We start from the raw sequence: 112,532 nt of genomic DNA, 5'->3' as shown, positions 1-112,532 counted from the left end.
ATCCGCCTTCTCGGCCGCTCGCGTCTCGACCACGATGCTGCGGTCGCGCACGAAGACGGGGCGCAACTGGCCGTTCAGGATGGTCATCACGGTGCGCATGCCCTTGTCGTCGGCCTCGCCGATCGCCTCGAGTCCGGCGTACAGTCGCACTCCCTTGTCGATCTCGACGACGTGCTCGGCGCCCTGCCGGAGCCCGTAGAGGTAGTCGGCCGTGTCGACCGACGAGAGATCCCCGAAGAGCTCGCGGATCTGCTCGAACTGGCGCGTGGGCGCCGGGAAGAGCAGCGCATTCAGCATCGAGCGGCGCGTGATGCTGTCTGCCTCCAGCGCCTCCTGCTGCTCATCGGTGAGCTCCGTGACGCCGATGCGCACGTCTCTGCCGGCGAGCACCTTCGTGCGGAAGGGTTCAGGCCAGCCGCCCGGCAGGTCGCCGAGCTCCCCGGCCATGAATCCGACCACCGAGTCGGGCACGTCGTACTTCTCGGGGTTCGCCGCGAAGTCGGCGGGGTCCGCCTTCACCGCCGCGAGATGCAGGGCCAGGTCGCCGACGACCTTCGACGACGGTGTCACCTTCGGCACTCGGCCGAGAATCGTATTCGCCGCGGCGTACATGTCTTCGATGAGCTCGAAATCGTCGGCAAGGCCGAGTGCGATCGCCTGCTGGCGCAGGTTGGAGAGCTGCCCACCGGGGATCTCGTGGTGGTATACGCGACCGGTGGGACCGGGCAGGCCCGACTCGAAGGGCCGGTAGACGCGGCGGACCGCCTCCCAGTAGGGCTCGAGGTCGGCCACGGCCTGCAGCGAGATGCCGGTGTCGCGTTCGGTGTGCGCGAGCGCGGCGACGAGCGCTGACGCAGAGGGCTGGCTCGTGGTGCCGGCCATCGGCGCGCTCGCAACGTCGACCGCGTCGACGCCGGCGCGACTGGCCGCGAGCAGGGTCGCCAGCTGCCCGCCTGCGGTGTCGTGCGTGTGGAGGTGCACTGGCAGGTCGAAGCGTTCGCGCAGGGCCGTGACGAGCCGCTCAGCCGCCGTGGGGCGGAGCAGGCCTGCCATGTCCTTGATCGCGATAATGTGCGCTCCTGCGTCGACCATCTCGTCGGCGAGGCCGAGGTAGTAGTCGAGCGTGTACAGGTCTTCGGCGGGATCGAGCAGGTCGCCCGTGTAGCAGAGTGAGACCTCGGCGATCGCGTGCCCGGTCGCGAGCACCGCATCGATCGCCGGACGCATCTGCGAGACGTCGTTGAGCGCGTCGAAGATCCGGAAGATGTCGACCCCGGTGGCAGCGGCCTCGCGCACGAACGCGTCGGTCACCTCGGTCGGGTACGGCGTGTAGCCGACGGTGTTGCGTCCGCGAAGCAGCATCTGGATGTTGATGTTCGGCAGTGCCTCGCGGAGCGCAGCGAGGCGCTCCCAGGGGTCTTCGCCGAGGAAGCGGAGGGCGACGTCGTAGGTGGCTCCGCCCCACGCCTCGACCGAGAGGAGCTCGGGCGTCATCCGTGCGACGTACGGCGCCACGGCGACGAGATCCCTCGTGCGCACGCGAGTGGCGAGGAGCGACTGGTGGGCGTCGCGGAAGGTCGTCTCGGTCACGGCGAGCGGGACCTGCTCGCGGAGTGCCCTGGCGAATCCCACGGGGCCGAGCTCGAGCAGCCGCTGCCGGGAGCCGTCGGGCGCGGGCGTCGACACGTCGATCGCCGGGAGCTTCTCGACGGGGTGCACGCTCGTGGGCGCCGGTCCGTTCGGCTGGTTCACCGTGACATCCGCGAGCCAGTTCAGGATCTTCGTGCCGCGGTCCTTCGAGACGCGACCGCGCAGGAGACCGGGGCGCTCATCGATGAACGAGGTGCTCAGGTCGCCGGCGACGAACGACGGATCTTCGAGCACGGCCTGGAGGAAGGAGATGTTCGTCGAGACGCCGCGGATGCGGAACTCGGCGAGAGCGCGTTTGGCACGGGCCACCGCGGCGGGGTAGTCGCGCCCGCGGCACGTGAGCTTCGCGAGCATCGAGTCGAAATGGGGGCTGATCTGCGCGCCGGGGTTCACCGTGCCGCCGTCGAGTCGGATGCCGGCACCGCCCGGCGAGCGGTACGTCGTGATCCTGCCCGTGTCGGGGCGGAACCCGGCCGTGGGGTCCTCGGTCGTGATGCGGCACTGCAGGGCGGCACCCCGGAGCCGGATCGAATCCTGCAGCAGGCCGAGCTCGGCGAGGGACTCCCCTGCCGCGATACGGATCTGCGAGACGACGAGGTCGACGTCGGTGACCTCCTCGGTCACGGTGTGCTCGACCTGGATTCGCGGGTTCATCTCGATGAAGACGTGCTGCCCCGCCCGCTCCCCCGCCGTGTCGAGGAGGAACTCGACGGTGCCGGCGTTGACGTAGCCGATCGACCGGGCGAACGCGATCGCATCTGTGTAGAGCGCCTGCCGAACGTCGTCGGAGAGATTCGGCGCCGGAGCGATCTCGATGACCTTCTGGTGGCGACGCTGCACCGAGCAGTCGCGCTCGAAGAGGTGCACGGTCTCGCCCGAGGCATCCGCGAGCACCTGGACCTCGATGTGGCGCGGCCGGATGACGGCCTGCTCGAGGAACATCGTCGGATCGCCGAAGGCGCTGTCGGCCTCGCGCATGGCCTCTTCGAGGGAGCCGCGCAGCTCATCCTTCGAGTTGACGCGGCGCATGCCGCGGCCGCCGCCGCCCGCGACCGCCTTGGCGAAGATCGGGAAGCCGATCTCCTCGGCCTGGGCCACGAGGGTCTCGATGTCGCGCGACGGCGGCGTGGACTTCAACACCGGCACCCCGGCCGCGATCGCGTGCTCCTTCGCCGTGACCTTGTTGCCCGCCATCTCGAGCACGCGCTTCGGCGGCCCGATGAACGTGATGCCCGCCTCGTCGGCCGCCTGCGCGAGCTCGGGGTTCTCGGAGAGGAACCCGTAACCGGGGTAGATCGCGTCGGCGCCCGATTCCTTCGCCACGCGAATGATCTCCGACACGTCGAGGTAGGCCCGCACCGGATGCCCCGGCTCGCCGATCTGGTAGGCCTCATCCGCTTTCAGGCGATGCAGCGAATTGCGATCCTCGAAGGGATACACCGCGACGGTCTTCGCACCGAGCTCGACGGCTGCACGAAACGCGCGAATGGCGATCTCACCGCGATTGGCTACCAGGATCTTCGTGAACATGCAGGCCTTTCAGACGGTTTTCCGCACAGCGAACGTTTAGGTATCGACTGAGTAGTAAAGGTAACGTATCTGTTCGTGCACGTACTCAGCGTCAGTTCCTTGAAGGGCGGTGTCGGCAAGACGACCGTCACCCTCGGACTGGCGTCGGCAGCGTTCGCGCGCGGCGTCCGGACCCTCATCGTCGACCTCGATCCGCAGTCCGACGTCTCGACCGGAATGGACATCCAAGTCGCCGGCCATCTCAACGTCGCCGACGTGCTGGCCTCGCCCAAGGAGAAGATCGTGCGCTCGGCGATCGCGCCGAGCGGCTGGGCGCGATCGAACCCCCAGTCCACGATCGACGTGATGATCGGCAGCCCGTCGGCCATCAACTTCGATGGGCCGCATCCGTCGATCCGCGACATCTGGAAGCTCGAGGAGGCCCTCGCCAATGTCGAGGCCGACTACGAGCTCGTGCTCATCGACTGCGCACCGTCGCTCAACGCGCTCACGCGCACCGCTTGGGCGGCGAGCGACCGCGTGGCCGTGGTCACCGAACCGGGACTGTTCTCGGTCGCGGCGGCAGACCGCGCACTTCGCGCGATCGAGGAGATCCGGCGCGGCCTCTCCCCCAGGCTCCAGCCGCTCGGCATCATCGTGAATCGCGCCCGCGTGCAATCGCTCGAGCACCAGTTCCGCATCAAGGAACTGCGCGACATGTTCGGCCCGCTCGTACTCTCTCCGCAGCTGCCCGAGCGCACCTCGCTGCAGCAGGCGCAGGGCGCCGCGAAGCCGCTGCACATGTGGCCCGGCGAGAGCGCCGAGGAGATGTCGGCCAACTTCGACCAGCTGCTCGACCGGGTGCTGCGCACGGCCCGCATCGGCGAGTACGCGGGCACCCCGCTCGAGATCGACTCCACCGTCATCTGACGTCACATCGGTCGGCAGCACGGCCGCATAGGGCGCGCCGGGGGCCACTTCGCGTCCGCGCTGCACGGGAACGGGCGACCGCGCCGCTCAGGAGCCGCGTAGGGTCGTCAGGAGATCTTGCGCGACTGCACGCCGCGACGCACGGCGAGCTCGTCCATAGGATCGGCATGTTGCGTGTCGAGCTCGACGAGCGTCGACTCGACCTCGCGGAGCACCTTGCCGACGGCGATGCCGAACACCCCCTGACCGCGGTTGACGAGATCGATGACCTCGTCGTCTGACGTGCACAGGTACACGCTCGCGCCGTCGCTCATGAGCGTGGTCTGTGCGAGGTCATCGATGCCGGACTCACGCAGCTGTGTGACCGCGGTGCGGATCTGCTGCAGCGAGATGCCGGTGTCGAGGAGCCGCTTCACGAGCTTCAGCACGAGGATGTCGCGGAAGCCGTAGAGGCGTTGCGATCCCGACCCGGCTGCGCCGCGAACGGTCGGTTCGACGAGCTGCGTGCGGGCCCAGTAGTCGAGCTGGCGGTAGCTGATGCCCGCGGCTCGAGCAGCGACCGCACCGCGATAGCCCGCGGCGTCGTCGTGCTCGGGCATGCCGTCGGTGAAGAGCAGGCCGAGGTCGTACCGCGAGCGTGCCGTCTGGTCGAGCTCACTCATCCGATCGCCCCTCGCTCTCACGCCTCGCACCCCATCGGCGCGAGTTCCACGCTACCCACGTGAGGGGGGTCTGCCAAACACATCGGGCCGAACGTCACGGCGTGTCGCGCGATCACCGAGCGAGGCGGCTGAATGCGCTGCGCAGCACGCTCGCGTGCACGGCGTCGAGGTGCCCGGCGAGCTCGAGCCCGCGCTCGGCGGCGCGTGCCTTGCCGGCCGCGTCCGATCGCCGCGAAGGGGCGATGGCGTGCTCGATGAGCGCCGCCTCACGCTCGGCGGCGGCGCGCATGCCGCGCAGGTGACGGGGCTCGATGCCGACGCTGCGCAGGGCGACGAGCGCCCGCAGGGTGGCGAGCGCCTCGTCGCCGTAGAGGTCGGAGGCCGGCAGCAGCGAAGCGGAGACGGCGTCGTCGAGCAGCGAAGCCGTCGCGCCGGCCTGTGCGATGAGCTCGTCACGGCGAAGCCGGCGGGCACCCGCGAGGAACGCCGCCGCGCTCGTGGCACCCGGCAGCGCCGGTGTCTCGCCCGCGTCGATCGCTTCGAGATGGGTACGGATCACCTTGAGCGGCAGGTAGTGGTCGCGCTGCATCGAGAGCACGACCGTGATGCGCTCCACATCGGCGTTGGAGAACTTGCGATACCCGGACGCCGTACGCGCCGGTGCCACGAGCCGCTGCTCCTCGAGGAACCGCAGCTTCGACGGGGTCAGCTCGGGGAACTCGGGCTGAAGCCTCGCGAGAACCTGACCGATGCCGAGCAGTGGGGCCTGGCCGCTCGCGTGGGTGGACGCAGCGGTGCCCGCCACTAGGAACTCGCCAGCGGCGCCAGATCGCGTCGGGATGCGTAGAAGGTGAGACGGAACTTGCCGATCTGCACCTCGGCGCCATCGCTCAGCAGCGCGGTCTCGATGCGCACGCCGTCGAAATAGGTGCCGTTGAGCGAACTCAGGTCTTTCACCTCGAATGCGGTGCCATGGCGGAGGAACTCCGCGTGCTTGCGCGAGACGGTGACGTCGTCGAGGAAGATGTCGGCATTGGGGTGACGCCCGACGGTCGTGACGTCGGTGTCGAGCAGGAACCGCGCCCCGCTGTTGGGACCGCGCCGCACGATCAGGAGCGCCGAGCCGGACGGCAACGCCGCGATCGCCTCCTGCTCTTCGGCTGTGGTGTCGGCATCGACAGCGCTGAGCTGTGCCGCCGCCTCACGACTGAAGCCGATCGTGCTGTCGTTCGTATTGCCGACGTGCGCATGAGCCGTGGTCGCCGTCGAAGGTTCGCCGTCGGCCTCGTTCGTACCGCCAGCCCGAGTGATATCAGAATCCGCCACGGCTAACCTCCCTGTTCAAGCGTATCTGATCGCGGGTCGTCTTCCACACGCGGCATGCGGATGACGCGCGCGGTCTCGATCGCGTAGATGATGCCGGCCCACCAGTAAAGGAAGGCCCCCCAGAGCGTGATCGCCCATCCGATGGGTTCGCTGACCGGCGCCACGGCGGGGAACGCGAACCCGAGCATGATGACGGGCAATCCGAAGAAGAGCGCGAACGTCGCAACCTTCCCGAGCTGGTGCACGGGCAGGGGCCCGTAGCCGTGGTTCGCGAGCACAACGCCGAGCACGAGCAGGAACACGTCGCGCGCCACGATCAGCACGACGATCCACCAGGGCACGAGGTCGCGAGCGGCGAGGCCGATGAGCGCCGCGAAGATGTAGAGGCGGTCGGCCGCGGGGTCGAGGAGCTGCCCGAGCCGGGTCACCTGCCCGAGCCTCCGGGCGAGATATCCGTCGAGCAGGTCGGTGAAGCTCGCCACCACGAGCACGACGAGCGCGACGATGTCGTCGCCACGCACGATGAAGACGAGGAATACCGGCACGAGTGCCAGTCGGAGCATGCTGAGGAGGTTCGGGATCGTCCATATACGAGACCCCACCGCCCCCGCGCTCTCCCCAGCCACGGCTCGATCCTATCGACCCGCGCAATGCGGCCCCGGGTCCACTCGTCGTGTGTCTCGTCATCTGCTCCACGATCACCCTCACGACTGGGCTCGTCTCGGTATTCGCCCTCTTCAACTGCTGTTCATCTTGGCGGCTGGGACCTCGTGCTTCCCAATCGCCTTCCTGGCGTTCCTCGCCAGCGAAGCGACCGCCGACCGGCAGCAGTGGCTGTTAACGCCTACCGGGCGCGCACCTCGGCCATCGTGCCGTGGTTCCCGCGCTCGCCCGTCAGAGCCGCGCCCTGAGCCCAGGCCAAGCCTCGGCGAACCGCGGATGCAGCGGCAGCTCGGTGATGCGATCGACCGCGATCCAGCGCAGCTCGATGCTCTCGGGGTCGCTCACGACCGGCTCGAACCGCTCGATCGCATCGGCGACGACCGTCGTGTACGACCAGTATCCGAGATCGAGCACGGCGCTGAATCGCACCGAGAGGAGCGCCGGCGGCACGCCGGCCTCCTCGCCGGCCTCACGTAGGGCAGCGTCGATGGCGCTCTCGTGTTCGTGGCGCGCGCCGCCGGGCATCCCCCAGGTGCCACCGAAGTGGCTCCATTCGGCTCGATGCTGCAGGAGGACTTCGAATCGGGGACTCACAGCGAGCAGGCCTGCTGCACCGTACCTGCCCCAGTAGCGAGCGCCGTCGGGCCCCTCGACCCACGCATCGCCGCTCGTTCCGCTCATGCATCCAGCATGACGCACCGACGCCAGGGGAAGGTTCGTGCGGACGAGCCCGGCCGTAGGCTTGGGTCATGGTCGGCGACTCCCCCGTTCGCGTCGACGCATGGCTCTGGGCGGTGCGTCAGTTCAAGACGCGCTCCGCTGCCACGTCGGCGTGCCGGGCCGGCCACGTGCGCGTCAACGGCGAGCGTGCGAAAGCGGCGCAACCGGTGCGTCCGGGTGACGAGGTGCGCGTGCGCATCGAGGGCTTCGATCGGACCCTGATCGTGCGCCAGACCCTCGTCAAGCGAGTCTCGGCGGCCGTCGCCGCCACCGCACTCGAAGACCGCACCCCACCACCACCACCGCGCGAGACCGTTGCGCTCACCCCCGTGCGGGAGCGCGGCGCCGGGCGGCCGACGAAACGGGAGCGACGCGACCTCGAGCGCCTGCGCGGCCACTGATCGGTGCGCCGAGGGCCGCGGGTCCGCGGCCGGGCGTAGCCTGTTGGGGTGCAGAAGGAACTCACCCACGAACCGGATGCCCGCCGCTACGTTCTGCGCGTCGACGGCGACCTCGCGAGCGTGCTCGACTACCGCGTGCTCGGCGATTCCATCGCGTTCACGCGCACCTTCACGAATCCGCCGTATCGCGGCAGCGGACTCGCGGGCGAGCTCGTGCGGTTCGCGGTCGACGACGTCGACGCGACATCCGACCGCCGCATCGTGCCGAGCTGCTGGTACGTCGGCGAGTGGTTCGACCGTCATCCCGATCGCGCGGGGCTGCTCGACCCGCGATCCGTCTGACCGGGAGCGTCGGACTCAGAGCGAGGCTTCGCCCTCGTCGGTGATGACGCCCGTCTCCTCGCTCTCGAGCACGACATGCTGCGATCCGAGCTGCAACGCAAGGGAGCGCCCGGCGTCGACGGCCTCTTCGCGACTGCGGAACGACTCGGAGAGCTCCTCGCCGCCGATCACGCGGTTCACCCACTGGCCGCGCTTGGACATGGTGACGACGTCGCCCTCATTCATGGTGCCTCCCGGGGTCGAGCGGCGACGCAGCCGCGCCAGAGCGCTGCTCGCGTCATCCGCCCGTCCAGTCAATCGCACCCGATCGGCGAGGGAAACCCCCGGCCGATGCGGCTGCGGAGCGACCCGGGAACTCCTACCGCTTGCGGTGCGTGGCCTCGCTCACGTCGTTGCCGGCGCGGTTCTCGACCTTGGCCTTCTTGTCGGCACGCTTCTCTTTGAGCGTCTTGCTGGCTGCCGTCTTGGAGGACGACTTCTTCGGCGACTTATCTGACACGGTGACGCCCTTTGATCGGGGGCTCGAACGGCCCCTTGGGTGCAAGACTACGCGTGCTGGAAGCGCTGCCGGCACTCCGGGGCCGATTCCCAGCCGCGCCTCCCCGAAGGTCAGCGGGCCGGGGCCGGGCGGATCAGTACCAGTTCACCGATTGCGAGTGCGACCACGCGCTGCACGGCGTGCCGTAGCCCCGCGCGATGTAGTCGAGTCCCCAGGTGACCTGCGTCGTCGCGTTGGTCTCCCAGTCGGAGCCCGCGGTGGCCATCTTGCTGCCGGGCAGCGACTGCGGGATGCCGGTCGCGCCGCTCGAAGCGTTGTAGGCGGTGTACGACCAGCCCGATTCCTTCTGCCAGAGCTGGTCGAGGCACTGGAACTGGGCGTCGCCCCAGCCGTACTTCGCCGCTGCGAGCGAGCGGGCGGTGGCGCGGGCGCCGTCGGGCGTGTTCCCGGCCGCAAGGGCCTGGGCGGCGGCGGCGGCCTCTTCGGCTCGTACGCGGTCGTACTCAGCTGCCGCGGCGGCCGCCTTCTCGATCTCGGCCCGAGTCTGGGCAGTGAGGTCGACGAGCGAGTCGATCGGCAGCGTCTGGAAGTCGCCGAGAGAGGCGACGGATGCCGCGAGCCCCGACGAGTCGACCTTCCCGTCGACGGCGGCGAGCGTGGCGTTCGCCACGGTGAGCGTGTCGGCGGCCGTGTCGATCGCGCGGGCTTCGGCGATCGTGCTGTACACGCCGAGCTGATCGTGGTCGAGTCCGGTGGACTCGGTCAGCGCGGTCGTGGCGTCGATGCGTGCTTGCGTCGCGACGGCCGACTGCACCGTGAATCCGGTGCCGGCGACAAGGCCGGCGGCGGCGATCGCACCGGCGATCATGAGGCGCTTGCGGCCGGTTCGGCGATGGCGGAGGCCGCGCCTCGTGGCAATCTCGGTGGTGCTGTTCTCGATGGACTCTGCAGTGGCGGGTGTCGTGGGGGTATCGATAGGCATGGGTTTCTGGGCTGCTCGGATCAGTGTCGGGGCGGGGGGTCGGCCCCGGGCCGGGGCACAAGTCAGACACTCTGCCGTGCGAATCTGTACAGATCCTCAGTTATTCCTGTGTAGACCATGATGGTCGGCTCGCGGTGACGGGATACTGGACGGATGCCGCCAGCCCCAGTTGCCTTCCCCGCGATCGATCCCGGAATCCGGTGCCCGTGCCTCAGCGGTTCCGTGTTCGCCGAGTGCTGCGGGCCGTTCCTCGCGGGTGCAGCGGATGCCCCGACCGCGCCGCAGCTCATGCGATCGCGTTACACGGCCTTCGTCGCCGGTGACGACCGATATCTCCTGGCGACGTGGCATCCGTCGACGCGACCCGAGCGGCTCGAGCTCGATTCGACGATGCGCTGGTACCGCCTCGACCTCGAGCGGGTGGAGCGCGGAGGACCGCTCGACCACACCGGCGTGGTGGAGTTCACCGCGCGCTACCGCGTCGGCGGCGAGCGATCCGAGCGCGGCGAGCAGCACGAGGTGAGCAGATTCGTGCGAGAGCACGGACGCTGGTTCTACGTCGACGCGATCGACTGAGCGGAGGCGGCCGACGATGGCGATCGGCGCCGAGCCGATCGGCTGAGCGTCAGGCGCCGGAGCGCTCCCCGTCGGTGGCGAACCCGGCGCGGGCGGCGCGCGCTCCTCGGAGCCGAGTAGTTCCTCGAAGAGTGTGATCTGCAGGTCTGCCGGCGCGTCGAGCCTGGCGTTCAACGACTGCCAGGGGGTGACGACCGGCTCGGCCACGACGCGAGCACCGGCGGCCTCGAGGCGACGAGTCGTGCCCTCGCTGTCGGTCACTTCGAACGCCAGCCGGATGTGGGGGCTCGGGGCGCCGCCGGCTTCGATCTCGTCGATCGCGCGCTTGTGCGCGGGGTTCGCGATCTCGAGCGTCGCCCGGCCTGCATCGAGGATGACGACGCGATCGTCGCCTCCCTCGGCGAAGGCGAGGAACTCGGGCATGCCGAGGGCGTCGCGATAGAAGGCGACGGCGGCGTCGAAGTCGGTCGCCTCGACGACGACGCGGAGTTGCAGGACCGGTGGGATTGCGGCATCCGTCATGCTCGGATCCTTCCAGACACGCACGACATCCGCACGACGCGAACGTGTCAAGGCGTCGCCGGTGCACCGAGGCGGGCGTTAGCATCCCGGCATGGGAGTCGACCGTGGCCAGTCGCGGGAAGTGCCCGAACTCACCGAGCTCGCTGAACTCGAGGCGCTCGTGCGGGAGCGGCCCGGGTTGCACGTGCGTTACTCGGAGGGATTCGAGCACGATGCATCCGCTCGCAGCATCGACACCGAGAGCGGCCTCGAGCTGCCGGGGCTCTCGGTGAATCCGCTCGACCCCGAACCGTGGTGGACGCGCCCCACGACGGACTGGATCGCGCGGCAGCTCTGCCAGTACAAGCACTTGCGCGAGCGCAACCCCGATCGGATGGCCTGGGTGCTCCGCGGGCACGCCGTAGGGCGCGGTCCCGATTCCGAGCCGCTCCTGCGTGACGTCGACCCCGTCGCGCGACTCTCCGACGCGCTGCTCGACGAGGCGGAGCGCCGGTATGAGGAGCGGTTCGACGCCGGGCGCGGTCCCGAGGGCTACGAGAGCTGACGCCGGCGCCTCACGCGCTCGGCGTCACCGGATACGGATGCTCGCGGAGCACCTGCGCGAGGTGCACGGCGTTCGCGACGAGCGTCGCGTTCGTCTCGGCAACCGGGGCGGGCGTCTCGTCGAGGTCCTTGTAGTCGACCTTCTCCATCGCGGCGCCGTTCCAATAGGTGCCGCCTTGGGCGGGGATGGTGAATCCGACGTCGTTCAGTGCCTGGTGGAGGTCGGCCGTGATCTTGTGGGCGCCGTCTTCGTTGCCGAGCACGGCCGTCGCCGCGACGTGGCCGAAGAGGAGCGGGCGGCCCTCGTCATCCGTCGAGCTGAGTTCGGCGTCGAGGCGCTCGAGCACGCGTTGCGCGACGCTCGACATGTGGCCGAGCCAGGTCGGCGTGCAGATGACGAGGATGTCGGAGGCCATGATGCGAGTGCGCAGCGACGGCCACTCGTTACCATCGCCCATATCGGCCTTGACGCCGGGCGCGAGGTCGAGATCGACCACGCGCACGATGTCACCGCTCGCGCCCAGGGCGCTGAATCCGTCGAGGAGTTGCACGGCGAGGAGCTGGCAGCTCGAGGCCTCCGGTGAGCGTTTCAGGGTGCAGTTCAGGAGGAGCACGTTCTGTTCGGTGATCTGCATCGCGGTCCCTTCCGGCGCCGATGCGCCCGTTCTTCTTCCTACTGGCGCGTGCGAGCAGCGTGAAGGGGTTGACAGGCGGCTCGCCCGCGGCGATCACGAGCGGCCACCGGCGGGCTCAGTCGACGCTGAGCACTTCGGCGAAGAAGGCGCTGAGGTGCCCGGCGAGCAGTTCGGGCTCCTCGTGGGCCATGAAGTGCCCGCCCCGGGTCGCCGGATGCCACGCGCGCACGTCGGCGCACGACCGCTCCGCCACGCTTCGGGGCATCTCGCGGATCACCTCCTCTGCGCTCAGCGTGAAGCCGGCGGGCACCGTGATGCGCGGCCGCGGGCGGTTCGCCGGGTAGTCGACGTACTGGCGGAACGACGTGCCGATCGAGCCGGTCGTCCAGTAGAGCGTCGCGAGCGTGAGGAGCGTCTCGTGATCGAACCGGCGCTCGAGCTCGCCGTGCGCGTCGCTCCAGTCGCGCAGCTTGTCGATGATCCAGGCAAGCAGGCCCGTCGGCGAGTCCGCGAGCGCTGCGGCGATCGTGTCGGGACGAGTGCTCATGATGGCGCTGTAGCCGCCGTCTCGTTCGTCGAACTCCTGCTCGAGGGCGAGCATGTGCTTCTCGGGCTCGCTCAGCGGCTCCTCGAAGACCGCCGGGAACGGCGGGTGGATCATGTAGAGCCCCATCACATGGCGGGGATGCTTCGCCGCGATCCAGGCCGCGACGGTGCCGCCGATGTCGCCGCCGAACACGCCGTACCGCTCATGGCCGAGGTGTATGGCCATGAGCTCGTGCAGGAGATCGGCCATCGCCTCGCGGGTGAGCGGCTCATCGGGCAGTTCTGAGTAGAGGAAACCCGGGAGCGAGGGGATGACGAGCTCGAAGCGGATGCCGCGCACCTCGCCCTCCCACCCGAGGGCGGTCACGAGCGGCAGCATCTCGAGGAAGCTCGAGGGCCATCCGTGCATGAGCAGCAAGGGGACGACGGTGCCGCCGGCGGGACCCGCAGTCGCGCGCACGAAGTGCACCCGCGTGCCGTCGACGTCGGCGATCCGGTGATCGAGCCGGTTCAACCGCAACTCGACGCCGCGCCAGTCGAATCCGTCGGCCCACTCGGCGACGAGGCCGGCCAGGTACGCCGGGTCCACGCCGGACCCCCAGTGCGTGCCGCTGCTCGCCGTCGTGAACCTCGTGCGGCGCAGTCGGTCGCGCAGCTCGCGGAGCTCGACTTCCGGCACTCGGATCGTGAACGGAGCGGGCTCGGCCGCCGGGCCCCTCGAGGCCCCTGCCGTGGACGCCGCCGCGCCCTTGCCGCCGACGTGATCGAGTTGCGCGTAGGCGCGATCGATGGCACCGACGAGGTAGTCGATCGGAACCGGCCAGTCATCGTGGCCCGCGAACGCCTCGGCGGTGCTGAGGCCGCGCTCATGCGCTGCAATGAAGCGCCCGGCCACCTCGTGGAGGTCGGCTGCCTGACGGGCGACGAACTCGGGCCCCACGACCCGGCCGTGCCCGGGCACGACGAGGTCGCCCGGTTGCATCTCCCCGACGAGCTCGTCGAGCACGTCGGGCCACCCGAACGGGAAGCTCCCGGAGCCGTACATCGGCGGTCCGGACTCCTCGACGAGGTCGCCGACGATCCACACCCGAACGTCGGGCAGCAGCAGCACGAGGTCGGTGTCGGTGTGCGCGGGCGGCTGCGGGCGCAGCAGCACCACCCGACCGCCGAGGTCGAGCGTCACCGGGCGGTCGACCGGATGCGTCGGCGGCGTGAGTCTCACGTCGCTCCAGTGCCGGTCGGGTTCACGAGCGGGGTCGGCGCGCCACGCGGCGAGCCGCGGAGCCTCGTGCTCGGCGAAATGGCGGTCGATGTTCGCATGGCCGTAGATGGCGGCATCCGTCTCGGACCCGGGCCCGAACGCCTGGTTGCCGAACGTGTGATCGTAATGGGCATGCGTGTTCACGAGCCAGCGCACGGGCTTGTCGAATCGTTCGCGGATGTCGCCGAGCAACGCCTCGGCTTCGGCCGGCTCTGCACGCGAGTCCACGACGAGCAGTCGCGCGGCGCCCTCGACGACGACGACCGAGACGTCGAGCGGATCGTAGCGACGCTGGTGCACGCCCGGCGCGACCGTGATCCAAGGGTCCATTCCTCGACCCTAGCGACCACGACAGCGGATGCGCGTGCACCCGCGGTTCATGGCAGAGTCAGGGCGAATCCAGAGCTTCGCACCGTAGCGTGACCTCCGTGACTCCGCTCGACGGCACCCCGCCCATCCGCCGGTCTGACGTTCCGCCCATGCTGACCGCTCGCGCGCAACGCACGCTCGAGACGATCGACGGCCAGACCCTCGACGAGATGCGGGCCCTCCGCGACGAGACCGAGCGGTTCATGCTGCGCTACAAGTTCGGCATGGACGAGGTGATCACGAAGCTCTCCATCCTGCGCGAGGAGTTCAGCCACACGCACGACTACAACCCGATCGAGCACATCTCGAGCCGCCTGAAGAGCCTCGACAGCGTGATCGAGAAGATGCGCCGCAAGGGCGTCGAACCGACGTTCGAGACGATCCGCGAGACGATCACCGACATCGCCGGCGTGCGCGTGACGTGCAGCTTCGTGTCCGACGCGTATCGCATCTTCGAGCTGCTGACGGTGCAGCGCGACGTCCGCGTGCTCAAGGTGAAGGACTACATCGCGGAGCCGAAGGCCAACGGCTACCAGAGCCTGCACGTGATCGTGGAGGTGCCGGTGTTCCTGTCGACGGGGGCGCATCCCGTCGCCGTGGAGGTGCAGATCCGCACGATCGCGATGGACTTCTGGGCGAGCCTCGAGCACAAGATCTACTACAAGTACGACCGCCAGGTGCCGCAAGAGCTGCTCGATGGACTGACGGATGCCGCGCACACCCGCTGCAGAGCTCGATGCGCGCATGGAGCGGCTGCACCGCGAGCTGCACGGCTCACCCCGCCGGCCACGAGGCGACATCGCCGTGTGATCGCGCGTCACCGCGGCATCGTTCAGCCGAGCGCTGCGAACGCCTCCCGACCCGCTGCGGTCACCTGGAGCGAGCGGTCGCCCGGCACGCGGGCGACCCAGCCGTCGGCGAGCAGCACGGCGAGCAGGTGTGAGCCGAGACGCCCGGCGATGTGCGGGCGCCGCTCGGTCCAGTCGAGGCATCCGCGTACCTCTGGGCGCCGGGAACGGGGGCCGGTGGAGCCGACGTCGCCGACGTCGGCGAGCCGCAGCCGCATTCCGAGCGGGCCGTCGGTGGCGTGCAGCCGGCCTGGCTCCCCCGCGTCGAGGGGCGAGATCGCACCCTCGGCGACGAGCGCGTCGGCGAGGTCGAGCGCGATCCGCCCGGCGAGGTGGTCGTAGCACGATCGCGCCTCGGCAAGTCTGCGCGCCGTCGCGGACTGCGAGTATGACGTGACGGCACGCCGCGGCGCGATGAGCTGCAGCGCCTCGACGGCGCTGGCCACTTCGGGCCCGGCGAGTGCGAAATAGCGGTGCCGGCCGATCCGGCGATCGGTGACGAGCCCGCCGGCGACGAGCTGGGCGAGGTGGGCGCTCGCCGTCGGCGGCTTCACGCGAGCGATCGCGGCGAGCTCGCTCGCGGGCAACGCGTGGCCGTCGAGGAGCGCGACGAGCATGGCAGCCCGGGCGGGCTCCCCCATCAGGCGAGCGGGTTCTGCGAGATCGGCGTCACCGTGCATACCGTCACGATACGGCGACGACACTTCGCCCGGCAGCGAATCGTGCACGGCGTAGCGTCGAAACCATGACCGAGATCATCGACCGGGCCGACGTCGCCCTCATCCTCGCCGATCCGCGATTCCTGGTTCCCGAGGCGGATGCCGCGGCGTCGACGCCGTTCGAACGGTTCCGGGCCGACGCCTCGCGGTTCTCGAACGGCGCCGTGCATGACGCTCGCCGGCGACGCCTCGAGTCGATGCTCGCCGGCATCGAACTCGCTGCGCTCGCCCGCACGGCCGCATCGCTGACCCGCTCGGCACTCGAGGCGGAACCGGCGTCGCCCGTCGCCACGATCGCCCGGCATGTCCCCGTGACCGCCCTCAGCCTGCAGCTCGGGTTCCGTCATGCGGAGTCGCTCCCGCCGCTCGTCGCCGCGATCGTCGACGCCTACGCGAGCGGACGGGCGACGGATGCCGCAGCCGCCGACGCCGCCACGGTGCGCCTGCTCGACGCAGCGCCCGGCGCCGACGCGTCAGACGACGCCCTGCTCGTGCAGTTGCTCGTGCAGGCCTACGCGGCCACGGGCACACTCGTCGAGCGCGCGATGCAGCGGCTCGCGGCATCCGGCTCGCTGTCGCCGTCGACGCACGAGGTGCTCACCGCGACGCTGCGCGACGACTCCCCCGTGCCGATGACGCGCCGCGTCGCGCCCGACGATCCGCCACGTGCTTCGACGCACGACGTCCAGCCGGGCGCGCTGCTCGTGCTGCGTCTCGACGGACCTGACCGCGATACAACGGGCGACCGGCCCGCGCGAACGCTCGCCTTCGGCGCCGGCCATCGCGGCTGTCCCGCACCGCATCACGCACTCGCGATCGCAGTGGCGGTCATCGAGGAGTTGCGCCGCGCCGAGGCCCGCACCCGAATCGACCCGACGACAAAGGAGACCATCGATGCTGACGCCCGCTGAGTTCGAACGCCTGCACCGCCCCGGCGATCCGCTCCTGCTGCCCAACGCGTGGGACCTCGCGTCGGCACGATGGCTCCGCGCCGCCGGCCACCCCGTCGTGGGCACCACGAGTCTCGGCGTCGCCGTCGCCGCGGGCAAGCCCGACGGCGCGGGAGAGACCGCAGCCGAGACGCTCGACCTCGCGCGCCGCATCACCGCCGCCGGCATCCCGGTGACGGTGGACCTCGAGGCCGGGTTCTCCGACGATCCGGTCGAGGTCGGCGCCTTCGCGGCGCAGCTCGAGCAGCTCGGCGTCGTCGGCGTGAACATCGAGGACTCCGACGCGGCCGGCCGGCTCGTCGACGTCGCACTCGCATCGGCGAAGGTCGCGGCGATCGCCGCGGCGGCGCCCGGGCTCTACCTGAACGCCCGCACCGACCCGTTCTGGATCGCCGGTGCCACGGATGCCGCGGCGCGGCGGCGCGAGGCGATCGCACGTGCCGAGCGGTACCTCGCGGCCGGGGCATCCGGCATCTTCGTCCCCGGCGCCCTGCCGGCGGAGACCATCGCCGCACTCGTGCGCGATATCCCGGCCCCGCTCAACCTGCTCGCGCCGGCCGGCCTCACCGTGCCGGAGCTCGCGAGCCTCGGGGTCGCGCGGGTGAGCACCGGATCGCTGCTCTTCCGCATCGCACTCGGTGCGATCGGCTCGGCCGCGCGCGAGCTGCGGGCCGGCACGTTCACCGCGCCGTCGGGCACGCCGAGCTACGAGGAGGTCGCCTCGCTCGGCTGAGTGCGCGCTCAGACGTCGTGCCGCGCACGGCTCGGCTGCACGCGCGGCGGCTCCCCTGGCATCTTCGGGAAGTCGGGCGGGAAGGGGAGCTCACCGAGTCCGTCGTCGAGGTCGCGTTGCCACCACTCGAGGAGCACGCCGATGGAAGCGGTGTGCTCCTGCATCCCGGCCCATGGGTCGCCGGTGGTCTGCAGGCGCTCGGGCACGGTCCTGATCGTGAGCAGCTTCGGGTCGGTCGACTCGAGTTCGCTCCACTCGACCGGACACGAGACGGCGGCGTGCGGCAGGGCGCGGGGGCTGTAGGCGCCGGCCATGGTGCGGTCGCGGTTGGCCTGGTTGTAGTCGATGAAGATGCGGTCGCCTCGCAGTTCCTTCCACCACGCGGTGGTGAGCTGCTCGGGCATCCGCCGTTCGAGTTCCCGCGCGAGCGCGATCACGGCGTGGCGCACGTCGAGGAACTCGTATTCGGGCTCGATCGGCGCGAAGACGTGGATGCCCCGATTGCCCGACGTCTTCACGAAGCCCGTGAGGCCGACCTCCGCAAGCAGGTCGCGGAGCGCGAGCGCCGCGGGAACCGCCTCCGCGAAGCTCGTGCCGGGTTGCGGGTCGAGGTCGATGCGCAACTGATCGGGGAAGTCCGACGTCTCGGCGCGCGACGCCCACGGGTGGAAGACGATCGTGTTCATCTGGGCGCCCCACACGGCGACCGCCGGTTCGTCGATGACGAGCTGCGGATGCCGCCGGCCGCTCGGATAGGTCACGGGCACCGATCGCACCCATTCGGGCGCACCCTTGGGCGGGTTCTTCGAGAAGAACTGGTCGCCGTCGATGTCACCCGAGAATCGTTGCAGCGAGACCGGACGATCGCCGTTCGCCTCGACGAACGCATCGCCGACCGCCACGAAGTACTCCGCGAGCTCGAGCTTCGTGATGCCGAGCTCGGGCCAGAGCACGCGCGACGGACTCGAGATCCGCACTTCGCGATCGCCCTGCGGACCTGGAACACTGATCGTCACCGCATCGCCGGCCATGCCAAGACGGTACTCCGTTCCTTCCCACCGTGCCCGACGGCACGACGGACTCCTCGCGAAGGATCAGACGCTGACGTAGCGATGGGCCGCGCGCGCCCTGGCCTTCTCGGCCTCGATCTCGCGATTCTTCGGCGGCGCGTTGGTGACGAGGTGGTCGAGCAGATGCCGCGTGATGTGCGCGATCTCCTCGACGGCCTCATCGAACGCCGCTGCGTTCGCGCGCGACGGCTTCGTCGTTCCGGCCACCTTGCGCACGAACTGCAGCGCTGCGGCGTGCACCTCGTCGTTGGTCGCTGCGGGCTCGAAGTTGTGGAGGGGGTGGATGTTCCTGCACATGACCCGAGCCTAACCCCGCACCAGTGACATCGCCTCGGGTTCGGCGGCATTCAGGAGCTCGGATGCCTCACTCGGAACGATCGCGATCGCGATCGCGCTCGCGCGCTGCATCCGCTTGTGCGGCCTCGTCGGGCGTGGGCGCGGTGCCGCCCAGGTGCCGAGGCTGCCACCACTGCCCAGCGCCGTCGACGGGATATTCGGCCTGCAGCCGGTCGACGAGCCCCTGCAGCGTCGAGCGCAACCGCGCGGTGACGTCGTGCGGGTCTTCATCGACGCCGACCGTGATCGGCTGGCCGAACGCGAAGCTGACGGGAACTCCGAAGCGCTCGAAGAACCGGATGCGGTGTCGCTTCGTGAGCAGGCGCTGGCCGCCCCACACCGCAACCGGGATGATCGGCACGCCGGCTTCGGCGGCGAGGCGCGCCGCGCCGGTTTTCAGCTCGCGCACCGTGAACGACGAGCTCACGCCCGCCTCGGGGAAGACACCGAGCAGTTCACCGCGCCTCAAGGCGTCGACGGCGTTCGAGTACGCCGCGGCGCCGGCCTTCATGTCGACGGCGATGTGGCGCATGCCACGCAGCAGCCGACCGACGACGGGTTTGTCGAACGCGCCCTGCTTGGCCATGAACCGGATGCGGCGACGGTTCGAGAGCCACGTGGCCCACTCGACGAGGGCGAACTCGAGATAGCCGAAGTGCGTCATCGCGAGCACGGCGCCACCCGTGGCCGGCACGTGCTCTGCGCCCGTCACGGTGCGCTTCAGGCCCCAGAATCCGAAGAGTCCCCGCCCGGCGGCGATGGCCGTGCTGTAGATGGGTTCGCTCGGGCGTCGTGTCATGTCTCGAGCGTACGGGCGGGCACTGGGGGGCGGCTGTATCCGGAGGCCCCGGCATCCGCACCGGCCGCAAGCCCCGCAGCGGAACCGGCGGGCCGAACGGATGCCTCCCGCCTCCGGCGGACCAACCCGATCGCCACTCCGCCGACGAGCACTGCGCTGCCCGCGAGCTCGAGGACGTTGGGTACCTCGCCGAGCACGAGCGCCGCGGCGGCGAGGCCGATCGGCGGGACGAGCAGTGCGAACGGAGCGACGACCGCCGCCGGATGACGTCCGAGCAGCGACGTCCAGATCGAGTAGCCGACAAGCGAGGCGAGCCCCGCGGTGTACGCGACGCTCACGACGGTCTCCCACCCGATCGTGGCGAACGCCTCGCCGACCGCCACGGGCCCGTCGAGCAGGAGGCTGAGCGCGAGCACCGGGAGCGGCACGACGAGGGCCGACCAGACCACGATTCCGAAGCCGTTCGTCCCCTGTGCCGACCGTGACACGACATTGCCGATCCCCCAGCTGAGCCCGGCGGCCACGCAGATGAGGAGCGGCACGATCGCCCCGAAGTCGGCCGCACCCTCGATGCGGCCGACGGCGACGATGCCGAGCCCGACCACGCCGATGAGCGCGCCCACGAGCTGCATCCGCGTAGGCCGCTCCTTCAGCACCATCAGCCCGATGACGAGCGTGAAGATCATCTGGCACTGCAACACGACGGCGGCGAGCCCTGCGGGCAGGCCGAGGTGCATCGCGGTGAACAGGAGCCCGAACTGACCGGCGCTCATGAACAGGCCGATGCCCACGAGGCTGCGCCACGAGACCTCCGGCTTGGGCACGAAGAGCACGAGCGGCACGGCGACGAGCATGAACCGCAGCGACACGAGCACGAGCGGCAGGGTGTCGCGGAGTCCGAGCTCGATGGCGAGGAAGTTCACGCCCCAGATGAGCGCGACGAGCAGACCGAGGGCGGCGTGTTTCAGAGGCATACGTCGAGCCTCGCAGTCGTCTTCATGCAGCACCAGTTCCGATTACTGCGTTCGACAACGTACGATTTCTACATGATCGACCTGCAAGGGCTTCGCGCGCTCGTGGCCGTCGCGGGGTCGGGCTCCGTCGTCGCCGCTGCCGGCCAGCTCGGGTACACCCCATCGGCAGTGTCGCAGCAGGTCAAAAAGCTCGAACGCGAACTCGCAGCACCGCTCCTCGAGCGGCGCGGGCGGGGCGTGCTGCTCACCGAACGGGGCCGCGCGCTCGTGAGCGAGGGGCGCGAGCTCCTCGAGACGCTCGAGCGACTCGAGTCCGTCGCGGCGGGCGGCACGCCGCGCGCTCCCCTTCGCATCGCCTCGTTCTCGACCGCGACGCGCGGACTCGTCGGGCCGGTGCTCCGCGAGTTGCGGGATACGGATGGCGCCGCCCTCGCCACGGTCACGAGCGTCGACCCCGTCGACGCCATGGGAATGGTGGCGACGGGGGCCGCCGATCTCGCGGTCGTGCACAACTGGAACTCCGTGCCGTTGAGCGCACCGGCGCATGTCGTGACCGAGCACCTCTGCTTCGACGAGGCCGACATCGTGCTCGCGACGGGGCATCCGCTCGCCGCCCGGCTCGAGCTCGACCGCCCCGCGCTCGTCGACGAGCCGTGGGCGAGCACCCCGAAGGGCGCCATCTGCCACGAGGCGCTCATGCGCATCTTCGCCGACCTCGGCACCGTGCCCCGCGTCGTCGCCGAAGATCCCGACTTCTCCTCGCTCGTCGAGCTGGCCCGGCAGGGCGTCGCGATCGCGCTCGTGCCGCGACTCGGCCGGCTGCCACTGCCGAGCGGCGTGGTCGCGCGTCCGCTCGCCGACCACAGCCAGGTGCGAGAGGTGCGGGTGGCGTATCGGCGCACGATGGCGGAGAGTCCGGGCATCCATCGTGCGGTCGGATTGCTCACCGAGGCGGGCGCGCTCGTCGAACCGTGACGACTGTGCTCGAGGTCACATCGAGGGGTCGTGCGTGCTCGCAACCGGCTGGAGCCGGAACAACCGCACGGTTCGCCCCGAGGTCCGCTCGTACGCGCGGTATCCCGGCCACTGCCCCTCGATGCGCGCCCACGCCGCTTCGCGCTCGTCGCCCTCGATGAGGCTCGCGCGCACCGGCATCCGTCGTCCGCGCACCGTGATCGACGCATCGGGGTGCGCGAGCAGGTTGTAGGTCCAGGCAGGATGCCGCTGTCGCGCGAAGCTCGTGCCCGCGACGATCGCCCGCCCGTCGCCGTCTGGCGTGTACATGAGCGGAGTGTCGCGCAGGGCGCTCGTCTTCGCGCCGGTCGAGTGGAGCACGAGCGACGGAACGAGCAGGCCGCTCAGTTGCACCCGTCCGCCGGTGAGCCGGTGGAGGCACCGTTCGATCGGCGGCAGGAGGACCGGTGCGATCGCGCGGAAGGCGCGAGTACGGGTGAGCGGCGAGATGAACGAGCGAACGATGAGCTGCACGGTCGGCATCTGCCCATTCTGCTGGGCACCGGGATCGGCTGCTACGCCTGACCGTGGCCCGAGTCAATCCCCTACAGCTGCCCGGCGGGCGACCGTATCGTGAGCCTTGGCCGCCGCACCCGCGGAGCTCGGCCATGTTCCGATCGGAGGAGCCATGACTGATCCCCTGCGCCCGCGAGAGCACGTCGAGGGCGAGTACACCGACGCCGAGCTTCCGCTGAGCGCGGAACTTCCCAAGGAGGACTTCGAGGAGGTCGAGGACGTCGCCGGCGAGCCCGCTGCCGAAGATCTCGACGACGACGTCGAGGTCGACGAGGTCTACGAAGTCGACGACGCCGACGTCGACGTGGTCGGGATCGACGACCCCGACCGGGTCATCCCGCCGGACAGGGACATTCCGCTCTGAGCATCGTGTGAGGGCTCGCCGGGTCGGATCGAGCCCGGCGAGTCACTCGCGCGGCCGCACCGGTGCGGCCGCGCCGGACTGCTCGCGCTCGACGGCCTCGCGCGCCGCGATGACGGCGGTCGCGGCATCCGCTGCCCGGCGTTCGGCACGCTGCAGCTGTCGCGCCGCGAACGTGGGCGCCCCGTAACGTGCGTGCACCCGGTCGTGCTCCTCGTCGACGCCCGTGACGATGTAGGCGCCGGCGATGAGGATGACCTGGCTCGAGAAGTTGATCCACAGCAGCAGGGCGATGAGCGAGCCGAACGATGCGAGCAGCGGGTTGGCCGTGGCACCGCCGACGAACAGGCTCGAGAGCAGTTGCAGCGCGGTGAGGCCGACTCCACCGATGATCGCGCCGGTCCAGAGCGAGCGCGCGCTCGGTCGCAGGCCCGACAGGAGGCGGAACATGACCGCGATGACGATCGTGTCGATCGCGAAGATCACGACGATGGAGATCGTTCGGGTACTCGCCTCGAAGAGCGCATCGCCGGCCGAGATGCCGAGCCAGTCGAAGACGGCGCCGAGGGCCGCCGTGCTGAAGTACGTGACCGCAGCGGCGGCGGCGAGCGCAACGCCGAATCCGATCGCGAGCAGCAGGTCGCGCACCAGGAGCCAGAGGAAGAACGTCGTGTCGTCGGGCTGGTGACCGAGGTCGCGGAACGCCTTGCGCAGCGAGCCGACGGCGCCGATCGCGGCGCCGACGGCACCGATGAGCGCGATCGTGCCCGCGATGCTGAGGGTGATGGGCTGCACGAGATCGTCGGGGTCGATGAGACCGTCGGCTCCGACCAGGCCAGGGATCGCGGCGCCGATCGTGTCGACGAGCGCCTGCATCGCCGTCTCGTTGCCCGAGAGCCAGATCCCCCCGATCGCGAAGCCGAGGAACAGGCCGGCGAACACCGAGAAGAGGGTGCGATACGTGACGCTGTCGGCGAGCATCGGCCCCTGGCGCTCGATATAGAGCAGGAGCGCGCGGGCGGGCTTCTTCGCGAGCACCCAGGCGGTGGCGCGTTTTGCCCAGGCACTCACACGGGCGACCGGCGAGGCGGGTCGCCGGTCGATCTCGTCGCCGTGCGCGTTCATTCGGTCAGGCTATCGAGCAGCGGATGCCGCCCGCATGAGCTTGACACGTGCGGCGTCCCGCGCCACGAACGTCAGAACGGCGGTGCCGATGGGGATTCACCCCCATCGGCACCGCCGTTTCACATGCGACTCAGTACCAGCCCACGGACTCCGAGTGGTCCCAGGCACCGCACGGCGTGCCGTAGCGACCCGCGATGTAGCCGAGACCCCACGTGATCTGCGTGGTGGCGCTCGTGGCCCAGTCTGCGCCGGCCGTGCTCATCTTGCTCCCGGGCAGGGCCTGCGGGATGCCGTAGGCACCGCTCGAGCTGTTCTCTGCGTACACGTTCCAGCCGGACTCGCGGCTCCAGAGGCTCACGAGGCAGCCGAACTGGTCGTCGCCCCAGCCGTAGGACGACGCCATGAGGCTGCGGGCGATCGCCTGCGCTTCCGTCGGGTTCGAGGGCGCCGACGGGCGTGAGGGAGCGGCGGTTGCCGCTTGCTCGGCCTGTGCGGCGGCTTCGGCGGCGGCCTTCGCTGCGGCGGCGGCCGCGGCAGCGGCAGCCTGCTCGGCTGCGACGCGATCGGCCTCGGCCAGTGCGGCCTGCACCGTCGCGGTGTGCGACTTCGTCGTCTCGACGAGGTCGAACACCCGCTCGGGTGCGAGCAGCTTGTAGTCGTCGAGGGCGGCGACGGATGACGCGAGCTGCGTGGCATCCGTCTTGCCCTGCGCTGCGGCGATCGTGTCGCCGGCACCGGTGAGCGTGTCTTCGGCCAGTTTCACTGCGCGAGCCTCGAGGATGCCGGCGTGCGAGCCGAGCTGCTCGACGTCGAGGTCGCCGGCGGCGGTGAGGGCCGCAGTCGCCTCGATGCTCTCATTCTGCGCAGCGACCGTGGATTGCACCGCGAAACCGGTGCCGACCATGGCGCCGATCGCGACGACCGCGCCGGCTGCGATGAGGGGCCCGCCGCGCCAGCCGCGCCGCGAGTTGCGACGACGGGGACGAACGGCCAAGGGGCCCGTTTCGGGCGTGGGATCTGAGTTCTGAGAGGAGGGAATCTGGTTCTGCATGACTTTCACATGGGCGAGTCGCGCGGCATTCGGACTGCCGGCGACTCTTGATCGGCGTTCCTCGGGCGGGGGCGCCCGGGCGAAGTGGCCAGTCTGGCGAGGCCTTCTGGACAGAACCTCAGTTTTCCCTGTGAAAGTCATGCACGTCGTGAACGCGCTCCCACTGTTCAATTGCGCCTGACGAGCTCGGAACCGAGCCGCTTGAGCTCCACTCGAACCGACTCGGGCTCGACCACTTCGAGGTGGTCAGCCCACCCGGCGAGCGACCGGGCAAGCAGCGATTCGGTCGGGGCGGTGACGCGAATCCGGGTGCGGTGCTCGTCGACGGATTCCGCGCTCATCGACCGTTCACCGAAGCGCTCACGAAGGAACGGCAGGATCGCGGTGTCGGTGATCACCACCGCCGACGCGCGCTCGCGATGCTCGTTCACCTCATGCATAACGCGCTCCCACGCTTCGGCGAGATCGAAGTCGGCGGGGCGTTGCGCCGCCTCATCGACGACGATCGCCTCGACGATGCGATCCACGCGATACGTACGCTCGGCACCGGCGACTCCGCCGAGCAGGTACCAGACCTCGTGCTTCTCGACGAGGCCCCACGGATCGACGAGGCGTTCGACGGGCTCGCGATCCCAGCCGCGATAGAGGAGCCGCACGCGTCTGCGCTGCACGACCGCCGCCTGCAACAGTTTCACGATCTCGGGCTGTTCTCGTGGCGGTCTTCCCCATTGCGCCGGGTCGATGACGACGGCTTCGGCGGCGGCCTCGGCTTCGGCGCGAAAGGTGTCGGGCAGCGCGCGAACGAGCTTCCGCAGCGCAGACTTGGCCTCGGGAGCGACGGATGCTGCGGGCCCCACGATCAGGAACAGCGCACGCGCCTCGGCCGAGGTGAGTCCGCTGAGGTCGGTTCGGGCACCGCCGAGCAATTGCCAGCCTCCGCCGCGCCCGGCTTGCGGGTAGACGGGGATGCCGGCCGCGGACAGCGCTTCGAGGTCGCGGCGAGCAGTCGCGACGGAGATCTCGAGCTCTTCGGCGAGCTCGGCAGCCGTGACCTTCCCGCGAGCCTGCATGAGCAGGAGGGTGGCTACGAGTCGATCGGCGCGCATAGTTCAATACTCGCAAACAAAGTAGTCAGGAGGTGAGCACTTATGCGTTCGATACTTGATTCAGTACCCACGAAGACCGAACTCATCAGGAAAGGGAACCACCATGTTGCGAGGATTCGCCACCGTCAACTACTTCGCCGCCGACCTCGACGCCGCCACGACCTGGTACACCGAGCTGCTCGGCGTGCCGCCCTACTACGACCAGGTGCCGGGATACCGGGAGTTCCGAATCGGCGACTACCAGGACGAGCTCGGACTCGTCGACGCCGCCTACGGACCGGCTCCCACGGAGAAGCCCGCCGGTCAGGTCATCTTCTGGCACGTCGACGACCTCGATGGCTCGCTCGAGCGACTCCTGTCGCTCGGCGCGACCCTCAACCAACCGCGAATCGACTACGGCGACTTCAGCACGGCATCCGTCATCGACCCGTTCGGCAACGTGCTCGGCATCATGTACAACCCGCACTACGCCGAGATCCTCGAGCTCGTGCGTCCTGACCAGGCCGGCCTCGACGCGCTGAAGAATTGAGAAGGCTCCTGGGGCCTGCCGTCACACCGGCTCGGCCGGCCCCAGCCTCCGCGGTCCGACGCCGTCGTCGCCGAGGGCGTCGTCGGGGTTGAGCAGCCCGCATGCCTTCATCGAGAGGCATCCGCAGCCGATGCATCCGGTGAGTTCGCGCTCGAGCCGTTCGATGCCGCGACGGCGTTCCTCGAGTTGTCGCTTCCAGCGGCGCGAGGCCCTCTGCCAGTCGGCATGGCTCGGCGTCGTGTCGAGGGGAACCGATTCGAACACGGCCTGCACATCGGTGAGCGGGATGCCGAGCCGTTTCGCGACCGCGATGAGCGAGACGCGCCGGAGCATGTGGCGCGGGTAGCGGCGCTGGTTGCCGGCCGTGCGCATCGACGCGATGAGGCCGAGCTCCTCGTAGAACCGCAGCGCCGAGGCGGCCACTCCGGTGCGCCGGCTCATCTCGCCGACCGTCAGGAGTTCGTCGGGTGCATGCCGTGCCGATGCGTCATGCTCGGGGGCGAGCTGGCGCTCAGGCGACATCCGATTTCCCTCCGTTTTGACTTCAACCATACTTGAGGTTTTACGTTGGAGGGCATGCGACCAGCGAGTGTGGTGATCCCCCGGTGACCTACGTGATCGCCCTGCCGTGCGTGGATCTGAAAGACAAGGCGTGCATCGACGAGTGCCCCGTGGATTGCATCTACGAGGGCGAGCGATCGCTCTACATCCATCCCGACGAGTGCGTGGACTGCGGTGCGTGCGAGCCGGTCTGCCCCGTCGAGGCCATCTACTACGAAGACGACCTCCCCGACATCTGGGCCGACTACTACAGGGCCAACGTCGAGTTCTTCGATGACCTCGGCTCCCCCGGCGGTGCCGCGCGAACCGGGCTCATCCCGCGCGATCACGAGCTCATCGCGGCGCTTCCCCCGCAGGGTGGACAGTGATGACGGATGCCACGCGGGCGCTCGAATCGACGGCGCTCGCCGAGTCGTTCAAGGCCGCGTTCCGCGCCCAGCCTGCCGGCGTCGCCCTCGTCACCGCGGCGACGGAATCGGGCCCGGTCGGGCTCACCGCTTCGAGCGTGGCCTCGGTGGCGGTCGATCCGCCGGCCCTGTCGTTCTCGGTGACGCGCGCCACCGGGTCGGCGGGCCGGCTGCTCGCCGCCGACACCATGATCGTGCACTTTCTCGCCGACCGTCATGTCGACCTCGCACGCGCGTTCGCCCGGTCGGGCGAACCGCGCTTCACGACGGAACAGGGATTCGCGCGGCTCGGGACCGGCGAACCGCTGCTCTCCGACGCCCGCGCGGCACTCCGCTGCCGACCGCTGCACATCGTTCCGGTCGGAAGCTCGTCGCTCGTCATCGCCGAGGTGCTCGATGTGAGCCTCGGACCGCCGTCATCGCCGCTGCTCTACCACGATCGTCGATTCCACCGCCTCGACAGCGACAGCCCAGACCTCTGACCACGCCGGCACACTTCACGGCGACGGCCCTCGGCGTGCAGGGCTCGGGCTGGGCGGTGCTCGCGTGGGACGACCTGGGCGCTCGACCGGTGATCTTCCAGCTCTTCGACCAGCAGGGCAACGCGCCGCTCGGCGTCACGCCGCTGCTCCAGCTCGACGTGTGGGAGCACGCCTATTACCTCGACTACCGCAACGTGCGTGCCGACTATGTGAAGGCGTTCTGGGAGATCGTCAACTGGGCCGATGTGCAGGCCCGCTTCACCGCAGCCCGTGCCGCCACGAGCGGTCTGCTCGCGCCCTGACACAGATCCGTCCAGTAGGTTCGGACTCCATGGGAAGGGCTGGCTACAGAAGCATTGCGATCCTCGCGGTCGGCTTGGTCGTCGCCATGCTGAGCGCATGCATCGCCGCCGGTGATCGGACGTCACCGACGTCATCACCCGCGACGGGAGGCGGGCGTCCGACATCCTCGGCGCCGGCGAGTGCCCTTGGCGCGACGACGCCGAGCGCCTCCCCTTCTGCGCCGGCTCCATTTCACCCCGCGGTGGGCACGTGCTTCGACGTGCGGAAGGACCAGCCGAAGCTCTCGGAGTCGATCGTGCCGTGCGACCAGCGCCACGACGATGAGGTCTATGCCGTCTTCGACCTCGATGACACCGACTACCCCGGGCAGACGGCACTCCAACAGACGGCCGATGAAGGGTGCCGAGCTCGATTCGCCGACTTCATCGGGATCCCATATGAGGAGTCGATCCTGGAGCTCTACTCGCTCTGGCCGACCGAGAAGGCATGGCTCGACGGGGATCGCCGAATCTCATGCGTGGTCTGGTACCCGGATGATGCGGTCGTCGGCTCTCTCGCGGGTGCGGCCTATTGACGAGTCGTCGAGCCGCGATGACTCAGGCGTCCGTTATCGCAGGGGGCGGTGTTGCTCGGCAGTGCGCTTGACCGCCGACAGGATGCGCCGGGTGGCGAGCACGTGCGCACGACTGCGGATCACCAGCATCCGATAGATGGCGCCGTGCACCCCCGGGAATTCGGCACGGGTCTCTGCACGAAGGACGGTGCGGCCCGGGGCGACCTCGTCGAGGTGGAAGATCAGCGCGTAGTCGGAGAAGGAATGGCGGCCGGCGAGCGCGAGGTGCTGCGGTTCGTCGGCGGTCACGACGTGGAAGCCGGGGAACGCAGAGCCCGCTGACAGCGGTCGAGGTCCGGATGCCGCGGTGTCGACGGCGCGGATCAGGCGCGCATATCGGGCGAACCCCGACGAGCCCGTCGCCTCGAGCACCCGCTGCAGTGAGACCCAGCTGGCCTCGCGGTCGGCCTCGATCGCCACCGAGTGCTCGTCGACGAAGGGCAGGGACGCGGGGGCGAGGCTCACGACTCGATGCTATGCCCGCTCAGGCTCTCGCCACGTGGGCCGACCGCGACGAGCTGCAATTCGCGAAGGCGGCCGTCATCGGCGACCGCAGTCATGAACGTACCCGTGGGCTGGCGCCGGCGATCCGTGGGCGATCCCGGATTCAGCAGCCGCATGCCGGCTGGCGAGACAGCGTCCCATGGGATGTGGCTGTGCCCGAAGACGAGCACGTCGGTGTCGGGGAACGCGGCGTCCATGCGGCGTTCGCGGCCGTCCGCCTGGCCGGTCTCGTGCACGACGGCGAAACGCAGGCCGTCGACGAGTTCGGCGGCGAGCTCAGGCAAGCGGGCGCGGAGTGCGGCGCCGTCGTTGTTGCCCACGACGCCGACGAGTCGCGTTGCACGTGCCTCGATCTCGTCGAGGAGGCTCACGTCGACCCAGTCACCCGCATGGATGACGAGGTCGGCTGCCTCGATCGCGGCCCAGAGGGCAGGCGGAAGGCCGCGGGCGCGTTTGGGCACGTGCGTGTCGGCGAGGATCACGAGGGACGTCGGCATCCCTCGATCATCCTCGCCGACCGCCGCGGCCGCACCTATCGGCTCAGTACACCCGCGCGCTCCTGAGCTGCGGCGATCCCCTCGCGATAGGGCGTCGCGGCGATCCCGAACGTCGACTCGAACGCGCTCGAATCGAACACGTACGGGGCCGTGTACTGGTATGCCATCTCGAGCGACTCGCGCGCCTCCGAGATGAACAGCGCACCCACTCGCATCATGGTCGCCGACATCGTCTTGTGGGCGAGCTTGCCGCCCGTCGCGAGCTCGAGGTAGTCGGCGCCGGACAGGGCAGGCGCCGCGGTCGGCAGGTGCCAGGCGCGCCCGCGGGCGCGCTCGTCGGTGCCGAGCACCGCGAGGGCTTCGCCGATGTCGGGCGTGTAGGTCATCGAGTGCGGCTGATGCGAGTCGAAGAGCCAGATCGGCGGCTTTCCCTTCGCGACGTTGTCGAGGGCGAAGGTGTTGAACGCGCTCGTCGCCGCATCCGGCCCGTAGAAGTCGGCGCTGCGCCCGACCGTGTAATCGAGCCCGCGTTCCCGGGCGGCGGTGCCGAGCGCGGCGAGCAGTGACGCGCGCAGGACGCCCTTCTTGCTGGAGGGCCGGATCGGCGTCGATTCGGTCATCGGCGCATCCGTTCTGCCGTAGGCATAGACGTTGTCGAAATACACGAGCCGCGTGCCGTGCGCGAGACACGCATCGATGGTGTTCTGCATGATCGTCGGCCAGTCGCGACGCCAGACCTTGGTCGAATACGAGACACCGACCGTGAGGTAGGCGACCTCAGCACCTTCCACGGCATTCATGACGGATGCCGCGTCGAGGAGATCAGCGACGACGGACGTCGCCCCGGCCGACACCGACGCCGAGCGGCCGACCGACGAGACGGAGTGGCCTCGAGCCAGGAGCGCCGAAATCGTCTCGCGACCGATGACGCCATTTCCTCCGAGCACTACATGGTTGGTCATTTCGCATCCTTCTCGTCGTGGATCGTGGTGTGCACGGGAAAGAGCTCCGCCGTCTCGTTCTCCTGCGCCAGCCGTCGGAGCCCGGCGATGAGCGCATCGCCGAGCACTGTTCCGACCACCATGAGTTCGGCGACGAGCTCGGGGCGATCGCGGGTCGTCAGTGCCATCAGGTCGGCTCGGGCGATGGTCGTCGCCGCCGAAGCGTAGGCATCGAGGAACTCATCGGATGGCGCGAAGCCGATCGTCGAGAAGGCGTCGAGGGCTCGCGCGGCGACGTCGAAGCCGGGGTTCTCGGCGGTCGTCCTCCAGCCGTGCCCGGTGGCCAGAGCTGCGACCCGATGGCGTGCTTCCGGCTGTGCCGTGCTGCTCGAAGCGCCACCGACGCCGAGCGCGTGCTGGGCTGCCTCGAAGGTGTGGGCCAGGGAGGTGTCGTCCGAATCGAGCGTGGCGAGCACGTGCTTCGTGTCGGCTATCGACAATCCGCCCGTCTCGATCAGCGCCCTCACCAGCTTGACCCGACGCACGTGCGTCTCGTCGTAGGCGGTCTGGTTGCTCCCCACTCGCTCACCGCTGTGAACGAGTCCTTCGCGAAGGTAGTACTTCATCGTCGTGGCGGTGACGCCGGTTCGCCGGCTGACCTCGGAGATCTTCACCTACTGATAGTACCACTATCGATAGTTTCAATACCGGTGTGGCGGATGAGCTCGTGCTCACGATCCGCCCACGAGAGTAAGCGGTTAGAATCGCCGCATGCGAGGGCGGTCGGAGCCTTCCCCCTCCCGTCACGCTGTTCCTGTGCGGCGATGTCATGCTCGGACGCGGCCTCGACCAGATCCTGCCGAACCCCTCCGAACCGACGCTGCACGAGTCGTATATGCGGAACGCCGTGGAGTACGTGGCGTTGGCCGAGCGCGCATCGGGCGGGATCGCGCGGCCGGTGGCGTTCCCCTATGTCTGGGGCGATGCCCTGGCCGAGCTGGAGCAGCGGCGTCCGGCCGTGCGCATCATCAATCTGGAAACCAGCATCACTCGCAGCGACCGCCCCTGGCCGAAGGGCATCCACTATCGCATGCACCCCGACAACGTGCCGTGCATCGCCGCCGCCGGCGTCGACTGCTGCGTGCTGGCCAACAACCACGTGATCGACTGGGGACGCGAAGGGCTCGTGGAGACCCTCGGAACCTTACGGCGTGCTCGGATCGAGGTCGCCGGTGCCGGTGCGGACCTGGCTTCTGCGCGGGCGCCCGCGATCCTGCCGTTGGCCGGCGAGGCGCGTGTGCTCGTGTTCGCCGCCGCGACCGACGACAGCGGAGTGCCCGAGAGCTGGGCGGCGGGTGCGGATCGGTCCGGCGTGCACCGCCTGCCCGACCTTTCGGCGACGACCGTCGCGCAGATCGCCGCAGAGGTGCAACGCCACCGGCGATCCCATGACGTGGTGGTCTTCTCACTGCACTGGGGCGGCAATTGGGGCTACGAGATCTCGCCCGAGCAACGCGCCTTCGCCCGCGGCCTGATCGACTCCGCCGGCGTCGACGTCGTCTACGGCCACTCCTCGCATCACGCAAAGGCGATCGAGGTCTATCGGGAGCGGTTGATCCTCTACGGGTGCGGCGATTTCCTCAACGACTACGAAGGCATCTCGGGCCACGACGAGTTCCGCGATGATCTCGGGCTCATGTATTTTCCGATGATCGATGCCGCCACCGGGCAACTGCGTGAACTGAACCTGGTGCCGACCCGGGTTCGTCAACTGCGCATCAATCGCGCCGAGGGCGCCGACCGCCGCTGGCTGCTCGCCACGCTGCGGCGCGAGTGCGGCAGTTTCGGTTGCGAGGTCACGGATGGCAGCGACGGCGCATTCTCGGTGAGGTGGCGGCCGAGCGCGGCGTGAATCAGGCACTCCCCCGCCCGGTCGACGATGGCGCGGGCGTCGCATCCGTCGACCGAGGGTGAAGCGGGATCCCGGCGGCCCGCGCCGGCTCCGCATATGCCCGCGCGAGATCAGCGACGGTGGCGTGGGCGTTCAGTCCGCTCGGGTTCGGCACCACCCACAGCAACGCACCGCCGATCCGCTCGTCCTGAAGGCCGGCGCGCGCCTTGGGTCGATCGAAACCCATTCGGTAGGCGGTGAGGCCCACGACGGCGACCACGCGCGGATGCCACCGGGCAACGTCATCCGCGAGGCGAGCCGCACCCTCGCGCAACTCGACCCGGTCGAGCTCGTCGGCGCGCGCCGTGGCCCGGTGCACGAGATTGGAGATGCCGATCCCCGCGTCGAGGAACATCCGGCGCTCCTCCTCGCTGAGCCCGGTTGAGAAACCGGGCACGCGCGGGATGATGCCGGCGGCCGCGAGCGCCGGGTAGAACCGGTTGCCGGGGTGCGCGAAATGCGTTCCCGTCGCAGCCGTCCACAGCCCGGGGTTGATGCCCACGAACACGAGCTTCGGATGCTCGGGCATGAGGTCGCCGACGTTCGCCCCGCGGTAGGACTCGAGCTCAGCACGCGAAAACCCCATACCGCGATTCTGCCGTGCGGCGCCCGCGGCGGCGACGCTGGCTGGCTGAGTCGGAGCGTGCTCGGGTCAGGAACCGGGCTCGTACTCGGACTCGACGAGCCGCTTGATGGTGTCATAACTCTGCTGGACGAGCGGCGTGATCTTCTCGGCCATCGACTGGTCCGCGCCATGAATGTCCACGTGAGTCGACAGTCGAGTACGGTTCGGCCCTTCGGGGATGAGGGTCGCGCGCCCGGTCATCTCGGTCTGTCCGTCGTGGATCTTCGCGCCCATCGCACGCAGAGGGTCGAATTCGACGATCTCCATGGTTCCCTCGACCAGCACTCCGAAGCGGACGTAGCGCCGCTTGAGAACGGTGCCGACGCCGATCGGACCGCTCGTCACCTGCTCGAGCGACATGTCGGGATCCCAGCGCGGATGGTTCTCCACGTGGTGCACGGCGTAGAAGTCCCAGACGGCCGCGGCCGAACGTTCGATGATCGTCGAAACCTCGAGCTCCATGATGGGGCCTCCCCCGACGAGGCGATTCTACGCTCGCGGCGACCGCGCGGCACTGGCCTGGGAAGACGCTTGGATCATCCTCCGAGCTCGAGCCGCTCAGCGGCCCAAGCTGCGGCCCCCGCCTCATCGTCGAACACGCCGTCGTCCTGCGCCTCGAGCGATTCACGGATGAGCTCGCCGAACCGCGGACCGGGCTCGAGACCGAGCGCGACCAGGTGCTCGCCGCGGAGCAGCGGCTTCGCCGGCAGCTGCCCGGTGTCGGCGGCGAGCGCCTCCCATCGATGAGCATCGAACGGCTGCGACGCCGCTCCGCGTCCGCCGACGTCGGCCGAGACGACGGGGATCCAGTCCTGGAGGGTGGCCGGATGCAGCCGCCGCACGAGTCGGCGTACGGCAGCACGTGTGGGCTGGTCGATCGTGTGGGCCATGTGCTCGCGGACGATCGGCAGCACGCGGTCGCGAACCGAAGCCGGTGCGCCGATGCGTTTCAGGAACGATTCGGCCGGGGCCACTCCGGCATCCGCGTGACCTCGTGAGGTGATGCGACCATCAGGTTCCACCACAGTGCACTCGGCTTTCCCGAGATCATGCACGAGTGCGCCGAGCACGACCACGTCCCGGTCGACGCCCGTGATTCCGCTGGTGCTGCAGATCTCGGCCGCGGCAGCTGCGGCGAGCGCGGTGTGCGCCCATACCGTTCCCTCCGGATGCCACGACGGATCCTGCGGGGTGTCGTGAATCGTCTCCAGCTCGGGGAACAGCGTCGTCCACGCGGTGTCGTCGAGCGCTCGGAGCGCCGCGGGCCAGTCCGTTGCCGTCCGGCCAAGCCGGCGCCACTCGGCCCAGATTCGATCGGTTGGCAGCGAGTCCCACTCGTCTCGAAGGGACTGGGCGATGACGGCCGTGTCGGCGTGGAACCGAAATCCGTGTGTTCCCGCGAAGCGCACGCCTCTGAGCACTCGCAGGGGGTCGGTGCCGAGGCTCTGCGGCGTGGTGTGACGCAGCACACCTTCTTCCAGATCGACCGCTCCCGCCCATGGGTCGATGAGCTCCTCGGTAGCCGGTGACCAGCCGATCGCGTTCAGCGTGAAGTCACGGCGTCCGAATCGACCCGCGGCATCCAGCTCCGGATCGACGATGGAGAGCTCGAACTCCCTTCCGTGCACGGCCACCACCATGAGCTCATAGCTGGCGCCACGCGTGCCGACATACCCGACCTCCGTCAACGCGGCTCGAAGCCGATCCCGGCTCGCCGGCGCGATCTCGAAGTCGACATCTGTGGGCTCTCGTCCGAGGAGTCGGTCGCGAACCGCACCACCGACGACGACCAGCTCGTCGCCGACCGAGCGGACCGCCTCGACGACGAGGAGAGCTTCCGGCGAGAGCTCGATGAGCCCAGGTGCCGCGCACCGGTGGTCGACGCCTCGCGCGCGATCCTGTCCGCAGTTCGGGCAGCGGAGCAGCTCGGATGCCTCCGGCAACTCTGGACGGCGATCTCGGGTGTCGCTCACCTTGCCGATGATAGGCGCGGCATCTACTGCTTGCCTCGCGCCTCACCCGCGAAGTCGGGGTATCCGGCGAACCTCTCCCGGCCCGTCGGAGTGGGGTCGTAGTGGACGAGTTCGTTGGCTCGCTCGAGCGTTGTGGCGGAAGCCATCAAGACCTGCTTCGCGGGGTCGACGTCCCACTTGATGACGAGGTAGACGTCGCCACGCTTCACATCCCTGAATCGGCGGATGATCGCCTTGGGGTGGGCTGGATCGTTCCGGATGCAGAGCCAAGTGTCGGCGTCGTAACGGATGGGTTTGCGGTCCAATGGCGCTCCTTGCTGATTCGAACATACATTCGAATTCAGGTGTCCGCCACTGGAATCGCGCCCCGCAGACAGGACCCCTAGTCGAGATGAGGGAAGTCGGTTCGAAGGCCGCGGCGGATGCGGGCTGCTTTCGCCGCCTGACGATGGCTGCTCACGTCAATGGAGACTCCGAGCACCACCCACAGCGGACCCCCGACGGCCAAGACAGCGATAACCCATGGCTCCCGGAGATCGAGCACGTTGTACAAGATGGAAGCCACGATCACGAGGGCAACACCCGCCAGCAAGACGATTGCCAGAACTTGCCGTTGTCGCACCTCACTCATGCCGCCAGCGTATCGCCGTGACCAGCACCTGCAGACGGGATCCCGACACCCTGTTCCCCGCGAACTTTCCGCCCGGTTTTGACTCTCGGCATGAAGAAAGCCCCGGCGGATCTTTCGATCTACCGGGGCTTCTCTGGTCGGGCTGACAGGATTTGAACCTGCGACCCCTTGACCCCCAGTCAAGTGCGCTACCAAGCTGCGCCACAGCCCGATGCCATCCGATTTCTCGGAAGACAACTTGACCATCATAGCGGCATCCGCAGTGGTGCTCATGCACCCGCAGCCCCTCGACCGCGGGCGATCGAAGGGGAAGACTGGAGGAGAGGCACCGCACGGAGGGGACACACCGTGGCACACACGATCGCCGACCAACTCGTCGAGCAGCTCATCGATGCCGGGGTCCGTCGCATCTACGGCATCGTCGGCGACTCGCTCAATCCCATCGTCGACGCGGTTCGGCGCAGCGGCGGGTCGAAGGAGGGCGGCATCGACTGGATCCACGTGCGGCACGAGGAGTCCGCCGCGTTCATGGCCGCCGCCGACGCGCAACTCACGGGCACGCTCGCGGTGTGCGCCGGCACCGCCGGTCCCGGCAACCTGCATCTCATCAACGGCCTGTACGACGCGCATCGCTCGGGAGCGCCAGTGCTCGCGATCGCGGCCCACATCCAGAGCACTGAGATCGGGGCCGGCTACTTCCAGGCGACGCACCCCGATCGTCTGTTCGTCGAATGTTCCAATTACTGCGAGCAGATCGCGACGGCGGCACAGTCGCCGCGGGTCGTGAACTCCGCGCTCCGGCACGCGATCGCCGGGCCCGGCGTGGCGGTGGTCGTGATCCCGGGCGATGTCGGCGAGCTCGAGGCATCCGCTTCGTTCCCGGCCCTGGTCGCGACCGGGCCGCCGACGCTCGTGCCCGACGAAGCCGACGTTCGCGCCCTCGCCACGGCGATCGACGATGCCGACACCGTCGCGATCTTCGCGGGCGCCGGCGTCGAGGGCGCCCACAACGAGGTCATCGCCTTTGCCGAACTCGTCAAAGCCCCGATCGGGCATTCGCTGCGCGGCAAGCAGTGGATCCAATACGACAACCCGTTCGACGTCGGCATGACCGGCCTCCTCGGCTACGGCGCCGCGCACGCGGGCATCCATGACGCCGACCTGCTGCTCCTCATCGGCACCGACTTCCCCTACGAGCAATTCCTGCCCGACGCCGACAAGGTCGTCATCGCCCAGATCGACACGGATGCCTCGCACCTCGGCCGCCGCGCGAGCGTCGCGCACCCCGTGCATGGCGATGTTCGTGCCACGCTCGCCCTCCTCACCGAGCTCGTGACGCCGAAGACGAGCCGCACCTTCCTCGATCGCACGCTGAAGAAGCAGGAGAAGCTCCTCGACACCGTCACCGACACCTACACGGATGTCGCGACCGTCACGCCGATCCATCCCGAGTACGCCATCACCGTCATCGACGACGCAGCCGCAGACAACGCGATCTTCACCGCCGACACCGGAATGGGAACGGTGTGGCAGGCGCGCTACATCACGCCCACGGCCGATCGCCGCATCATCGGCTCGTTCCTGCACGGCACGATGGCGAATGCACTCCCCCACGCGCTCGGCGCGCAGGTCGCCTACCCCGGCCGCCAAGTGGTCGCGATCGCCGGCGACGGCGGACTCTCGATGCTGCTCGGCGAGCTCATCACCGCGGTGATGTACGAGTTGCCCATCAAGGTATTCGTGTTCAACAACTCGACGCTGGGGATGGTGAGACTCGAGATGCTCGTCGACGGCTTCCCGTCGTTCGGCGTCGACGTGCCCGCCGTCGACTACGGCGCGGTCGCGAGGGCGATGGGCTTCCACGCCGAACGCGTCGAGGATCCCAGACGACTCGAGGATGCCGTCGCCGCCGCGTTCGCACACGACGGCCCCGCTCTCGTCGACATCGTCACCGACCCTCGCGCCCTCTCGTTGCCTCCGGCGATCACGGGCGAGCAGGTGAAGGGCTTCACACTTGGGATGTCGAAGACCGTGTTGCACGGCGGCGCCGCCGAGGCCGTGAAGATTGCACGGTCGAACATCCGGCATCTGCCGGGGATCGGATGAAGCGGCTCATGTAGCGGACACATCGGAAATACCAACCCCATCCATAGCTTTCGGCCATAGGCTCGCTGAGGCCGATCCGGCCGTACGCCAACCGATCCAGCGCGCACGCTGCGCAGGACCGATCCTCTGGAGGAACCTTGTCGAACGCCACCACGCGACGCCCCGCCCTGAACATCCCGCTCATCGTGCTGTGGGTCGCCGCCATCGCGGTCGCCGGGCTCGGGTTCTGGCTGCTCGTCGGCGGAAATGCCGCCCAGGCCGACTTCTACAACGAGCAGGGCGACGACTACCTCGAATACCTCAACCTGCAGACGCAGAGCACGGTCGGCGGCATGCTGCTCACCGCCGGCGTCATCGGGGTGTTCATCGCACTCGCGACACACGCACGCAACCGCGCCGCTGCGGTCGTGAGCGCCGCGGCTGTCGCAGCCGCCACCCAGCCCCCGGCATTCGCCGACTCGAGCCTCGATGACATCGAGGAGCCCGAGGTCGTCGAGGTCGCATCGCCCGCGTACGTCGAGACCGCAGAAGCTGCCGCACCCGAGGCACCTGAGCCCGTCGACGTCGCCACCGACGAGAAGCCCGTCGCGCCGAACGCCGCCGACGACGAGCCCACCCGGCCGTAACGCCTACTACGCCAGCTGCGCCGGTCGCCGACCCTGAGGGGTCGCGCGACCGGCGCGCTGTCGTCAGAGGTGCTTTCGCACCTCGTCCACGAACCCGCGCGGGTCGTCGACCCAGATGCGCACGCCCGTGATCGTCTGCTCGCCGCCCTTCGCTCCCCCGCCGGGCAGCCGTACGACGATGGGGCGTTCGAGTTCGATCTCGATGTCGGTCTCGTCTTGCATGCGGAAGACGAGGATGCGCGAGGCATCCGTCTCCTCGAATCTCGGTGACTTCGGCTCGTCGACTCGCTTGTTGCGCGCGACCGAGGCGATGTCGTCCCAGCTGAGTGCGACGTCGATCTCGAGGCCCTGCCGCACGCGGATTCCATCGGGGCCGACCGTGTGCGGTCGCAGCAGGTAGGCGCAGAGCAGGCCGAACATCCAGGTGACGCCCCAGATGCCGAGGATGAGGAACGCGATGCGCACGGCGGGCCACCGATGCACGATGAGGTCGACGATCGGGAGCTCGAACGCCGAGAGCGCGATGAAGATGATGAGCACGGTGAGCACCGGCTTGTGGTAGCTGAAGCCCACGGCACCGCGCGGGATCGCCGGTCGGCGCGCGATGAACCGGCCGATGTTCGCGTAGATGCTGAGCTCGAGCAGCAGCGCCCGCTTGAGGAATCTCCACGTGCGAAGGCCGAAGGATGCGTCGTGCCGAGTCTGCGTCTCGACGCTCATGCCCCGACCTCGATCCGGTCTGCCCGGCGCGCCTCGTCGGCGGCGATGAGTTCGCGCAGCCGCCCCGCGATGGCGTCGACGCCCCGCTCGAGGGCCGCACGATCGGCGGCGTCGACCGCGTCGAGCAGGGTGGCGGAGAGCTCGGCATGCTCGCGCTGCATCTCGCGCATCATCTCTTGAGCGGATGCCGCGAGCGAGACGATCGTCGCCCGCCGGTCGCTCGGGTGCGGCGACCGGGTGACGTACCCTCCGGCCTCGAGCGCATCGACGAGTCCGGTGATGTTGCGCGGGCTCACGCCGAGGCTCGTGGCGAGCGCGTGCTGCGTCGACGGTCCGCTGTGCTGGAGCTCCCAGAGCAAGCGGATGCGTGCGGCGGTGAGCGGCGTGCCGTCGAAGGCGCGAGCCATGTCCTTCTGGAAGAGCTCGCTGATCTCGAGGAGCCGGTCGAGCACGGTGATCGGGGTCGCAATATCATGATGGTACTACATCGTTACCTCACTTCACGATTCGTGGCGACGCGGGCTGCGCTCTGCGACTGCCGTCTTCCAACCGGCATTCAGCCTCATGTGGTCTACTCCGGCCATGAGCTCGGTTCGGGATCGATGGCGATCGCATCTCCTGCAGACCCTGTCGGGCACCGACGACGGGCGCCCGCCCTGGGTGGACGAGCTGGAGCAGGGCGACGACGCAGGCTACTTCGGCCCGGGCTCGGCGGCTTGGGCGGTGCACGGCGGCATGGCCACGATGGTTGCGGGGATCCGCGCCCTCCTCGTACAGGCGATGCACCCGGGTGCCCTCGCCGGCATCCACGACTGGTCACGTTACGAGGAGGATCCACTCGGGCGGCTCACGGGCACCATCCGTTGGCTCGTCACGGTGACCTTCGGCGATCGCGCCACCGCCGAGCGGGCTTCGGCGCGAGTGCGAGGCCTGCACCGGCGCGTGCAGGGCGAGTACACGGACGCGCGCGGCATCCGCCGCCCCTATCGCGCGAGCGACCCCGAGCTCATCGAGTGGGTGCACCTGGCCTTCACCGACTCGTTCCTGGCCTGCCACGAGTTGTGGGAGGGCCAGATTCCGGGCGGCGCCGACGCGTACGTGCGCGAGTGGTCGATCGCCGGTGAGCTCATCGGCGTCACGGATGCCCCGCGCACCGCCGCCGACCTCCGTGCACGCCTGGGCGCCTTCGCCGACGCCGGCGTGCTGAAGCGCGACGAACGCGTCGATCGGACCGTGCGCTTCATCCGCAATCCGCCGTTGGCTCGGGGCATGCTGCCGGCCTATCGCATCATGTTCGCGGGCGCGGTGCAGTCCCTCTCGATCGACCAGCGACGACTGCTCGGACTGTCGGCGGCGCCGTTCCCCGCCGTCGCTGCCACGGGCGCAGTGCTCCGCTCGGTGCGCACGATGCTCGGCGACCGCTCGACCTCGGAGGAGGCGGCGCTCAAGCGGATCGCGAGGATCGCAGCCGATGCCGACACTCGCGACGAGTCTGCCGCATGATCAGGAGATCCCGGATGACTCGTCGTGGACGCATCGCCGACTTCTGGTTCCGCTCCCTGTCGCGCGCGCACCGCGTGCTCCTGCGGCTGAGCCGCTGGCATCTCGGTGCCGGGATCGTCGGCATGCCGATCGTGGAGCTCAGGACGACCGGCAGGCGCAGCGGCCGGCCTCGGGCCGTCGTGCTCTCGTCTCCGGTGGTCGACGGCGAGCGGATCGTGCTCGTGGCGTCGAAGGGCGGCGACGATCGCCACCCCGAGTGGTATCGCAACCTCGTGGCCGATCCGCTCGTCGAGCTCACGGTGCACGGGTCGCGGCGGCCGATGATCGCGAGGACCGCCGACGCCGAGGAACGCGCCGAGCTGTGGCCGAGGGTCGTTGCCGCCTATCGGGGATATGCGATCTACCAGCACCGCACGAGCCGGGAGATCCCGATCGTCATCTGCGAGCCGCAGGGCTGATCGGGCAGCACGTTCAGGCCTCGTGGAACCGGGCGACTCAAGCGCGCTCGACGGCGCGGAGCACGCCGGTGTACGCCTCGCGATCGGCGGCGCTACCGGCGTCGGCGATCTGCGCGACCGTCGTCAGCATGGCCCAGGCCCGCACGCGTTCGAGGTCCGCGCCGAGCCCGTCGGCCACGGCGTGCAGCAGCTCGGTGCCGCCAATCGGGCCGTGGAACTGTTGCTTGAACAGGAAGTACCCGCCGTCGAAGGCGCGTTCGGCCAGCACCGGTTTGGGGTCGATCAGCAGCCAGGGCTCGCGTACGGCCGTGACGACATTGCTCAAGTGGTTGTCGCGGTTGGCGATCCCGATCTCGTCGGCGTCGGCGTCGGCGTCGGCGTCGGCCAGCGCGTCGCACAGGTCCACGCCGAGCGCGAGTTCGTTCGCCACGTCGGGCGATCGTCCTGCGGCCGTGTCGAAGTGCTCGGCCCAGCCCTTGAGGAGATCGACAGCCTTTGGGGGTTCCGGGTAGTCGGCGGCGGGGACCGGAGTGCGCCAGAGTCGGCGGAAGAGATCGCAGGCGATCGCGAAGCGCTCCCGTGCGGCGTGTTGTTCGCTCAGGCCGGGGAATTCGTGGTCGAGCAGTGCGGTGCCTGGTCGGGCGCGTTCGAGGAGCATCGCGCCGGAGTCGGGGTCGTATTCGAAGAGGCGCACCGCGCCGTCGCCGTCGTAGGCGCGCAGGGCGGTCGGCTCGGATCGGTTCTCCTCGTCGCTCAGATCGACCTTGAGTACGGCCGGGGTGCCGTCGGCCCGGTCGAGCGGCAGCACATAGGCGGTCGTGCCGCCGGTGAAGGGGTCTCCGGCGGGGTGCACGTCCCAAGCCGCGGCGAGGCCGGTGACGGTGGCGGGGAGTGCGTCGACCCAGTCCCGGCCCCGGTCGCCGTACCAGTCGAGGGCCCGTTGACGGACGGTGGCGGGGATCGGCGCGAAGGACATCGCACCAGTATCGGGGAGAACGCGGTTTCGACCCAATGTCAGCGAGACGCCCACTCTTCTTCGGCCCGGCGCAGGTCGTGCACCACCTCGTCGAGCCTGCCGAGCCGATCGACGGCCCGCCGTTCGGCTGCCTCCGCGAGTCGCGCGAGCGCATCGACGGATTCCCTGTCATGCACGGCGTGCGCCGCCGATCGGCGCACCTGCTCAGCGAACAACACCTCGTCGCGGTGGTCGCCGAGCAGGTCATGCAGCTGTTCGCCCGCGGTGGCGAGTGCGAGCACCCGCTCGTCGAACAACGCGACCGGCTCCTCCGTGAGGGCCTCGGCGGCGTACCGCAGGCGCCGGCCCGCCTTCCGCACGCCGTGCAATTGCTCCCGGTCGGCTGATGGGGTGACCCGGGTTGCACGGCGCAGAGCACGGCGAGCCTCCCGTTCGACGAGGTCGCCGAGCACTCCGGTGGCGGGTTCCGCGGCGAGCGGGGTGAGCGGCGGCGCCGCGAGGAACACGGCGAGCTCCACGCGACGGGCGGCTGCACGCGGCATCCGCTGCCGTGCCGCGAATCGCGCGTGCGCGAGCCGATGCGCCTCGAGCTCGGCGTCGATGAGCCGTGCCCGCACGGCCTCGATCCCGTCGGGCGCGACATCGGTCGCATTGAGTGCGACCTCCGATGCCTCGGATGCCTCCGATGCCTCCGATGCCTCCGATGCCTCCGATGCCTCGCGCAGCTCCCGCTCGGCGACCTGCACTCGCACCTCGATATCGCGCACCGTGCCGAGCTCCTTCCCGAACTCCTCATACGTCTGGCGCACCGCCCGGGCGACCGACGCATCGAACAGCGGCGCGTAGGCGGCGAGCACGTTGCGAAGGCGGCGCACGTGCGTCCGCAGCTGGTGCACGGCGTCGGGCTCGTCGGCGAGCGCAGCCGGCTCGAGGGCGTCGAGCCGTTCGCCGATCGCCCGGAGCGCCGTGACGACGGCGCTTCCGGCGTCCGGTTGCGTCACCTGCGCGGCCGAGTGCGTCGTCGGTGCGGCCATGACCACACGCTACGCCCGAGGCATCCGCTCAGCGCCACCATTCCGCCCGATATGGCGGAATCGACGGTCACGCAACCGGGTCGACGGATGTCGGATGCCGCAGCTACCGTGGACATCATGCAACACGTGGCGAGCGACACCGCGACCACCGCCGGCTTCCGCATCGTTCCCGCGAACGAGGCGCCGTTCGGCGATGTCGAAGCCGTCTTCGGCACCAAAGGCGACCCGGCGCACTGCTGGTGCCAGTGGTACAAGATCCCCGGCAGCGATTGGAGCTCGGTCGGCGACGAGCGGCTTCGCGGGCGGCTCGAGGCGCAACTGCATGAGGCCGGTGCCGGTCCTGGTCTCCTCGCCTACGACGGTGAGACCCCGGTGGGCTGGTGCGCAGTCGAGCCCCGCTCGCACCTCATACGCCTCCCGCGCACCCGCATCGTCGCGGGTGGCACGCCGAACCCCGACTTCGGCGACGACTCGATCTGGTCGGTGTCGTGCTTCGTCGTGCCGCGCGCCCACCGCAAGCGCGGCGTCGGGCAGGCGCTCGCCGTCGCCGCGGTCGAGTTCGCGGCTGCGAACGGCGCACGCATCGTCGAGGGCTACGCCGTCGATCCGAACGCGCGCAGCAAGACGCCGGCCAACGAGCTCTTCCCGGGCACCGTGTCGATGTTCGAGAGCGCCGGCTTCACCGAGGTCGCCCGCCCGAAGGCTGATCGGGCGATCATGCAACTGGTCGTCGGTGAGTAACGGGGGTCTTGAACCCGCAACCGGCGATGCCGCAGCCGAATACCGTTGGTCAGCTCGCGCGCCTGAAGCCGTGACGCTCCATGAGGTCGCCGTCGTGCTCGAGGCGGCGCAGCACCTCGTCGGGCCCGAGCTGCGTGACATCTGACACGAGCTCGTCCCACTCACGCGGCGCGGCGACGTGCGGCGCCGCCCTCCCGCGGAGCGTGTACGGTGTGGCCGTCGACCGCGCCGGATGATTCTGGCTCCAGTCGAGGAACACCTTGCCGACCCGCTTCTCCTTGCCGACGTCCGCGACGAGCTCCGGATGCTCAGCCGCGAGCTCCCGCGCGATCTTCCCGACGCTCGCGTGCACGGCCCGCGCTGTCTTCCGTCCGTCGAGTGCCGCATAGAGGTGGATCCCCTTGCTGCCGCTCGTCACGGGCCACGTCTCGAGCGCCTCCTCAGCGAGCCGCGCACGAATGACATGCGCGGCCGCCGCGCAGTCGCCGATATCGGCGCCCTCCCCCGGGTCCAGGTCGATCACGAGCCGGTCGGGATTGCGGATGCCGCCACGCGGACCCACCCGCCACTGCGGCGTATGCAATTCGATCGCCGCTTGGTTCGACATCCACTCGAGCCCGGCGACGTCGTCGATGAACGGATAGGTGACGGTCTTCGCGGGCCTCGACGATCCCGGGTTGGCCGTGAGCGGCATCCGTCGCAGCCATGCCGGCGCGTACTTCGGCGTGTTCTTCTCGAAGAAGCGCATGCCGCCGACGCCATCGGGAAAACGGATGCGCGTCACGGGCCGATCGGCGAGTTGCGGGAGGATGACGTCGGCGACCGTCCGGTAGTAGCCTGCCAGGTCGCCCTTCGTGAAGCCGGTCTCGAACAGCTGCTTCTCGGGATGCGTGATGCGCACGCGCTGGTCGCGGTCTCGTCGGTCACGTGTGCCGGTCATGGCTTCACGCTACGCCGCGGCATCCGAGCCGCAACGCCTTGACCGCCCGTTCAGCGGCTCAATACCTCGGTTCGTGCCGTTTCGGCAGCAGGCGCTGCGGCACCTCTGTTGCGTCGGGGAACTCGCACTCGAACCACCCTTCGTAGCCGAAGAGGAATCCGAACACCCGATTCCGCACTTCGAGCCGCACCCGGTAGACGCCGGCCTCGTCATCGAAACGCTCGCGCAACTCGGCGTACCCCGAGCCCAGCATCGGGAAGCGGAAGTCGAGAGCGCCCTCGCGGAACCGCTGCTGTCCTGATCGAAGCAAGAGCGACCCATCGGCCTCCACCTCGAAGGCCAGATCGACGGCGAGGTGCTGGTGGGTGCCGAGGTAGTCGACGACCGTGCCACGCGCCGGGTCGACGACCATCGTCGCGTCGAACCGGCTCGCACGGCGCCGGCCGGGGATCCGGTACTCCCGCACGAACGTGATCGTCTCGCGCCCGAACGGGTCGAGGTACGCGTGGTTCTCGATCGTGAACGGCACGTCGTGGCCGACATCCGGAATCAGGATGTTCCGCAGGCGCCCGAACTGCAGGAACGGCACTGTCCACCACGGCCCGCGGCGAACGCTCGTCATCACGCCGCGCCCGACGCAGGCATACCCGCCGTCGATCGAGACGCCGAATCGGCGCTGCATCATCGGATGCAGCCGCGCGAATTCATCGCCGAGAGCACGTGGGAAGACCGCGCCGACGGTCGTGACCGCTCGATCGGCTGCCTCGGTCACGGTGCCTCCAAGGTCGCAAGTGATTCGGGTTCGTGCGCGAAGGCGCCCTGCGCGGGCGGTTCTGTCGTGCACCGCGAAGCTCGTGGCCGTTCGCGGTTCCAGATGGCGAGCACGGATGCCGCGGGCCAGCGGTCGGGCTCGACGCCCGTCTCCGCCCAGATCCGCAGGCGATCGAAGCTCCACGCCGTCATCCATCGAACGAGCGGACGGATGAGGCGGTCGGCGAGGCGCCCGAACCCGGGTGTGTAGTCGTAGCCGGTGATGAAGCGCACACCCTCGGCTGTCGGCACGTATCGCCAGTAGCCGCGGCCGTCGCGGAGCGGCGACATCCGATCGTCGGTGTCGAACCGCAGCGCCGACGTACTCGACCCGTCGAGGTGGTGACGTTCGCCGATGGAGGTGCCTGTGCCGCGGATCGTGTGCACCCCGAGCGAACGCTCGTACCGGAAGCGATACCCGCCGCGCTCGAGCGGAGCCTCTGGCACGATCTTCGAGAAGCGCAGGTCCCAGCGGGCGTGCTGCTCAGGATCCTGCGTGAGCTGCCACAGTGTCTCGACATCGGCGCGCACGAGCACCTCGACGTAGATGCCGCGAGAACGCGTTCGTGCGGCGCGAGCTCGCGGCATCCGTGCCTCCTGCTACCGCTGGCGACGTTCGCGCACGCGCATGTTGATGACGATCGGCGATCCCTGGAAGCCGTAGATCTCGCGCAAGCGGCGCATGATGGAAGCGACGGTAACCCGGGTCGAGGAAGCCGGTCGTGAACAGCACGAATGTCGGCGGACGGCTCGCGGCCTGCGTGCCGAACAGGATGCGGGGCTGCTTGCCGCCGCGTACGGGGTGCGGGTGCTCTTGCGTGAGCTCGGTGAGGAACGCGTTGAACTTGCCGGTCGCGATGCGGGTGTCCCACGATTCGAGGGCGAGCTCGAGCGCGGGCACGAGCTTCTCGAGGTGGCGGCCGGTGCGCGCCGAGATGTTCACGCGCGGCGCCCACGCCACGTGGTGCAGGTCTTGCTCGATCTCGCGTTCGAGGTAGCGGCGACGGTCGTCGTCGAGGAGATCCCACTTGTTGAACGCGAGCACGAGTGCGCGGCCCGACTCGAGCACCAGGTCGATGATGCGCACGTCCTGCTCGGAGAGCGGCTGCGAGACGTCGAGCAGCACGACGGCCACCTCGGCCTTCTCGAGGGCCGCCTGGGTGCGAAGCGATGCGTAGAAGTCGGCGCCCTGCTGCAGGTGCACGCGACGACGGATGCCGGCGGTGTCGACGAAGCGCCAGATCTTGCCGCCGAGCTCGATCTGCTCGTCGACGGGGTCGCGAGTGGTGCCCGCGAGCTCGTTCACGACGACGCGCTCTTCGCCGGCGGCCTTGTTGAGCAGGCTCGACTTGCCCACGTTCGGGCGGCCGAGGATCGCGACGCGGCGCGGGCCGCCGAATTCGTCTTTCGCAATCGCCGAGACCTGGGGCAGCACCTTGAAGACGGCCTCGAGCATGTCGGCCACGCCGCGGCCGTGCAGTGCGGAGACCGGGTACGGCTCACCGAGACCGAGGTTCCAGAGCGCTGCGGCCTCGGACTCCTGGCGGGCGTCGTCGACCTTGTTCGCGAGCAGGAACACGGGGCGCTTGGTCTTGCGCAGCAGCCGCACGACGTGCTCGTCGGTGGACGTCGCGCCGACGGTGGCATCGACGACGAAGAGCACGACGTCGGCGAGGTCGATCGCGACCTCGGCCTGGGCCGCGACGGATGCGTCGATGCCCTTCGCGTCAGGCTCCCAGCCGCCGGTGTCGACGAGCGTGAAGCGCCGGTCGAGCCACTCGCCCTTGTAGGCCACGCGGTCGCGCGTGACGCCGGGGGTGTCTTCGACCACGGCCTCGCGGCGACCGAGGATGCGGTTCACGAGCGCCGACTTGCCCACGTTCGGGCGACCGACGATCGCGATGACCGGCAGCGCGGGGAGGTAGCGGATGCCCTCCTCACCCTCCTCGGAGATCTCGAGCACGTCGAGGTCGTCTTCGTCGAGCTCGTAGTCGGCAAGGCCGGAGCGGAGCGCTGCGGCGCGCTGTTCGGCGAGTCCCTCATCGACGTCTGCGAGCCGCTCGGCGAGGTCGTCGTCGGGAGCGTCGAATTCTTCGCTCTGGTCGGTCATGGTGTCTCCTCTGAAGTCTGGATGCGCTCGGCCGCCACCTGCGGTGGGCTACTCGACCATCTGCGGCTGCGCGGTGCGGATGACGCCGATCACGGCCTCGACGGTCTGGTCGAAGTCGAGATCCGTCGAATCGACGGTGGTCACTCCCTCGGCGGCGGTCATGAAGTCGACGACCTTCGAGTCGGCCTGATCGCGCCTGCGCAGCTGCTCCCCCGCGGCATCGGCCGATGGACCGACGAGCTCAGCGGAGCGCCTCGCTATTCTAACCGCCTCCGACGCGGTAAGGAGAATCCGCACGGGCGCATCGGGGGCGACGACCGTCGTGATGTCCCGTCCCTCCACCACGATGCCGGGCTTCGACGTTGTCGCCATGCTGGCCCGGAAGAGCTCGATAAGGTGCGCCCGCACCTCGGGCACGCGCGCCACACGGCTCACGACCGCCGAGATGGCGGGGTCGCGGATCGCCTCCGTCACGTCGACGTCGCCGACGTGCACGGCGTAGCCGGCCGGGTCGGTTCCGATGCGGTAGTGGAAGCTCGAGAGCGATGAGATGACGGATGCCGCGTCATCCGTATCGGCCCCGATGGCCAACGCATGCCACGCGAGCGCGCGATATGCGGCCCCCGTGTCGAGGAAGCCGAACCCGAGCCGGCGCGCGACCTCCTTCGAGATGCTCGACTTGCCGCTTCCGGCGGGGCCGTCGACGGCGACCACGAACGGGATGACGGGTGACACGTTCAACCTGCAATCCGCCAGCCGCGTGCGGCCAGCTCATCGGTGAGGCGCTCGAGCACCTCGGGAAGCACGGAGATCTCGGCGAGGCCGACCTGAGCGCCCGGCGAGTGCTCGAGGCGCAAGTCCTCGATATTCGCGCCGGCGTCGCCGACATCGTTGAAGAGGCGAGCGAGCTGCCCGGGGCGGTCTTCCACCATGACGATGAGGCTCGCGTAGCGGTGATCGACACCGTGCTTGCCCGGCAGCCGCTCGACGCCCGTGTTGCCGCCGAAGAGCTCCTCGGCGATGCGGCGGCGCGCGCCAGGGGCGTCCATGTTGTCGAGCGCGTCGATGAAGCGGTCGAGGTCGTCGCGGTAGCCGCGGAGGATGTCGGCGACGGGGGCCGCGTTCTGCCCGAGGATCTGCACCCACAGCTCGGGATCGCTCGCCGCGACGCGCGTGATGTCGCGGAGGCCCTGCCCTGCGAGGTTCACCGAGGAGTGCGGCGCGTCGATGAGGCGGCGTGCCATAAGGCTCGACACCACTTGCGGCACGTGCGAGACGAGCGCGACCGCCCGGTCGTGCTGCTCGGGCGTGAGCTCGACGAGCGTGGCGCCGAGATCGAGGATGAGATCGTCGATCGCCGAGCCGTCTTGGTACGACATGCCGCCGTGCGCCGCGACGACCCACGGCCGCCCGACGAAGAGGTCGGCGCGGCCCGACATGGGCCCGCCGCGTTCCCGGCCGGCCATCGGGTGCGTGCCGATGTAGCGGGAGAGGTCGGCGCCGCGCGCGGCGAGGTCGTCGTAGACGGCGAGCTTCACGCTCGCGACATCCGTGACGATCGCCTCAGGGTATGCCTCGAGCTCGGCTGCGACGACGTCAGCGGTGACGTCGGGCGGCACGCACACGACCACGAGCTGCGGCCGGTCGCCGGGCAGGGCGGCGCGGCCGGCCCCATAATCGACAGCGATCGCGAGATGCGTGGGCGACGCGTCGGCGAGGATGACGTCGATGCCCTTGGCGCGGAGCCCCAAGCCGATGCTCGCACCGAGCAGACCGACGCCGACGACGCGCACCGGCCCGGTCAGGCGTGATTCGGCCACGACTCTCCTTCTCCCGAGCCGTCGCTGCCCTTCTGGCCAGCGTCCGCGGCGCGAGAGATGGTGAGCAGCTGGCCGAGTTCCACTTTAGTCAACTCGCGCATGGCGCCCGATTTCAACGTTCCGAGATTGAGCGGCCCGAAGCTGCGTCGCACCAGATCGACGACCGGGTGCCCCACGGCGTCGAGCATGCGCCGCACGATGCGATTGCGGCCCGAGTGCAGCGTGAGTTCGACCATCGAGTGCCGGTCGTCGCCCTGCTGCTGCAGGATGCGCGCGCGGTCGGCCTTGATGAATCCGTCGTCGAGCTCGATGCCGTTCTTCAGCTGCTGTACGACCTGGGGCGTCACCCGGCCCCGCACCTTGGCGATGTAGGTCTTCGAGACGCCGAACGAGGGATGGGCGAGCACGTGCGCGAGCTCGCCGTCGTTCGTGAGGATGAGCAGGCCGCTCGTCTCGGCGTCGAGGCGGCCAACGTTGAACACGCGGTCCTCGAGGTCGGCGGTGAATTGCGTGAGGTCGGGACGGCCCTGTTCGTCGCGCATCGTCGAGACGACGCCGCGCGGCTTGTTGAGCATGTAGTAGCGCTTCGCCGCGTCGAGCTGCACGGCCACTCCGTCGACGGCGACGAGGTCGGTGGTCGGGTCGATGCGGTTGCCGAGCTCGGTGACGATGCGGCCGTTCACCTGCACGCGCCCGGCGACGATGAGCTCTTCGGAGACGCGGCGTGAGGCGACTCCCGCGGCGGCGAGCACCTTCTGCAGGCGTACGCCCTCGGGTGCGTCGGCGCCCGGGCTGGTGCCCTTGTCGGGTGCGTCAGTCAAGATCGAATCCTTCCTGGCCGTCGTCGAGCAACGGCGAGATGTGCGGCAGCTCGTCGAGCGAGTTGATGCCGAGGTTGGTGAGCAGCAGTTCGGTGGTGCCGTAGAGGATCGCGCCCGTCTCGGGGTCGCTCGACACCTCGGTGACGAGGCCGCGACCGAGCAGGGTGCGCACGACGGAGTCGACGTTCACGGCGCGGATCGAGGCGATCGACGACCGCGAGATGGGCTGCTTGTAGGCGATCACCGAGAGGGTCTCGAGCGCTGCTTGCGAGAGTCGCGTCGACGATTGGGTGAGCACGAACTCGGCGACGAGCGCGTCGTACTCGCCGCGCACGTAGAAGCGCCATCCGCCGCCCACCTCGCGAAGTTCGAAGCCGCGACGGATGCCGCGAGCCATCGCCTCTTCGGCGGCGACGTCGGTGCGCGGCTCCCCTGACGTCCCCATGCCGTCGTAGTCGGCACGAAGCCGCGCGATCGCGGCGCGCACCTCCGCCACGGGACGCGCGACGGCCGCCGCGAGGTGCACGACGCTCTGCGGCTCGTCGGCGATGAACAGGATCGCCTCGAGCGCCCGATCGAGGTCGAGCTGCGGCTGGCCCGGCACGTCGAGCGGCGTCGAGATGGAGAGCTCGGGTCCGTCGCTCTCGGCGACACCGCGCACGCCATCGACATCGGTCGCGGCATCCGTCTCACTCGTCATAATCCGCTCCAAGGCTTTCGAGGTTGTCATCAGTCCAGGTCTCTGCAGCCCACCGCAGGGTCAGCTCGCCGAGCGGCTCGATCTGCTCGAAACCGATGGCCGCGTGACGGTAGAGCTCGAGCACCGCGAGGAACCGCGCCACGACCACGCCAGGCTGGCCGACCCCCGCGATGAGCTCCCGGAAGGTCACGGGGTCGCCGCGCCGCAGGATCGACACGACATGGGCCGCTTGCTCGCGGATCGACACGAGCGGCGCGTGCAAGTGGTCGAGCCCGACGACGGGGATCTCCCTCGGCGTGAGCGCGAGGGTGGCCAAGGCTGCGAAGTCCTCGGCGCTGAGCGTCCAGACGAGCTCGGGCGAACGCTGGCGGAACTGTTCCTCGAGCCGCACGTTGCGGGGATGCCGCGACGACTCGGCTTCGAGGTGCGTGGAGAACCAGCGCGCCACCTCCTTGAAGGCGCGGTACTGGAGCAGGCGGGCGAAGAGCAGGTCGCGGGCCTCGAGGAGTGCGACGTCTTCGGCGTCGACGAGTTCGCCTTGCGGCAGCAGCCCGGCGACCTTCAGGTCGAGCAGGGTCGCCGCGACCACGAGGAACTCCGACGCACGGTCGAGCTCCTCCTCGGAGTCGACACCGCGCAGGTAGGAGATGAACTCGTCGGTCACCGCCGAGAGCGAGACCTCGGTGATGTCGAGCTCATGCTTCGCGATGAGCGAGAGCAACAGGTCGAACGGGCCCTCGAAGTTCGAGAGGGCGACCCGGAATCCCGCGTCGGATGCCTCGGCCGCGCCATCTTCTCCGGTCCCCGTCGCGCCGGGCACGCGTTCCTCGGAAGCCGAAGCCGCCTCAGGCGACCGCGCCACGGAAGACCAGCTCCCTGGCGAGCTGCCGGTACGCCTTCGACGCTTGGTGCTCGGGGGCGAACTCGGTGATGGGGGTCGCGGCGACCGTGGCATCGGGGAACTTCACGGTGCGCGTGATAACGGTCTCGAGCACTTGCTCGCCGAAGGCGTCGACGACCCGCTCGAGCACCTCGCGCGAGTGCAGCGTGCGTGCGTCGTACATCGTCGCGAGGATGCCGTCGAGCTCGATCGCGGGGTTCAGCCGGTCGCGCACCTTGTCGATGGTCTCGATGAGCAGCGCCACGCCGCGCAGGGCGAAGTACTCGCACTCGAGCGGAATGACGACGCCGTGGCTCGCGGTGAGCGCGTTGACGGTGAGCAGGCCGAGCGAGGGCTGGCAGTCGATGAGGATGACGTCGTAGTCGGCGGCGACACGGCGCAGCACCCCCGCGAGGATCTGCTCTCGGGCGACCTCGTTGACGAGATGCACCTCGGCGGCCGAGAGATCGATGTTCGCCGGGATCACGTCGAGGTTCGCGGTGCCGGTCTGCTGGATCGCGTCAGCCGGTTCGAACTTTCGCGACAGCAGCAGGTCGTAGATCGTGGGTACGTCGTGCGTCGGCACGCCGAGCCCCGCCGAGAGCGCGCCCTGCGGGTCGAAGTCGACCGCGAGCACCCGGCGGCCGGCCTCGGCGAGCGTGGCGCCGAGGTTGATGGTCGTCGTCGTCTTGCCGACGCCGCCCTTCTGGTTGCAGAGGGCGATGATGCGAGCGGGCCCGTGCGACGTGAGCGGCGCGGGCTCGGGGAAATCGCGGTGGGTGCGACCCGTGGGACCGAGCTCCGGCTCCAGCGAAGCGATTCCGTCCGCTGGATCGTGCGTCTGGTACGTCACGTGTCGTCTTCTCTCCTGTCGGGCGTGTGCTTGGTCGATTCTAGCGAGCGCGGGGGTGGGCCGCGGTGTACATCTCCCGGAGTGTGTCAGCTGTGACGAGCGTGTAGATCTGCGTGGTCGCCACCGATGAGTGGCCGAGCAGCTCCTGCACGACGCGCACATCGGCTCCGCCTTCGAGCAGATGCGTCGCGAACGAGTGCCGCAGGGTGTGCGGGGAGACGGATGCCGCGAGCCCGGCCCGCTCGGCGGCGCGGTGGATCGACGACCAGGCGGACTGTCGCGACATCCGCCTCCCGCGAAGCCCGAGGAAGAGCGCGGGCGTGGAGGTGCCGCGCATCGAGAGCAGCGGGCGCGCCCGCACGAGGTACGCGTCGACGGCGCGCCGGGCGTAGCTGCCGAGGGGCACGATGCGTTGCTTGCCGCCCTTGCCGAAGAGGCGGATCACCTCGTCGTCCACGAGGTCGTCGACGTTCAGGGACACGGCTTCGGAGACGCGTGCGCCGGTGGCGTAGAGCAGCTCGAGCAGGGCGGTGTCGCGCAGCTCCGCGACCTCCTCGCCGCCGGCCGCGGCGATGAGCGCCTCGACGTCTTCGATCGGGATCGCCTTGGGCAGCCGCATGGGCAGCTTCGGTGGGCGCAGGTCGCGCGAGACATCGGTGGGGATCGTTCCCTCTTCGGTGAGGAAGCGGTGCAGGCCCCGCACGGCCGAGAGCACTCGCGCGATCGACGACGTCGCGAGCGGCGGCACTCGCTCGGACCCGAGGAAGCGCACGAAGTCGGCGAGGTCCTGCTCGGTCGCGGCGCCCGGGCCGTCGAGGCCGCGGGCGAGCAGCCACTCGGCGTAGATCGCGAGGTCGCGCCGGTACGAGGTGATGGTGTTGCGCGCGAGGCCGCGTTCCACGGCGAGGTGCCGCAGGTACTCGTCGACCGGCGTCGCCGGGGTCATGGCGCTGCGGGCTCCCGCCGCGGGGTCGATCGGCCCGGCCACGCGGCATCCGCGGGCCCGAGGCTCTGCCATGCACGGGTTCGCGCGGTGTGCGCGGCGAGCACCCCGATCGCGAGCGAGGGGTTCTGCAGGCGGCGCGAGAGCACGGCATCGACGCACTCGTCGAGCGGCACCCAGCGGATCTCCATGTCGGCCTCCTCGTCTTCGCGGGCGAAGACGTCGGCGGTCGCGGTGAGTCCGCGTGCGAGGTAGATGCGGATCGCCTCGTCGCTGCCGCCTGGCGAGGTGAAGAAGTCGACGAGCACGGCCCACTCGGATGCCTCGAGGTCGGCCTCCTCGGCGAGCTCGCGCTTCGCCGCGGCGAGCGGATCCTCCCCGTGCACGTCGAGCAGCCCCGCGGGGATCTCCCATTCGCGAGTGCGCACCGGATGCCGGTACTGCTTGATCAGGAACGCGCGGTCGTCGTCGTCGAGCGCGAGCACCGCGACGGCGCCGGGGTGATCGACGTACTCGCGCTCGATGCGTGCGCCGCCGAGCTCGAACGCGTCACGGCGGACGTCCCAGACGCGCCCGTCGAACACCCGCTCGCTGCCGAGCAGGGGCACGTCGACCGGCTCGTCGGCGAGCGGTTCAGCCACGGTTGACATCGAACAGGAGGCTCGCACGCTGACGCTCGAGCGCCGCGCCGACGAGTCCGCGGAAGAGCGGGTGCGCGTCGTTCGGCCGGCTGCGGAGCTCGGGATGGGCCTGCGTGCCGACGTAGAACGGGTGCACGTCGCGGGGCAGCTCGACGAACTCGACGAGGTGCCGGTCGGGTGACATGCCCGAGAACTCGAGGCCCGCTTCGGCGATGCGGTCGCGGAAGGAGTTGTTGACCTCGTAGCGGTGGCGGTGGCGCTCGGAGACCTCCGATGAGCCGTAGAGCTCGGCGGCGAGGGAGCCCTCGGTGAGCTTCGCCGGGTACAGCCCGAGGCGCATGGTGCCGCCGAGGTCTCCACCCGCGATGATCTCGACCTGCTCCTCCATCGTCGCGATCACCGGGAACTGGGTGTCGGGGTCGAACTCGCTCGACGAGGCGCCGGGGAGTCCGACGACGTTGCGGGAGTACTCGATGACCATGCACTGCAGGCCGAGGCAGAGGCCGAGCGCCGGAAGGCCGTTCTCACGGGCGAAGCGCAATGCGCCGAGCTTGCCCTCGATGCCGCGCACGCCGAACCCGCCGGGCACGCAGATGCCGTCGAGGTGGGCGAGGTGCTTCTGGGCGCCCTCGGGCGTCTGGCACTCGTCGGAGGGGATCCACTCGAGGTTGACCTTGGTGTCGTTCGCGAAACCGCCGGCACGCAACGCCTCGGTGACCGAGAGGTAGGCGTCGGGCAGGTCGATGTACTTGCCCACGAGGCCGATCGTGACCTCGTGCTTCGGCTCGTGCACGACGCGGAGCAGATCGCGCCACCCCGACCAGTCGACGTCGTCGGCCTCGAGTCCGAGCGACTCGATGATGTAGGCGTCGAGTCCCTGCTCGTGGAGCATCGTGGGGATGTCGTAGATGCTCGCCACGTCGACGGCGTTCACGACGGCGGCCTCGTCGACGTCGCACATGAGCGCGATCTTCCGCTTGTTCGCCTCGGTCACCGGACGGTCGCTGCGGAGCACGAGTGCGTCGGGCTGGATGCCGATCGAGCGGAGCGCTGCGACGGAGTGCTGGGTGGGCTTCGTCTTCTGCTCGCCCGACGCACCCATGTAGGGTACGAGCGAGACGTGCACGAAGAACACGTTCTTGCGGCCGAGCTCATGGCGCACCTGGCGGGCCGACTCGATGAACGGCTGCGATTCGATGTCACCGACGGTGCCGCCGATCTCGGTGATGATGACGTCGGGCTTCGGCGTCTCGGCGGCCTGCAGGCGCATGCGGCGCTTGATCTCGTCGGTGATGTGCGGAATGACCTGCACGGTGTCGCCGAGGTATTCGCCGCGGCGCTCCTTGGCGATCACGGTCGAGTAGATCTGGCCGGTGGTGACGTTCGCCGCCTGGCTGAGGTTGATGTCGAGGAAGCGCTCGTAGTGCCCGATGTCGAGGTCGGTCTCGGCGCCGTCGTCGGTCACGAAGACCTCGCCGTGCTGGAACGGGTTCATCGTGCCCGGATCGACGTTGAGATACGGGTCGAGTTTCTGCATGACGACCCGCAATCCGCGGGCCGTCAGGAGATTGCCCAGGCTTGCGGCCGTGAGACCCTTGCCCAACGAAGAAACGACACCACCCGTCACAAAGATGTGCTTGGTCGTGTCGTTCGAATTGTCTCTGCCGCGTTGATCCACCACGGGCTTATAGTCTAACCGACGTTCTCGATCGTTCCGCACGACATGCCCCACTCGCTCCCCCTGTCTGCTCGGGATCGACTCCCGACCCCGTGTTCGAGCGGCGCTCGGCCGCACATCTCATGCCACGCGAACGGCGGCGATCTCCAAGAGTTCCCGGGCGTGCGCGAGTCCGCTCGCCGAGTCGGCGAGCCCCGAAAGCAGCCTTGCCATCTCCGCCTCGCGCTCGGCGCCGCCGAGCTGCCGCACGCTCGACGACGTGACCCGCCCGTCGGTGCCCTTCACGACGCTCAAGTGGTTCGTGGCGAATGCCGCGACCTGGGCGAGATGCGTCACGACGATCACCTGTGATCGCTCGGCGAGTCGGGCGAGGCGCCGCCCGATCTCGATCGCGGCAGCGCCGCCGACGCCGGCGTCGACCTCGTCGAAGACGAACGTGGGCACGGGATCAGTGCCGCCGATGACGACCTCGATCGCGAGCATGACGCGGGAGAGCTCGCCTCCGGATGCTCCGCGCGAGACGGGCCTCGGCTCTGCGCCGGGATGGGGGCTGAGCAGGATCGCCACGTGGTCGCGGCCGTGTGCTGCCGGCTCGAGCGTCGGCTCGACCGTGACGGAGAGCGACGCGTCGGGCATCGCAAGGGCGCCCAGTTCGGCGGTGACCGCCGCAGCGAGCGTGCTGGCAGCTGCAGTGCGCAGCTCGGTGAGCCGGCTCGCGCGCCGATCGACCTCGGCCTCGAGTTCGACGACGGATGCCTCGAGCTCGGCGATGCGCTCGTCGTCGCCCTCGAGCTCGAGCAGGCGCAGCCCGCCCGCGCTCCGGAACTCGAGCACCTCGTCGAGCGTGCCGCCATGCCGCCGGATGAGGCCGCCGAGCACCGCGCGCCGCTCCTGCACGATCTCGAGCTCTCGCGCGCCGTCGGCGTCGAGTCCGGTGAGGTAGCCCGAGAGCTCGACGGCGGCGTCGGCCAGGAGGAAGCCGGCGCTCGTCAGGGCCTCGGCGATCGGTGCGAGCGCGGCGTCGTGGGCGACGACGCGCTCGAGGTGACGGCGTGCGCCGTCGATGAGCGCCACCGCGTCGGGAGCGTCGTCGATCAGCTCGTCGGCCGAGATCAGGGTGCGCGCTTGCACCGCCGCCAAGCGGAGGTCTTCGAGATTCGAGAGCCGATCGGCGCGCTCCTGCAGTTCGGCGTCTTCGCCGGGTTGCGGGTCGGCCGCTTCGACCTCGTCGAGCGCCGCGCGGAGTTCGTCGGCCTCGCGGGCTCGGGCGTCGTGGGCCTCGCGGAGCCTGACGAGCTCGGCGGCATCGGTTCTCCACTTGGTGAAGACGGCTCGGTACTCGTCGAGGGCGACCTGGAGTTGGGGTCCGGCGAAACGATCGAGCGCCTCGCGCTGCGCCACCGCCGATCGGAGACGCTGCTGGTCGGCTTGGCCGTGGACGACGACGAGCTGATCACCCAGTTCGCCGAGCACCCCGATGGGTGCACTGCGGCCGCCGACGACTGCGCGGCTGCGTCCCTCGGCTGAGACCGACCGGCCGAGCAGGAGCTCGCCGGCTTCGATCTCGCCGCCGGTTTCGGCGACGCGCTCGGCGATCGCCCCGTCGTCGGAGACGAGCCAGCGTCCCTCGACCCAGGCCTGCTTCGCGCCGGAGCGCACCGCACCCGCGTCGGCCCTGGAGCCGAGCAACAGGCCGAGCGCGGTGACGACCATCGTCTTGCCGGCGCCGGTCTCACCCGTGACGGCGGTGAATCCGGGCCCGAGTGGCAGGGTCGCCTCCGCGATCACCCCAAGATCGCGGATGCCGAGTTCCTCAATCATCACAGCCTTCAATCACGGCCCACCGGTCCTCGCCATCCGGTCACCGGGAGCTGGAACTTGTTCACGAGCCGATCGGTGAACGGCGCTTCGTGGAGCCGAGCAAGTCGCACGGGCACGGGCGACTTGCGCACGATGACCCGTGCTCCGGGCGGCAGGTTGAACGAGCGCCGGCCGTCGCACCAGATCACGGCGGAGGCCTCGGTGCGCTGCAGGATCTCGACGGCGAGCGAGGATTCGGGGCCGACGACGAGGGGTCGAGCGAACAGTGCGTGCGCGCTCAGCGGCACGAGGAGGAGCGCTTCGAGGCTCGGCCACACGACGGGGCCGCCCGCGGAGAACGAATACGCCGTGGAGCCCGTGGGTGTCGACATGACCACGCCGTCGCACCCGAAGGTGGAGAGCGGCCGGCGGTCGACCTCGATCACCACCTCGAGCATGCGCTCGCGTTCGGCCTTCTCGACGGTCACCTCGTTGAGCGCCCAGCTCTCGTAGACCACCTCGTTTCCGACCTTGGCCCGCACCGAGAGCGTCATCCGCTCTTCGACCGTGTAGTCACGTGCGAGCGCCCTGGCGACTGTATAGCCGAGGTCGTCGCGCTCGCTCTCGGCGAGGAAGCCGACGTGGCCGAGGTTCACTCCGAGCAGCGCCACCGGGTAATCGCGCATCAATTCCGCGCCGCGAAGGATCGTGCCGTCGCCGCCGAGTACGATGACGAGTTCGATGACGGCGGGATCGATCTCTTCGAACCGCTTCACGGCGCCGTTCAGCTCGGGCACGAACGAGTGCACGTCTTCCCAGTGCTCGGCTGCGATGACCGGCACGGCGCCGGCCGCGAGGAGCTGCGTGCACACCTCACCCGTGGCTTCGAGCGCTGCCTGACGGCCGGTGTGGGAGACCACGAGGAAGTGCCGTGCGTCATTCACGCGTTCATTCCTCCTGCCAGCTGCTCCACCCGACGCATCCATTCTGTCGGATTCACACCCTCGTCGGCGCTGAGATGCACGAGGTACTCACGATTGCCGTGGGCGCCCGCGATTGGGGAGGACAAGATTCCGACCGTGCCGAGGCCCAGGTCGAACGCCGCCCACAGCACGTTCGCGATCGCCTCGGAACGCAGCGCCGCGTCGCGCACCACGCCTTCCCGGACTCCCCCGCGACCCACTTCGAACTGGGGTTTCACGAGCAGCACGAAATCGGATGCCGGAGCCGCGGTCGCCCGCAACGCGGGCAACACCGTCGTCAGTGAGATGAACGACAGGTCGGCCGTCACGAGCGTGGGCTGCTCTGCGACCCCGGTGAGCTCGGCGAGCGAAGCGGCATCGAGATTGCGCACGTTGCAGCCTTCGACGAGCACGAGGCCCGGCGCATCGTGCAGCTCAGGAGCAAGCTGGCCATGACCGACGTCGACCGCGAGCACGGTGCGCGCACCGCGCTCGAGCAGCACCTGGCTGAATCCGCCGGTCGAGGCGCCCGCGTCGAGCACCACGCGGCCGGCGGGCGACACGTCGAATCCGTCGAGCGCAGCGATGAGCTTGTGCGCGGCCCGGCTGACATAGTGATCGGATGTCGCGACCTCGAGTCTCGCATCGTCGCTCACCCTCAGCGCCGCCTTCACGGCGGGCCGGCCGTCGACCGTCACGAGCCCGGCGTCGATGAGCGAAGCAGCGTGGGTGCGGGAGCGTGCGAGTCCGCGAGCGGCGAGGGCGGCGTCGAGTCGCTGATCGACCATGTCTCAGCCGGTGTGACGCGACGGGTCGGACGGTCGCGACGGGTCGGACTGCTCGAGCTCGATGCGAAGCCGGTCGGCGAGCGCCTGGTATCCGGGCGCGCGCTCGGCGAGCGGGAGTTCCTCGATGTCGCGGAGAGCTGCAGTCGTCTCGTCGAATGCCGCTGCCTGCGCCTGCGTCGACGATGAAGCGGAAATCGACCGTTTCGAGCTCGCCATGCTCGTCGTCGCGGGTCGGCTCGTCAGTGCTCACCTGTTCAACGCTACCGTGCGTCGGCGACACGTCGCCCTTGTCGCGACGATGCGCTGCGGAAACCTCGCGCGCCGGTCGCTGCTCAGGCGTACAACCGCGGCGGCACGTCGAGGGCGTGGATGGCGATGCCCGATTGCCAGATGGCAGCGCAGGCGGCGCGGAGGAGATCGAGGCCACCGTCCCCCTCGTCCGCGATGACGACGCGCCTGCCGTCGAGGCGCACGCGCGCACCGCCGACGCGGATCGCGCCGTCGCGCACCTGCTCGGACGCCGGGTAGGGCTCGTGCAGCCCGCGCAGGTCGGCGAGGATGAAGTCTGGGCGGCTCGAGGCATCCGCGGCGAGCAGTTGTTTCGCGCGGTCGATGCCGGTGAGCACGACCGCGCTCGTCATGCCCGCGCGGTTGGCGCCCAGGATGTCGGTGTCGAGGCGATCGCCGACCACGAGCGGTCGTTCGCTCGCGAAGCGGCGGCGTGCCTCGTCGAAGATCGGCGTCTCGGGCTTGCCTGCGACGAGCGGGAACCGCCCGACGGCGGTGTGCACCGCCGAGACCAGGGTGCCGTTCCCCGGGGCGATGCCACGCGCCACGGGAATGGTCCAGTCCATGTTCGTCGCGATCCACGGGATGCCACCCGCGGCATCAGGTCCGCCGTGCGCGTTCAGGGCGAACGCCGCCTCGGCGAGCTCGCGCCAGCCGACCTCGGGAGCGAAGCCCTGCACGACGGCGTCGGGCCCGTCATCAGCGGATCGCGTCACGCGATAGCCGCGCTTGCCGAGCTCGGTGACGATGCCCTCGCCGCCCACCACGAGCACGAGCGCTCCCGGCGAGACGTGCTCGTCGAGCAGGGTCATGGCCGCTTGCGGCGACGTGACGACGTCGGTCGGCACGACGTCGAGTCCCAGCTCCGCGAGATGAAGGGCGACGGATGCATCGCTTCGCGAGGCGTTGTTGGTGATGTACCCGACGGCCCGCTCGCTCTTGGTGAGATTGAGGCTGTCGACCGCGTAGGGAATCGCGTGTGCCCCTGCATAGACGACGCCGTCGAGGTCGGCGAACACGGCATCGACCCCGTCGAGCGGGGTCGCCGAGTCAGTCCTCGTTCCGAACAGGCCCATCGGGCGCGCCCTCCGTGTCGTCGGCGCCTCCGGCGGCGTCGAGTTCGGCACCCTCCGCCAGCACCGCGGCGACATCGTCCTCGAGCACGGCACCGGGATCGAAGTCGTCGCCGTCGTCGTCGAGCGCCTCGTCGGGTGTCGCCGACTCGCCGGCCTCCGTCTCGCCGTCGGCGTCGGCGTCGGCGGGCACGCCCGCCTCGATGCTGGCCTCGGGCTCGTCGGCTCCAACAGGCTCGTCGGTCGGGTCGGCTCCAACGGGCTCGTCGGATTCGACCGACTCGTCGCGTGAATCCGCCAGAGCTGTCGCCGTCGGAACCTCCTCCTCGTCCTCGAGTTCGACCTCGAAGATCTCGAAGACCTCGGATTCTGCGGGCCCGCCGAGCGCCGCCTCTGCGCGTTCGGCGCGGGCGCGCCAGGTCGCGGCATCCGCTTTCCGGCCGAGTTCTTCGAGCACCTCTGCGTACGCGGAGAACAGCGCGGGGCTGTATGAGAAGGCTCGATCGGGATCGAGTTGCGGGATCTCGAGTTCGGCCAGCGCGAGCTCAGGCTGGCCGAGGTCAAGACGCGCGCCCGACATCGCGATGGCGAGGCCCACCTGCACCGCAGGCGCGAGCTCGGCACGATCGACGGCACGTCCGACCTCGAGCGCGCGGTCGGGGCGACCGACGCCGCGCTCACTGTCGACCATGAGCGGCAACTGGTCGTTGTTGCCGGAGATCCGGCGGTACGTGCGCAGTTCACGCAGCGCGAGTGCGAAGTCGCCCGTCGCGTACGCCGTGATCGCGAGCGTCTCGCGCACGACAGCGATACGACCGGCACGACGGCCGGCTGAGAGCGCGTGCTCGTGGGCGAGCTCGGGGTCGTCTTCGAGGAGTTCGGATGCGGCGACGAGATGGCGTGCCACCCAATCCGCGTTCTCCTTGCTCAGCGTGCGCAGCTCGCCGCGCGCGCTCTTGTCGAGATCGCGCGCTTCGATGCGCTCGGGGATGTCGGGTGCGTCGTGACGCGGACGGATCGCGAGGTCGCTGGCTCCGAACGTCTCGCGCGGCTCGTCGCGAGGTCCGCCCCGAGCATCGGGGCGTCCGCCTGCACCGCCACGACGGTCATCGGTCCGACCCGCACCACCGTAGGGACGCTTCGCATCACGGTCACCGTAGGGACGCTTGGCATCACGGTCACCATACGACGGACGCTTCGCATCACGGTCACCATACGCAGGACGCTTCTCGCCGCGGTCCGTCGCGGGACGCTTCGCATCACGGTCGTAGGGACGCTTGGTATCGCGATCACCGTACGGGCGCTTCTCGCCGCGATCGGTCGACGGGCGCTTGGCGTCACGGTCGAAAGGACGCTTCGCATCACGGTCACCATATGCCGGACGCTTCGCGTCCCGGTCACCATACGTCGACGGACGCTTCGCGTCTCGGTCACCGTAGGGGCGCTTCTCGCCACGGTCCGTGGACGGACGCTTCGCATCGCGGTCACCGAATGGGCGCTTCGCGTCACGGTCATACGGACGCTTGGCGTCACGGTCACCGTACGGCGGACGCTTCTCACCGCGGTCCGTCGCGGGACGCTTCGCATCACGGTCGCCGAATGGACGCTTCGCGTCACGGTCATATGGACGCTTGGCGTCACGGTCATATGGACGCTTGGCGTCACGGTCACCATGCGGCGGGCGCTTCGCGTCACGATCCGTGGACGGACGCTTGGCGTCACGGTCACCATACGGCGGACGCTTCTCGCCGCGATCCATGGACGGACGCTTCGCTTCGCGGTCACCGTACGGGCGCTTGTCGCCGCGATCAGTGGAGGGGCGCTTCGCTGGGCCGCCGGTTCGCCCTGCTGCACCACCGCCGGCGCCGTGCGGTCGCTCGGATCGCTTCGGACGCTCCTGGTCCCCCGAGTCATGCCTGGAATCGCTCACGATTGTCCTGTCGTATGTGGAGTTCTCGTCGAACTCAACCGTACTCGGCCGACATCGGATACCGGCCTTAACGCAGAATGGCCACCCGTCTTCGGGTGGCCATTCCACTTAATGATTGTCCGGCGGTGTCCTACTCTCCCACAGGGTCGCCCCTGCAGTACCATCGGCGCTGCGAGTCTTAGCTTCCGGGTTCGGAATGTGTCCGGGCGTTTCCCTCGCGCTATGGCCGCCGAAACTCTAGCCACACCCGCTGCCACGTGGTGGTGGGGTGTGTGGTCTCGGTGACCCGCCCGACACCGGGAACGACCGGGGTCGTTGCCTGGTGTGGGCAGGGTGGTGCTGTGTTGAATTATGTTGTGGTCTGTTTCCGTCTGAAGGGAACCACAGAGTGGACGCGAGCAATCTAGAGGGCCACTCACACGGCCTTTACATGAAATGTGTTCAAACGTTGTGAGTGTAGTGATTGTCAAGTTATCGGCTTATTAGTACCGGTCAGCTCCGACAGTCTTTAGTCCTGTCTTCCACATCCGGCCTATCAACCCAGTCGTCTGGCTGGGAGCCTCTCCCCCGAAGGGATGGAAATCTCATCTCGAGGCCGGCTTCCCGCTTAGATGCTTTCAGCGGTTATCCATCCCGAACGTAGCTAACCAGCGGTGCTCCTGGCGGAACAACTGGCACACCAGAGGTTCGTCCAACCCGGTCCTCTCGTACTAGGGTCAGATCCTCTCAAATTTCCTACGCGCGCAGCGGATAGGGACCGAACTGTCTCACGACGTTCTAAACCCAGCTCGCGTACCGCTTTAATGGGCGAACAGCCCAACCCTTGGGACCTACTCCAGCCCCAGGATGCGACGAGCCGACATCGAGGTGCCAAACCATGCCGTCGATATGGACTCTTGGGCAAGATCAGCCTGTTATCCCCGAGGTACCTTTTATCCGTTGAGCGACAGCGCTTCCACAAGCCACTGCCGGATCACTAGTCCCGACTTTCGTCCCTGCTCGACCTGTCAGTCTCACAGTCAAGCTCCCTTGTGCACTTACACTCGCCACCTGATTGCCAACCAGGTTGAGGGAACCTTTGGGCGCCTCCGTTACTCTTTGGGAGGCAACCGCCCCAGTTAAACTACCCACCAGGCACTGTCCCTGAACCGGATCACGGTTCGAAGTTAGATATCCAGAGTGACCAGAGTGGTATTTCAACAATGACTCCACCGACACTAGCGTGCCAGCTTCACAGTCTCCCACCTATCCTACACAAGCCACACCGAACACCAATACCAAGCTGTAGTAAAGGTCACGGGGTCTTTCCGTCCTGCTGCGCGTAACGAGCATCTTTACTCGTAATGCAATTTCGCCGAGTTCGCGGTTGAGACAGCTGGGAAGTCGTTACGCCATTCGTGCAGGTCGGAACTTACCCGACAAGGAATTTCGCTACCTTAGGATGGTTATAGTTACCACCGCCGTTTACTGGGGCTTAAATTCTCAGCTTCGCCTTGCGGCTAACCGGTCCTCTTAACCTTCCAGCACCGGGCAGGCGTCAGTCCGTATACATCGTCTTGCGACTTAGCACGGACCTGTGTTTTTAGTAAACAGTCGCTTCCCACTGGTCTCTGCGGCCCTACAGCGCTCCCGGAGCAAGTCCGATCACGCCTTAGGCCCCCCTTCTCCCGAAGTTACGGGGGCATTTTGCCGAGTTCCTTAACCACGATTCTCTCGATCTCCTTGGTATTCTCTACCTGACCACCTGAGTCGGTTTGGGGTACGGGCGGCTAGAACCTCGCGTCGATGCTTTTCTCGGCAGCATAGGATCACCAACTTTTTATCCGCATCGTGTCTCAGCCTTGATGAACCGCGGATTTGCCTACGGTTCGGCCTACGCACTTGCCCCGGGACTACCATCGCCCGGGATCGGCTACCTTCCTGCGTCACACCTGTTAATACGCTCACTCCACCAGATGGGGTCGCATGCCGCCCCGCGATCGTCCCCGAAGGGATCCACGCGGCTTGGGATGCTTAGCACTCCTGATTTCATGTGGGCGGTTCTTCGCCGGTACGGGAATATCAACCCGTTGTCCATCGACTACGCCTGTCGGCCTCGCCTTAGGTCCCGACTTACCCAGGGCAGATTAGCTTGACCCTGGAACCCTTGGTCTTCCGGAGGACGGGTTTCTCACCCGTCTTTCGCTACTCATGCCTGCATTCTCACTCGTGTGGCCTCCACGGCTGGTTCACACCGCCGCTTCGCTGGCCACACGACGCTCTCCTACCCATCAACACGGCTGGACCACGAAGGCCTACCACAAATGTCAATGCCACAACTTCGGTGGCGTGCTTGAGCCCCGTTACATTGTCGGCGCGGAATCACTTGACCAGTGAGCTATTACGCACTCTTTCAAGGGTGGCTGCTTCTAAGCCAACCTCCTGGTTGTCTGTGCAACTCCACATCCTTTCCCACTTAGCACGCGCTTAGGGACCTTAGTTGGTGGTCTGGGTTGTTTCCCTCTCGACGATGAAGCTTATCCCCCACCGTCTCACTGCTGCGCTCTCACTTACCGGCATTCGGAGTTTGGCTGACGTCAGTAACCTTTTAGGGCCCATCGGCCATCCAGTAGCTCTACCTCCAGCAAGAAACACGCAACGCTGCACCTAAATGCATTTCGGAGAGAACCAGCTATCACGAAGTTTGATTGGCCTTTCACCCCTATCCACAGCTCATCCCCTCCATTTTCAACTGAAGTGGGTTCGGTCCTCCACGACGTCTTACCGTCGCTTCAACCTGGCCATGGATAGATCACTTCGCTTCGGGTCTAGGACATGCGACTGAATCGCCCTATTCAGACTCGCTTTCGCTACGGCTGCCCCACACGGGTTAACCTCGCCACATATCACTAACTCGCAGGCTCATTCTTCAAAAGGCACGCTGTCACCCCAACAAGGAGGCTCCAACGGTTTGTAAGCAAACGGTTTCAGGTACTATTTCACTCCCCTCCCGGGGTACTTTTCACCTTTCCCTCACGGTACTTGTCCGCTATCGGTCATCTGGGAGTATTTAGGCTTATCAGGTGGTCCTGACAGATTCACACGGGATTTCTCGGGCCCCGTGCTACTTGGGATACCTCTCCGGCCGGCCAGGCATTTCGACTACGGGACTCACACCCACTCCGGTTGGCCTTTCAATGCCATTCGTCTATACCTGACGCGTCACCGTGAATGCGCGGCAGCACATTCCGAAAGGTCCCACAACCCCGACCATGCAACCCCTGCCGGGTATCACACATGGCTCGGTTTAGCCTCATCCGCGTTCGCTCGCCACTACTTACGGAATCACGGTTGTTTTCTCTTCCTGTGGGTACTGAGATGTTTCACTTCCCCACGTTCCCTCTACCCGCCCTATATATTCAGGCGGGAGTCACCAGGTCACCCAAAGGGCCTGGCGGGGTTTCCCCATTCGGAAATCCTCGGATCACAGCTCGTTTATCAGCTCCCCGAGGCTTATCGCAGATTACGACGTCCTTCTTCGGCTCCAGATGCCAAGGCATCCACCGTTTGCTCTTAAAAACTTGAAATCACATGAGATCGAATCGTGCAACACCACCCCGAAAGGCGATGCTGCGAAATTGACCAGTGAAACACCAAACAGAGCACCCCGAAAGGCACCCGATTGGCGATTCACCTTTTGTGAAACAGGACCAAAGTCCCGTTTCTAAGATGCTCGCGTCCACTATGTAGTTCTCAACAGACGGCCAGAACCCCCACACCCACACGGCCAAAAAGCCGGTCTCGATGAAGGCCTGTAAGAAACCATCACCCCCCACCCCGAAAGGCAAGAAGTCGTCCGGTCCCTCAGGACCCAACAGCGTGCACGTGCCGGCCTCCACCGACCAGAACCTTCCAACCCCCGAAGAGGCGTACTAGCTCCAGCCGGAATCAACCGGCACCTATGTCAATGTTCCACCCATGAGCCACCAGCAGGGAACGAACGCCCCTGATCTGGCATGCCTGGACAACCAAAGTTGCCAGATGCTCCTTAGAAAGGAGGTGATCCAGCCGCACCTTCCGGTACGGCTACCTTGTTACGACTTAGTCCTAATCACCGATCCCACCTTCGACAGCTCCCTCCCACAAGGGGTTAGGCCACCGGCTTCGGGTGTTACCGACTTTCATGACTTGACGGGCGGTGTGTACAAGGCCCGGGAACGTATTCACCGCAGCGTTGCTGATCTGCGATTACTAGCGACTCCGACTTCATGAGGTCGAGTTGCAGACCTCAATCCGAACTGAGACCGGCTTTTTGGGATTCGCTCCGCCTTACGACATCGCAACCCTTTGTACCGGCCATTGTAGCATGCGTGAAGCCCAAGACATAAGGGGCATGATGATTTGACGTCATCCCCACCTTCCTCCGAGTTGACCCCGGCAGTCTCATATGAGTTCCCACCATTACGTGCTGGCAACATACGACGAGGGTTGCGCTCGTTGCGGGACTTAACCCAACATCTCACGACACGAGCTGACGACAACCATGCACCACCTGTAACCGAGTGTCCAAAGAGTTCCACATTTCTGCGGCGTTCTCGGTTATGTCAAGCCTTGGTAAGGTTCTTCGCGTTGCATCGAATTAATCCGCATGCTCCGCCGCTTGTGCGGGCCCCCGTCAATTCCTTTGAGTTTTAGCCTTGCGGCCGTACTCCCCAGGCGGGGCGCTTAATGCGTTAGCTACGACACGGAAACCGTGGAAAGGTCCCCACATCTAGCGCCCAACGTTTACGGCGTGGACTACCAGGGTATCTAATCCTGTTCGCTCCCCACGCTTTCGCTCCTCAGCGTCAGTTACGGCCCAGAGATCTGCCTTCGCCATCGGTGTTCCTCCTGATATCTGCGCATTCCACCGCTACACCAGGAATTCCAATCTCCCCTACCGCACTCCAGTCTGCCCGTACCCACTGCAGGCCCGAGGTTGAGCCTCGGGATTTCACAGCAGACGTGACAAACCGCCTACGAGCTCTTTACGCCCAATAATTCCGGACAACGCTCGCACCCTACGTATTACCGCGGCTGCTGGCACGTAGTTAGCCGGTGCTTTTTCTGCAGGTACCGTCAAGCCGAAGCCCTTCTTCCCTACTAAAAGAGGTTTACAACCCGAAGGCCGTCATCCCTCACGCGGCGTTGCTGCATCAGGCTTGCGCCCATTGTGCAATATTCCCCACTGCTGCCTCCCGTAGGAGTCTGGGCCGTGTCTCAGTCCCAGTGTGGCCGGTCACCCTCTCAGGCCGGCTACCCGTCGACGCCTTGGTGAGCCATTACCTCACCAACAAGCTGATAGGCCGCGAGTCCATCCCAGACCGAAAAACTTTCCACCCAAAACCATGCGGTTCCAGGTCCTATCCGGTATTAGCTCCGATTTCTCGGGGTTATCCCAGAGTCCAGGGCAGGTTACTCACGTGTTACTCACCCGTTCGCCACTAATCCAAGGAGCAAGCTCCCCTTCATCGTTCGACTTGCATGTGTTAAGCACGCCGCCAGCGTTCGTCCTGAGCCAGGATCAAACTCTCCAAAGAAAACTGTTTGACCTGACCAAAGAACTGTCAATCACTGACAATCCATCAATCTCAAAGAAATCCCAAACACTCCCAAAAAGAGAATGCCCGAGGTTATTTGGCATTGAACATAGTGCACGCTGTTGAGTTCTCAAGAAACGGACGCACCCGGTTCAGCGCCGATCTCGGCGCCTCTTCCGAGGCAGTTTCGTTCTTCTCATCCGGCCATCCCGAAGGACGCATCCGAATGCATCAAGCTCCCGGAGATTACTCTCTTCGAGGCCTGGAATCGTTCCCGCTTGAGGCCGATAAGCCAAGGTCTTCATGGACCCTGTCGCTCTTCGTTCCTTTGGGGCAACGAGTGATTACATTACGTGGAATCGGGGGCGCCTGCAACTCAGCCCCACATCCCGGGCGTGTCGCGCTTCGACCGCCGATTCGGGCTGGTCGTGCCTACTCCACGAAGACGCCCGCGAGCGTCTTCTTGCCCCTGCGAAGCACCGCCATACCACCCCGCGAAACGCGCCCCTCGAGCGTGGCCGTCTCGTCTTCGACGCGCACATTGTCGAGCGAGACGCCCCCTTGGGCGATCGCCCGCCGGCCCTCGCTCTGGCTCGAGACGAGGCCGGTGTCGACGAGGAGCTGGACGATCGGCGCATCGGGTGCTGTCGTGGTGTTCGGCAACTCGCGAAGTGCGGCTTCGAGGGTGCTTGGATCGAGTGCCGCCAGATCACCCTGCCCGAACAGCGCTTGAGATGCGGCGATGACGGCGGCCGTGGCATCCGCCCCATGCACGAGGGTCGTGACCTCGGAGGCGAGCACCCGCTGCGCCTCGCGCTTGAACGCCTCACGCTCGACGATTCCGGCGAGCCGTTCGATCTCGGCTCGGCTGAGGAAGGTGAAGACCTTCAGCCGGTCGATGACGTCGGCATCATCGGTGTTGAGCCAGAACTGGTAGAAGGCGTAGGGACTGCACATCGCGGCGTCGAGCCAGATTGCATTCCCCTCGCTCTTGCCGAACTTCGTTCCGTCGGCGTTCACGACGAGCGGGGTGCCGATGGCGTGCACGCTCGCCCCCTCGACCTTGTGGATGAGGTCGGTGCCGCTCGTGAGGTTGCCCCATTGGTCGCTGCCCCCCGTCTGCAGCACGCACCCGTAGTGGCGGTAGAGCTCGAGGTAGTCGAAGCCCTGGAGGATCTGGTAGCTGAACTCGGTGTAGCTGATGCCCGCCTCGGAGTTCAGCCGGGAAGCGACCGCGTCCTTCTTCAGCATCGTGCCGACGCGGAAGTGCTTGCCGATCTCGCGCAGGAAGTCGATCGCGGAAAGGCCCGCGGTCCAGTCGAGGTTGTTGACGAGCCGCACCGCGTTCTCGCCTTCGCCCGAGAGGAACCGGCTCACCTGGCCCTGCAGGTAGCCGACCCATTCGGCGACGGTCTCACGCGTGTTGAGCGTGCGCTCGGCTGTCGGCCGTGGATCGCCGATCAGTCCGGTCGATCCCCCGACGAGGCCGAGCGGCCGATGGCCGGCGAGCTGGAGCCGGCGCATGACGATGAGCTGCACGAGATTGCCGAGATGCAGGCTCGGCGCGGTCGGGTCGAAGCCGCAGTAGTACGTGACGGGCTCCCCCGCGAGCAGCTCCTTCAGGGCGGCCCGGTCGGTCGACACGTGCACATGGCCGCGCCACACGAGCTCCTCCCAGACATCGTCGAACGAGGCGTCGTTCTCTTGGGAAGCGAGGATCACGGGGTCTGGCACCCCGACAGATTATCAGCGCGATCCAGTCAAATCGGATATAGTCCTCAGCATTGAGTCATGTCAAGTAATGATGTAGCCTTTATCACCTGAAGCACTAGGCTCCAAGTTTCACTGCCTCACCTCAATGCCTTGGCCTTCAGTAGAGGAGACACATGTTCGTCATCACCGCCGACCAAGTCGGAAGCCGCCGTGAACCGGATCGAACCGGCGCACTCGTCGCCGACCTCACCGAGAAGTTCGGCGACGGGCTCATGCTCCCGGTCGACCAGACCGCCGGCGATGAGGTGCAACTCGTGACCACGTCAGCGGAGACCGCGCTCGCGATCGTGCTCGACACCACGCGCACCGGCCGCTGGAGCGTCGGGCTCGGCGTCGGAGACATCCGCTATCCCGTGCCCGACGCGGCACGCAAGGCGAGCGGCAGCGCATTCATCGCCGCCCGCGACGCCGTGGGCGCGGCGAAGCGAGCGGATGGACGATTCGCGTTGCGAGCAGCGCCGCTCACGACCCGCGTCACCGTGGCCGACGTCGAACCGCTCGTGCGGCTCCTCGTATTGCTGCGCGAACGCCGGACGGAGCCGGGCTGGGAGGTCGTCGAGCTCGTCAGGTCGGGCCGACAGCAGAAGGAGGCCGCCGCCATGCTCGACATCAGCCCAGCCGCGGTCAGCGCACGCCTGAAGGCGGCGATGTGGCGAGCCGAGGAGGAGGCTGTTCCTCCGCTCATCCGACTGCTGCAGGAGCTCGACGGCGAGGCCACGCACACTCCCCCCGAATGACGAAGCGGGAGTCGACGGCCTCGCTATGCTGCTCGAAGGCCTCGGACCGCACGGTCCCGGTTCGGAAGGAGCTGCGTGAACCTCGTCGACCTCGCCGCCGTCATGACCTGGTCGGCACTGCTGCTCGCGCTGATCGCGTCGACGGCGTTCTCGGTGCTCGCCTACCTGCGGCCGCGCCGCTCCTACGTGTGGTTCGCGGCCGGCACCCTCGGCATCGCGCTCCTCGCAGCAGCGACCGCGAGCGCACCGGCGCAGTTCGGGCTGGCACCGCTCGTCACCATCCTGGGCCTGACGATCGCGCTGTTCGGTGGCAGCCCTGCCGCAGCGACCGCACTCGACCTCGCGATGGGCGGCACGGTCGCTCCCGGACTGCACGGTGGCATCATCGTCGCCGAGAAGCCCTCCGCTAGTGAGGAACGCCAGGGAATCGCGTCGACGAAGCGCCGTGAAGTGCTGCGCGGCGGGCTGACCATCGGCGTGCTCGAACGCATCGCCACGGCGGGCGCCATCGTCGCCGGCTTCCCGGAAGCCCTCGCCATCGTCGTCGCCGTGAAGGGCGTCGGCCGATTCACCGAGCTCGAGGCACCCGAGGCACGCGAGCGCTTCATCATCGGCACGTTCGCCAGCCTCATCTGGGCGAGCGCCGCAGCACTCGTCGTGCATCTCGCGATCCGCTGAGTAGGCGCTCGCGACGGAGCGCGACGCCCGCCAGCCGCTACAACCCGGCGAAGTACCGTCGGCGCAGGAACCTGTCGGTGCCCGCGCGGAAGTACCCGGCATCCGCCCACTTCGTGGTTTCGACGAGATGCTTGCGACGGAGGGCCTCGACAGGGCTGGTGGCGCCGCTGAACTTGAGCGACTCGCGGAACGCATAGTGGGAGAACAACCGCATGTACTCGCCCAGGTACACGTCGGCGACGGCGGAGTTGCCGCGGATGACCAGCATGTTCTCATCGTTCGTGTCGGTCGAGGCCTTCGAGAAGTTCGCCGAGCCAACGACCACGATGGGGTCGGCGCCCAGCGGGTCGATGAGCTGGTACTTCGTGTGGATGTACAGCACGTGCGCTTCCGCTGTGGCGCGATCGGTCTCGGCGAGCCAACGGTCGAAGGTGTTGATCTGCACTCGTGCGCCCACCGAGACGGTGGTGTTCGGTCGGCGACGGATGCGGTCGATCGTCGCCGCCTGCTGCGCGAAGGTCGACCCGTTGCCCTTCTTCTCCATGAGTGCGAAGCGCAGCACGTCATCGGTCCTGTCGTAGACGTTGACGAAGCGATCGTCCATCCCGAAGGCGAAGGTCATGAAGAGCGCACGCGACGCATCGCCGGCGAGTTCGGCATACCAGTCGAGGGCCGCGAGATCCGTGCGAGGTGAGAAGACCACGGTGGTATCCATCGCGCCGACCGGTGCGGGTGCGGGGGTCATCGCGGTCGCCTCCGTCGCGGTCGGCTTCCGGGTGACGTCACGTTCGAGCAAAGCCCAGTAGTCGGCGAACGTCGCCGCGACCCCCGCGTCGCGCACGAGGTGGGCGTTGTTGGAGTGGCCGAAGATGCCGTTCTGCGACAGGTTGGTCGAGCCCGTCCACACCTCGGTGGGAGCGCCCGAACGGCTCAGGACGAAGAACTTGTTGTGGGCGAAACGCCCCGACCGCTCTCGCGCTGCCACGGCGCCGTCGAGACCGCTGCCGACGAGCGCCGCTTCATTGCCCGCCTTCTGCGAGTCGCCGTCGTAGAGCACCTTCACCGTCGCACCGCGGGCACGGGCCGCAGCGAGGGCGCTGAACACGCGCGTGTTCTTGAACTCGAAGATCGCACCGTGCAGCGCATCACCCGGGCCCGCTTGGCCGATGAACGCCTCGAGTCCCTCGACGAGGCCGCGCGAGAGCCAGTCGAACGCAGCCTGGCCGACCTCATCGGGCGGCCGGTTCTGGAACCGTCGCGCGTACTCCTGCGATGCGATGGACCCCCGGTTGAAGAAGACAGCATGGCGGCCGAGGTCGACCGGTTCAGTGATGACCGAGACATCGACCGTGGCGCCGGGGACGAGCGCTCCGGGGGCGCCCGTCATCGCCGAGACTCGATACGTATAGTGCTCGTTCGGGCTGACGGAGTAGTCAGCCCACTGGAACGATTGAAACGGATGATGCCGCGACGAGCGGCCCACACCCGGCGGCGGATTCGGTTCGACGCTCGCGAACGTCTTCATGCCCGTCATCCATCGAACGTCGCCGTCAGAATGGCGCGTGCGGCGCACGGCGAAGCCGAGGACCCTCTCGGTACGGATGTCGGAACGCTCCATGTTGAAGCCGAGGAGCACCACGTGGTTGCCGGCGATCGCCTGCACGGTCAGACCGTCGCGGCTGTCGGAGTTGCGCATGAGTGGAGCGTGCCGCAACTGCTTCGTCCCCACAACAGTGCGGACCCGGAGTGCGTCGGGCGGTTACTCCGCGGCGAGCCGGTGCCGCCGGTACGGCGAGACACCCGGTTCGCCCACGACCCAGAACCGCCAGGGGAACGCGGTTCCCCCGCCGGCACCGCTGACGCCCGTGCGCGGTCCGCTCTCGAACGGCAGCGGTGCGACCGGCACTCGCATCGAGAACGGTGGCGAGAGGAGGTCTGCGCCGGTGGCCGAGAGCGGCACGCCGAGCGTGAGCGACAATCGTGCCGGACCGCGAGCGAGATCCCGATCGGATGCGCCCGCTCGCCGCAGGCGCGCCAGCTCGAGCCCTTCGACCACGGTGCCGCCCCGCAGGAGCACGGCGGCCGAGGCGCCCGGATGCCCCGCCACGACGTTCAGGCACACGTGCATGCCGTAGCTGAAATACGCGTAGAGATGCCCGGCCTCCCCGAACATCACCGCGTTCCGAGGAGTCCTGCCACGAAAGGCGTGCGAACCGGGATCATCACCGCCGCGGTATGCCTCGACCTCGGAGAGCCGCACGGCGACGCGGCCCTCGTCGGTATCGTGTGCCAGCACCGCCCCGAGGAGCAGGGGCGCCAGTTCGAGCGCGTCGCGGGCGAAGAACTCCCGGCTCGCGTCGACGAGCTCGAGGCCCGACGCGCCGGTCAGGGGCGTTCCTCGGGAAGCCCCGCCACGAGGTGCCGCACTCGGTCGGCGAGGCGCGCGAACTGCTCGGCGACACGAACCGGGGCCGTGCCGCCGATGCCGTCGCGGCTCGCGACCGAACCCTCGACCGTGAGCACCTCGCGCACGTCGGGCGTGAGGTGGGGCGAGATCGCGGCCAGCGCGTCGTCGTCGACGGCGTCGAGCTCGAGCGAGTGCTCCTCGGCATAGCGCACGAGCGCGCCAGTGATCTCGTGGGCGTCGCGGAACGGCACGCGGCGCTTCACGAGCCACTCCGCGACATCCGTCGCCAGTGAGAACCCCGCGGGTGCGAGCTCGGCCATGCGCTCGGTGTGGAAGGTGAGCGTCGCGACCATGCCCGTGAACGCGGGCAGCAGCACTTCGAGCGTCTCGACGGAGTCGAAGACGGGCTCCTTGTCTTCCTGCAGGTCTCGGTTGTAGGCGAGCGGCAGCGCCTTCAGCGTCGCCATCAGGCCCGTGAGGTTGCCGATGAGTCGGCCCGACTTGCCGCGCGCGAGCTCGGCGATGTCGGGGTTCTTCTTCTGCGGCATGATCGACGATCCGGTGGAGTAGCCATCGTCGAGGGTGACGAAGCCGAACTCCCGCGTGTTCCACAGGATGATCTCCTCGGCGATGCGCGAGAGGTCGATGCCGATCATGGCGGTGACGAACGCGAACTCGGCGACGACGTCGCGGCTCGCGGTACCGTCGAGCGAGTTCTCGGCGGGCCCGGCGAAGCCGAGGTCGTGGGCGACGGATGCCGCATCGAGCCCGAGCGTCGAGCCCGCGAGCGCTCCCCCGCCGTAGGGCGAGACATCCGCGCGCCGGCCCCAGTCGACGATGCGCTCGAGGTCGCGGGAGAGCGCCCACCCGTGCGCGAGCAGATGGTGGGCGAGCAGCACGGGCTGGGCGTGCTGGAGGTGGGTGCGACCCGGCATGACGGCCGCGCGGTGCGTATCGGCCTGGGCCGCGAGCGCATCGATGAGGTGCACGAGCTGTTGGCCGATGACGGTGGCGTGGTCGCGCAGGTAGAGACGCACGAGCGTGGCGATCTGGTCGTTGCGACTGCGGCCGGCCCGGAGCTTGCCGCCCAGCTCGGGCCCCACAATGCCGATGAGCGCCGCCTCAAGGGCACCGTGCACGTCTTCGTCGCTGTCGGCGGCGGTGAGCTCACCCGAGTCGACCTGCTCGGCCAGGCGATCGAGACCGGCGAGCATCTCCTCGAGTTCCGTCTCGGTGAGATACCCGGCCGTCGAGAGGGCGCGGGCGTGGGCGCGCGAGCCGGCGATGTCGTACCCGGCGAGCTGCCAGTCGAAGTGCGTCGACTTCGACAGCGCCGCGAGCTCGGGCGACGGGCCCGAGGCGAAGCGGGCGCCCCAGAGTGAGCCCTCGTTCGTTCCCTGCTGATCCGACATCAGGCGTCCTTCCGCTCGAGCAGCCACACGAGCAGCGCCTTCTGCGCGTGCAGGCGGTTCTCCGCTTCGTCCCAGATGATCGACTGCGGCCCGTCGATGACGTCGGCGGACACCTCGTAGCCGCGGTCGGCGGGCAGGCAGTGCAGGAACACGGCGTCGGATGCCGCGAGCGACATGAGCTCCCGGTCGACCCCGTAGGCGCCGAACGTGGCGACCCGATGCGCCTTCTCGTCTTCCTTGCCCATCGAGACCCACGTGTCGGTGACGACGACGTCGGCTCCGGCGACGGCCTCGGCGGCGTCGGTGAAGAGCGAGACGGAACCGCCGGTCGACGCGGCGATGCGGTCGCCATCGGCAACGACGGATGCCGCCGGCACGAACTCCTCGGGCGACGCGACACGCACGTGCATCCCGGCGGTGGCACCGGCGAGCACGTAGGACTGCGCCATGTTGCTCGCCCCGTCGCCCAGGAAGGTCACCGTGAGGCCCGCGAGACGGCCCTTGTGCTCACGGATGGTGAGCAGGTCGGCGAGCAGCTGGCACGGGTGGAAGTCGTCGGAGAGGGCGTTGACGACGGGCACCGAGGTGCCGGCGGCCATCTCCTCGAGCCCCGCCTGGCCGTACGTGCGCCAGACGATCGCGGACACGAGCCGCTCGAGCACGCGCGCCGTGTCGGACGGCGTCTCCTTGCCGCCGAGCTGGCTGTTGGCCGTCGAGATGATGAGGGGCGAGCCGCCGAGGTCGGCGATGCCGACAGCGAATGACACCCGCGTGCGGGTGGACGACTTGTCGAAGATCACGGCGACCGTCTGCGGGCCCGCGAGCGGCTGCTCCGCCCAACGGTCCTGCTTCAGTCGTGCCGCGAGATCGAGGATCTCAGCCTGCTCGGCCGGGGAGATGTCGTCGTCGCGGAGGAGGTGGCGGGTCATGCGGTTCCGTTCGGTGTGGGTCGAGGAAGGTCAGAGGGTGGCGGCGACGGCGGCGAGCGAGTTGCCGAGGCGTGCGGCGAACTCGTCGATGTCGTGGTCGTCGATGATGAGCGGCGGCGCCATCCGGATGGTGGAGTCGTTCGCCGCGTTCACGATGAGGCCGCCGCGCATCGCCTCGGCGACGACAGCCGCGGCGACGGGCTCGGTGAGGGCGATGCCGATGAGCAGGCCGCGGCCGCGGACCCCGGCGACGAGCGGCGATTCGAGTGCCGCGACCCGTTCGCCGATCTGTCGCCCACGTCGCGTCGCGTTCTCGAGGAGGCCGGCGCGCTCGATCTCGCCGAGCACCGCGTTCGCGACGGCCGTCGCCAGCGGGTTGCCGCCGAACGTCGAACCGTGCTGGCCCTTCGAGTAGAGCGAGGACGCGCGCCCGAACGTGACGAGTGCGCCGATCGGGAACCCACCGCCGATGCCCTTCGCGACGGTGATCGCATCTGGCGTGATGCCGGCGTGCTGGAAGGCGAACCACTCGCCGGTTCGCCCCGCGCCCGTCTGGATCTCGTCGACGATGAGCAGCGCGCCGTGACGGTGGGTGAGCTCGCGCGCGGTCTCGAGGAAACCGTCGGGAAGCTCGACGACGCCGGCTTCGCCTTGGATCGGTTCGACGAAGAGGGCCGCGACCGCATCGTCGATGTTCGCCTCGAGCGCCTCGATGGTCGCGGGGATGTGCTCGACGCCGCCGGGCAACGGCTCGAAGGCGTCGCGCATGTGCGCCTTGCCGGTGAGCGCGAGCGAGCCCATGGTGCGTCCGTGGAAGCCGTCGACGAGCGAGAGCACGCGAGTGCGTGCGCCCCCCGAGTTGTTGAGGCGGGCGAGCTTGAACGCCGCCTCGTTGGCCTCGGCGCCCGAATTGCCGAACCACACGCGTCCGGCGTCGCCGGCCCCCGCGAGGCGGGTGATGCGCTCGGCGAGCTCGAGCGCGGGCTCGGTGGTGAAGTAGTTCGACACGTGGGCGAGCTTCGCCGCTTGCGCCGACACCGCCTCGATGAACACGGGATGCGCGTGGCCGAGCGCGTTGACGGCGATGCCGGCGAGGAAGTCGAGGTACTCCTTGCCCGTGTCGTCCCACACGCGGGCGCCCTGTCCGCGCTCGAGCTTCGCGAGCGGCATGGCCATCGAGCGCATGAGGCGTCGGTCGAATCGGTCCTGCCAGACGTTCATGCGGGCACGACCTCCGTTCCGATGCCGGATTGCGTGAACACCTCGAGCAGGATCGAGTGCGGGATCCGGCCGTCGATGATCGCCGCCTTCGCGACCCCGCCCTCGACGGCGTCGAGGCACGCGCGCATCTTCGGGATCATGCCCGATTCGAGGCCTGGCAGCATCGCCTCGAGCTCGGGCACCTCGATGACCGAGACGAGCGACTCGCGGTTCGGCCAATCACGGTAGAGGCCTGCGACATCCGTGAGGATCACGAGCTTTGCCGCGCCGAGCGCTGCCGCGAGCGCGGCAGCGGCCGAGTCGGCGTTCACGTTGAGCGATTGGCCGGGCACGTCGCCGTCGGGCGCGATCGACGACACGACGGGGATCCGCCCTGCTGCGAGGTCAGCGTGCACGGCCGCAGGATCGACGGAGATCACATCGCCGACGAGTCCGAGGTCGACCTCTTCGCCGTCGACGACCGCGCCGCGACGGCGACCGGTGAAGAGGCCCGCGTCTTCGCCCGAGAGGCCCGAGGCGAACGGTCCGTGCTCGTTGATGAGCGACACGAGCTCGCGGTTCACCTGACCCGAGAGCACCATCCGGACCACGTCCATGGTCTCGGGCGTGGTCACCCGGTAGCCGCCGCGGAACTCGCTCTCGATGCCGAGCCGCGCGAGCATGGCGGAGATCTGCGGCCCACCGCCGTGCACGACGACGGGCTTGATGCCCGCGTACCGAAGGTAGACCATGTCTTCCGCGAAGGCGCGCTGCAGCTCTGGGCTCACCATCGCGTTGCCGCCGAACTTCACCACGATCGTCTCACCGTGGAAGCGTTTGAGCCATGGCAGCGAGTCGATGAGCACTTGCGCCTTGTCGGCCGCGGTGGACGGAGCCGTGCCGATCTGCTCGGCGTCATCAATCTGGGTCACATCGTTCCCGTTCATGCTCAACTCGCGTACGCGCTGTTCTCGTGCACGTAATCGTGGGTGAGGTCGTTCGTGCGAATGGTGGCGGATGCCTCACCGGCATGGAGTTCGATGAGCACGTGCGTGGCTCGTGGCGTGAGGTCGACCTGCTCGCGCGGCGCGTCGGGGCGTCCGGCATGGCAGACGCGGACCCCGTTCATCGAGACGTCGACGAGATACGGGTCGAACGGCGCCGTCGTCGTGCCGATCGCGGCGAGCACACGGCCCCAGTTCGGGTCGTTGCCGAAGATCGCGGCCTTGAAGAGGTTGTTGCGCGCGACGGAACGGCCCACCTCTACGGCGTCGTCTTCCGTCACGGCACCGCGGACCTCGATCGCGATGTCGTGGCTCGCGCCCTCGGCATCCGACTGCAGTTGCAGCGCGAGTGACGCACACGCCTCGGTGAGCGCGGTCGTGAACGCCTCGAGCGAGGGCGCGACGCCCGATGCGCCCGAGGCCATGAGGGTGACCTGGTCGTTCGTCGACATGCAGCCGTCTGAGTCGAGGCGATCGAACGTGACCCTCGTCGCGGCGCGCAGCGCTGCATCGAGATCGGTGGCCGCGAGATCGGCATCGGTCGTGAGCACGACGAGCATCGTCGCGAGGCCCGGCGCGAGCATGCCGGCGCCCTTCGCGATGCCGCCGATGCGCCATCCGTCGCCCTCGATCACGATCGTCTTCGGCACGGAGTCGGTGGTCATGATCGCCCGCGCCGCGTCGTCGCCGCCGGTCGCCGAGAGCCGCGCGGCCGCCGACAGCACGCCCTCTTCGAGCACCTCACCGTCGAGCTGGTCGCCGATGAGCCCGGTCGAGCAGACGAGCACGTCGCCGGCGGCGATGGCGAGGGCGGATGCCGCGGCCTCGGCCGTGCGATGGGTGACCTGGAATCCCTCGGGGCCGGTGAAGCAGTTCGCGCCGCCGGAGTTCAGCACGATCGCCGAGACGTGCCCGTCGTCGATCACCCGCTCCGACCAGAGGATCGGGTTCGCCTTCGCGCGATTCGACGTGAACACCGCGGCCGCCGACTGCGAGGGGCCGCGGTTCACGATCAACGCGAGGTCGAGCGCTCCCGAGCGTTTGATGCCGGCGGCGATGCCGGCCGCCTCGAATCCGGCGGGAGTGGTGACGGTCACGGGGCGACTCCGTTCACGGGCAATCCGGTGGACTCGACGATGCCGAGCGCGATGTTCGCCGACTGCAGGGCGGCGCCGGCCGTGCCCTTCACGAGGTTGTCGACCGCGGCAACGACCACGACCCGGCCGGCGACCTCATCGATCGCGAGGCCGAGGAGCGCGGTGTTCGCACCGAGCACGTCGGCGGTGCGCGGGAACTGCCCCGCCGGCAGGAGCTGCACGAAGCGTTCGCCCGCGTACGCGTCTTCCCATGCAGCGCGAACGGTGGCGGCATCCGTTCCGGGCACGATTCGGGCCGTCGACGTGGCCAGTATGCCCCGCGACATCGGCACGATGACCGGGGTGAACGAGATCGTCGGCGAAGCCGCGCCCGCCCACCGCAGCGCCTGCGTGATCTCGGGGATGTGCCGGTGCACGCCGCCCACGGAGTAGGGGTTCGCGGAGCCGAGGATCTCGCTCCCGAGGAGGTGCGCCTTGAGGCTCTTGCCTGCGCCCGAGGGGCCGACGGCGAGCACCGAGACGAGGTCGCGGTCTTCGATGACGCCCGCACGGATGCCGGGTGCGAGCGAGAGCGAGACCGTCGACGCGTTGCAGCCCGGTGCGGCGATGCGGCGCGTCTTCGTGAGCCGGTCGCGCTGGGTGCCGTGCATCCGCGGCAGTTCGGGCACGCCGTACGCCCACGCGGGATGGAAGTCGCCGCCGTAGAACTCGGCCCACGCCGCCTCGCTCTCGAGGCGATGGTCGGCGCCGCAGTCGATGACGAGCGTCTCGGGCGAGAGCTGCTCGGCGATCGCTCCCGAAGTGCCGTGCGGCAGCGCGAGGAAGACGACGTCGTGGCCGGCGAGCGTCTCGGCGGTCGTCTCCTGCAGCGTGAGGTGCGTGTACGTGCGCAAGTGCGGCTGCACCGAGACGAGGGGCTGACCGGCGTTCGAATGCGCGGTGACCGTGCGCACCTCGAACTCGGGATGATCGGCGATGAGGCGCAGGATTTCTCCTCCGGCATAGCCGGACGCGCCGGAAACGGCGACGGAGTACGTCATGAATCCACCTTAGGGTCTGAGCGGTCGAGGGATGATCCGGCGACGCCCGCGGCAGACGGTCTAGACCGCAGCAGGGGTCGCCGAGATTCGGCGCTCGCCCCGGCGTCGGCTGCGCACGATTGCGGCACGCGAAGCGCGTGCGGCAATGGCGAACCGAGCGGTGGACATGCAGCGACCCTATCGGCTGGGAGGGACGCTTCGCAAAACGAGGGGGCCTCCACCCCAGGGGTCGGCTGCGGATCCCGCAGGCATAGGCTCGGATCTGCGCCCACCATCGTCGTTCGAGGAGGATCCATGGCCCTGCGAGTGCTGTTCATCGGCGGCAACGGCATCATCAGTTCCGCATCGAGTGCGCTCGCCGTCGAGCGCGGGCACGAGCTCACCCTGCTGAACCGGGGCCAGAGCACGCTTCGGCCCCGGATCGACGGCGTACGGCACCTCGTCGGGGACGCCGGCGATGCGGCATCCATCACCGCGGCGATCGGCGATGAGACCTTCGACGTCGTCGCGAACTTCCGGTCGTTCTCGCCCGCCCAGGTCGCCCGCGACCTCGAGTTGTTCGAAGGGCGCTGCCGCCAGTACGTGTACATCTCCTCGGCATCCGCCTACCAGAAGCCCATCGCTCGGCTCCCCATCACCGAGTCGACGCCGCTTCGCAACCCCTACTGGCAGTACTCGCGCGACAAGATCGCGAGCGAGGACCTGCTCGTCGCGGCCTACCGCGAGCGCGGGTTCCCGGCGACGATCATCCGCCCGTCGCACACCTACGACGGCACGAGCGTTCCACTGCTCGGCGGGTGGACGGCGATCGAGCGGATGCGTCGTGGTGCACCGGTCGTCGTGCAGGGCGACGGCACGAGCCTCTGGACCATGACGCACACGCGGGACTTCGCCGTCGCCTTCGTCGGACTGCTCGGCAACGATCGCGCGATCGGCGAGGCGTTCCACATCACGTCCGACGAGGTGCTGACCTGGAACCAGATCACCGAGCTGCTCGCCCACGCAGCCGGCACGAGCGCCCGAGTCGTGCACATCGCGAGCGAGTCGATCGCGCGCGAACTGCCAGAGCACGGGCCAGGGCTCCTCGGCGACAAGGCGCACTCGGTGATCTTCGACAACAACAAGGTGAAGTCGCTCGTGCCGGAGTACCGCGCGATCACCCCGTTCTGGCAGGGTGCTCGCGAGATCGCCGAGTGGCACGATGCCGACCCCTCGAGGCGCATCGCCGACTCGCAGCTGGATGCCGCGTTCGACCGCCTCGTGGCACGCTTCGGCGGCTGACGGCGGAGCGTCGGCTGCTTCGACGTGGCTGCCGGCGCTACTCCCGGACCGCCGCGCCCGTGCGCTCGGCGGCGAGGGCGGCACCCGCGAGCTTCGCATCGCTCGCTTGCGCCGCCGTCAGCGTGCGATCGAGCGCGCGGAAGCGCAACGCGAAGGTGAGGCTCTTCGAGCCTTCGGGGACACCCGATCCGCGGTAGTCGTCGACGAGCCGCAGGTCTTCGAGCAGCTCACCGGCGCCCTCGCGCACGGCTTCGGCCACGGCCGCAGCCGGCACCTCGAGTCCGACGACGAGTGACAGGTCTTGCGTCGCCGCCGGGAAGGTCCCGATCTGGCTGGCTTCGAGGCCGGGCTCCGTGAGTTCGATGACCGCGTCGAGGTCGAGTTCGACGATCGCCACCACGCGAGGCAGGTCGGCCTCTTCGGCAAGCGCGGGCAGCAGCTCCCCCGCGTAGCCGACGTTGTGGCCTGCGACGCGCAACTCGGCGGTGCGGCCCGGGTGCAGCGCCTGGTGCGACCCCTGCATGACCTCGATCTCGGCGCCGGTCGCGAGCGCGATCTGGCGCACGGCGTCGAGTGCGTCGACGATGCCCGCGGGAATGGCCGGCTGGCCGGGCTGCTTGGCCACGGCGTCGCCGAGGAGGAGCACGCCGACGTGGCGCGGCTGCGCCGGGATGCCGGCCTGCAGGGCGTCGAGCTCATCGTCGCTCGGCTTCGCGTTGCCGACGGGCAGCTCGGCGGTGCCGTACTTCCGGTCGGGCTCGGGCAGGAAGACGAGCCCGAGCTCGAACAGCGAGAGGTCGGTGAGTCCGCGCGAGAGGTTGCGTCGGGCCGCGCCGATGAGTCCGGGCAGCAGCGAGCGGCGCATGAAGGGTGCTCCTGCGTCGAGCGCGTTCGCGAGGCGCACGGATGCCACGGGGCCACCGTCGGCGCTGCCGTACGTGGCGTTCTCGTGCTCGGTCGCGAACGGGAAGGCGAGCACCTCGGTGGAGCCGGCCGAGGCGAGCGTGTCGGCGACCCGGCGGCGCAAGCGCTGCGAACGCGTGAGCCCACGGCCGGGGGGTGCGACGGGAAGCACCGACGGAATGCGGTGATACCCGGCGAGCCGCGCCACTTCCTCGGCGAGCTCGGCCTTGCCGGTGAGGTCGGGTCGCCACGACGGAGGCACGACCTCGAAGCCGTCGTCGGTCGCCGTGATGATGCCGCCGACCTCGGCGAGTGCGTCGTGCACCTCCTGGTCGGTGTACTCCACTCCGATGAGCTCGGAGACGAAGCCGCTCGGCAGCGTGATCGCCTCGCGCGCGGCGATCTCGCTGAAGATCGAACCGCCACCGTCGGCGGTGCCGTCGGCGAGGTCGACCATGAGCTGGGCGACCCGCGACACCGCGGCCGGCGGAATCTCGGGATCGACACCGCGCTCGTACCGCTTCGCGGCCTCGCTCGGAAGCTTGTGCCGCCGCGCGGTGCGGGCGATCGAGACGGGATCCCAGTTCGCCGCCTCGATGAGCACGTTGTGCGTCGACTCGCCCATCTCCGTCTCGCCGCCGCCCATGACACCGCCGAGGCCGATCGGGCCGCGGTCGTCGGTGACGACGAGATCCTCGACGTGGAGCGTGCGCTCCTTGCCGTCGAGCGTCGTGAGCTTCTCTCCTGGCAGCGCACGACGGACGCGGATTCCGCCGCGCAGCGCGTCGAGGTCGTACCCGTGGATCGGCTGGCCGAATTCGAGCATCACGTAGTTCGTGATGTCGACGAGGAGCGAGAGCGAGCGGATGCCGGCGAGCTTCAGCCGCGCGACCATCCATGCCGGCGTCGGGCGTGTGGGGTCGACCCCGCGAACGATGCGCGTCGCGAACACGGCCGAGCCGGCCCTGCCGCGGATCGGCGCGTCGTCGTCGATGACGACCGAGAAGCCGTCGGCAGTGGCATCCGTCGCCGTGACCTGCTCGACGGGGTCGCGGAACCGTGCACCCGTGGCGTGCGCGTACTCGCGCGCGACGCCGCGGATCGAGAACGCGTAGCCGCGGTCGGGCGTGACGTTGATCTCGACGGCGGCGTCGTCGAGCCCGAGCAGCGCGATGGCGTCGGTGCCGACGGGCGCGTCGATGCCGAGCGTCGAGAGGCGGAGGATGCCGTCGTGGTCGTCGCCGAGACCGAGTTCGCGGGCCGAGGCGATCATGCCGTCGGAGACGTGACCATAGGTCTTGCGCGCGGCGATCGGGAACGGGCCGGGCAGCACGGCGCCTGGCAGTGTAACGACGACCTTGTCGCCGGCGAAGAAGTTGCGGGCGCCGCACACGACACCGTGCACCGCGGCGCCGCCGTCGGCAGCCGTCTCGCCCTCGGGCGCCACGCGCACCTGGCACCAGCGGATGGTCTTGCCGTTGGACTGCGGCTCCTCGACGAACTCGAGCACCTCGCCGACGACGATCGGGCCCTGGAGCTCGAACGTGTGCACGTCCTCCTCTTCGAGGCCCACCTTCACGAGGGCGGCATGCACGTCTTCGGGCGTCGTGCCTGGCACGAGTTCGACGTACTCCGCGAGCCAGCTGAGCGGCACTCGCATCTTCTAGACCACCATTCCGAACTGCTGGGAGAAACGGATGTCTCCCTCGACCATTTCGCGCATGTCCTGCACGTCGTTGCGGAGCATCAGGCCGCGTTCGATGCCCATTCCGAAGGCGAACCCGGTGTAGACCTCGGGATCGATGCCGGCGGACTTCAGCACGTTCGGGTGCATCATCCCGCAGCCGCCCCACTCGATCCAGCGCGCGCCGCTCTTGAAGGTCGGGTGCCAGAAGTCGAGCTCGGCAGAGGGCTCGGTGAACGGGAAGAAGCTCGGCCGCAAGCGGATCTTCGCCTCGTCGCCGAAGATCGACTTCACGAAGTGGTCGAGCGTGCCCTTGAGATGCGCCATGGTGAGGCCCTTGTCGACCGCGACGCCCTCGAACTGCATGAACACGGGCAAGTGGGTCGCGTCGAACTCGTCGGTGCGGTACACGCGGCCCGGCGCGAGCACGTAGAGCGGCAGCTCACGTTCGAGCATCGAGCGGATCTGCACGGGGCTCGTGTGGGTGCGCAGCACGAGATGCGCCTCGGGCGGGTCGACGAAGAACGTGTCCTGCATCGCGCGCGCCGGGTGGTCGGCGTCGAAATTCAGCGCGTCGAAGTTGAACCACTCGCTCTCGACCTCGGGGCCGTCGGCGATCTCCCAGCCCATGCCGGTGAAGACGTCGCACACCCGGTCTTGCAGAAGGGAGAGCGGATGCCGCGCGCCGGGCGTGTACCGCGACGGCAGTGCTGTGACATCCACCGTCTCGGCCTCGAGCTGCGCTGCCGCCTCGGCCTCGACGATCTCGGCCTCACGAGCGGCGAACGCCTGGTTCACTCGCCCGCGCGCGCCGCCCACGAGCTTGCCGAGCGCGGCCTTCTGGTCGTTCGGCACATTGCGGAGCTGGGCATTCAACTGCGCGAGGGTCGACTTCTCCCCCGCGTGCTCACTGCGGACGGTCTTCAGCGCGGCGGAGTCGCCGGCCGACGCGATCGCCTGGAGGGCGGCATCGACGGCCGATTCGACGGCGTGCTCGGTGATTTCGAGGGGCTCGGACACGAAGAACGAGTCTAGCGGCGCAGGCTGGCGACTCGCGTCAGAACTGGGGCGTCTGCTTGGAGGCTGCCGAGGCCTGGGCGACGAGCATCGCTTGGCCGGGATCGGTCGGATCGAGCCGCTTGCCCGACGACTTGCTCGCAGTGCGCTTCGAGAGCCAGCGCGCGAACCACGACAGCGAAAGGTTCATCGCGAGGTACAGCACGAGCGTGATCACGAACAAGGAGAACAGGTATCGGTTGCCGTAGAAGCTCCCGAGGTTGTTCATATCCACGCGCAGCAACTCGGTGTACCCGACGATGAAGCCGAGCGACGTGTCTTTCAGCAGCACGACGAGTTGCGCGACGATGATCGGCAGCATCTGCCGGAACGCCTGCGGGAACTCGACGAGCATCTTGGACTGCAGTGGGCGCATGCCGAGGCTGAGACCGGCTTCGCGTTGCCCTCTCGGCAGCGCCGCGAGTCCGGCGCGAAGCGCTTCACCGATGAGCGCCCCGTTGTAGAGCGAGAGGGCCGCAACGACGGCCCAGAACGCCCCGGTGTTCAACACCAGCAGGATGAAGAGCATCATGAGCAGCACCGGCATGCCGCGCACGAACTCGAGCACGACGGCGACCGGCACTCGGATCCATGCGGTCTCTGCACTGCGCAGCAGCGACAGGATCACGCCGAGGATGAGCGCGAAGACCGACGCCGTGAGCGCCGCGCTGAGCGTGCCGACGACGCCCTGGAAGATGATGAACGACCACACCTCGGGGTCGGCGAAGATGTTCCATCGAGTCGGATCGAAGAACCCCGGGAGCGTGATGCCGCCACTCTGCCGCGGGGCGGCGAGCGTGAGCGCGATCCAGCCGAGTCCGGCGAGGATCAGTAGCCCGGCGACGATCGAGGAGATCAGCGAGCTGCGACGGGCCTTGGGACCCGGCACATCGAACAGGACACTCGGGCCGCTCATCGCTGCACCACCCACTTGCGCTCGAGTTGCCCGGCGATCACGCCGAGCGGGACGGTGATCAGGAGATACAGCGTCGCGACGCCGAGGAGGATGGCGATGACGGCGTCACCCCTCGCGTTCGCGAGTTCGCGGCCTGCCGCGAACAACTCGAAGACGAAGAAGCCGCCGGCGACCGACGTGTTCTTCGTGAGGGCGATGAAGACGTTGATGAGCGGCGGGATCGTCATGCGGAACGCCTGCGGAAGCACGATCATGCCAACGGTCTGACCGAACCCGAGCCCGACACTGCGCGCCGCTTCAGCCTGGCCGACCGGCACTCCGTTGATGCCCGATCGGAGTGCCTCGGCGACGAACGGCGAGGTGTACACGGAGAGCCCGATCATTGCGGCCACCTGGTACTCGAGCCTGGAGCCGAGATACGGCAGGATGATCGCGCAGAAGAGCAGCACGAGCGTGAGCGGGGTGTTCCGCACCAGTTCGGTGTAGACCGTGGCGAACCCTCGTAGCGACGCAACCGGTGAAATGCGCATCGCGGCGATGATCGTGCCGATCACCAGAGCAGAGAGGCCGCTCACCCCGAGCAGCAGCAAGGTCATGCTGAAGCCGCGCCAGTACGTCGGCAGATTCTCGATGACCGCGTCCACGAGTCTCCGTTTCCTGTCAGATGTGGGTGGGGTGCGGCCCGGGCCGAGCTGGCCCGGGCCGCAGACCGATCAGTAGCGGTCGACTGCCGGCGGCTCGACGTACGGCAGCACCGTGCCCGCCGTGGAGTTCCACGCCTCTTCGTAACGACCGTCTTCGTACGCCTCTTCGAGGACGTCGTTGATCCAGTCACGGAACTCGGTGTCATCCTTGGCGAGGCCGATGCCGTAGGGCTCCTCGGTGAACGGCTCGCCGACGACCTTGAACTCGCCCTCGTTCTGGGCTGCGAGGCCCGCGAGGATGACGTTGTCAGTCGACACGGCGACCACCTGGCCGCTGCGCAGCGGCTCGAGGCAGTTCGTGTAGGTGTCGGTGAGCACGGGCTCCGCGCCGATCTCGGTGAGCTTCGCCGCGGGCGTCGAGCCCGTCACCGAGCACACCGGCTGGCCGACGAGATCTTCTTCGCTCTCGATGTCGTCGTTGTCGGCGAGCACCAGGATCGACTGGCCGGCCATGTAGTACGGGCCGGCGAAGGAGATGACTTCCTTGCGCTTGTCGTTGATGGTGTACGTCGCCACGACGAAGTCGACCTGGCCGTTCTCGATGAACGGCTCGCGGTTCGCCGAGACGGTCTCGACCCACTCGATGCCGTCTTCCTCGATGCCGAGCTCGCTCGCGATGATCTTGGCGATCTCGACATCGAAGCCCTCGGGCACGCCCGACGGGCCCATGAGGCCGAACAGGGGCTGGTCGAACTTGGTGCCGATCGTGACGGTGCCCGCCTCAGCGAGCTCGGCCATGGTCGTGCCGGCCTCGAACGTGGGCGCCGGCTCGGCCGTCGGCTCGTCAGCCGCGTCGTCGCCGCCTCCAGCGCAACCGGCGAGCGCGAGCGCCGACACCGCGGCGGCCGCGACGAGTGCGATTCTCATGCGTTTCATGTCTCTGCCTCTTCTTCCTGTGGGTGTTTCCTCGCCGCTCGTGGCAGCGCAGGTCTAGTGCTCGAGGATCTTCGAGAGGAAGTCCTTCGCGCGGTCCGACTTCGGGTTGTCGAAGAACTCCGCGGGAGTCGCCTCCTCGACGATGCGGCCACCGTCCATGAAGAGCACCCGGTCGGCCGCCTTGCGGGCGAAGCCCATTTCGTGGGTGACGACGATCATGGTCATGCCGTCTTTCGCGAGGCCGACCATGACGTCGAGGACCTCGTTGATCATCTCGGGGTCGAGCGCGCTCGTGGGCTCGTCCATCAGGATGAGCTTCGGGTTCATCGCGAGCGATCGCGCGATCGCGACGCGCTGCTGCTGGCCGCCCGAGAGCTGGGCGGGCATCTTCTTCGCCTGGTTGGCGACACCGACGCGGTCGAGGATCTCCATGCCCCTCGCGTCGGCGTCTTTGCGCGACATCCGCCTCACGCGGATCGGCGCGAGCGTCACGTTCTCGAGCACGGTCTTGTGCGCGAACAGGTTGAACGACTGGAAGACCATGCCGACGTCGGCTCGGAGCTTCGCGAGCGCCGCCCCCTCTTCGGGAAGTCGCTCGCCGTCGATCGTGATCGTGCCCGAATCGATCGTCTCGAGCCGGTTGATCGCTCGGCAGAGCGTGGACTTGCCCGAGCCGCTCGGTCCGATCACGACGACGACTTCACCACGATTCACCACCGTGTTGATGTCGTTCAGCACGTGCAGATCGCCATAGTGCTTGTCGACCTGGTCGACCACGACAAGGGGTTCGCCGCGACGAACGGAGATGTTCGAGGTCGCGGGCGCCGGTTGGGTTGGCTCCATATCCCCAAAACTAGTGGTCCGACAGAGCCCGCGGCCAAGCAACCGGACGGAGGTTACCTATTCGTAACCCGGCTGCGCTGCGCGAAAGCACTCTCATAGAGGCACACGGATGCCGCGGTCGCGAGGTTCATCGACTCGGCATGCCCGTAGATCGGAACCGTGACGACGCGATCGGCGAGCGCGAGCTTGTCGTCGGGCAGCCCGTGGGCCTCATTGCCGAACAGCCAGGCCGTCGGTTCGGCGAGCACACCCTCGTTGCGCGCGGCGAGCAGGTCTTCGCCCTTGACGTCGGCGGCGATCACCACGAGGCCCGCGGCACGGGCTCGCTGCAGCACGTCTTCGAGTTCGGCGCCGACAGCGACCGGGAGGTGGAAGATCGAGCCCGTCGAGGCCCGCACCACCTTCGGGTTGTAGAGGTCGACGGCGCGGCCGGTGAACACCACGGCGTCGGCGCCGGCGGCATCCGCTGCCCTGACGATCGTGCCGGCGTTGCCCGGATCGCGCACCTCTTCGAGGATGGCCACGAGTTTCGGGCTGCTCGCGAACACGTCTTTCACCGCGGTCGGGAACTGGTGGCACACGGCGACGAATCCCTGCGGCGTGACCGTGTCGGCCATCGAGTCGAGCACTTCTTCGGTGACGAACTCGACGTCGACGCCCGCGTCGACCGCCGTCTCGGCGATGTCGGTGTAGCGCTCGAGCGCACTCGGGGTGGCATAGAGCTCCACGACGAGCTGCGGGCGGAACGTGAGCGCCTCGGCGACGGCCTGCGGACCCTCGAGCAGGAAGAGCCCGCTCTCGGCGCGCGCGGTCTTCTTCGCGAGCTTCGCAACGGCCCGCACGCGCGGCGATCTGGGGTTCTCGAGCATGGCACCAGTCTAGGGTCGAGACGCCGAACGGCCCGGCACCACGAGGGGTGCCGGGCCGTTCTGAACAGACGTGCCTATGCGGCGGTCTTCGGGGCCGAGGTGTCGGCCGGGAGCGCCTGCTTGGCGCTCTCGACGAGAGCCGCGAATGTCGCGGGCTCGTTGACGGCGAGCTCAGCGAGGATGCGGCGGTCGACCTCGATGCCCGCAAGGCCGAGACCCTGGATCAGGCGGTTGTACGTGAGGCCGTTCGCGCGCGACGCGGCGTTGATGCGCTGGATCCAGAGGCGTCGGAAGTCGCCCTTCTTCTGGCGACGGTCACGGTACGAGTAGACGAGGGAGTGGGTGACCTGCTCCTTCGCCTTGCGGTACAGACGCGACCGCTGCCCGCGGTAACCTTCGGCGCGCTCGAGAATGACCCTGCGCTTCTTGTGGGCGTTGACCGCCCTCTTCACTCTTGCCATGACTCTGTTTCTTCCTTAATCCGGCGGCTCAGCGGCCGAGAAGCTTCTTGATGACCTTGGCGTCGGGAGCCGACACGACCTTGTCCTGGTTCAGTCGGGCCTTGCGCTTCGAGGCTTTGACCTCGAGGTGGTGGCGCATCCCGGCCTGCTGCTTCTTGATCTTGCCGCTGCCGGTGATCTTGAAGCGCTTCTTGGCCCCGGAATGGGTCTTCTGCTTCGGCATCTCGTCTTTCTCCTTGATTCTGCCGCCACGCGAGTGGCGGACGGGGGTGCTGGCCTAGCCCTCGGCGGGCTCTGCCGTCTGCGGCTCTGCGTCGGCCGGGGCATCCGCCGGTCGCGCCTTCGCCGCAGCACGCTGTGCGTTCGCCTCGGCCTTGGCCTCGGACTTGTTCTTGAGGGGCCCGATCACCATGACCATGTTGCGGCCATCGATCGTGGGGTTGTGCTCGACGGTGCCGTACTCTGCCACGTCTTCTGCGAAGCGCTGCAGGAGGCGCACGCCCATCTCGGGGCGCGACTGCTCGCGGCCTCGGAAGAGGATCATGGCCTTGACCTTGTCGCCGGTCTTCAGGAAGCCGATGGCGCGCTTCATCTTGGTCTCATAATCGTGCTTGTCGATCTTGAGACGGAACCGAACCTCTTTGAGGATCGTGTTCGCCTGGTTGCGCCGGGCCTCTTTCGCCTTCTGCGCAGCCTCGTACTTGTACTTGCCGTAGTCCATGATCTTGGCGACCGGCGGCTTCGAGTTCGGCGCGACCTCGACGAGATCGAGATCGGCCTCCTGCGCGAGCCGCAGGGCCACCTCGATCTTCACGACGCCGACCTGCTCTCCGCCGGGGCCCACGAGGCGGACCTCGGGGACGCGGATACGGTCGTTTGTACGGGGATCGCTGATGCGTATACTCCTCTACTCAAGCTGTTTCGCTCGACGGGAGGCGGATGTCGCCCGTCGACGAGAGCGGAAGATCCACGCAAACCTGCACGGATTCACACCGTGCGGAACTGCGGCACCCTGTCTGCTTCCACGCCTTGCGACGCGGAAGCGGAGTGCAATCGACCCGGTAACCTTGATGAAGCGGTATGCGCGGGTGGGAGAATCTCCACTTTCGTACCGGGGACTGGCCCCGGGCCCGCAGTAGTCTAACAGAGGATGTCCGTGAGCGACAGTTCAGACGAGTCCACCGTCGTGGGGGCCACCCGTGACATCGCCGAGGTCCCCGCGGTCGAGATCATCACGACCGCTGCAGTGCACCTCATGAGCGCCGCCGCGGTCAAGGTGGGCCTCGCCGACGATCCCGGCGAGCAGGTCGATCTCGACGAGGCACGCAAGCTCATCAACGCCCTCGCGGGACTCATCACCGCCGGTTCGCCGGAGATCAGCGACATGCACGCCCGGAGCCTGCGCGACGGCCTGCGCTCGCTGCAGCTCGCGTTCCGCGAGGCATCCGTGATCCCCGACCCGATCGGGCAGGGCCCGGGCGAGAAGTGGACCGGACCGGTCACCTGAGCGCGCCCGTCGGCTGAGCAGGCGCCCTGCTCGACGACTCGAGCGCGCGAGCAGCCTCGCTCAGGTCTGGCAACTGGGGCACCACCAGGTCTCGCGTCGTTCGACGTCGATGCGACCGAGGCGACCGTGCTCGATGCGCGTGCCGCAGCGCCGGCATGCCTCGCCGCCGCGCCCGTAGACCCACAGCCGTGCCCCGCGCCGCAGGTCGCCGGTGGTCGTGCGCTCGAGGCGCTCGCGATTGGCGCGCATGACTCGGCTCGCGAGGTCGACGAGCGGCTCGAGCGGCACCTCGCCTGCCGGCCGCGTCGGCAGGACACCACGGAGGAAGCACAGTTCGTTGACGTAGACGTTGCCGAGTCCGGCGAGGTTGCGCTGGTCGGCGAGCGCGACGGCGATCGGGGTCTCGGGAGCGGCTGCAAGCCGGCGCACTGCTTCGGCGGCATCCCAGTCGTCGCCGAGGAGGTCGGGCCCGAGGTATCCGAGCCGCTCGCCCTCCTCGGCCGCCGGGAACACCTCGAGGAGGCCGAGGTCGAAGCCGACCGCGAGCACTCCCTGCGTCTCGATCACCGCACGTGCGTGCCATGCCGGCCGGCGCCACCGCTCACCCGGGCGATAGACCCACCACTCCCCCTCCATCTTCAGGTGCGAGTGCACGACATGATCGCCGATGCGCATGAGCAGGTGCTTGCCGCGGCTGCCGACCGATCGCACGGGATCACCCGAGAGGTCGACCGTGGCGAACGCGGGCACGCGGAAGTCGGAGCGGGTCACGAGCTGACCCGCGAGCACGTCGTCGAGGAGTCGTGCCGACCGGAACACCGTGTCACCTTCTGGCATCGAAGCGGAGCCCCCTCGGCGTCTCGCGGAATCCGGCCGCGCGCAGCGGCAGGTCGAGAACTGATCCGTAGATGCCGGCACCGTTTACCGTCTCCACCCGGAGGCGCGGCACGCGCGCTCGCGCCAGCGCGTCGGCGAGCGCGGAGGCGCCCGCGACGAGCGTCTCGTCATCGCTCGAGAAGACGAGCGCCGTGCGCCCGCCCCGCTCGAGGTAGAAGACCGCCTCGCCGTCGACCATGGCGACGAAGGCTCCGGCCTTCCGGGCCGGGCGATGGCCGTCGGCGGCGAGCTCGGGCCAGTCGAGGGCTGCGCCGAAGGGATTCGCGGGATCGGTTGCGGCGAGGGCGATCGCTGCGCCACGAGGCGCGCTCCGCAGCCGGTCGACGGCCGCACCGGTCGCGAACTGCGCGCCGCCCTGGCCGTCGATGAAGTAGCCCCGGCGCACGCGACCGGACTCCTCGAAGCCGGAGAGCGTGCGGTACGCGAGCGCGAACCCGCCGACGACCCCCTCGGCCATGACGGAGCCTCGCGTGACGATGCCGTAGCGCTCGAGGAGGGTCTCGCCGAGCGCATGGGCGCGGGGGGTCGCGGCGGAACTGGCGAGCGGCAGCACGGACCACCGCCCGGCGGCGCGCGGCGGGTTGGCTCGCGCCGTCGCGGCCCGGCTGGAGGTCACGCTCGCCGCGAGTGCCCGGCGGGAGAGCGATCCACCCCGAAGCCTGGCCCTCGGCGTGGGCGGAGCGGTCTTGTGCGCGCCGCCCACGGCCAGCAGCCCGCGCACCGGGGCGAAGGTGTCGTTCGTCACCAGGCCGGCCCAGACGAGCCGCCAGAGGGCGTCGACCACCGGTTGCTCGTCGGTGGCGCCGATCGACTCGACGAGCTGGCGGAAGAAGTAGCCGCCCCCGGTGCCGAGCACCGCGAGCAACTCGGTCTCGATGGGATCGAGCGGTGCGGATGCCGGCATGGGCAGGGTGAGCTCCGCCGTCTCGGCGAGGTGCAGGCTCAGCCAGCCGTCGTCGCCCGCGAGGGTGCCGGCGCCCGCCCAGACGACCTCGCCCGAGGCGGTGAGTTCATCGAGCATGTCGGGTCGGTAGTCGGAGACGCGTGCGGGAAGCACGAACGCCTCCCAGGCCGAGGCGGGAATGCGCGCTCCCTCGAGCTGCTCGATCACGGCGGCCACCCCGTCGACGCCGCGGAGTCTGCCGCCCACATGCTGCCACTCGGGGAGGAACCTCGCGTACTCGCGGGGCACGACCGGTTCGATCTCGTTGCGCAGCACCGCGAGCGAGCGGCGCCGCAACCTCCGGAGCACCTCGCTGTCGCACCACTCCGTGCCGCTGCCGCGTGGTGAGAACTCGCCCTCGACGACGCGGCGCTCGGCGGCGAGGCGCCCGAGCGCGGACGCGGCGACGGCGGCACCGATGCCGAACCGCTCGGCCACGGCGTTCGCGGTGAACGGGCCGTGCGTCCGGGCGAACCGGCTCACGAGGTCGCCGAGCGGATCGCGAACGGGCTCGCCGAATACCTCGGGGAGGCCGGGCGGGATCGGCACGCCGAGCGCATCGCGGAGCCGGCTCAGGTCTTCGACGGCCGCGAACCACGGGCTGCCCGCGAAGCGCACGACGGCCACGCGCCGGGCGTCGACGAGCGCGTGGAGCGCCGCCGCGGCATCCGTCTCGCCGTCGACGCGCTCGGCGACCTCCTCGGCTGTGAGCGGACCGACGTCGCGGAGGAGATCGACGACGCCCTCGTCGCCGCGGGCGGCGCGCTCGGGGGCGAGGCGCTGCAGCATCCGCTCGATCTCGTCGACGACCTCGGGATCGAGCAGCTCGCGAAGCTCGATCGTGCCGAGCAGGTCGGCGAGGAGTGCGGGATCGAGCGAGAGCGCGGCAGCTCGACGCTCGGCGAGCGGCGCATCGCCCTCGTACATGAACGCGCCGACGTATCCGAAGAGGAGGCTCGAGGCGAATGGGCTCGCCACCTCGGTGGTGACCTCCACGAAACGGATCTCGCGAGCGGTGATGCGCTCGGCCAACCGAGTGAGCGCCGGCAGGTCGTAGACGTCTTGAAGGCACTCTCGCACGGCCTCGAGCACGATCGGGAAGTCTGGGAAGTCGCGAGCGACCTCGAGGAGCTGCGAGGCACGCTGGCGCTGCTGCCAGAGCGGCGAACGCTTGCCGGGGTTCACGCGCGGCAGGAGCAGTGCCCTCGCCGCACACTCGCGGAACCGTGATGCGAAGAGCGCTGACCCGCCGACGTGGAGCGTGACGAGCTCGGCGAGCTCGGCCGCCTCGAAGGCGAACAGCTCGGCGCCGGGCGGCTCGTCGGCGGTGTCGGGCATGCGCAGCACGATGCCGTCGTCGCTCGCCACCGCGTTCGCGTCGACGCCGAACCGCTCCTGCACTCGAGCGCCCGCGGCGAGCGCCCACGGTGCGTGCACCCGCATGCCGTATGGCGAGTGCAGCACGATGCGCCAGTCGCCGAGCTCGTCGCGGAAGCGCTCGACCACGAGGTTCGTCGCGTCGGGCACGATGCGCGTGGCCCCGCGCTGGTCGTCGATGAACGCGAGCAGGTTCTGGGCGGCGCGCTCGTCGAGGCCCGCGGCACGAGACCTCGCCACGCCGGCCTCGGTGGGTGAGTTCGCGAGGTCGGCGATGAATCCCCCGATCGCCTCGCCGAGCTCGGCCGGCCGGCCGATTCCGTCGCCCTTCCAGAAGGGGAGGCGGCCGGGCTCACCGAACGCGGGCGACACGAGCACGCGGTCGTGCGTGATCTCCTGGATGCGCCAGCTCGTGGCCCCGAGCGCGAAGACGTCGCCGACTCGCGATTCGTACACCATCTCCTCGTCGAGTTCGCCGACGCGTCGCCCGGGCCCGGCTTCGCCGACCATGAAGACGCCGAAGAGACCGCGATCGGGGATGGTGCCGCCGCTCGTGACGGCGAGGCGCTGTGCGCCGCGACGGCCCACGAATGTGCCGGCATCGCGATCCCACACGATTCGGGGGCGCAGCTCGCCGAAGCGGTCGGACGGGTAGCGCCCGGCGAGCAGATCGAGGGTGGCATCGAACGCCGATCGCGGCAGCGTGGCGAACGGCGCTGCGCGACGCACGACGTCGAACCACTCCTCGACGTCCCACTCGTCGACCGCCGAGGCGGCGATCGTCTGCTGCGCGAGCACATCGAGGGGGTTCGTCGGCACGCGCATCGCCTCGATCGAACCGGCGGCCATGCGTTCGACGACGACCGCCGAATGCAACAGGTCGGCCCGGTGCTTCGGGAAGATCACGCCCTTCGAGATCTGGCCCACCTGATGCCCCGCGCGCCCGATGCGCTGCAGGCCGCTCGCGACCGACGGCGGCGACTCCACTTGCATGACGAGGTCGACGGCGCCCATGTCGATGCCGAGCTCGAGGCTCGACGTGGCGACGACGCACCGCAACCGCCCGGACTTCAGGTCTTCCTCGACGAGGGCCCGCTCCTCTTTGCTCACCGAGCCGTGATGTGAGCGGGCGAGCACGGGCGCGGCGCCGCCGGTGATGCCCGACGCGCCCACTGCTTCTGCCGGCGCACGCGTGGGGGCTTCCGAGGCATCCGCCGGAACCAAGACCGGGGCGTCGACCTCTGAGAGGGCCGCGCCGACCGGCACCGGGATGCGCTCGGCCCACAGTTCGTTGAGCCGCGCCGTCAGGCGCTCGGCGAGGCGCCGTGAGTTCGCGAACACGATGGTGGAGCGGTGCGCGAGCACCTCGTCGAGGATGGCCGCCTCGACGTGCGGCCAGACCGAGCCCGAGCCCGACTCACCGGCGAGATCGGACAGGTCGTCGACCGGCACCGTGACGCTCAGATCGAACCGCTTGCCGCTCGGCGGGGCGACGATCGACACCGGGCGTGCGCCGGCGAGGAAGCGAGCGACCTCCTCGTGGGGCCTGACCGTGGCCGAGAGCCCGATGCGCTGCACCGGTCGCGCCGCGAGTGCGTCGAGGCGTTCGAGTGAGAGCGCGAGGTGCGCGCCGCGCTTCGAACCCGCCAATGCGTGGATCTCATCGACGATGACGGTGTCGACCCCCGCGAGCGTCTCGCGGGCAGAGGACGTGAGCATGAGATACAGCGACTCGGGAGTCGTGATGAGGATCTCGGGCGGATGCTTCACGAGCGTGCGCCGCTCGGCGGGCGGGGTGTCGCCCGAGCGCACCCCCACCGTCACCTCGGGCACGGACAAGCCGTGCGTCATCGCGGTGCGGGCGATGCCCACGATGGGCGCGCGGAGGTTGCGCTCGACGTCGACGCCGAGCGCCTTGAGCGGCGAGATGTACAGCACCCGAGTGCCCGCGGCCGCCGCCTCTGCGCCACCCGCGATCATGCGGTCGATGGCCCAGAGGAACGCCGCGAGCGTCTTGCCCGAACCCGTAGGTGCCACCACGAGCGCGTGATCGCCCTTCGCGATCGCCTGCCACGCGCCGTGCTGCACCGAAGTGGGCGCGGCGAACGACTCCGTGAACCACGCCCGCGTCGCGGGCGAGAACGAGTCGAGCGCCTCAGGCATGACTCCATTCAACCTGATGCCGCCGACTCCGCCGCCTGCGCCGGCATCTCAGGCTTCTGCCACCGCGCGCCGGACGGCGCCGACCGTGCGAGCGACGTGCTCGGCATCCGTCGCCCAATTGCTCACCGAGAAGCGCACGACAGTGCGCCCTTGCCACTGCGAGGTGAGGGCGAGCACTTCGCCGTCGGCCCAGAGCCGATCACTGAGCGCCGCCGTCGCGGCGTCGCTGGGCAGCGCGATGCAGACCTGCGTGAAGACGACCTCGTTCAGCACCTCGATGCCCGGCAGCTCGGCCACGCCGTCGGCGATGCCGCGCGCCGCCGCGACGAGACCGTCGACGAGGCCGGCGACGCCGTCACGACCGAGCGCTCGCAAGACGGCCCACGTGGGGATGCCGCGCGCCCTCCGGGAGAGCTCCGGCACCTTCTCGTGCGGATCGGCTCCACCCTCGATCGTCTGCAGGTAGCTCGCGTGCATGCTGAACGCGCGATGCATGGCGTCGGGACGGGCGACGATCGCGATGCCGCAGTCGTAGGTCACACTCAGCGTCTTGTGCGAGTCGGTCGCCCACGAATCCGCCCGTTCGTACCCGGCGACGAGATGTCGCAGCGACGGAGTCGCCCCGGCCCACAAGCCGAACGCGCCGTCGATGTGCACCCAGGCGCCGACCTCGTGTGCCGCGTCGATCGCCGAGGAGAAGTCGTCGAACGCGCCCGAGTGGATGTTGCCCGCCTGCAGCACGACGATCGTCGGTCCACCGCCGGCTGCGAGCGTCTCCCGCAGTGCCCCCACCTCGATGCGTCCCTGCTCGTCGGCCGGCACGGCGATGGGTGAGCCGAGTCCGAGATAGCGGGCGGCGAGGTCGACGGTGCCGTGGCGCTCCTCCCCCACGATGAAGCGCACGCGCGGCCCGCCGGCGAGGCCGTCGCGTTCGACGTCCCACCCCGCCTCACGCAGCACCTGATCGCGAGCGGCCGCGAGGCAGGTGAAGTTGCCCATGGTCGCGCCGGTCGTGAACCCGACCTCGCTGTGCGATGGCAAGCCGAGCAGGTCGACGATCCATTCGCCGGCGAGCTCTTCCGCGGCGACCACCCCCGGGGTGTTGAAGCGAAGGCCGGCGTTCTGGTCCCACGCCCCCGCGAGCCAGTCTGCGGCGAGTGCCACGGGTTGGGTGCCGCCCATCACCCACCCGAAGAAGCGCGGTGAGCCGATCGCCATGAGTCCCGGCTCGGCGTTCACGGCGAGACGCGAGATCACCGAGACGGGATCCTCACCGCCGTCGGGCAATGCGCGGCCGAGGGCGTCTTTCAGGTCTTCGATCGTGGCGCTCGCAGGGATCTTCCGCTCGAAGACCGACGACAGCCACGCCCGCGCGTGGTCGTTCGCTGCGTCGAGCACCGCGTCGTATCGGCCATCGCCGGCTGCCGCAGCCTTCGTCTCCCTCGTCTGAAAGCTCATGGCGGACCTGGATTCTGCGCTCCGACGCGCGCTTCCTATCGTGCTCCCAGGTGCGCGCCGGGTCAATGCCCACGGTTCGGGCCGCGGATGCTGCACGTGGTCGAACGGAGCCGGAAACCCAGCGAACGCGGCCGGTCAGTCGCCGGCGCCGGTGAGGCGGACCGTGAGCGAATCGACGAGGGTCGCGATCGCGTCATCCGCCGCCCAGCGCGCCGCGAGCCGTTGCAGGACCGCGTCGAGCTCCTGCCGGGTGAGGCCGGCGACGAGCGTGAGCCGCACCACCAGTTCGGGGCCACGGAGCCGGGCCGTAGGGTCGCCCGGTGAGAGCGAGACGCCGAGCACCGCGAGTTCGGTGCCGATGGACCGTTCGAATGCGGCGTGCACGTCGGGCGACTCGAACGGAGGACGCCACGGCAGCGATTGCGCAACCGACCAGACCGCTGGCCGGCGCAGTGCGAACTCCGTCTCGGAGCCGGGGTCGAGGACGATGAGGTCGGTGCCGTCGTCGGCGGCCGCGAGCGCGACCCGAACGCCGTCGGCGGGAACGGGCCGCGCAGCTGGATTCCAGCGCGACATCGCCGCGACTGAGGAGAACACCGGCAGCACCTTGCGGCCGTCGGGACCCTCGACCGTCACGATCGAGAGCTCCTGGCTCTTGTCGACGGCGAGCCCGTGCGCGCCGACCTCCGCGCCACCGTCGCCGAGCTCGGCGAGGAGCGGGATCAGCAGGCGCGACCGGCCGAAGACGTCGACGACCGCTGCCTGGCCGGCCTCGCCGGCGTGGAACCTGCGAAGGGCGTCGGCGAGCTCGGCCGGTGCGCTGCCGTCGTCCGCGGCATGCGGGTTCGAGTCGAACGACCGCCCGGCCCAGGGCACGCCCGCCGAGTCGGCGGCGGCATCCGTCGGGCCGTCAGTTGGCTCGGGGTCGGGCCCAGTCCTGGGCTCAGCGTCATGCACGGGCTCCGGCACGGGCACGGGCTCCGGCGCGCGCTCGCGCTCAGTGCGAGGCGACATCCAGCGCCTCGGGCAGCGTGAACGCGCCGGCGTAGAGCGCCTTTCCGATGATCGCGCCCTCGAGTCCGAGCGGCACGAGTTCTCGGAGCGCGACGATGTCGTCGAGGCTCGAGACACCGCCGGATGCGACCACGGGGTGGTGCGTGCGATCCATGACCTGCCGGAGCAGCTCGAGGTTCGGCCCCTGCAGGGTGCCGTCTTTCGTGACGTCGGTGACGACGTAGCGCGCCGCGCCGGCCTCCTCGAGGCGTTCCATGACCTGCCAGAGGTCGCCGCCGTCCTGCGTCCAGCCGCGAGCCGCGAGTGTCGTACCGCGCACGTCGAGGCCCACGGCGATCGCGTCGCCGTACTGGGCGATCACCGATGCCGCCCACTCGGGATTCTCGAGCGCCGCCGTGCCGAGGTTGATGCGCTTCGCACCGATGGCGAGGGCGTGCTCGAGCGACGCGTCGTCGCGGATGCCTCCCGAGAGCTCGACGTTGACGCCGCGCACCTGCCGGATGACCTTCTTCAGGATTCCCGCGTTGCTCCCGCGGCCGAACGCCGCGTCGAGGTCGACGAGGTGGATCCACTCGGCGCCCTGCTCGGCCCAGTCGACTGCCGCGTCGACCGGGTCGCCGTAGTTCGTCTCGGTGCCGGCTTCACCCTTGGTGAGGCGCACGGCCTTGCCGCCCGCGACGTCGACTGCAGGTAGCAGCACGAGGGCCGGGGTCTTGTTGAACTCGCTCATTCACTGTCCTCGATTCCGAGCCGCGGTGCGCGGCGATCGGCACAGTCACAGCATCCTAGTCCGATTGGATCGGAGCGGCGCGAACTGCGCCGTATGTGCCTCAGCCGAGCGTGCCGAGCCAGTTGCCGAGCAACCGGATGCCGGCATCCGACGACTTCTCGGGATGGAACTGCGTCGCCGACAGCGGGCCGTTCTCGACGGCCGCGAGGAAGCGCCCGCCGTGCTCCGACCAGGTCAGCCTCGGCTGCGGGAACGGCGGCTGGACATCGAGCAGCCACTCCTGCGCGGCGAACGAATGCACGAAGTAGAACCGCTCATCCTCGAGGCCCGCGAAGAGCGCGGATCCCTCGTCGGGCTCGACGGTGTTCCAGCCCATGTGCGGGAGCACGGGCGCCGGCAACTCGGTGACGATGCCCGGCCACTCGCCGAGTCCCTCGGTGTCGACGCCGCGCTCGACACCGCGCTCGAAGAGCACCTGCATGCCGACGCAGATCCCGAGCACCGGCCGCCCTCCGGCGAGGCGACGGTCGATGATCTCGTCACCGCGCACCTCTCGCAAGGCGTTCATCACGGCGCTGAACGCACCGACGCCCGGCACGACGAGTCCGTCGGCATCGAGCGCAGCTGATCGATCGGCCGTGAGCTCGACGTCGGCTCCGGCGCGCTCGAGCGCCTTCGCGGCGGAGTGGACGTTGCCCGACCCGTAGTCGAGCACCACGACGCGTGGGGTTCGGCTCACAGTGCACCCTTCGTCGAGGGGATGCCGGCGACGAGCGGATCATGCGCCTTCGCCTGCCGGAACGCACGCGCGAACGCCTTGAACTCGGCTTCGGCGATGTGGTGGGGATCGCGGCCGCCCAGCACCGTCACGTGCACCGTGAGCGCGGCGTTGAACGCGATGGCCTCGAACACGTGGCGCACCATCGACCCGGTGAAGTGCCCGCCGATGAGGTGGAACTCGAAGCCCGCGGGCTCGCCCGTGTGCACGAGGTACGGTCGACCCGAGATGTCGACGACGGCTTGCGCGAGCGCCTCGTCGAGCGGCACGAGCGCGTCGCCGTAGCGCGAGATGCCGCGCTTGTCGCCGAGCGCCTGCCGAATGGCCTGGCCGAGCACGATGCCGACGTCTTCGACGGTGTGGTGCACGTCGATCTCGATGTCGCCCCGGGCACGCAGCGTGAGGTCGGTGAGCGAGTGCTTCGCGAAGGCGGTGAGCAGGTGGTCGAAGAACGGCACGCTCGTCTCGATGTCGCTCACCCCGGTGCCGTCGAGGTCGATCGAGAGATCGATGCTCGATTCGCTGGTCTCGCGTTGCACACGGGCGGTGCGCGGTGCGCTCGCAGGGGTCATACGGCAATCCTATTCGGGCGTTCGGGCGCGAACAGCGCGATCGCCTCGAGGAACGCGCTCGTCTCGGCCTCGGTGCCGGCGGTCACACGCAAGTGCCCCGGGATGCCGATCTCCCGGATCAGGATGCCGCGCTCGAGCAGCGCCTCGAACACGGCGTGCGGCTCGTCGACGCCGCCGAAGAGCACGAAGTTCGAACCGCTGCGGTACGGGTGGAACCCGAGGCGGGAGAGCTCGGCGGAGATGCGCTCGCGCTGGCCGCGGATCTCGTCGACCATCGCGAGCATCTCGCCCGAGTGCGCGAGTGCGCCGAGGGCGGCCGCCTGAGTGAGCGCGGAGAGGTGGTACGGCAAGCGCACGAGCCGGAGCGCGTCGATCGCGGCGGGGTCGCCGGCGAGGTAGCCGACGCGGGCTCCGGCGAACGCGAATGCCTTGCTCATGGTCCGGGAGACGAGCAGGCGCGGTCGCCCGTCGAGCAGCGTGAGAGCGCTCGGAGTGCCGGGCTCCGCGAACTCGAAGTACGCCTCGTCGACGACGACGACGCCTCGCGCCGCGTCGGCGACGGCGCGGATCGTGTCGAGCGCGAGGGGCGTGCCCGTCGGGTTGTTCGGAGCGCAGAGGAGCACGACGTCGGGATCGTGCTCCTGCACGGCCCTGACCGCCGTCTCGGTGCTCACCTCGAACTCGTCGTCGCGCGGTGCCGTGATCCAGCCGGTGCCGGTGCCGGAAGCGAGGAGCCCGTACATCGAATAGGTGGGGGCGAAGCCGAGTGCCACACGGCCGGGCCCGCCGTAGGCCTGGAGGATGTGCTGCAGGACCTCGTTCGATCCGTTCGCCGCCCAGATCTGCGCTGCTTCGAGCCCGTGACCGAGGTACTCGGCCAACGATCGTCGGAGTTCGGTGAACTCCCGATCGGGATACCGGTTCAAGTGCAGGATCGCCGCAGCGACGCGGGCGATGATGTCGTGAGCGACATCTTCAGGGATCGGATGCGTGTTCTCGTTCACGTTGAGCGCGACCGGCACGATCTTCTGCGGAGCGCCGTACGGCGACTTGCCGCGAAGGTCGTCACGGATGGGGAGCTCGTCGAGACTCGTCACCGTCCCATGCTAGCCACGCGGTACCGGCTATCTTCACCGCCCAGCCTTCATCGCGCAGCGGTCAGGGCACGACGGGGAGGGCGAGGCGCTGGCCCGGCTCGACGACCGCGCCGTTGAGCCCGTTGAGCCTGATGATCTCGTCGATGACGACACGAGGGTCGCCATTGGGAGCGATCGACTCGGCGATGGCCCACAAGGAGTCGCCCTGGTCGATCGTGACGTACTCGAACATCGCTCCGGTTGCGTCGACCTCTGCGGCTGCACCACCGGCGCCGAGCACCGTCACCAACGCCCACACGACGACGGGAACGGCAGCCAGGGTCGTGAACACGATGCGCCCACGGCGGGTGAGCCGAAGGCGGGCGTGCGATTGCCCGCCGGCAGGCGACGCGGCGCTCTGTCGCGGCATCGCCGCCGTGCTGAATCCGGTCGTCACGATCGTTGCACTCATCTCACACCTCCTGTGGGAGACGCATCCGACCCTCGGCCGGGAGGGCCGGATGCGAATCTCTGTTCCGAATATATCTTCGAATGTCGGATGCCGCAAGCACCCACGCGTGAGAAAGATCGCCCGCGAATACCGCGACACACTCGAACGAATGTTTGCCGCACCCGCGTAAGGCGGATACAGTTTCGAATGTTCGACCTCAGTCGATCAGAGACCACCGACATCCGGTCGCCGTGCGGCCGCAACGAGGGGCGGAGACGTTGAGCACCGACATCGACGAAGCGCGCGATTCCGGACGGGCGCGCCGCCGCAAGAGCCTGAGCGCGAAGCAAGTCGCCATCCTCGAGATGATCCAGCGGTCGGTGTCGAGCCGCGGCTATCCGCCGAGCATGCGCGAGATCGGCGACGCCGTCGGCCTCTCCTCGCTCTCGAGCGTCACCCACCAGCTCAACCAGCTCGAGCTCGCCGGCTACCTGCGCCGCGATCCCAATCGTCCGCGCGCCCTCGAGGTGCTCATCGAGGTGCCCGACTCCGAGTCGCGCGCGCCGTCCGAGTTCGAGCCGACGCCCGTCGGGGATGCCGCCATGGTGCCGCTCGTCGGCCGCATCGCGGCCGGCGTGCCGATCATGGCCGAACAGCAGATCGACGAGATCTTCCCGCTCCCCCGCCAACTCGTCGGCAAGGGCGAGCTCTTCATCCTCAAGGTCGTGGGCGACTCGATGATCGACGCGGCCATCTGCGACGGCGACTGGGTGGTGGTGCGTTCGCAACGCACCGCCGAGAACGGCGAGATCGTCGCGGCGATGCTCGACGGCGAGGCCACGGTGAAGGTCTTCCGCCAGCGCGACGGCCACACGTGGCTGCTCCCCCGCAACAGCGCGTTCGAGCCGATCGTCGGAGACCACGCCGAGGTGCTCGGCAAGATCGTCGCCGTGCTCCGCGCGGTCTGAGCTGCATCGAGCACCAGGGCCGTGAGCGCTACGCCCGCGAGCGCACCGCAGCGACGTCGGAAACGGTGAGGGGCGCGATGCCCCGCAGCCAGGTCACGACTGCCTCCATGAACCCGCCGTGGTCGTCGCGGAAGACCGTGTGGCCGGTGCCTCGCAACGTCTTCACGGTCATGCCCTGATGCCGCAACTGCGAGGCGACCCTCGCGGTGATGAGCAGGCTCTTCTCCGCGAGCACGACGAGCGTGGGCGCGACGAGTCGAACGGGCGGCACGAGTGGCCGGGTGTCCGCGAACCCGAGCACGGTGCGCTTGTCCCAGTCGCGCAGCGTCGCGAGCTCGATGTCCACGTCGACCGCGCTCCACTTCGGGTTCATCCGCACGAGCGCCGAGCGCGGCGGCCTCGGTGCGATCGCGAAGGCGAGCTTGTAGGCGACGCCGCGGATGCCACGCGGGAACGAGAACGCCGGGTCGACGTAGATGGCGGCGCGCGGCGCCAGCTCATCGGCGACGAGACTCGCGACGAGCGCGCCGAGGGAGTGTCCCATGACGAGATCGGGCGGCCCCTCGAGCAGTGGCGCGAGCGTCTCGACGACGTCGTCCGCCCACGCCGCCGGCGAATAGCGGCGTGCCCTCGGGCTTCGGCCGTGCCCGGCGAGATCGACCGCGAGAACTCGGAAGTCGTGCGACTCGAGTTCGGCCGTGACGCGGTGCCACGCTCGCGAGTCCGACATGATGCCGTGGATGAGGACCGCAGTCCGGGCGCCGCCACCTGATTCCCGAACCGCCAGTTGCATGGGCCGACGATAGGCGGCGCTCCTGTGCGACCGCCCGACGGCACATGGGGAACCGCCGAGTACGACACGGGTCGGGGCAGGGCGCGGAACAAGCAGGCGGAACAAGTTGGCAGGGCGGATGCCGGTCCCGCGGCACCCGCCCTGCCTACCTGCGCTGCAGTGCTACTCGACGAGCGCCGGAGCCTCCAGGCGCGCCCGAACGGCGCGAGTCGCTTCGAGGATGTGCTCGAGCGACGCGACCGTCTCGGCGTAGCCGCGGGTCTTCAGGCCGCAGTCGGGGTTCACCCAGAGTCGCGACGCCGGGATCTCGGCGACCGCCCGCTCGAGGAGCGCCTGCACCTCGGCGGCACTCGGCACTCGCGGCGAGTGGATGTCGTAGACGCCCGGGCCGATGCCGTGGTCGAACCCGCTCGTCGCGAGGTCGTCGACCACCTCCATGCGGCTACGGGCGGCTTCGATGCTCGTGACATCCGCGTCGAGGTTGCGAATCGCATCGATCACGACGCCGAACTCCGAGTAGCAGAGGTGCGTGTGCACCTGGGTCGCGGATGCCGCGCCGCCGGTTGCGAGCCGGAACGAGCCCACCGACCAGTCGAGGTAGGCCGGCTGGTCACGACGCTTCAGCGGCAGCAGTTCGCGGAGCGCGGGCTCGTCGACCTGGATGACGCGGATGCCCGCGCCCTCGAGGTCGGCGATCTCGTCGCGGAGCGCGAGTGCGACCTGCCTCGCGGTGTCGCCGAGAGGCTGGTCGTCGCGCACGAAGGACCACGCGAGGATCGTGACCGGACCGGTGAGCATGCCCTTCACGGGCTTCTCGGTGAGCGACTGCGCAAAGGTCGACCACTCGACCGTCATGGGCGCAGGCCGCGACACGTCACCCCAGAGGATCGACGGACGCGTGCACCGCGAGCCGTACGACTGCACCCAGCCGTGCTTCGTGACGGCGAAGCCATCGAGCAGCTCGGCGAAGTACTGCACCATGTCGTTGCGCTCGGGTTCGCCGTGCACGAGCACGTCGAGCCCGATCTCCTCCTGCAGGCGCACGACGCGTTCGATCTCCTCGCGCATGAGCGTGCGGTACTGGTCGTCGGAGAGCGAGCCGTTCAGGAGTCCGGCGCGCGCGCGACGGATGTCGGTCGTCTGCGGGAACGAGCCGATCGTCGTGGTCGGCAGCTCGGGAAGCGCGAGCGCTTCCTGGGCGGCGACGCGCTCGGCGTATGCGGCACGGGAGAAGTCCCCGTCGGCGAGGGCCGCGAGACGTTCGCGCACGGTCGGCACGCGAACGCCCGGTGCCGCGCTGCGATCGGCGAGTGCCGCGGATGCCGCTGCGAGCTCCTCCTCGATCGCCGCGCGACCCTCGGTGAGCCCGCGCGCGAGCACGGCGAGCTGCGCCACCTTCTGGTCGGCGAACGCGAGCCAGCTGACCAGACGCGCATCGAGCTCGGTCTCGTCGTCGACATCGTGCGGCACGTGCAGGAGCGAGGTCGAGCTCGAGACGGCGACGGCACCGGAGAGGGCGCGCAGCGCCTCGGCACGTTCGAATGCCGCGGCGAGGTCGCCCCGCCAGATGTTGTGGCCGTCGACGACGCCCGCGACGAGCGTCTTCGCGGCGAGCGACTCGCTCGTCGCCGGGTCGAGCTGCTCAGGCAGCGAGCCGCGCACGAGGTCGAACCCGATCGCCTCGACCGGCGTCGCCGCGAGGGCGGGCAGCGCGTCATCGAGGGCGCCATAGGGCGCGGCCACGAAGATCGCGGGACGAGGTCCGGCAGCGCCGAGCGCGTCGTAGGCCGCACCGATCGCATCGATCACGCGATCGCGCGGCTCGTCGATGCTCTCGCTCACGAGCGCCGGCTCGTCGAGCTGCACCCACTCGGCCCCCGCCTCGGCGAGTTCCTCGAGGAGCTCGGCGTACACCGGCACGAGGTCGGCGAGCCGGTCGATCGGCCGGAAGCCCTCGGGCGCGCCGTCGGCGGGCTTTGCGAGGAGGAGGAACGTCACGGGTCCGACGACGACGGGGCGCGTGAGGAACCCGGCCGCTCGCGCCTCGGCGAACTCGCCGAGGATGCGCTCGGCGTGCAGGGCGAAGTCGGTGTCGGGGCCGACCTCGGGCACGAGGTAGTGGTAGTTCGAGTCGAACCACTTCGTCATCTCGAGCGGCGCATCGTCGCCCACGCCACGGGCGATCGTGAAGTAGGTGGCGAGATCGACGCTGCCGTCGTCGGCCAGCAGGTGGCGGAACCGCTCGGGAACCGCGCCGACCGCGACCGCGGCGTCGAGCACCTGGTCGTAGTAGGAGAACGACTCGGGGATCGACGAGTCGTCACGGCCGAGTCCGAGTTCGGCGAGGCGCTCGCGAGTGGCCGCCCGGAGTTCGAACGAGCGCTGCTCGAGCTCGTCGGCGTCGATCGAGCCGGCCCAGAAGGCCTCGACGGCGCGCTTGAGCTCGCGGCGCCGCCCGATTCGCGGATATCCGAGGATGGTTCCCGTGGGGAAGGCGTATGCAGTCATCGTTGCGTGGTGTTCCTCTCGTTGACGAGCTGGTCGGGATTTCTGAGATCGAGTCGGTTGAGCACTTCGAGCACGACCTCGTGACGGTTGTAGGTGTAGAGGTGAAGTCCGGGTGCGCCACCCTCGAGCACTGCGGCGGCGAGCCGGGCGGCGAAGGTGATGCCGAGTTCGGCCTGCGCCGCGGCATCCGGCTCGATCTCGAGGTCGATGGCGAGTTCGGCCGGCGGCTCGACTCCAGTGAGCTCGGTGAGTCGTGCGAGCCGGGCCGGCGTGGTGACGGGCATGATGCCCGGGACGATCGGAATCGTGACGCCGCCTGCGCGAGCGCGGTCGACGAACGTGAGGTAGTCGTCGGCGCGCCAGAAGAGCTGGGTGATCGCGAGGGTCGCCCCCGAGATCTCCTTCGCAAGCAGGATGTCGACGTCGTGGGCGATCCCCCGGGATCGCGGATGCCCCGTCGGGAAGGCCGCGACCGCGACCCGCTCGGGGCGGGCGCGCTCCCGGATTCGAGAGGCGCCCGGCATGCCGGGCATGCCGACCTGAGCGAAGGGCTCACGCTCCTCCTGGACGCGGTGGATGAGTTGCACGAGCTCGGCAGCGCTCGCGAGATCGCCGATTCCGGCGTCGGGGTCGGCGCCGACCGGCGGATCGCCGCGCAGGGCGAGGAAGCTCGTGACCCCCGCGTCGAGGAACTCGCGCACGAGTCGGTTGGCCTCGGAATGCGACGAACCGACGCACGTGAGGTGCGCCATCGGCTCGACGTTCGTGTGAGCGAGCATGTAGCGGAGCACCGTGAGCGAGCGGTCGCGCGAGGTACCTCCCGCGCCGAACGTCACGGAGATGAAGGCGGGATCAGCCTCGGCGAGGCGGTCGATCGTGCGGCCGAGCGCCAGCGCCGCAGCATCCGTTCGGGGTGGGAACAGCTCGAACGAGATCGGCGGTCGAGGCCGACAGTCCGCGCCCTCGGGGGCGGATCCGGTCTCTGCCATGGTGCTCCTGCGTGGCATGCTGCGACGGGCGGAGGCACGGCATGCCGCGTCCCCCGGCCGAAACGGCGGGTGGGTCTCGCGGGCGGGTGCCGGGCTCGGCGGTCGCTCCAGGCGAGACGGCATCCGGCCGCTCGCCAACGATCAAGAGCGACGATACGCCTCGGGGGCGATGCTCGCGCGCACATGACGTGGCGTGACGCGGATCAGGCGACGACTGGTGCGGCCGTGAACTCGGCGAGCTGGGCCGCCTGCTCCGGCGATGCGAGGGCGCGGATGCGGGTGCCCTCTTCGTTGTACTCGACCGACAGCACGCGACCCGTCTCGTGCAGCGTCGACACGATGTCGCCACGGTCGTAGGGCACGAGCAGGTCGATCTCGACCGCGGGGTCGGGCAGCATTCGCGCGATCGCCGCGAGCACGTCGCGCACGCCTTCGCCCGTGCGGGCGGAGGCGAAGATCGCGTCGGGCTCGAGACCGCGAAGCACGAGCCGGTCTTCGGGCGACACGAGGTCGGCCTTGTTGAAGACGACGAGTTCACGGATGTCGCGAGCGCCGAGCTCGCCGATGACCTCGCGCACCGTGGCGATCTGGCCGGCCGGGTCGGGATGGGCCGCGTCGACGACATGCACGATCAGGTCGGCGGCGGCGACCTCTTCGAGGGTCGAACGGAACGCCTCGACGAGCTGGTGCGGCAGGTTGCGCACGAATCCGACGGTGTCGGCGATCGTGTAGACGCGCCCGTCGGCCGTCGTGTTGCGTCGTACCGTCGCGTCGAGCGTGGCGAAGAGGGCGTTCTCGACGAGCACGCCCGCGCCCGTGATGCGGTTGAGCAGGCTCGACTTGCCGGCGTTCGTGTATCCGGCGATCGCGACGGACGGCACCGCGTTGCGCTTGCGGTTCGCGCGCTTGGCCTCACGTGCGGGCTTCATGGCCACGATCTGCTTGCGGAGTCGGGACATGCGCGTGTGGATGCGGCGCCGATCGAGCTCGATCTTCGTCTCACCGGGGCCACGTGAGCCCATGCCGGCGCCGGCGCCGCCGACCTGGCCACCGGCCTGGCGTGACATCGACTCGCCCCAGCCGCGCAGGCGGGGAAGCAGGTATTCGAGTTGCGCGAGTTCGACCTGCGCCTTGCCCTCACGGCTCTTCGCGTGCTGGCTGAAGATGTCGAGGATGACGGCCGTGCGGTCGATGACCTTGACCTTCACCACGTCTTCGAGCGCGCGCCGCTGGCTGGGCGCGAGCTCGGTGTCGGCGATGACGGTGTCTGCGCCGAGTGCGGCGACGACGTGCCGGAGCTCTTCGGCCTTGCCGCTGCCGAGGTACGTGCTGGGGTCGGGATTCGGACGGCGCTGCAGCAGCCCGTCGAGCACTCGCGCGCCGGCCGTCTCGGCCAGGGCGGCGAGCTCCCGCATGGAGTTCTCGGCGTCGTCTTGCGCACCCTGCGCGTACACGCCGATGAGCACGACGTTCTCGAGCCGCAACTGCCGGTACTCGACCTCGGTGACGTCTTCGAGCTCGGTGGAGAGGCCGCTGACGCGGCGAAGGGCGGCGCGCTCTTCGCGCTCGTACTGCTCGCCGTCGGTCGAGCCGGCGGATGCGTCATCCGACCCGGGAGCCATGAGTGCTTCGGCGGGTGCGCCGAAGCGCGTGACGCCCGCCTTGGAAGCTGCGCCTCTCAGCACACGCTCGACGGCGTCGTCGCCCGTGTCGTGTTCGGCTTCATTCATCGTGTTAACCCTAGTTCCAATCGCTGCGATAGGTTCCCCTGTATGCCCTCGGACCACTATTTCTCCTCGAATCCGCGGAGCGGCCGCGCTCCTCGCACCATCCGGGTGCAACTCGCGGGGCGAGAGGTCGAACTCGAGACCGCGGGCGGCGTCTTCAGTCCCGAACGCATCGACGCCGGCACCCGGGTGCTGCTCGGTAACGTGACCGAGCCCCCGAAGCACGGGCACCTGCTCGATGTCGGGTGCGGTTGGGGTCCGATTGCGCTGACGCTTGCCCTCAAGGCGCCTGAGGCGACCGTCTGGGCGGTCGACGTGAACGAGCGGGCGCTCGATCTCGCGCGACGCAACGCACGTCGCCTCGGCCTCGACAATGTCAACGCCGTACTGCCCGACGATGTTCCCGACGGGATCCGCTTCGCAACCATCTGGTCGAATCCGCCGATCCGCGTCGGCAAGGCGGAGCTGCACGCGCTCCTGCTCCGCTGGCTGCCCCGACTCGACGCCGACGCGATCGCGTGGCTCGTCGTGCAGCGCAACCTCGGCTCGGACTCGCTCCAGCGCTGGCTCGACGAGGCATTGCCCGCAGGCTTCGAGGTCGATCGCGCTGAGCTCTCCAAGGGGTACCGGGTCCTCACGGTCAACGCGCCGAGCGACCCCGCGCCCGGTCAGGGCACGAACCCGGATCTCACGCGAGGCTGAGCACGCCGTCGAACACGAGTTCGGCCGGGCCCGACAGGGCGATGTGCTCTCCGTCGTCGCTCGAGAACATGCGCACGCCGAGCACTCCGCCCGGCACCTGCACGCGCCATTCGTCGGGTGCGCCGGCCCCGGCCCAGTGCCGGACCGCGAGCGCCGCGGCCACCGCGCCGGTGCCGCACGAGAGCGTCTCACCTGATCCGCGTTCGTGCACCCGCATCCGGATGCGTCCGACCCCGTCTTCGACGAGCGGATCGGCCGGCACGACGAACTCGACGTTGGCGCCGGCTTCGGGCACCGGTTCGAGCATCGGCTGGTAGGCGAGGTCGAGCCCGTCGAGCTCTGCATCGTCGGCGAGCGCCACGACGACGTGCGGATTGCCGACGTCGATGCCGATGCCGGGCCGGGCGACGGGAAGATTCTTCGCCCGAACGAGCAGCTCTCCGCCTTCGAGTCGCCAGCGACCGAGATCGGCCTCGAATCCGACGCGGTTCGGCGTGACGGTGCGAACGCCTGCCCTCGTGCCGATCGCGATGGAGTCTCCGGGGTGCAGCTCTGCGAGGCCCTGGTCGAGGAGGTACTTCGTGAAGACGCGGATGCCGTTGCCGCACATCTCGGACACGCTCCCGTCGGCGTTCCAGTAGTCCATGAACCAGGTCGCGTCAGAGTCGGCGGCAAGTGCCGAAGCGCCATCGTCGAGGTTGCGGGAGCGCACGGCCCGGATGACCCCGTCGGCGCCCACGCCGAAACGACGGTCGCACACCGCGGCGATCTGCGTCGGAGTGAGCTCGGTGTCGCCCGCGGGATCGCTGAAGAGCACGAAGTCATTGCCCGTGCCCTGCCCCTTGGTGAACCGCAGATCGAACGACATGACGTCAGTCTATGGCCGCCTGGCGGGCCAGTTCCGCGCCTCGGGCGACAACGTCGTCGGCGTCGATCGTCTCGGCGTGCCGGTACCGCTTGAACCAGGCGACCTGGCGGCGCGCATAGGTGCGGGTGAGTTGCCGCGTCTCATCGATCGCCTCGTGACGGGTGAGGCGCCCTGCCAACTCGCCGAGTGCTTGCGCGTAGCCGATCGCCTGGCGCGCGGTGACCCCGCGCTCGATGCCCTGCGGAATGAGCCCGCGCACCTCGTCGAGGAGCCCGCCCTGCCACATGGCGGTCGTGCGCTCGTCGAGACGCTGCACGAGGCGCGCCCGGTCGCTGCGAAGGTGCACGATGCGGTGCTCGCGCCACGGAACCGGCTCGTCGGGCAGCCGCGCCGCCTTGGGCTCCCCCGTGAGCTCGATCACCTCGAGAGCGCGCACGATGCGGCGGCCGTTCTGCGCGTCGACGCTCGCGGCGGTCTCAGGATCGATCGCACGCAACCGAGCGTGCAGGAGACCCGGACCCTGGTCGGCGAGCTCCTGTTCGAGCCGCGCCCGCAGCGCGGCATCCGTGCTGGGGAACCGGAAGTCGTGGATCACCGACGACACGTAGAGTCCGGAGCCGCCGACGA

General features: G+C 68.9%; 112 protein-coding genes, 1 tRNA gene, 3 rRNA genes and 4 pseudogenes (2 of these 120 running past the window's edge). 28 read left to right on the top strand and 92 right to left on the bottom strand.

Annotated features, from left to right (window positions below; translation table 11 throughout):
- Positions 1-3,180 carry the 5' portion of a pyruvate carboxylase gene (locus tag QFZ29_RS06690; protein ID WP_306893413.1) on the bottom strand. 225 nt of this gene lie to the left of the window's left edge, so the window shows 3,180 of its 3,405 coding nt (coding positions 1-3,180); it begins with the start codon at positions 3,178-3,180; its stop codon lies off the left edge, out of view.
- 75 nt (positions 3,181-3,255) lie between these two features.
- Between QFZ29_RS06690 and QFZ29_RS06685 the strand changes: the two genes are divergently transcribed.
- Positions 3,256-4,089, top strand: coding sequence for a ParA family protein (locus QFZ29_RS06685; RefSeq protein WP_129521504.1), 834 nt, complete (start codon positions 3,256-3,258; stop codon positions 4,087-4,089).
- A gap of 107 nt (positions 4,090-4,196) precedes the next feature.
- Here the strand turns inward: QFZ29_RS06685 and QFZ29_RS06680 are convergent, their stop codons facing one another.
- From QFZ29_RS06680 to QFZ29_RS06660, 5 genes are all read right to left on the bottom strand, one after another.
- Positions 4,197-4,751 carry a MerR family transcriptional regulator gene (locus QFZ29_RS06680; protein ID WP_306893412.1) on the bottom strand — a complete coding sequence of 185 codons (555 nt, stop codon included), beginning with the start codon at positions 4,749-4,751 and terminating at the stop codon, positions 4,197-4,199.
- Between the two features lie 112 nt (positions 4,752-4,863).
- Positions 4,864-5,556 carry a transcriptional regulator FtsR gene (gene ftsR, locus QFZ29_RS06675; RefSeq protein WP_306893411.1) on the bottom strand — a complete coding sequence of 231 codons (693 nt, stop codon included), beginning with the start codon at positions 5,554-5,556 and terminating at the stop codon, positions 4,864-4,866.
- Positions 5,556-5,969, bottom strand: coding sequence for an FHA domain-containing protein (locus QFZ29_RS06670; RefSeq protein WP_206737316.1), 414 nt, complete (start codon positions 5,967-5,969; stop codon positions 5,556-5,558). Before QFZ29_RS06670 ends, ftsR begins: the two co-directional genes overlap by 1 nt.
- Before the next feature lie 110 nt (positions 5,970-6,079).
- Positions 6,080-6,703: a CDP-alcohol phosphatidyltransferase family protein gene (locus QFZ29_RS06665; RefSeq protein ID WP_306893410.1), complete on the bottom strand. Its 624-nt coding sequence runs from the start codon at positions 6,701-6,703 to the stop codon at positions 6,080-6,082.
- Between the two features lie 268 nt (positions 6,704-6,971).
- Positions 6,972-7,421, bottom strand: coding sequence for an NUDIX domain-containing protein (locus tag QFZ29_RS06660; protein WP_306893409.1), 450 nt, complete (start codon positions 7,419-7,421; stop codon positions 6,972-6,974).
- 68 nt (positions 7,422-7,489) lie between these two features.
- On the opposite strand from QFZ29_RS06660, the gene QFZ29_RS06655 reads away from it, so the two are divergent.
- Positions 7,490-7,861, top strand: coding sequence for an RNA-binding S4 domain-containing protein (locus tag QFZ29_RS06655; RefSeq protein WP_306893408.1), 372 nt, complete (start codon positions 7,490-7,492; stop codon positions 7,859-7,861).
- A 48-nt stretch (positions 7,862-7,909) separates the two neighbouring features.
- Positions 7,910-8,203 carry a GNAT family N-acetyltransferase gene (locus tag QFZ29_RS06650; RefSeq protein ID WP_306893407.1) on the top strand — a complete coding sequence of 98 codons (294 nt, stop codon included), beginning with the start codon at positions 7,910-7,912 and terminating at the stop codon, positions 8,201-8,203.
- 15 nt (positions 8,204-8,218) lie between these two features.
- Here the strand turns inward: QFZ29_RS06650 and QFZ29_RS06645 are convergent, their stop codons facing one another.
- From QFZ29_RS06645 to QFZ29_RS06635, 3 genes are all read right to left on the bottom strand, one after another.
- The gene (locus QFZ29_RS06645) at positions 8,219-8,428 is read right to left on the bottom strand and encodes a DUF2188 domain-containing protein (protein ID WP_306893406.1); all 210 of its coding nucleotides are present in this window, start codon (positions 8,426-8,428) and stop codon (positions 8,219-8,221) included.
- 133 nt (positions 8,429-8,561) lie between these two features.
- Positions 8,562-8,702: a hypothetical protein gene (locus tag QFZ29_RS06640; protein WP_164990524.1), complete on the bottom strand. Its 141-nt coding sequence runs from the start codon at positions 8,700-8,702 to the stop codon at positions 8,562-8,564.
- Between the two features lie 133 nt (positions 8,703-8,835).
- Positions 8,836-9,684 carry a hypothetical protein gene (locus QFZ29_RS06635; protein WP_306893405.1) on the bottom strand — a complete coding sequence of 283 codons (849 nt, stop codon included), beginning with the start codon at positions 9,682-9,684 and terminating at the stop codon, positions 8,836-8,838.
- A 153-nt stretch (positions 9,685-9,837) separates the two neighbouring features.
- Between QFZ29_RS06635 and QFZ29_RS06630 the strand changes: the two genes are divergently transcribed.
- A complete protein-coding gene (locus QFZ29_RS06630; protein WP_306896638.1) occupies positions 9,838-10,260 on the top strand; it encodes a YchJ family protein in 423 nt (140 codons plus the stop codon).
- A 159-nt stretch (positions 10,261-10,419) separates the two neighbouring features.
- Here QFZ29_RS06630 and QFZ29_RS06625 read toward each other — a convergent pair.
- Positions 10,420-10,782: pseudogene (locus QFZ29_RS06625) on the bottom strand (VOC family protein); the annotation flags it as partial.
- A 91-nt stretch (positions 10,783-10,873) separates the two neighbouring features.
- Between QFZ29_RS06625 and QFZ29_RS06620 the strand changes: the two are divergent.
- Positions 10,874-11,326 (top strand): DUF6098 family protein, encoded by a 453-nt coding sequence (locus QFZ29_RS06620; RefSeq protein WP_306893404.1) that lies wholly within the window; start codon positions 10,874-10,876, stop codon positions 11,324-11,326.
- Positions 11,327-11,336: 10 nt separating this feature from the next.
- Here QFZ29_RS06620 and QFZ29_RS06615 read toward each other — a convergent pair whose 3' ends face one another.
- Positions 11,337-11,960, bottom strand: a complete 624-nt coding sequence (locus QFZ29_RS06615; RefSeq protein WP_306893403.1) for a flavodoxin family protein — start codon at positions 11,958-11,960, stop codon at positions 11,337-11,339.
- Positions 11,961-12,075: 115 nt separating this feature from the next.
- Positions 12,076-14,097, bottom strand: coding sequence for an alpha/beta fold hydrolase (locus QFZ29_RS06610; RefSeq protein ID WP_306893402.1), 2,022 nt, complete (start codon positions 14,095-14,097; stop codon positions 12,076-12,078).
- Between the two features lie 209 nt (positions 14,098-14,306).
- Between QFZ29_RS06610 and QFZ29_RS06605 the strand changes: the two are divergent.
- Positions 14,307-14,946: pseudogene (locus tag QFZ29_RS06605) on the top strand (GTP pyrophosphokinase).
- Between the two features lie 22 nt (positions 14,947-14,968).
- Here QFZ29_RS06605 and QFZ29_RS06600 read toward each other — a convergent pair.
- Positions 14,969-15,571, bottom strand: coding sequence for a helix-turn-helix domain-containing protein (locus QFZ29_RS06600; protein WP_373426263.1), 603 nt, complete (start codon positions 15,569-15,571; stop codon positions 14,969-14,971).
- Between QFZ29_RS06600 and QFZ29_RS20395 the strand changes: the two genes are divergently transcribed.
- The 3 genes from QFZ29_RS20395 to QFZ29_RS06590 are packed head-to-tail and all read left to right on the top strand — an operon-like array spanning position 15,458 to position 17,386.
- Positions 15,458-15,733 (top strand): hypothetical protein, encoded by a 276-nt coding sequence (locus QFZ29_RS20395; protein WP_373426281.1) that lies wholly within the window; start codon positions 15,458-15,460, stop codon positions 15,731-15,733. The two genes, QFZ29_RS06600 and QFZ29_RS20395, sit on opposite strands and share 114 nt — an antisense overlap.
- On the top strand, positions 15,730-16,614 hold the full coding sequence (locus tag QFZ29_RS06595) for a hypothetical protein (RefSeq protein ID WP_306893400.1): 885 nt from the start codon (positions 15,730-15,732) through the stop codon (positions 16,612-16,614). The genes QFZ29_RS20395 and QFZ29_RS06595 overlap by 4 nt, the downstream gene beginning before the upstream one ends.
- Positions 16,598-17,386, top strand: a complete 789-nt coding sequence (locus QFZ29_RS06590) for an isocitrate lyase/PEP mutase family protein (protein WP_306893399.1) — start codon at positions 16,598-16,600, stop codon at positions 17,384-17,386. The genes QFZ29_RS06595 and QFZ29_RS06590 overlap by 17 nt, the downstream gene beginning before the upstream one ends.
- A gap of 8 nt (positions 17,387-17,394) precedes the next feature.
- Here QFZ29_RS06590 and ligD (QFZ29_RS06585) read toward each other — a convergent pair whose 3' ends face one another.
- From ligD (QFZ29_RS06585) to QFZ29_RS06570, 4 genes are all read right to left on the bottom strand, one after another.
- Entirely contained in the window at positions 17,395-18,417 is a 1,023-nt protein-coding gene (ligD, locus tag QFZ29_RS06585) for a non-homologous end-joining DNA ligase (protein ID WP_306893398.1), read from the bottom strand.
- 63 nt (positions 18,418-18,480) lie between these two features.
- Positions 18,481-18,753 carry a DUF2277 domain-containing protein gene (locus QFZ29_RS06580; protein WP_306893397.1) on the bottom strand — a complete coding sequence of 91 codons (273 nt, stop codon included), beginning with the start codon at positions 18,751-18,753 and terminating at the stop codon, positions 18,481-18,483.
- A gap of 67 nt (positions 18,754-18,820) precedes the next feature.
- Complete coding sequence (locus QFZ29_RS06575) at positions 18,821-19,591, bottom strand: lysophospholipid acyltransferase family protein (protein ID WP_306893396.1); 771 nt, start codon at positions 19,589-19,591, stop codon at positions 18,821-18,823.
- Positions 19,588-20,565 carry an EamA family transporter gene (locus QFZ29_RS06570; protein WP_306893395.1) on the bottom strand — a complete coding sequence of 326 codons (978 nt, stop codon included), beginning with the start codon at positions 20,563-20,565 and terminating at the stop codon, positions 19,588-19,590. Before QFZ29_RS06570 ends, QFZ29_RS06575 begins: the two co-directional genes overlap by 4 nt.
- Positions 20,566-20,637: 72 nt before the next feature.
- On the opposite strand from QFZ29_RS06570, the gene QFZ29_RS06565 reads away from it, so the two are divergent.
- The gene (locus QFZ29_RS06565; RefSeq protein ID WP_306893394.1) at positions 20,638-21,540 is read left to right on the top strand and encodes a LysR family transcriptional regulator; all 903 of its coding nucleotides are present in this window, start codon (positions 20,638-20,640) and stop codon (positions 21,538-21,540) included.
- A 15-nt stretch (positions 21,541-21,555) separates the two neighbouring features.
- Here the strand turns inward: QFZ29_RS06565 and QFZ29_RS06560 are convergent, their stop codons facing one another.
- Positions 21,556-22,062, bottom strand: a complete 507-nt coding sequence (locus QFZ29_RS06560) for a nitroreductase family deazaflavin-dependent oxidoreductase (RefSeq protein WP_306893393.1) — start codon at positions 22,060-22,062, stop codon at positions 21,556-21,558.
- Between the two features lie 145 nt (positions 22,063-22,207).
- Between QFZ29_RS06560 and QFZ29_RS06555 the strand changes: the two genes are divergently transcribed.
- Positions 22,208-22,459, top strand: coding sequence for a hypothetical protein (locus QFZ29_RS06555; protein WP_306893392.1), 252 nt, complete (start codon positions 22,208-22,210; stop codon positions 22,457-22,459).
- A 42-nt stretch (positions 22,460-22,501) separates the two neighbouring features.
- On the opposite strand, the gene QFZ29_RS06550 is transcribed toward QFZ29_RS06555, so the two are convergent.
- The 3 genes from QFZ29_RS06550 to QFZ29_RS06540 form a co-directional block, all read right to left on the bottom strand.
- Positions 22,502-23,581: a YihY/virulence factor BrkB family protein gene (locus QFZ29_RS06550; RefSeq protein WP_306893391.1), complete on the bottom strand. Its 1,080-nt coding sequence runs from the start codon at positions 23,579-23,581 to the stop codon at positions 22,502-22,504.
- Between the two features lie 130 nt (positions 23,582-23,711).
- Entirely contained in the window at positions 23,712-24,575 is an 864-nt protein-coding gene (locus tag QFZ29_RS06545; RefSeq protein WP_306893390.1) for a hypothetical protein, read from the bottom strand.
- Positions 24,576-24,799: 224 nt separating this feature from the next.
- The gene (locus QFZ29_RS06540; protein ID WP_306893389.1) at positions 24,800-25,738 is read right to left on the bottom strand and encodes a helix-turn-helix transcriptional regulator; all 939 of its coding nucleotides are present in this window, start codon (positions 25,736-25,738) and stop codon (positions 24,800-24,802) included.
- Positions 25,739-25,841: 103 nt separating this feature from the next.
- Here QFZ29_RS06540 and QFZ29_RS06535 point away from each other — a divergent pair, with 103 nt between their 5' ends.
- Positions 25,842-26,267 carry a VOC family protein gene (locus QFZ29_RS06535; RefSeq protein ID WP_306893388.1) on the top strand — a complete coding sequence of 142 codons (426 nt, stop codon included), beginning with the start codon at positions 25,842-25,844 and terminating at the stop codon, positions 26,265-26,267.
- Positions 26,268-26,288: 21 nt separating this feature from the next.
- Here the strand turns inward: QFZ29_RS06535 and soxR are convergent, their stop codons facing one another.
- On the bottom strand, positions 26,289-26,789 hold the full coding sequence (gene soxR, locus QFZ29_RS06530) for a redox-sensitive transcriptional activator SoxR (RefSeq protein ID WP_306893387.1): 501 nt from the start codon (positions 26,787-26,789) through the stop codon (positions 26,289-26,291).
- 83 nt (positions 26,790-26,872) lie between these two features.
- Between soxR and fdxA the strand changes: the two genes are divergently transcribed.
- From fdxA to QFZ29_RS06510, 4 genes and pseudogenes are all read left to right on the top strand, one after another.
- Positions 26,873-27,196: a ferredoxin gene (fdxA, locus tag QFZ29_RS06525; RefSeq protein WP_306893386.1), complete on the top strand. Its 324-nt coding sequence runs from the start codon at positions 26,873-26,875 to the stop codon at positions 27,194-27,196.
- On the top strand, positions 27,196-27,717 hold the full coding sequence (locus QFZ29_RS06520) for a flavin reductase family protein (RefSeq protein WP_306893385.1): 522 nt from the start codon (positions 27,196-27,198) through the stop codon (positions 27,715-27,717). The genes fdxA and QFZ29_RS06520 overlap by 1 nt, the downstream gene beginning before the upstream one ends.
- An 8-nt stretch (positions 27,718-27,725) precedes the next feature.
- A pseudogene (locus tag QFZ29_RS06515) lies at positions 27,726-28,019 on the top strand (superoxide dismutase); the annotation flags it as partial.
- Positions 28,020-28,261: 242 nt separating this feature from the next.
- Positions 28,262-28,594 (top strand): septum formation family protein, encoded by a 333-nt coding sequence (locus QFZ29_RS06510; RefSeq protein WP_306893384.1) that lies wholly within the window; start codon positions 28,262-28,264, stop codon positions 28,592-28,594.
- Positions 28,595-28,627: 33 nt separating this feature from the next.
- Here QFZ29_RS06510 and QFZ29_RS06505 read toward each other — a convergent pair whose 3' ends face one another.
- The 4 genes from QFZ29_RS06505 to QFZ29_RS06490 are packed head-to-tail and all read right to left on the bottom strand — an operon-like array spanning position 28,628 to position 31,249.
- The gene (locus tag QFZ29_RS06505; RefSeq protein ID WP_306893383.1) at positions 28,628-29,098 is read right to left on the bottom strand and encodes a hypothetical protein; all 471 of its coding nucleotides are present in this window, start codon (positions 29,096-29,098) and stop codon (positions 28,628-28,630) included.
- The gene (locus tag QFZ29_RS06500; protein WP_306893382.1) at positions 29,095-29,634 is read right to left on the bottom strand and encodes a metallophosphoesterase family protein; all 540 of its coding nucleotides are present in this window, start codon (positions 29,632-29,634) and stop codon (positions 29,095-29,097) included. The genes QFZ29_RS06505 and QFZ29_RS06500 overlap by 4 nt, the downstream gene beginning before the upstream one ends.
- Positions 29,635-29,669: 35 nt before the next feature.
- Entirely contained in the window at positions 29,670-30,596 is a 927-nt protein-coding gene (locus QFZ29_RS06495) for an NAD-dependent epimerase/dehydratase family protein (protein WP_306893381.1), read from the bottom strand.
- Complete coding sequence (locus tag QFZ29_RS06490) at positions 30,593-31,249, bottom strand: MerR family transcriptional regulator (RefSeq protein WP_306893380.1); 657 nt, start codon at positions 31,247-31,249, stop codon at positions 30,593-30,595. Before QFZ29_RS06490 ends, QFZ29_RS06495 begins: the two co-directional genes overlap by 4 nt.
- 89 nt (positions 31,250-31,338) lie before the next feature.
- On the opposite strand from QFZ29_RS06490, the gene QFZ29_RS06485 reads away from it, so the two are divergent.
- Positions 31,339-32,487, top strand: coding sequence for a CapA family protein (locus QFZ29_RS06485; RefSeq protein WP_306896636.1), 1,149 nt, complete (start codon positions 31,339-31,341; stop codon positions 32,485-32,487).
- 1 nt (position 32,488) lies between these two features.
- On the opposite strand, the gene QFZ29_RS06480 is transcribed toward QFZ29_RS06485, so the two are convergent.
- The 6 genes from QFZ29_RS06480 to QFZ29_RS06455 form a co-directional block, all read right to left on the bottom strand.
- The gene (locus tag QFZ29_RS06480; protein ID WP_306893379.1) at positions 32,489-33,112 is read right to left on the bottom strand and encodes a mismatch-specific DNA-glycosylase; all 624 of its coding nucleotides are present in this window, start codon (positions 33,110-33,112) and stop codon (positions 32,489-32,491) included.
- Positions 33,113-33,178: 66 nt separating this feature from the next.
- Positions 33,179-33,613 carry an SRPBCC family protein gene (locus QFZ29_RS06475; RefSeq protein WP_306893378.1) on the bottom strand — a complete coding sequence of 145 codons (435 nt, stop codon included), beginning with the start codon at positions 33,611-33,613 and terminating at the stop codon, positions 33,179-33,181.
- A gap of 74 nt (positions 33,614-33,687) precedes the next feature.
- Positions 33,688-35,124, bottom strand: a complete 1,437-nt coding sequence (locus QFZ29_RS06470; protein ID WP_306893377.1) for an HDIG domain-containing metalloprotein — start codon at positions 35,122-35,124, stop codon at positions 33,688-33,690.
- 23 nt (positions 35,125-35,147) lie between these two features.
- Positions 35,148-35,429 (bottom strand): hypothetical protein, encoded by a 282-nt coding sequence (locus QFZ29_RS06465; protein WP_306893376.1) that lies wholly within the window; start codon positions 35,427-35,429, stop codon positions 35,148-35,150.
- A gap of 77 nt (positions 35,430-35,506) precedes the next feature.
- Positions 35,507-35,755, bottom strand: coding sequence for a hypothetical protein (locus QFZ29_RS06460; RefSeq protein WP_306893375.1), 249 nt, complete (start codon positions 35,753-35,755; stop codon positions 35,507-35,509).
- Positions 35,756-35,889: 134 nt separating this feature from the next.
- Positions 35,890-35,966 (bottom strand) — tRNA-Pro (locus QFZ29_RS06455).
- 137 nt (positions 35,967-36,103) lie between these two features.
- Here QFZ29_RS06455 and QFZ29_RS06450 point away from each other — a divergent pair.
- Together QFZ29_RS06450 and QFZ29_RS06445 are read left to right on the top strand one after the other, a co-directional pair.
- On the top strand, positions 36,104-37,861 hold the full coding sequence (locus QFZ29_RS06450) for a pyruvate dehydrogenase (protein ID WP_306893374.1): 1,758 nt from the start codon (positions 36,104-36,106) through the stop codon (positions 37,859-37,861).
- Between the two features lie 137 nt (positions 37,862-37,998).
- Positions 37,999-38,487, top strand: a complete 489-nt coding sequence (locus tag QFZ29_RS06445) for a hypothetical protein (protein WP_306893373.1) — start codon at positions 37,999-38,001, stop codon at positions 38,485-38,487.
- A 63-nt stretch (positions 38,488-38,550) separates the two neighbouring features.
- On the opposite strand, the gene QFZ29_RS06440 is transcribed toward QFZ29_RS06445, so the two are convergent.
- Both QFZ29_RS06440 and QFZ29_RS06435 read right to left on the bottom strand, forming a co-directional pair.
- A complete protein-coding gene (locus QFZ29_RS06440; RefSeq protein ID WP_306893372.1) occupies positions 38,551-39,207 on the bottom strand; it encodes a hypothetical protein in 657 nt (218 codons plus the stop codon).
- Positions 39,204-39,659 carry a MarR family winged helix-turn-helix transcriptional regulator gene (locus QFZ29_RS06435; protein ID WP_306893371.1) on the bottom strand — a complete coding sequence of 152 codons (456 nt, stop codon included), beginning with the start codon at positions 39,657-39,659 and terminating at the stop codon, positions 39,204-39,206. The genes QFZ29_RS06440 and QFZ29_RS06435 overlap by 4 nt, the downstream gene beginning before the upstream one ends.
- Positions 39,660-39,789: 130 nt before the next feature.
- Between QFZ29_RS06435 and QFZ29_RS06430 the strand changes: the two genes are divergently transcribed.
- Positions 39,790-40,710, top strand: coding sequence for an oxygenase MpaB family protein (locus tag QFZ29_RS06430; RefSeq protein WP_306893370.1), 921 nt, complete (start codon positions 39,790-39,792; stop codon positions 40,708-40,710).
- 14 nt (positions 40,711-40,724) lie between these two features.
- Positions 40,725-41,168 (top strand): nitroreductase family deazaflavin-dependent oxidoreductase, encoded by a 444-nt coding sequence (locus QFZ29_RS06425; RefSeq protein WP_306893369.1) that lies wholly within the window; start codon positions 40,725-40,727, stop codon positions 41,166-41,168.
- A 37-nt stretch (positions 41,169-41,205) separates the two neighbouring features.
- On the opposite strand, the gene QFZ29_RS06420 is transcribed toward QFZ29_RS06425, so the two are convergent.
- Together QFZ29_RS06420 and QFZ29_RS06415 are read right to left on the bottom strand one after the other, a co-directional pair.
- Positions 41,206-42,144, bottom strand: coding sequence for an aminoglycoside phosphotransferase family protein (locus tag QFZ29_RS06420; RefSeq protein WP_306893368.1), 939 nt, complete (start codon positions 42,142-42,144; stop codon positions 41,206-41,208).
- Between the two features lie 38 nt (positions 42,145-42,182).
- Entirely contained in the window at positions 42,183-43,178 is a 996-nt protein-coding gene (locus QFZ29_RS06415) for a CHAD domain-containing protein (protein ID WP_306893367.1), read from the bottom strand.
- A 51-nt stretch (positions 43,179-43,229) separates the two neighbouring features.
- On the opposite strand from QFZ29_RS06415, the gene QFZ29_RS06410 reads away from it, so the two are divergent.
- Complete coding sequence (locus QFZ29_RS06410; protein ID WP_306893366.1) at positions 43,230-43,919, top strand: GNAT family N-acetyltransferase; 690 nt, start codon at positions 43,230-43,232, stop codon at positions 43,917-43,919.
- 49 nt (positions 43,920-43,968) lie between these two features.
- Here QFZ29_RS06410 and ligD (QFZ29_RS06405) read toward each other — a convergent pair whose 3' ends face one another.
- From ligD (QFZ29_RS06405) to tyrS, 23 genes and pseudogenes are all read right to left on the bottom strand, one after another.
- Positions 43,969-44,859, bottom strand: coding sequence for a non-homologous end-joining DNA ligase (ligD, locus tag QFZ29_RS06405; protein ID WP_306893365.1), 891 nt, complete (start codon positions 44,857-44,859; stop codon positions 43,969-43,971).
- A 58-nt stretch (positions 44,860-44,917) separates the two neighbouring features.
- Positions 44,918-45,631: a DUF4166 domain-containing protein gene (locus QFZ29_RS06400; RefSeq protein ID WP_306893364.1), complete on the bottom strand. Its 714-nt coding sequence runs from the start codon at positions 45,629-45,631 to the stop codon at positions 44,918-44,920.
- The gene (locus QFZ29_RS06395; RefSeq protein WP_306893363.1) at positions 45,628-46,257 is read right to left on the bottom strand and encodes an SRPBCC family protein; all 630 of its coding nucleotides are present in this window, start codon (positions 46,255-46,257) and stop codon (positions 45,628-45,630) included. The genes QFZ29_RS06400 and QFZ29_RS06395 overlap by 4 nt, the downstream gene beginning before the upstream one ends.
- A 12-nt stretch (positions 46,258-46,269) precedes the next feature.
- A pseudogene (gene der, locus QFZ29_RS06390) lies at positions 46,270-47,779 on the bottom strand (ribosome biogenesis GTPase Der).
- A 48-nt stretch (positions 47,780-47,827) separates the two neighbouring features.
- Positions 47,828-48,520 carry a (d)CMP kinase gene (cmk, locus tag QFZ29_RS06385; protein ID WP_306893362.1) on the bottom strand — a complete coding sequence of 231 codons (693 nt, stop codon included), beginning with the start codon at positions 48,518-48,520 and terminating at the stop codon, positions 47,828-47,830.
- On the bottom strand, positions 48,517-49,599 hold the full coding sequence (locus QFZ29_RS06380) for a prephenate dehydrogenase (RefSeq protein ID WP_306893361.1): 1,083 nt from the start codon (positions 49,597-49,599) through the stop codon (positions 48,517-48,519). The genes cmk and QFZ29_RS06380 overlap by 4 nt, the downstream gene beginning before the upstream one ends.
- Positions 49,581-50,420, bottom strand: a complete 840-nt coding sequence (locus QFZ29_RS06375) for a pseudouridine synthase (protein WP_306893360.1) — start codon at positions 50,418-50,420, stop codon at positions 49,581-49,583. Before QFZ29_RS06375 ends, QFZ29_RS06380 begins: the two co-directional genes overlap by 19 nt.
- Positions 50,413-51,120, bottom strand: a complete 708-nt coding sequence (gene scpB / locus QFZ29_RS06370) for an SMC-Scp complex subunit ScpB (RefSeq protein WP_306893359.1) — start codon at positions 51,118-51,120, stop codon at positions 50,413-50,415. Before scpB ends, QFZ29_RS06375 begins: the two co-directional genes overlap by 8 nt.
- A complete protein-coding gene (locus QFZ29_RS06365) occupies positions 51,110-51,982 on the bottom strand; it encodes a segregation and condensation protein A (protein ID WP_373426187.1) in 873 nt (290 codons plus the stop codon). Before QFZ29_RS06365 ends, scpB begins: the two co-directional genes overlap by 11 nt.
- On the bottom strand, positions 51,966-52,853 hold the full coding sequence (locus tag QFZ29_RS06360) for a ParA family protein (RefSeq protein WP_306893357.1): 888 nt from the start codon (positions 52,851-52,853) through the stop codon (positions 51,966-51,968). The genes QFZ29_RS06365 and QFZ29_RS06360 overlap by 17 nt, the downstream gene beginning before the upstream one ends.
- Positions 52,854-52,893: 40 nt before the next feature.
- The gene (gene xerD, locus QFZ29_RS06355; RefSeq protein ID WP_306896635.1) at positions 52,894-53,799 is read right to left on the bottom strand and encodes a site-specific tyrosine recombinase XerD; all 906 of its coding nucleotides are present in this window, start codon (positions 53,797-53,799) and stop codon (positions 52,894-52,896) included.
- Positions 53,796-54,446 carry an NUDIX domain-containing protein gene (locus QFZ29_RS06350; RefSeq protein WP_306893356.1) on the bottom strand — a complete coding sequence of 217 codons (651 nt, stop codon included), beginning with the start codon at positions 54,444-54,446 and terminating at the stop codon, positions 53,796-53,798. Before QFZ29_RS06350 ends, xerD begins: the two co-directional genes overlap by 4 nt.
- The gene (locus tag QFZ29_RS06345; protein WP_306896633.1) at positions 54,430-56,115 is read right to left on the bottom strand and encodes a CTP synthase; all 1,686 of its coding nucleotides are present in this window, start codon (positions 56,113-56,115) and stop codon (positions 54,430-54,432) included. Before QFZ29_RS06345 ends, QFZ29_RS06350 begins: the two co-directional genes overlap by 17 nt.
- Before the next feature lie 120 nt (positions 56,116-56,235).
- On the bottom strand, positions 56,236-57,936 hold the full coding sequence (recN, locus tag QFZ29_RS06340; protein ID WP_306893355.1) for a DNA repair protein RecN: 1,701 nt from the start codon (positions 57,934-57,936) through the stop codon (positions 56,236-56,238).
- 8 nt (positions 57,937-57,944) lie between these two features.
- Positions 57,945-58,859 (bottom strand): NAD kinase, encoded by a 915-nt coding sequence (locus tag QFZ29_RS06335; RefSeq protein ID WP_373426186.1) that lies wholly within the window; start codon positions 58,857-58,859, stop codon positions 57,945-57,947.
- Complete coding sequence (locus QFZ29_RS06330) at positions 58,856-59,665, bottom strand: TlyA family RNA methyltransferase (RefSeq protein WP_306893353.1); 810 nt, start codon at positions 59,663-59,665, stop codon at positions 58,856-58,858. The genes QFZ29_RS06335 and QFZ29_RS06330 overlap by 4 nt, the downstream gene beginning before the upstream one ends.
- A 3-nt stretch (positions 59,666-59,668) precedes the next feature.
- Positions 59,669-59,881, bottom strand: a complete 213-nt coding sequence (locus QFZ29_RS06325) for a hypothetical protein (RefSeq protein WP_306893352.1) — start codon at positions 59,879-59,881, stop codon at positions 59,669-59,671.
- Between the two features lie 116 nt (positions 59,882-59,997).
- Positions 59,998-61,029, bottom strand: coding sequence for an HAD-IIA family hydrolase (locus QFZ29_RS06320; protein WP_306893350.1), 1,032 nt, complete (start codon positions 61,027-61,029; stop codon positions 59,998-60,000).
- The gene (locus tag QFZ29_RS06315; protein ID WP_306893349.1) at positions 61,004-61,933 is read right to left on the bottom strand and encodes a hypothetical protein; all 930 of its coding nucleotides are present in this window, start codon (positions 61,931-61,933) and stop codon (positions 61,004-61,006) included. Before QFZ29_RS06315 ends, QFZ29_RS06320 begins: the two co-directional genes overlap by 26 nt.
- A gap of 1,140 nt (positions 61,934-63,073) precedes the next feature.
- Positions 63,074-63,190: ribosomal RNA gene (rrf, locus tag QFZ29_RS06310) — 5S ribosomal RNA — on the bottom strand.
- Between the two features lie 228 nt (positions 63,191-63,418).
- A 23S ribosomal RNA gene (locus QFZ29_RS06305) occupies positions 63,419-66,522 on the bottom strand.
- A 465-nt stretch (positions 66,523-66,987) separates the two neighbouring features.
- A 16S ribosomal RNA gene (locus tag QFZ29_RS06300) occupies positions 66,988-68,514 on the bottom strand.
- Together the 16S, 23S and 5S rRNA genes form the textbook arrangement of a ribosomal RNA operon.
- Before the next feature lie 432 nt (positions 68,515-68,946).
- Positions 68,947-70,248 carry a tyrosine--tRNA ligase gene (tyrS, locus tag QFZ29_RS06295; protein WP_306893348.1) on the bottom strand — a complete coding sequence of 434 codons (1,302 nt, stop codon included), beginning with the start codon at positions 70,246-70,248 and terminating at the stop codon, positions 68,947-68,949.
- 152 nt (positions 70,249-70,400) lie between these two features.
- Between tyrS and QFZ29_RS06290 the strand changes: the two genes are divergently transcribed.
- Together QFZ29_RS06290 and QFZ29_RS06285 are read left to right on the top strand one after the other, a co-directional pair.
- Complete coding sequence (locus QFZ29_RS06290; protein WP_306893347.1) at positions 70,401-71,024, top strand: DNA-binding protein; 624 nt, start codon at positions 70,401-70,403, stop codon at positions 71,022-71,024.
- A 75-nt stretch (positions 71,025-71,099) separates the two neighbouring features.
- The gene (locus QFZ29_RS06285; protein WP_306893346.1) at positions 71,100-71,702 is read left to right on the top strand and encodes a hypothetical protein; all 603 of its coding nucleotides are present in this window, start codon (positions 71,100-71,102) and stop codon (positions 71,700-71,702) included.
- Positions 71,703-71,739: 37 nt separating this feature from the next.
- On the opposite strand, the gene QFZ29_RS06280 is transcribed toward QFZ29_RS06285, so the two are convergent.
- The 8 genes from QFZ29_RS06280 to argC all read right to left on the bottom strand — a co-directional run bounded on the left by QFZ29_RS06280 (position 71,740) and on the right by argC (position 80,791).
- Positions 71,740-73,398 carry a phospholipase D-like domain-containing protein gene (locus QFZ29_RS06280; protein WP_306893345.1) on the bottom strand — a complete coding sequence of 553 codons (1,659 nt, stop codon included), beginning with the start codon at positions 73,396-73,398 and terminating at the stop codon, positions 71,740-71,742.
- 63 nt (positions 73,399-73,461) lie between these two features.
- A complete protein-coding gene (locus QFZ29_RS06275) occupies positions 73,462-74,091 on the bottom strand; it encodes a DNA-3-methyladenine glycosylase (RefSeq protein WP_373426262.1) in 630 nt (209 codons plus the stop codon).
- Complete coding sequence (gene argH, locus QFZ29_RS06270; RefSeq protein ID WP_306893344.1) at positions 74,088-75,521, bottom strand: argininosuccinate lyase; 1,434 nt, start codon at positions 75,519-75,521, stop codon at positions 74,088-74,090. Before argH ends, QFZ29_RS06275 begins: the two co-directional genes overlap by 4 nt.
- Positions 75,521-76,450 (bottom strand): ornithine carbamoyltransferase, encoded by a 930-nt coding sequence (argF, locus tag QFZ29_RS06265; RefSeq protein WP_306893343.1) that lies wholly within the window; start codon positions 76,448-76,450, stop codon positions 75,521-75,523. Before argF ends, argH begins: the two co-directional genes overlap by 1 nt.
- A gap of 30 nt (positions 76,451-76,480) precedes the next feature.
- Complete coding sequence (locus QFZ29_RS06260; protein WP_306893342.1) at positions 76,481-77,671, bottom strand: acetylornithine transaminase; 1,191 nt, start codon at positions 77,669-77,671, stop codon at positions 76,481-76,483.
- On the bottom strand, positions 77,668-78,597 hold the full coding sequence (gene argB, locus QFZ29_RS06255) for an acetylglutamate kinase (protein ID WP_129522270.1): 930 nt from the start codon (positions 78,595-78,597) through the stop codon (positions 77,668-77,670). The genes QFZ29_RS06260 and argB overlap by 4 nt, the downstream gene beginning before the upstream one ends.
- A 2-nt stretch (positions 78,598-78,599) precedes the next feature.
- A complete protein-coding gene (argJ, locus tag QFZ29_RS06250; RefSeq protein WP_306893341.1) occupies positions 78,600-79,751 on the bottom strand; it encodes a bifunctional glutamate N-acetyltransferase/amino-acid acetyltransferase ArgJ in 1,152 nt (383 codons plus the stop codon).
- Positions 79,748-80,791, bottom strand: a complete 1,044-nt coding sequence (gene argC / locus QFZ29_RS06245) for an N-acetyl-gamma-glutamyl-phosphate reductase (RefSeq protein WP_306893340.1) — start codon at positions 80,789-80,791, stop codon at positions 79,748-79,750. The genes argJ and argC overlap by 4 nt, the downstream gene beginning before the upstream one ends.
- 294 nt (positions 80,792-81,085) lie before the next feature.
- On the opposite strand from argC, the gene QFZ29_RS06240 reads away from it, so the two are divergent.
- On the top strand, positions 81,086-82,072 hold the full coding sequence (locus QFZ29_RS06240; RefSeq protein WP_306893339.1) for an SDR family oxidoreductase: 987 nt from the start codon (positions 81,086-81,088) through the stop codon (positions 82,070-82,072).
- A 37-nt stretch (positions 82,073-82,109) separates the two neighbouring features.
- Here the strand turns inward: QFZ29_RS06240 and pheT are convergent, their stop codons facing one another.
- The 10 genes from pheT to infC form a co-directional block, all read right to left on the bottom strand.
- Positions 82,110-84,635 (bottom strand): phenylalanine--tRNA ligase subunit beta, encoded by a 2,526-nt coding sequence (gene pheT, locus QFZ29_RS06235; RefSeq protein ID WP_306893338.1) that lies wholly within the window; start codon positions 84,633-84,635, stop codon positions 82,110-82,112.
- 3 nt (positions 84,636-84,638) lie between these two features.
- The gene (gene pheS, locus QFZ29_RS06230; protein WP_306893337.1) at positions 84,639-85,679 is read right to left on the bottom strand and encodes a phenylalanine--tRNA ligase subunit alpha; all 1,041 of its coding nucleotides are present in this window, start codon (positions 85,677-85,679) and stop codon (positions 84,639-84,641) included.
- A 37-nt stretch (positions 85,680-85,716) separates the two neighbouring features.
- Entirely contained in the window at positions 85,717-86,631 is a 915-nt protein-coding gene (locus QFZ29_RS06225) for an amino acid ABC transporter permease (RefSeq protein ID WP_306893336.1), read from the bottom strand.
- Positions 86,628-87,275, bottom strand: a complete 648-nt coding sequence (locus QFZ29_RS06220) for an amino acid ABC transporter permease (protein ID WP_306893335.1) — start codon at positions 87,273-87,275, stop codon at positions 86,628-86,630. Before QFZ29_RS06220 ends, QFZ29_RS06225 begins: the two co-directional genes overlap by 4 nt.
- A 69-nt stretch (positions 87,276-87,344) precedes the next feature.
- A complete protein-coding gene (locus QFZ29_RS06215; protein ID WP_306893334.1) occupies positions 87,345-88,211 on the bottom strand; it encodes a glutamate ABC transporter substrate-binding protein in 867 nt (288 codons plus the stop codon).
- A 54-nt stretch (positions 88,212-88,265) separates the two neighbouring features.
- Positions 88,266-89,054, bottom strand: a complete 789-nt coding sequence (locus QFZ29_RS06210; protein ID WP_129522279.1) for an amino acid ABC transporter ATP-binding protein — start codon at positions 89,052-89,054, stop codon at positions 88,266-88,268.
- A gap of 53 nt (positions 89,055-89,107) precedes the next feature.
- Positions 89,108-89,923 (bottom strand): TrmH family RNA methyltransferase, encoded by an 816-nt coding sequence (locus QFZ29_RS06205; RefSeq protein WP_306893333.1) that lies wholly within the window; start codon positions 89,921-89,923, stop codon positions 89,108-89,110.
- 74 nt (positions 89,924-89,997) lie between these two features.
- Positions 89,998-90,384, bottom strand: a complete 387-nt coding sequence (rplT, locus tag QFZ29_RS06200; protein ID WP_129522281.1) for a 50S ribosomal protein L20 — start codon at positions 90,382-90,384, stop codon at positions 89,998-90,000.
- A 28-nt stretch (positions 90,385-90,412) separates the two neighbouring features.
- Positions 90,413-90,607, bottom strand: a complete 195-nt coding sequence (gene rpmI / locus QFZ29_RS06195; protein WP_129522282.1) for a 50S ribosomal protein L35 — start codon at positions 90,605-90,607, stop codon at positions 90,413-90,415.
- A 54-nt stretch (positions 90,608-90,661) separates the two neighbouring features.
- Entirely contained in the window at positions 90,662-91,279 is a 618-nt protein-coding gene (gene infC, locus QFZ29_RS06190; RefSeq protein WP_129522283.1) for a translation initiation factor IF-3, read from the bottom strand.
- Between the two features lie 261 nt (positions 91,280-91,540).
- On the opposite strand from infC, the gene QFZ29_RS06185 reads away from it, so the two are divergent.
- Positions 91,541-91,891, top strand: coding sequence for a DUF1844 domain-containing protein (locus QFZ29_RS06185; protein ID WP_241843249.1), 351 nt, complete (start codon positions 91,541-91,543; stop codon positions 91,889-91,891).
- Positions 91,892-91,951: 60 nt separating this feature from the next.
- On the opposite strand, the gene QFZ29_RS06180 is transcribed toward QFZ29_RS06185, so the two are convergent.
- The 9 genes from QFZ29_RS06180 to QFZ29_RS06140 all read right to left on the bottom strand — a co-directional run bounded on the left by QFZ29_RS06180 (position 91,952) and on the right by QFZ29_RS06140 (position 103,371).
- Positions 91,952-92,728, bottom strand: coding sequence for a DNA-formamidopyrimidine glycosylase family protein (locus QFZ29_RS06180; RefSeq protein WP_306893332.1), 777 nt, complete (start codon positions 92,726-92,728; stop codon positions 91,952-91,954).
- Positions 92,715-97,271, bottom strand: coding sequence for an ATP-dependent helicase (locus QFZ29_RS06175; RefSeq protein ID WP_306893331.1), 4,557 nt, complete (start codon positions 97,269-97,271; stop codon positions 92,715-92,717). Before QFZ29_RS06175 ends, QFZ29_RS06180 begins: the two co-directional genes overlap by 14 nt.
- A 48-nt stretch (positions 97,272-97,319) precedes the next feature.
- Entirely contained in the window at positions 97,320-98,729 is a 1,410-nt protein-coding gene (locus tag QFZ29_RS06170; protein WP_306893330.1) for a pyridoxal phosphate-dependent decarboxylase family protein, read from the bottom strand.
- 135 nt (positions 98,730-98,864) lie between these two features.
- On the bottom strand, positions 98,865-99,743 hold the full coding sequence (locus QFZ29_RS06165; RefSeq protein WP_306893329.1) for an SseB family protein: 879 nt from the start codon (positions 99,741-99,743) through the stop codon (positions 98,865-98,867).
- Positions 99,727-100,473, bottom strand: coding sequence for a bifunctional 1-(5-phosphoribosyl)-5-((5-phosphoribosylamino)methylideneamino)imidazole-4-carboxamide isomerase/phosphoribosylanthranilate isomerase PriA (priA, locus tag QFZ29_RS06160; RefSeq protein WP_306893328.1), 747 nt, complete (start codon positions 100,471-100,473; stop codon positions 99,727-99,729). Before priA ends, QFZ29_RS06165 begins: the two co-directional genes overlap by 17 nt.
- A 100-nt stretch (positions 100,474-100,573) precedes the next feature.
- Positions 100,574-101,212: an imidazole glycerol phosphate synthase subunit HisH gene (gene hisH / locus QFZ29_RS06155; protein WP_306893327.1), complete on the bottom strand. Its 639-nt coding sequence runs from the start codon at positions 101,210-101,212 to the stop codon at positions 100,574-100,576.
- On the bottom strand, positions 101,209-101,823 hold the full coding sequence (hisB, locus tag QFZ29_RS06150; RefSeq protein ID WP_306893325.1) for an imidazoleglycerol-phosphate dehydratase HisB: 615 nt from the start codon (positions 101,821-101,823) through the stop codon (positions 101,209-101,211). Before hisB ends, hisH begins: the two co-directional genes overlap by 4 nt.
- The gene (locus tag QFZ29_RS06145) at positions 101,820-102,920 is read right to left on the bottom strand and encodes a histidinol-phosphate transaminase (RefSeq protein ID WP_306893324.1); all 1,101 of its coding nucleotides are present in this window, start codon (positions 102,918-102,920) and stop codon (positions 101,820-101,822) included. Before QFZ29_RS06145 ends, hisB begins: the two co-directional genes overlap by 4 nt.
- A 61-nt stretch (positions 102,921-102,981) precedes the next feature.
- A complete protein-coding gene (locus QFZ29_RS06140; protein ID WP_306893323.1) occupies positions 102,982-103,371 on the bottom strand; it encodes a LysM peptidoglycan-binding domain-containing protein in 390 nt (129 codons plus the stop codon).
- 257 nt (positions 103,372-103,628) lie between these two features.
- On the opposite strand from QFZ29_RS06140, the gene lexA reads away from it, so the two are divergent.
- On the top strand, positions 103,629-104,318 hold the full coding sequence (lexA, locus tag QFZ29_RS06135; protein ID WP_373426185.1) for a transcriptional repressor LexA: 690 nt from the start codon (positions 103,629-103,631) through the stop codon (positions 104,316-104,318).
- Positions 104,319-104,346: 28 nt separating this feature from the next.
- Here the strand turns inward: lexA and QFZ29_RS06130 are convergent, their stop codons facing one another.
- From QFZ29_RS06130 to hflX, 4 genes are all read right to left on the bottom strand, one after another.
- A complete protein-coding gene (locus QFZ29_RS06130; RefSeq protein WP_306893322.1) occupies positions 104,347-105,111 on the bottom strand; it encodes an alpha/beta fold hydrolase in 765 nt (254 codons plus the stop codon).
- A 162-nt stretch (positions 105,112-105,273) separates the two neighbouring features.
- Positions 105,274-107,619 (bottom strand): 5-methyltetrahydropteroyltriglutamate--homocysteine S-methyltransferase, encoded by a 2,346-nt coding sequence (gene metE, locus QFZ29_RS06125; RefSeq protein WP_306893321.1) that lies wholly within the window; start codon positions 107,617-107,619, stop codon positions 105,274-105,276.
- Positions 107,616-108,608, bottom strand: coding sequence for a methylenetetrahydrofolate reductase (locus QFZ29_RS06120; protein WP_306893320.1), 993 nt, complete (start codon positions 108,606-108,608; stop codon positions 107,616-107,618). The genes metE and QFZ29_RS06120 overlap by 4 nt, the downstream gene beginning before the upstream one ends.
- A gap of 203 nt (positions 108,609-108,811) precedes the next feature.
- Positions 108,812-110,338, bottom strand: a complete 1,527-nt coding sequence (gene hflX / locus QFZ29_RS06115) for a GTPase HflX (protein ID WP_306893319.1) — start codon at positions 110,336-110,338, stop codon at positions 108,812-108,814.
- A 42-nt stretch (positions 110,339-110,380) separates the two neighbouring features.
- Here hflX and QFZ29_RS06110 point away from each other — a divergent pair, with 42 nt between their 5' ends.
- Positions 110,381-111,037: a class I SAM-dependent methyltransferase gene (locus QFZ29_RS06110; protein WP_306893318.1), complete on the top strand. Its 657-nt coding sequence runs from the start codon at positions 110,381-110,383 to the stop codon at positions 111,035-111,037.
- On the opposite strand, the gene dapF is transcribed toward QFZ29_RS06110, so the two are convergent.
- Positions 111,024-111,905, bottom strand: coding sequence for a diaminopimelate epimerase (dapF, locus tag QFZ29_RS06105; RefSeq protein WP_306893317.1), 882 nt, complete (start codon positions 111,903-111,905; stop codon positions 111,024-111,026). The genes QFZ29_RS06110 and dapF overlap by 14 nt on opposite strands.
- Before the next feature lie 4 nt (positions 111,906-111,909).
- Positions 111,910-112,532, bottom strand: the 3' portion of a protein-coding gene (gene miaA / locus QFZ29_RS06100; RefSeq protein ID WP_306893316.1) for a tRNA (adenosine(37)-N6)-dimethylallyltransferase MiaA. Its footprint extends 298 nt past the window's final position; 623 of the gene's 921 nt are visible here — the last part of the coding sequence; its start codon lies beyond the right edge, outside the window — the gene reads right to left on this strand; the stop codon is at positions 111,910-111,912.

The sequence above is a fragment of the Agromyces albus genome, assembly GCF_030815405.1.
Lineage (GTDB): Bacteria > Actinomycetota > Actinomycetes > Actinomycetales > Microbacteriaceae > Agromyces > Agromyces albus_A.
This window is presented reverse-complemented; position numbering and strand designations above follow the sequence as displayed.

Coding starts and splice junctions, on each gene's coding strand:
- QFZ29_RS06560 (WP_306893393.1), bottom strand. CDS start 22,062: ATGCCGACCGTGCAGCTCATCGTTCGCTCGTTCATCTCGCCGCTCACC.
- QFZ29_RS06570 (WP_306893395.1), bottom strand. CDS start 20,565: ATGCCTCTGAAACACGCCGCCCTCGGTCTGCTCGTCGCGCTCATCTGG.
- QFZ29_RS06175 (WP_306893331.1), bottom strand. CDS start 97,271: ATGCCTGAGGCGCTCGACTCGTTCTCGCCCGCGACGCGGGCGTGGTTC.
- QFZ29_RS06130 (WP_306893322.1), bottom strand. CDS start 105,111: ATGCAACTGGCGGTTCGGGAATCAGGTGGCGGCGCCCGGACTGCGGTC.
- QFZ29_RS06260 (WP_306893342.1), bottom strand. CDS start 77,671: ATGAACGTCTGGCAGGACCGATTCGACCGACGCCTCATGCGCTCGATG.
- QFZ29_RS06555 (WP_306893392.1), top strand. CDS start 22,208: ATGACTGATCCCCTGCGCCCGCGAGAGCACGTCGAGGGCGAGTACACC.
- QFZ29_RS06535 (WP_306893388.1), top strand. CDS start 25,842: ATGTTGCGAGGATTCGCCACCGTCAACTACTTCGCCGCCGACCTCGAC.
- QFZ29_RS06240 (WP_306893339.1), top strand. CDS start 81,086: ATGGCCCTGCGAGTGCTGTTCATCGGCGGCAACGGCATCATCAGTTCC.
- QFZ29_RS06595 (WP_306893400.1), top strand. CDS start 15,730: ATGACCGAGATCATCGACCGGGCCGACGTCGCCCTCATCCTCGCCGAT.
- QFZ29_RS06645 (WP_306893406.1), bottom strand. CDS start 8,428: ATGAATGAGGGCGACGTCGTCACCATGTCCAAGCGCGGCCAGTGGGTG.
- pheT (WP_306893338.1), bottom strand. CDS start 84,635: ATGCGAGTGCCGCTCAGCTGGCTCGCGGAGTACGTCGAACTCGTGCCA.
- QFZ29_RS06520 (WP_306893385.1), top strand. CDS start 27,196: ATGACGGATGCCACGCGGGCGCTCGAATCGACGGCGCTCGCCGAGTCG.
- QFZ29_RS06290 (WP_306893347.1), top strand. CDS start 70,401: ATGTTCGTCATCACCGCCGACCAAGTCGGAAGCCGCCGTGAACCGGAT.
- QFZ29_RS06630 (WP_306896638.1), top strand. CDS start 9,838: ATGCCGCCAGCCCCAGTTGCCTTCCCCGCGATCGATCCCGGAATCCGG.
- QFZ29_RS06165 (WP_306893329.1), bottom strand. CDS start 99,743: ATGTCGCCTCGCACTGAGCGCGAGCGCGCGCCGGAGCCCGTGCCCGTG.
- QFZ29_RS06540 (WP_306893389.1), bottom strand. CDS start 25,738: ATGCGCGCCGATCGACTCGTAGCCACCCTCCTGCTCATGCAGGCTCGC.
- QFZ29_RS06475 (WP_306893378.1), bottom strand. CDS start 33,613: ATGGAGCTCGAGGTTTCGACGATCATCGAACGTTCGGCCGCGGCCGTC.
- QFZ29_RS06440 (WP_306893372.1), bottom strand. CDS start 39,207: ATGAGCGTCGAGACGCAGACTCGGCACGACGCATCCTTCGGCCTTCGC.
- xerD (WP_306896635.1), bottom strand. CDS start 53,799: ATGACCCCGGCGACGCCGGTCGACGAGTACCTGCGGCACCTCGCCGTG.
- QFZ29_RS06330 (WP_306893353.1), bottom strand. CDS start 59,665: ATGGTCGATCAGCGACTCGACGCCGCCCTCGCCGCTCGCGGACTCGCA.
- metE (WP_306893321.1), bottom strand. CDS start 107,619: ATGACTGCATACGCCTTCCCCACGGGAACCATCCTCGGATATCCGCGA.
- QFZ29_RS06180 (WP_306893332.1), bottom strand. CDS start 92,728: ATGCCAGAAGGTGACACGGTGTTCCGGTCGGCACGACTCCTCGACGAC.
- QFZ29_RS06205 (WP_306893333.1), bottom strand. CDS start 89,923: ATGCTCGAGAACCCCAGATCGCCGCGCGTGCGGGCCGTTGCGAAGCTC.
- QFZ29_RS06615 (WP_306893403.1), bottom strand. CDS start 11,960: ATGCAGATCACCGAACAGAACGTGCTCCTCCTGAACTGCACCCTGAAA.
- ligD (WP_306893398.1), bottom strand. CDS start 18,417: ATGGCCGGCGATGCGGTGACGATCAGTGTTCCAGGTCCGCAGGGCGAT.
- QFZ29_RS06620 (WP_306893404.1), top strand. CDS start 10,874: ATGGGAGTCGACCGTGGCCAGTCGCGGGAAGTGCCCGAACTCACCGAG.
- QFZ29_RS06580 (WP_306893397.1), bottom strand. CDS start 18,753: ATGTGCAGGAACATCCACCCCCTCCACAACTTCGAGCCCGCAGCGACC.
- argH (WP_306893344.1), bottom strand. CDS start 75,521: ATGTCGGATCAGCAGGGAACGAACGAGGGCTCACTCTGGGGCGCCCGC.
- QFZ29_RS06460 (WP_306893375.1), bottom strand. CDS start 35,755: ATGAGTGAGGTGCGACAACGGCAAGTTCTGGCAATCGTCTTGCTGGCG.
- QFZ29_RS06610 (WP_306893402.1), bottom strand. CDS start 14,097: ATGGACCCTTGGATCACGGTCGCGCCGGGCGTGCACCAGCGTCGCTAC.
- argB (WP_129522270.1), bottom strand. CDS start 78,597: ATGAACGGGAACGATGTGACCCAGATTGATGACGCCGAGCAGATCGGC.
- QFZ29_RS06500 (WP_306893382.1), bottom strand. CDS start 29,634: ATGCCGACGTCCCTCGTGATCCTCGCCGACACGCACGTGCCCAAACGC.
- soxR (WP_306893387.1), bottom strand. CDS start 26,789: ATGTCGCCTGAGCGCCAGCTCGCCCCCGAGCATGACGCATCGGCACGG.
- argF (WP_306893343.1), bottom strand. CDS start 76,450: ATGACCCGCCACCTCCTCCGCGACGACGACATCTCCCCGGCCGAGCAG.
- rpmI (WP_129522282.1), bottom strand. CDS start 90,607: ATGCCGAAGCAGAAGACCCATTCCGGGGCCAAGAAGCGCTTCAAGATC.
- QFZ29_RS06480 (WP_306893379.1), bottom strand. CDS start 33,112: ATGGGGTTTTCGCGTGCTGAGCTCGAGTCCTACCGCGGGGCGAACGTC.
- QFZ29_RS06575 (WP_306893396.1), bottom strand. CDS start 19,591: ATGACACGACGCCCGAGCGAACCCATCTACAGCACGGCCATCGCCGCC.
- QFZ29_RS06170 (WP_306893330.1), bottom strand. CDS start 98,729: ATGAGCTTTCAGACGAGGGAGACGAAGGCTGCGGCAGCCGGCGATGGC.
- QFZ29_RS06635 (WP_306893405.1), bottom strand. CDS start 9,684: ATGCCTATCGATACCCCCACGACACCCGCCACTGCAGAGTCCATCGAG.
- QFZ29_RS06140 (WP_306893323.1), bottom strand. CDS start 103,371: ATGAGTGCAACGATCGTGACGACCGGATTCAGCACGGCGGCGATGCCG.
- priA (WP_306893328.1), bottom strand. CDS start 100,473: ATGAGCGAGTTCAACAAGACCCCGGCCCTCGTGCTGCTACCTGCAGTC.
- ligD (WP_306893365.1), bottom strand. CDS start 44,859: ATGACCGGCACACGTGACCGACGAGACCGCGACCAGCGCGTGCGCATC.
- QFZ29_RS06225 (WP_306893336.1), bottom strand. CDS start 86,631: ATGAGCGGCCCGAGTGTCCTGTTCGATGTGCCGGGTCCCAAGGCCCGT.
- QFZ29_RS06495 (WP_306893381.1), bottom strand. CDS start 30,596: ATGACCAACCATGTAGTGCTCGGAGGAAATGGCGTCATCGGTCGCGAG.
- QFZ29_RS06550 (WP_306893391.1), bottom strand. CDS start 23,581: ATGAACGCGCACGGCGACGAGATCGACCGGCGACCCGCCTCGCCGGTC.
- recN (WP_306893355.1), bottom strand. CDS start 57,936: ATGATTGAGGAACTCGGCATCCGCGATCTTGGGGTGATCGCGGAGGCG.
- QFZ29_RS06350 (WP_306893356.1), bottom strand. CDS start 54,446: ATGTCAACCGTGGCTGAACCGCTCGCCGACGAGCCGGTCGACGTGCCC.
- rplT (WP_129522281.1), bottom strand. CDS start 90,384: ATGGCAAGAGTGAAGAGGGCGGTCAACGCCCACAAGAAGCGCAGGGTC.
- scpB (WP_306893359.1), bottom strand. CDS start 51,120: ATGACGAGTGAGACGGATGCCGCGACCGATGTCGATGGCGTGCGCGGT.
- QFZ29_RS06120 (WP_306893320.1), bottom strand. CDS start 108,608: ATGGCAGAGACCGGATCCGCCCCCGAGGGCGCGGACTGTCGGCCTCGA.
- QFZ29_RS06660 (WP_306893409.1), bottom strand. CDS start 7,421: ATGAGCGGAACGAGCGGCGATGCGTGGGTCGAGGGGCCCGACGGCGCT.
- hflX (WP_306893319.1), bottom strand. CDS start 110,338: ATGAATGAAGCCGAACACGACACGGGCGACGACGCCGTCGAGCGTGTG.
- QFZ29_RS06430 (WP_306893370.1), top strand. CDS start 39,790: ATGAGCTCGGTTCGGGATCGATGGCGATCGCATCTCCTGCAGACCCTG.
- QFZ29_RS06565 (WP_306893394.1), top strand. CDS start 20,638: ATGATCGACCTGCAAGGGCTTCGCGCGCTCGTGGCCGTCGCGGGGTCG.
- QFZ29_RS06215 (WP_306893334.1), bottom strand. CDS start 88,211: ATGAAACGCATGAGAATCGCACTCGTCGCGGCCGCCGCGGTGTCGGCG.
- QFZ29_RS06410 (WP_306893366.1), top strand. CDS start 43,230: ATGGCGGAATCGACGGTCACGCAACCGGGTCGACGGATGTCGGATGCC.
- QFZ29_RS06655 (WP_306893408.1), top strand. CDS start 7,490: ATGGTCGGCGACTCCCCCGTTCGCGTCGACGCATGGCTCTGGGCGGTG.
- QFZ29_RS06320 (WP_306893350.1), bottom strand. CDS start 61,029: ATGGGCCTGTTCGGAACGAGGACTGACTCGGCGACCCCGCTCGACGGG.
- QFZ29_RS06210 (WP_129522279.1), bottom strand. CDS start 89,054: ATGGAGCCAACCCAACCGGCGCCCGCGACCTCGAACATCTCCGTTCGT.
- QFZ29_RS06395 (WP_306893363.1), bottom strand. CDS start 46,257: ATGCCGCGAGCTCGCGCCGCACGAACGCGTTCTCGCGGCATCTACGTC.
- QFZ29_RS06420 (WP_306893368.1), bottom strand. CDS start 42,144: ATGTCCTTCGCGCCGATCCCCGCCACCGTCCGTCAACGGGCCCTCGAC.
- QFZ29_RS06590 (WP_306893399.1), top strand. CDS start 16,598: ATGCTGACGCCCGCTGAGTTCGAACGCCTGCACCGCCCCGGCGATCCG.
- QFZ29_RS06280 (WP_306893345.1), bottom strand. CDS start 73,398: ATGCGCAACTCCGACAGCCGCGACGGTCTGACCGTGCAGGCGATCGCC.
- QFZ29_RS06425 (WP_306893369.1), top strand. CDS start 40,725: ATGACTCGTCGTGGACGCATCGCCGACTTCTGGTTCCGCTCCCTGTCG.
- QFZ29_RS06325 (WP_306893352.1), bottom strand. CDS start 59,881: ATGGCGAGCTCGAAACGGTCGATTTCCGCTTCATCGTCGACGCAGGCG.
- QFZ29_RS06415 (WP_306893367.1), bottom strand. CDS start 43,178: ATGGCCGCACCGACGACGCACTCGGCCGCGCAGGTGACGCAACCGGAC.
- argC (WP_306893340.1), bottom strand. CDS start 80,791: ATGACGTACTCCGTCGCCGTTTCCGGCGCGTCCGGCTATGCCGGAGGA.
- QFZ29_RS06110 (WP_306893318.1), top strand. CDS start 110,381: ATGCCCTCGGACCACTATTTCTCCTCGAATCCGCGGAGCGGCCGCGCT.
- QFZ29_RS06680 (WP_306893412.1), bottom strand. CDS start 4,751: ATGAGTGAGCTCGACCAGACGGCACGCTCGCGGTACGACCTCGGCCTG.
- hisB (WP_306893325.1), bottom strand. CDS start 101,823: ATGACCCCTGCGAGCGCACCGCGCACCGCCCGTGTGCAACGCGAGACC.
- dapF (WP_306893317.1), bottom strand. CDS start 111,905: ATGTCGTTCGATCTGCGGTTCACCAAGGGGCAGGGCACGGGCAATGAC.